Genomic DNA, 110091 nt, shown 5'->3' with positions numbered 1-110091 from the left:
GCGGCGCGAGCGGCATGCAATCGACGGCGCGGCTCACCGGGCAGTCCCTCGGCGCGGCCTGGGTCGCGGTGCTGTTCGGGCTGACCCACGGCACCGGGGCGGAGCGGGCCATCGCCTTCTCGCTGTGGTCGGCGGTGGCGCTCGCGGTGTTCGGCGGCGTGGCGAGCGTCCTGCGGCGCCAGCCGGAGGGCTGAGCGCGGGCGCCCGCCGCGCGCCTGCCCTGCATCCTGCGCCGGGCACGGGCCGCGCGGCGGCGCGTTGACCGGCGACTTTTCACGTCAGTCTTGGCTTTCACGTCAGTCTCGGAGCATCCCATGGACCTCGATCTCACCGGGCGCCGCGCCCTCGTCACAGGCTCGACGGGCGGCATCGGCTACGCCATCGCCAGGGAGCTCGCCGGCCTCGGCGCCAGCGTCGGCATCAACGGCCGCACGCCCGCGCGCGTCGACGCCGCGATCGCCAAGCTGAAGGGCGAGAGCGCGGGCGGCGAGGTGTTCGCGGCGGTGGGCGACGTCGCCACCGCCGAGGGGGTCGACGGGCTGGTCGCCTCGCTCGGAAGCGTCGACATCCTGGTCAACAACACCGGCATCTTCGAGCCGAAGCCGTTCTTCGAGATCCCGGACGCCGACTGGCAGCGCTTCTTCGACGTCAACGTGATGAGCGGCGTGCGCCTGTCGCGGGCGCTGACGCCGGGCATGGTCGAGCGCGGCTGGGGTCGGGTGGTGTTCGTCTCCAGCGAGTCCGGGATCAACATCCCCGTGGAGATGGTCCATTACGGGATGACGAAGACGGCGCAGCTCGCAGTGGCGCGGGGCCTCGCCGAGACGGTGGCCGGCACCGGCGTCACCGTGAACAGCGTGCTGCCCGGCCCGACCCTGTCGGACGGCGTTGAGGTCTTCCTGAAGCAGATGGCCGGCGAGGCCGCCCATCCCGACCTCGACGCGCTCGGACGCGCCTTCGTGGCGGAGCACCGGCCGACCTCGCTGATCCGCCGGCTCGCCGGCGTCGAGGAGGTGGCGAGCATGGTGGCCTATGTCTGCTCGCCGGCCGCGAGCGCCACGAGCGGGGCCGCGCTCAGGGTCGATGGCGGCCTCCTGCGCAGCATCGCCTGAGAGGGCGGCTGTCCGGCCCCCGCGAAAAACGCTCCCGGCCCGTCTTGGGCGGCCGGGAGCGGGAGCGCGAACCGGAGCGGGTCGGAATTCAGGCCTTCAGGTGGGCGGCGAGGTGCTTGTTCATCTCGAACATGGTGCACTTGTCCTTGCCGAAGACGAGCTTCAGCTTGTCGTCGGCGAGGATCTCGCGCTTGTTGGCCGGGTTCTGAAGGTTGTGCTTCTTGATGTAGTCCCAGACCTTGCTGACCACCTCGCCGCGCGGCAGCGGGCTGGTGCCGACAATGGCGCCGAGCTCGGCGGAGGGCTTCAGGGGCTGCTGGAGGGCGTTGGGCTTGGCGCCGGCGGCGGCCTTGGGCGCGGCGGCTTTCTTGGCGGCGGGCTTGGTCTCGGTCTTGGTGGCCATCACATTCCTCCGGTTCAGGCGCAGAGCGCAGCCGCCCCTACACAGGAGGCAACTTAGGTGCAACAACTAAGCGGTGGGCGGAGCGTTCCAAGGGGGACGCGCCCGCGAAGCGTTCCTCGTCCACAGCGGCGGACGGTGCGAGCGCGTTCGCGAGACAGGGTCCCGACAGTATTGGCACCCGTCAATCCTTTGTAAACCATCGACGACCTGCGGTCTCCGCCTCCGGGCCCGCGCCCGCCGGGACGCTGCCGGGACGCTCCTGCCCCGCGAGAACCGGCCCCCGCGACGATTGCGCTTCCCCGCGAAGGATGCTTCGGTCCCCGTCCAGGCCCCGCGAGAGACGGGGCCGCGTGAAGGAGACGACCCCTTGATTCTCGTCAGCGTGATGTATCCCGGCGGCCCCGGCACGACGTTCGACATGGCGTATTATCTCGGCCACCACATGCCGCTGGTGCGCGAGCGCTGGGTCTCCCTCGGCCTGCACGAGGCGCGCATCGTGCGCGGCGTCGGCACCCCGGACGGCGGCCCGGCCCCCGTCCAGGTGATGGCGCTGCTGACCTTCGACTCGGCGGAGGCCTTCGCCAAGGCGGCGGCCGCCCATGGCGAGGAGATCTTCGGCGACATCCCGAACTTCACGAACACGCAGCCGGCGGTGCAGATCAACGACTTCGCCGAGCCCGCGCAGGGGCGATGATCGACATCGTCAAGCTGGTCCAGGCGAAGAACCCGGCCCTCGGCAACTATGTCCTCGTGCTGCGCTCCGACGCGCGCGCCCTCGACGGGCCCGAGCGGCTGGGCGACGCCGCGCGGGCCTGGATCGAGGCGCATGCGCCGGGCGCCGCCTTCTCGCGCGAGACCGTGGCCCTCGCGCCGTATCCCGGCGGCGTCCCGGCGGAGCGCATGGTGAGCGTGCTCGCCTTCAAGGACGCCCGGCATCTCGCCGCCTTCGCCACGGCCTGGACCGCCGACCCGGAGCCGGACGAGGCCCCCGCCGGCTGAGCGTCCTCAGGCCGCCCGCAGGGTGCGGATCGCCCCGAGCGTGTCCCTGCGGACGGTCTCGAGGTCGCGGATCAGGGGGGCGAGATCGCCGTCGCCCCTCGCCGCCGCCTCGATGAGCCGGCACAGCTCCGACAGGCCGACGAAGCCGAGCATCCCGGCAGCCGCGATCAGCGCGTGGGCGTCGTGGGCGATCTGCTCGCGGCTGCTCTCCTCGGGGCGCAGGCGCTCGCCGAGCTCCGCCGCGAGCATGCCGAGCAGCCCGTCGACCTTGTCCGGCCCGAAATTGTCGCGCACCGCCGCGAAGGCCGCCCGGTCGATCGTCGCCGCCGCGAGGGGAGCCTCGGCGTCCGGGGGGGGCGGGGCCGGCGCCAGGGCCCAGCGCTCGATGGCGCCGAAGAGCTCGGCCCGCTTGAACGGCTTGCCGACATGGTCGTCCATGCCCGCCTCGCGGAACGCCGCGATCTGGCTCGGGAGCATGTTGGCGGTCATCGCCAGGATCGGCACGTCGCGGGCCGGCGCGGGCATGGCGCGGATGCGGCGGGTGGCGCTCAGGCCGTCCATGCCCGGCATCTGCACGTCCATCAGCACGAGGTGATAGGGCCGGCCGTCGGCGTCGGCGCGCGCCACGGCGGCCACCGCCTCGGCGCCGTCATTGGCGCAATCGACCTCGAACCCGCCGGCCTCGAGCACCGCGCGGGCGAGCTCCTGGTTGAGCGGCACGTCCTCGGCGAGGAGGAGCCGGCGCCGGACCGCCTTGTCCGCGCCGGGCGCAGGAAGCGCCTCGACCGGGACCTCCGGCTCGGGGGGCGCCTCGGCGCGCGGCAGCGTCAGCGTGAACCAGAAGGTCGAGCCGACCCCCTCCCGGCTCTCCACGCCGATGGTGCCGCCCATCATCGCCACGAGGTCGCGGCAGATCGAGAGGCCGAGGCCGCTTCCGCCGAAGCGCCGGCTGATCGAGCCGTCGACCTGGCTGAAGCGCTTGAACAGCCGGGCGTGCTGCTCCACCGAGATGCCGATGCCGGTATCGGTCACGCTGAAGCGCATGCTCTCGCCCGCCGGAGCGGCGCCCTCGTGGCCGACCGTCAGCGACACGGTGCCGGCGGGGGTGAACTTCACGGCGTTGTTGAGGAGGTTGAGCAGCACCTGCCGCAGCCGGTTCTCGTCGCCGAACAGATGCTCGGGCAGGCCCGGATCCAGGCTCACCTCGATGGCGAGCCCGCTCTTGAGGGCGCTGCCGCGCACGATCGCGACGGTGTCGCCGACGAGCTGGCCCAGCCGGAAGGGCGCGGGATCGAGCTGGAACTGGCCGGCCTCGATCTTGGAGACGTCGAGGATATCGTCGACCACGGTCAGCAGCGCCGCGCCCGCCCCCCGGATCAGCCCCAGGCGGTGCCGGTCCTCCATGGTCAGGTGCGTCTCGTCGAGGAGCAGCCCGGCATAGCCGAGGATGCCGTTGAGCGGCGTGCGGATCTCGTGGCTCATGGCGGCCAGGAACTCGCTCTTGGCGGCGCTGGCGCGCTCGGCCTCGGCGCGGGCGGCCTGGGCCTCGGCGGTGAGGGCCAGCAGGGCCGCCTCGGCGCTCTTGCGCTCGGTCACGTCGAAATGCAGCCCGACGAGGCGCAGCGGCTTTCCGTCCGGGTCGTACAGGGTGCGGCCGCGGGCGGCGACCCAACGCTCGCCCACCCGGAACTCGGCGCCGTAGACGCCGCGGGAGGCCACCGCGCCGTAGACGGCGTTCCAGGCGTCCTGGATGTCGTCGGGATGGACCAGCGCCGTCCATTCGGCGGTGGTCAGGCCGCGCGTCTTGCCGGATTCGGGCAGGCCGTAGATGCGCAGGCTCTCCGGCGAGAGCAGGGTCACGCCCTCGCGCATGTCCCAGTCCCAGGTGCCCGCCTCGGCGGAATCGAGGGCGAGGCGCAGCAGGTTCTGGGCCTTCTCCAGGGCGATGCGCGCGGTGACGATCTCGTCGATGTCGAGCGCCGTGCCCAGCCACTCGACGACCCGCGTCTCGTCGAGGGGGTCGCGCACGGGGGTCATCACCAGCTTGTGCCAGCGCCAGGCGCCGTCGTGGCGCCGCAGGCGGCCCTCGGTGGAGTAGCCGGTTCCGGTGGCGCTCGCCTCAGCCCAGGCGGCCTCCATCCCGGCCGCGTCGTCGGGATGGTTGCGTGCCAGACGCTCCTCGCGCGTGGCGCCGACAGGGCCGTAATACTCGCGGAAGCAGGCGTTGACGTAGGTCGCCTCCCCGTCGGCGGGGTTCGTGGTCCAGACCAGCAGCGGCAGCGTCTCGGCGAGGCTGCGGTAGCGCATGTCCCTGCGCGAGAGCTCGGCCTCGGCCTCGCGCCGGTCGGTGATGTCGATGAGGATGCCGAACAGGCCGCGCACCGCGCCGGAGGCGTCCCGCGCGCAGGTGCCGCGCACGGTCACGTCCCGCACGCTCTCGTCGGGGCGCACGACGCGCGCGTCGAAGGTGAAGGGGTTGCCCGTGGCGATGGAGGCGCTGACGATCGCCGAGACGCGGCCGGCGTCGTCGGGGTGATAGATCCCCGCGAGGTCCGCGAGCTCCGGCGGAGGGCTGTCCGCCGGCCGCGCCGCGATCCGGTAGAGCCCCGCCGACCAGACCGGCTGGCGGTCGGAGAGGTCGACGCGCCAGTACCCGATCCCGGCCATCTGCTCGGCCATGGTGAGGAAGTGGTTGACCTTGGTGGTCTCCTGCTCGCGCAGGGCGAGCTCGCGGCCCTGCGCCTCGATCGTCTCCTCGTAGGCCCGCCGCGCCTCGATCTCGGCGCCTCGCCTCGTGTTGGCCTGGTGCAGGCGCAGATGCGCGACCACGATGGCCGCGAGGTCGCGCAGGGCCTCGGTCTCCTCCTCGCTCAGCGTGCGCGGCACGGTGTCGATGAGGCAGAGGGATCCGACCCGCAGGCCCGGTTCCACGATCAGCGGCGCGCCCGCGTAGAAGCGCAGCCACGGCGCGTCCACCACATAGGAGCGCGTGGCGAAGCGGGGGTCGCGCCGCGCGTCGGGGACGACGAGGACCGCGTCGCTGAGGATCGTGAACTGGCAGATCGATTCGCCGCGCGGCATCTCGCGGGGGACGGCGCAGGCCGTCTTGATCCACTGGCGGTCGGTGTCGACCAGCGACACGAACGCGTCGGACACCCCGAACAGGCGCCGTGCCGTGCGGCACACGGCCTCGAAATGCTCCTCGGACGGCGTGTCGAGAACCCGCAGGTCGCGCAGGGCCGCGATCCGCTCGGCCTCGTTGGGCGGCAGGATGCTCACCGATCCGTTCCCCGTTTCCCCCTCCGGTCGCCGTTGCGAACGGACCCGCGATTGTGACGGTTCCGACGCCGGAAATCAGCACACATCGTCGCGAATATCGTCGCGGACATCTTCCCGGCCGAGGCGACGGCGCGCGGCCTCCAGCCCCCAGACCATGCCGAGCATCATGTAGACGTGACGCCACTTCTCGATGTCGATCTGGAGCGCCTGGAGGAAGAACATCATCAGCGCCGGCCAGACGATCTGGGCATGGGCCCGGAACGGCGTGTCGCGCGCCATCAGCCGGAAGCCGACGGAGCCCGTCGCGGCGACGAGGACGATGAACACCGCCCCGCCGAGCCAGCCGCCATTGGCGAAGCTGCCGATATAGGAGTTGTGCGGCTCGATGCCGAAGATCAGGCGCCAGTGCATCGGCCCCATCCCGAAGGGCAGGCCGAGGAGCAGGCCCATGCCGCGGATCTGGTTGCCGAAGCGGCCGGTCTCGCCCTCGTCGTAGTCCTTGGTCAGCGCGGCGCGGTCCTGGATGCTTCTCGCCACCTGGTCGACGGACATCAGCGCGGCGAGCCCGATCAGGCCGATGGCGAGGGTGGCGAGGCCGAGCAGCACGATGCGCCGTCGCAGCGTGAGGGAATCGGTGGTCGCGTAGAGCGAGCCGACCATCACGCAGACGGCGACGACGCTGCCGCCCCAAGAGCCGCGCGAGAAGGACAGGAAGATGCCGGCCAGGATCACCACGAGGCCGGCGAGCGCGAGCACCGGGCGCCGGGCGGTGCCCGAAAGCAGCCCGTGCATCAGGTAGAGCGCCCCGAGGGTGAGGAACGAGCCGAACACGTTCGGGTCCTGGAAGGTGCCCGAGGCCCGGCCGTACATGCGGAAGAGCTCGTCGTTGCCGATGAGCTCGAGATAGCCGCCGATGCCGAGCAGCGCCGAGAACACGCAGCTCGCCGTATAGGCCCGCAGCGCCAGCTCCATCCGCGCCCGTGTGTCGTCGGCGAACAGCATGGCGAAGAACACGCCCGTCACCGCGAGATAGACGAGCTGGATCGTCCAGGTGAGCGGGAAGGGCTCGTCGAGATAGGGCAGCAGCGCCCCGACGATGGCGGTGAGATAGAGGATCAGCAGCCAGACCAGCGGCAGCGCCCCCCGGTGCAGGCGGATGCCGAGCGCCAGCCACAGCGCCATGGTCGGGATGGCGATGGCGTCGTAGGGCGAGGCGGTCTCGGAGAAGGCGAAGCAGGCGAAGAAGACGAAGGCCGCGAGCATCGCGTGCCCGAGGCCGAGCACGACCCGCCGGACCGGCACGCGGGCCCAGAGCCCGGCGCCCGGCAAAGCCTCCGCCTCGCGTGACGGGACGACGCCCATGAGGGGCGGGGCGGAGGTGGACGCCATGCGGGTACGCGGCTTTCACGCGGCCCCGGAACGCAGGGCCGCCTCACAGGCCGGCACCATGGCGTCAAATGGTTGATTTTTGCCGACGCGGCCGGCGGAGCGGGCACCCTAGACGAGCCATGCGTCCAAAAACCCCTGCGCATTGGCGCTGGTGGTCGAATAGCTGTTCGTCATCACGACGCCGCTCTCGTAGGAGCCGTTCCCGTCCATGTCCATGACGAGATAGGAGGTCTCTTGTCCGATGTTCGAGAACAGGTAGGCCGTGTTGTGGTGCGACCCGTTGAGCTTGTCGGACAGACGCGCGAACGACACGGCGTCCTCGATCGAGTCGATGCTCGTGGTGACCATGCCGAGATGCGGACCGTCGACGACGATCTGCGGAACGTCGATCCGGTCGAACTGGGTGAAGCGCATGATGACGTCGGCCGTCTCGGTCGTGGTGCCCGTATCGCCGAGGTTGAACACGAAGGTGTCGCGATCCCAGACATTGACGCCGTTGTCGATCATGATGTCCTTGCCGCGGCCGCCGATGATGACATCGCCGTCACCGGCGACGATGAAGTCATTGCCGTCTCCGCCGTCGATCCAGTCCTTGCCGAGGAATCCGTAGAGGCTGTCGTTGCCGCCGCCGCCATACAGCCGGTCGTTCCCCTGGCTGCCCATGATGTAATCGTTGCCGTTCGTATATTTGTTCGAATAGGCCATGGCAGCGCTCCTTCGTCCGATGGATGCGACCCTACGGACGAACGAGCCGGGGCGATGTGCAGCCCGTCACCCCATGGATATCGCCCGCCGGCCGGCCGCGCCGGTGCGGGCCCCGCTCACGCCTTGCAGGCGAGAAAGCCCTCGCGGATGGCTTCCGGGTCGAGGTTGCGGCCGATGAACACCACCCGCGACACGCGCGGCTCGTCGGCCCCCCAATCCGCCTGGAGATCGCCGTCGAGGATCATGTGGACGCCCTGGAAGACGAAGCGCTTGGGCTCGCCGGGGAAGGCGACGATGCCCTTGGCGCGCAGGATGTCCGGTCCCTGCTCCTGGGTCAGGTTCGAGATCCAGGGCATGAACTTCTCCGGGTCCACCGGGCCGTCGATCTTCGCCGAGACCGACTGGATCTCGGAATCGTGATGGTGATGGTGCCCCTCCTCGAGGAAGGCGGGCTCCAGGTCGAGGATGCGGCCGAGATCGAAGGCGTCGCGGCCGAGCACGGCCTCGAGCGGCACGGCGCAGCGCTCGGTGCGGTGGAGCTGGGCGTAGGGGTTCAGCCCACGGATCTCCCCCTCGACGCGCGACAGATCGGCCTCGCTCACGAGGTCGGCCTTGTTGAGCAGGATCACGTCGGCGAAGGCGATCTGGTTCTTGGCCTCCGGCGCGTCCTTGAGGCGCTCGGACAGCCACTTGGCATCGGCCACCGTCACCACCGCGTCGAGGCGGGCGGCGTCGCCCACGTCCTGATCGACGAAGAAGGTCTGCGCCACGGGGGCGGGATCGGCGAGGCCCGTGGTCTCGACGATGATCGCGTCGAACTTGCCGCGCCGCTTCACCAGCCCGTCCATGATGCGGATCAGGTCGCCGCGCACGGTGCAGCAGACGCAGCCGTTGTTCATCTCGAAGACCTCCTCGTCGGCGCCGACCACGAGGTCGTTGTCGATGCCGATCTCGCCGAACTCGTTGACGATCACGGCGTAGCGCTTGCCGTGCGGCTCGGTGAGGATGCGGTTGAGGAGCGTGGTCTTGCCCGCTCCGAGATAGCCGGTGAGCACGGTCACGGGGATCTTGCCGGAGGCGGTGGTCGGGGAAGCGTCGGACATGGCGTCTCTTCGGGAAGGCGTGGATGCTGCGTCGGGCCGGGGACGAACCGTCATATTGTATCGTTAAGGCCCGAGGGGAAGCGCGTGGCCCCCAGGGGAGGCCGAACCTGCGTGCAACGGGCCACACCTGCCGACGATGACGTTTCCGCCGCCCCCGTTTCCGATCACAAGTCCGGGGACGCCCTCCCGCCGTCTTGACGGCGTCCGGTGCGGCGCAGCATCGCTGCCTGACACGAATCCGGCCGGCTCCCGGCCCGTGCCGGGCGATCCCGAAACCCGGCGCGGCGCGCTCCGCCATACAAACGCGCCGTTCGCGGCCCCTGGAAGCCGTCGCGCCGGCCGTTGGCCGGGACACGGCGCGAGACGATGACGATGGACGCTCGCAAACCCCACGACCAGGATACGGCGGCCGGCGACCGGCGCGTCGGCGGCCGCCGTGCCGGCCTGCTGCCGATCGTCGTCGTGCTCTCGCTCATCGTGGCGGGGGTCGCGGCGGTGGCCGTCTTTCCCGAGCCGGCCCGGATGCTGGCGGAGAAGGGCGTCGGCTATGTCCGCTCCCTGTTCGGCGGGGAGGGCGAGGAGACCGCCGGCGAGGACGTGAAGGCCGGCCCGACGGAGCGCGTCTTCCGGCCGACGAAGGAGCAGCGCGCCGCCTTCGAGATCCAGCCCGTCAAGACCATGACCTTCCGGCCCGAGGGCTCGGCGGAGGGGCGCATCGCGCTCAACGACGACGACAACGTTCCCGTCGCCTCGCCCTATTCGGGCCGGGTGCTCAAGGTGCTCGTGCGCGCCGGCGACGACGTGAAGGCCGGCGACGTCCTCCTGACCATGGAGGCCACCGACATGGTCCAGGCGCAGAACGACTACCAGAGCGCGCTCAACACCCTGAACAAGACCGGCGCGCTCCTGAAGCTCGACCAGACCATCGCCGCCCGCCAGCAGGAGCTCTTCGCCGCCAAGGCTGTGGCGCTCAAGGACTACCAGTCGGCCCAGAACGACGTGATCGCGGCCCAGAGCGACCTGCGCACGGCGGAGGCGAGCCTCCAGGCGGTGCGCAACCGCCTGAAGCTGCTCGGCAAGTCCGACGCCGAGATCGCGATCTTCGAGAAGAACGGCAGCATGAGCGCCGAGACGCAGATCCGCGCGCCCATCGCCGGCACCATCGTCCAGCGCAAGGTCGGCACCGGGCAGTACATCTCGACCTCCAGCGACCCGGTCTTCATCATCGGCGATCTCTCGACGGTCTGGCTGGTGGCCAATGTGCGCGAGAGCGAGATCCCCAAGGTCCGCCTCGGCCAGGAGATCGAGGCCAGGGTCGCGGGCTTCGGCAGCCGCGCCTTCAAGGCGAAGATCGACTACATCGCCGCGAGCCTCGATCCGGCGACGCGCCGGCTCGCCGTGCGCAGCGAGATCCCGAACCCCGACCGGCTGCTCAAGCCGGAGATGTTCGCCAACTTCACCATCGTCACCGGCGAGCTGCGGCCCTCCCCGGCGGTGCCCCTCGCGGCCATCGTCTACGAGGGCTCCAACGCGCATGTGTGGGTGTCGCGGCCCGACGGCGGCATCGAGGCGCGCGACGTCAAGCTCGGGCTCATCAACGGCGACAACGCCCAGGTGGTCGAGGGCCTCAAGGACGGCGACGCGGTGGTGACGCGCGGCGCCCTGTTCATCGACCGCGCCGCCAGCGGCGACAAGGCGTCGTGAGCGGGACGGGCCGATGAACGCGCTCATCGTCTTCGCCCTGCGCCAGCGGGTGCTCGTCTTCCTCGGCTTCGTCGCCATGCTGGCGCTCGGCTACGCGAGCTATACCCAGCTCAACATCGAGGCCTATCCCGATCCGGTCCCGCCGCTGGTCGACGTCATCACCCAGAATCCCGGCCAGTCGGCCGACGAGATCGAGCGCTACATCACCATTCCCCTGGAGGTGGCGCTGGCCGGCATCCCCAACGCCACGGTGGTGCGCACCATCTCGCTGTTCGGCCTCTCCGACGTGAAGGTGCAGTTCAACTACGCCTACACATACGAGGAGGCGCTCCAGCGCGTCCTCAACCGGCTCTCGCAACTGCCCCCCCTGCCCAACGGCGCGCAGCCGCAGATCTCGCCGACGAGCCCCGTCGGCGAGATCATGCGCTACAAGCTCGTCGGCCCGGCCGGCTATTCCTCGGCCGACCTCAAGACCTTGCAGGACTGGGTGCTCCAGCGCCGCTTCAAGGCGATTCCGGGGGTCGTCGACGTGACCGCCTTCGGCGGCAAGGCCAAGGAATACGAGATCGCCGTCGACCTGAACCGGCTCCAGGCCCAGGGGCTGACCCTGGTGCAGGTGGTCAACGCGCTCAACAACTCGAGCATCAATGTCGGCGGCCAGACGCTCAATGTCGGCGAGCAGTCGGCGGTGGTGCGCGGCGTCGGCCTGATCCGCGACATGGACGACATCAAGGACACGCTGCTCACCCAGGTGAACGGCGTGCCGGTGCTGGTGCGCGACGTGGCCGACGTCCGCATATCCTCGGCGCCGAGGCTCGGCATCGTCGGCCATGACGGCCAGAGCGACGTGGTCGAGGGCATCGTGCTCATGAGCCGCGGCGGCCAGAGCCTGCCGACCCTCCAGCGCGTCGAGGCCGAGATCGAGAAGATCAACGCCTCGACCATCCTGCCGCCGGACGTGCGGATCGAGCGCATCTACGACCGCTCGGGGCTCATCAACACCACCACGCACACCGTGATGCACAACCTCGTCTTCGGCGTGGTGCTGGTCTTCGTGGTGCAGTGGCTCTTCCTCGGCAGCCTGCGCAGCGCCATCATCGTGGCCGCGACCATCCCCTTCGCGCTGGGCTTCGCCATCCTGATCCTGGTGCTGCGCGGGGATTCGGCCAACCTCCTGTCGCTCGGCGCCATCGATTTCGGGCTGATCGTCGACGCCACCGTCATCATGGTGGAGAACATCTTCCGCCACCTGGCCGAGCCGGAGCATTCGGAAGGGCAGGCGGCGCCGGGGGGGCTCACCGGCCGGCTCGGCATCATCGCCATCGCCGGCTCCGAGGTGAACCGGGCGATCTTCTTCTCGGCGACGATCATCATCGTCGGCTTCCTGCCGCTCTTCACCATGACCGGCGTCGAGGGCCACATCTTCGGGCCGATGGCCAAGACCTACGCCTACGCGCTGGTCGGCGGCTTGCTCGCGACCTTCACGGTCTCGCCGGCGCTCTCGGCGCTGATCTTGCCCAAGCACGTGGAGGAGCACGACACCCTGATCGTGCGCTTCCTGCGCTTCGGGCATGTGCTGATCCTGCGCGTCGGCCTGGGCAACAAGCTCCTCTCCCTCGCCGTGACGATCGCCATCCTGATGGGCTCGGGGCTCGCCGCGACCCGGCTCGGGCTCGAGTTCCTGCCCAAGCTCGAGGAGGGCAACCTCTATATCCGCGGCACCATGCCGGCCTCGATCTCGCTGGAGGCGGGCAACGCCTACGTGCAGCGCCTGCGCGCCATCGTCGGCGAGGTGCCCGAGGTCGTCACCGTGATCTCGCAGCAGGGCCGCCCCAGCGACGGCACCGACGCCACCGGCTTCTTCAACGTCGAGATCCTGGCGCCGTTGAAGCCCATCGACCGCTGGCGCAAGGGCCTCGACAAGGAGACCCTGATCCGCGACCTCTCGAAGCGGCTCGAGACCGAGTTCCCCGGCATCGAGTTCAACTTCTCCCAGTACATCGAGGACAACGTCCAGGAGGCGGCCTCGGGCGTGAAGGGCGAGAACTCGGTCAAGATCTACGGCAGCGACCTCGCGGAGATCACCAAGACCGCCAACGAGGTGAAGGCGGTGCTCGCCAGCGTGCCCGGCGTCTCCGACCTCTCGGTCTTCGCCTCCCTCGGCCAGCCGACGGTGAGGATCGACGTCGACCGCCGCAAGGCCGCCCGCTTCGGCCTCTCCATCGGCGACGTGAACACCACGCTCCAGGCGGCCATCGGCGGCCAGATCGCGGGGGACCTCTACGAGTACGGCTCGGACCGGCACTTCCCCATGCGGGTGCGGCTCGCGCGCGAGTACCGCCGCTCGCTGGAGACCATCCGCAACATCACCATCGGCGCGACGAACCCCAGCGGCGGCGTCGTGCAGGTACCGATCTCCGAGATCGCCACGGTGGAGCTCGTCTCGGGGGCGGCCTTCATCTACCGCGAGGATCAGGAGCGCTACATCCCGGTGAAGTTCTCGGTGCGCGGGCGCGATCTCGGCGGCGCCGTCATCGAGGCGCAGAAGCGGGTCGAGGACGAGGTCCGGCTTCCCGCCGGCTACCACCTCGAATGGGTCGGCCAGTTCACCAACCTCCAGGATGCTGTCGCCAGGCTCCAGGTCGTGGTGCCGGTCACGCTGCTGCTCATCGCGCTGCTGCTCTTCGTGAACTTCTCCTCCGTCACCGACATGCTGCTGGTGCTCAGCGTGATTCCGATGGCGATGATCGGCGGCATCTTCGCGCTGTTCCTGACGGGCACGCCGTTCTCGATCTCGGCGGCGATCGGCTTCATCGCGCTATTCGGCATCTCGACCATGGAGGGCGTGATCCTGCTCGCCTATTTCAACCAGCTCATGGAGGAGGGCTGGACCAAGCGGGACGCCGTCTGGCACGCGGCGAACGTGCGCATGCGCCCCGTGATGATGACCTGCGTGGCGGCCTGCGTCGGGCTCCTGCCGGCGGCGGTCTCCACGGGCATCGGCTCGCAGGTGCAGAAGCCGCTGGCGCTCGTCGTCGTCGGCGGCATCCTGCTGGCGCCGAGCCTCATCCTCGTGGTGGTGCCGGTGCTGATCTCGCTGTTCTCGCGCCGGAAGCCCAACCCCTACGCGCGCCGGCAGGCCGACAAGCGGGCGGCCGCGTGATGCGCCGCGTGATGCCCGAGACACAGGCGCCGGCCGCGCGCGGGGCCGGGGTCCCCGCGCCGTTGACACCCGGCGGCGGCACGCGCCTGTACTCGTCCGGCACGGGCTCAGAGACCGGGGGCGGCATGGCGAGCGGGAACGAGGGCCGGAGGCGCGCATGGACGCGCCCTGCCCGTCCGGCCGCGTCGGCGGCCGTCCTGGCGCTGCTGCTCGGCGCCTGCGCGGTCGGGCCGGACTATCTGCCCCCCGCCGATCCGCCGGTCGGCCGCTACACGCGGGAGCCGCTGAAGAACCCGAGCGCGGCGGACAGGGTCGCCACCGTCCAGGGCGGCTCGGCCGACCAGAGCTTCCGCAGCGGCGCCGACATCCCCGGCCAGTGGTGGACGCTGTTCCGGTCCAAGCCCCTGAACCGGCTGGTCGAGGAGGCGCTCGCCAACAACCCGACCCTGGAGGCCGCCCAGGCGAGCTTGCGCATCGCGCAGCAGAACGTCGAGGCCCAGAAGGGCACGCTCTATCCGAGCGTGACGGCGACCCCCCAGGGGCTGACGGCCAAGGCGCCGGGGCTTGACCTGCAATCGCCCCTGAACAACAACCAGCTCTATTACAGCCTCTACACCCCCCAGGTCGGGGTCTCGTTCAACCCGGACGTCTTCGGCGGCAACCGGCGCCAGATCGAATCGCTGGAGGCCACCGCCGAGAACCAGCGCTTCCAGCTCGAGGCGGCCTATCTCACGCTGACCTCCAACGTGGTCGCCGCCGCGATCCAGGAAGCCTCCCTGCGCGCCCAGATCGACGCGACCCGGCGCGTGATCCAGGCCCAGACCGACCTGCTCCAACTCTACAACAAGCAGCTCTCCCTCGGGCAGATCGCCGGGGCGGACGTGATCCAGCAGCAGGCGGCGCTCTCGCTCTCCATGCAGCTCCTGCCGCCGCTGGAGCGCCAGCTCGCGCAACAGAGGAACCTGCTGACGGCGCTCGCCGGCCGGCTGCCGAGCGAGGAGGTCTCCCAGACCTTCACGCTCTCGGCCCTGCACCTGCCGACGCGGCTGCCGGTGAGCCTGCCCTCGCGCCTCGTCCAGCAGCGCCCCGACGTCAAGGCGGCGGAGGCCCTGGTCCAGCAGGCGAGCGCCAATGTCGGGGTGGCGGTGGCCAACCGCCTGCCGCAGTTCTCGATCACGGCGACGGGGGGCGCGAGCGCGGTCAAGATCGCCCAGCTCGCCAATCCGGGGGCGGCCTTCTTCACGGTGATCGGCAGCCTGACCCAGCCGATCTTCGACGCCGGGACGCTGTTCCGCCGCCAGCGCGCCGCCGAGGAGACGCTGACCCAGGCCCAGGCCCAGTACCGCGCCACCGTGATCGGCGCCTTCCAGAACGTCGCCGACACGCTGCGCGCCCTGCAATCCGACGCCAAGGCGGTGGCCGCCGCCGAGGCCGCCGAGAAGGCCACGGGCCAGAGCCTCGCGCTGATCCGTAAGCAATACGCCGCCGGCGCGGTCAACAGCACGCAGGTGCTGCTCGCCCAGCAGGGCTATCTCTCGGCCCTGGTGACCTCGGCCTCCGCGCGCGCGACCCAGTACGCCGACACGGCGGCGCTGTTCCAGGCGCTCGGCGGCGGCTGGTGGAACCGGGCGGACGTCGCGCCCCCGCCCCCCGAGACCGACCCGGCGAAGTTCCTGTAGGGCGTGCCTTTCGGCGCCGGGCGCCTATTCTCACGCGGACCAGACGGCGGGACGGAGCGCCCCATGCACGCGCACTCGATCGAGCGCCACACCCACGAGCATGTCTTCCTCGGGGAGAGGCATGCGCGCAACGAGCGGCGTACCTGGGCCGTCGTCGCCCTGACGGCGGTTATGATGGTGGCCGAGATCGCCGGCGGCATGCTGCTCGGCTCGCTCGCTCTTGTTGCGGATGGCTGGCACATGTCGACCCACGCGGCGGCGCTCGGCATCGCCGCCCTCGCCTACCGCTTCGCCCGCACCCATGCGCGCGATCCGCGCTTCAGCTTCGGCACGGGCAAGTTCGGCGATCTCGCGGCCTTCGCCAGCGCCGTCATCCTGGGAATGATCGCCCTGTTCATCGCCTATGAGAGCGTGACCCGGCTGATCGATCCCGTCGCCATCGCCTACGCGCAGGCGATTCCCATCGCGGTGCTCGGTCTCGGGGTGAACCTCGCCAGCGTCTGGCTGCTGCACGACGACCATGGTCACGATCACGACCATCATCACGGGCATGACCACGCCCATCACGGCCATCACGACAGCAATTTCCGCGCGGCCTATGTCCACGTCCTCGCCGACGCGCTGACCTCGGTGCTGGCCATCGTGGCGCTGCTCGGGGGCCTCTACGCGGGCCTCGCCTGGCTCGATCCGCTGATGGGCCTCGTCGGCACCGGGGTGATCCTCGCCTGGTCGGTGAGCCTAATGCGCGGCGCCGGCGCGGTGCTCCTTGACGCTGCCCCCGAGGACCATGTCGCCGCCGATATCCGCGCCCGGCTGGAGACGGACGGAGACCGGGTGAGCGACCTGCATCTCTGGCAGATCGGGCCGGGCCACCGCGCGGCGGTGGTCTCTCTCGTGAGTCACCACCCGCAGGCGCCGTCCGTCTACAAGGCGCGGCTTTCCGGGTTGCACGAGCTCAGCCACGTCACCGTGGAGGTCGAGCCCTGCCCGCATCACGGGCCGGGCTGCTGAGGACGCTCCCTCAGTCGCGCCGGAGGGCGTGGACCGAGAACAGCGCCTGCGGGTCGGTCCAGATCGCCACCGGCGACCAGCCGGCCTGCGCCGCCAGGGCCCGGAACCCCTCGGGCGTGTATTTGTAGCTGTTCTCGGTGTGGATGCTCTCGCCCTCCGCGAAGGCGAAGGAGCGGGCGGCGAGGCTCACGCTCTGCGCCGCCCGGCTGACGAGATGCATCTCGATACGCGAGGCGTCCGCGTTGAAGACCGCCCGGTGCCGGAAGCGCGCCGCGTCGAAATCCGCGCCGAGCTCCCGGTTCATGCGGGTCAGCAGGTTGAGGTTGAACCGCGCCGTGACCCCCGCCGCGTCGTCATAGGCGCGCTCCAGCACCGTCCGGTCCTTCACGAGGTCGACGCCGACGATCAGGATGGCGCCCGAGCCCAGCACGCGGCCGAAGCGGGCGAGCAGAGCGGCGGCCTGGGCGGGCTCGAAATTGCCGATGGTCGAGCCGGGGAAGAAGCCCGCCTTCGGCAGATCCGCGAGATCGCCGGGGAGCGCGAAGGGCCGGGTGAAGTCCGCCGCCACCGGCTCGACGCGCAGGTCCGGCATGTCGGCGCGCAGGGCCTTCGCCTCGCTGTGCAGGAACTCCGCCGAGACGTCGACGGGCACGTAGACCGACAGATCGGGCCGATGCCGCAGGAGCCGGCGCAGCTTCACCGTCGAGCCGCTGCCGAACTCCACCAGCGCCCCGCGCGCCGGCAGCAGCGCGGCGATCTCCGGCCCGGCGGCATCGAGGATGCCGAGTTCGGTGCGGGTCGGGTAGTATTCCGGTAGCGTCGTGATGGCCTCGAACAGGTCGGAGCCGGCTGCGTCGTAGAAATATTGCGCCGGCAATTCCTTCTGCGGCTTGGACAGGCCGGCGAGCGCGTCCGCCAGGAAGCCGCCCGCCTCGGGCAGGTCGTCGGGGCGCTCGACGGGGGCGGCCTCGGTGAAGACGGGCTTGACGGTCACGCGGGCGAACTCCGGTGGGCTGTAGGTCTCGGACGGGATCAAGCGCGCGACATTCCGAAGGGTTCGCGCGGCGGGGGCGTCAGGCGCGGGACTCCGAGAGGCGCAGCCCCGTGAACTGCCAGCGCTGGTGCGGATAGAAGAAGTTGCGGTAGGCGGTCCGTGCATGCCCCGCCGGCGTCGCGACGGAGGAGCCGCGCAGCACGAACTGGTTCGACATGAACTTGCCGTTGTACTCGCCGAGCGCGCCGGGCAACGGGCGGTAGCCCGGATAGGCCGAATAGGCGCTGCGGGTCCATTGCCAGACCACGCCGAAGGCGTCGCCGAGATCGCCCGTGCCGGCGGCCACCTCCCACTCGGCCTCGGTGGGCAGGTCGCGGCCGGACCAGCGGGCGAAGGCGTCCGCCTCGTAATAGCTGACATGGGTGACGGGGCTGTCGGGATCGACGGGGCGGCGCCCGCCGAGCGTCGTCATCGACCAGCCTTCAGCCTCGCGGCGCCAGTAGCCCGGCGCCTCCCAGCCCTCTCCCTGGGCGACGATCCAGCCGTCCGAGAGCCACAGCTCCGGCCGGGCATAGCCGCCGTCCTGCATGAAGGCGAGCCACTGGGCGTTGGTGACGAGCGCCCGGTCGATGGCGCAGGGCGCGATCAGCACGTCGTGGCGGGGGGATTCGTTGTCGAAGGAGAAACCCTCGCCCTCGTGCCCCATCCGGGCGATGCCTCCATCGAGCCGGTGCGCGCCCGGCCGGTTCTCCCCGGCGGGGAAGCGCCAACCCGCGTCGTAGACGGGATCGAGCGGGTTCTGCGCGAAGGCATGCAGGATGTCGGTGAGCAGAAGCTCCTGATGCTGCTGCTCGTGATAGAGCCCGATCTCCAGGATCGGCAGTACCTGCTCCAGGGTGGCGTCGGGGGCAGTCTCGATCAGCGCCTCGACGGCGCGGTCCACATGGGCGCGATAGGCCGCGACCTCGTCGCTCGTGGGCCGCGTGATGAGCCCGCGCAGGATGCGCGGCTGACGCGGGCCGGCGGCGACGTAGTAGGAATTGAACAGGTAGTGCAGCCGCTCGTCGTGGAGCGCGTAGCCGGGCAGATGCTCGCGCAGCAGGAACTGCTCGAAGAACCAGGTCGTATGCGCGCGGTGCCACTTGGTCGGGCTGGCATCCGCCATGGACTGGATCTGCTGATCCTCCGGCGACAGCGGCGCCGCGCGGCGCTCGGTCTCCTCGCGCACGAAACGGAAGGCGGAAAGCCACGCCGCCCGGTCGATGGGCCGGGCCGAGAGATGCGGCGGCGGGAAGGCCGGGGGCATCGCTTGCCGAAGGGCCGTGTCCTCGCGCGGGGCGAAGGTGCGCAGTGCCGCTGTCGCTGCCATGCCGATCCCGTCCTTCCTGTGCGCCGCCGGGGAGAACAGTGGTCTCCCGCAGGGGCTGTCCCGGCGGAGATATGTGTCGCGCGCAATCGGACAACACCGCTGCGACGACTCCGTTCTCGGATTCGCGCGGAGCCGGATTGCGTAACCTCGGTCCGCCGCCTTTTTCCGGCCCCGGTGAGATGGCCTTAACCCTGGCCGCCGGACACTGGCGGCGGGCCCGACGCGATCGGGCCCGATCGCGCGAAGCCGGACGCGTCACGATGCGGATCAATCTGATGGCCGGGGCGACCCATTCCGCCGCCATGCTCCGGGCGGGAGCGGCGCCCACCGTCCTCGTGTTCGATTCCGGCCTCGGCGGGCTGACCGTGCTGGAGCAGCTCCGCCGCGCCCGGCCCGACGCCGCCTTCGTCTACGCGGCGGACGACGCCGCCTTCCCCTACGGGCGCCTGCCCGAGGAGACGCTGGTGGCGCGCGTGCTCGCGGTGATGGAGCGGCTGATCGCGCGCCATGCGCCCGACCTCGTGGTCATCGCCTGCAACACCGCCTCGACCCTGGTGCTGCCCTCGCTGCGGCAGCGCTTTTCCGTGCCCTTCGTCGGGGTGGTGCCGCCGATCAAGCCGGCGGCCGAGGCGACGCGCTCGCGTCTCGTCTCGCTGCTCGCCACCCCCGGCACGGTGGCCCGCGCCTATACCCACGACCTCATCGAGACCTATGCCGGCGCCTGCGCCGTGACGCTGGTCGGCTCCAAGCATCTCGCGCCCTACGCGGAGGCCGAGCTCGCCGGCCTGCCGGTGGACGACGCCGCGCTGTCCGCCGAGATCGCGCCCTGCTTCGTGGAGGCGGAGGACGGCCGGCGCACGGACGTGGTCTGCCTCGCCTGCACGCATTATCCGCTGCTGCTCGCCCGCTTCGAGCGCCTCGCCCCCTGGCCCGTCACCTGGATCGACCCGGCGCCGGCCATCGCGCGGCGGGTGGTGCAGCTCATCGGCCCCGCGCCGAGGCGGGACGCCGATCTCGCGCGGCCCGCGCTCGCCGCCTTCACCGGCGGGACGGGCTTGAGCGCCGCGCTCAGGGCCTCCCTCGAGGCGCGGGGGCTCTCCGAGGTCGCCGTCGAGGCGATGCCGCTGGTCCAGTAGCCGCCTCGGCATTGACGCATCGGCCGCGCTGCTCTATCAGCCGGCCGGTCAGCGGGGCTCCGACGAGGGGCCCCGTGGCTTTTTCATACGCACCCGTGAGCGGGCCTTCACCCCGCTCTGTCGTCCCGCCGGCGTCTCGCCACAGGGAAGAGGAGGGCGCGTTCCTCTAGTCTCACTCGTTGAGAGGAACAGCGATGTCGAAACGCATTCAGGCGAAGCACAAGCTCGATCGCCGCATGGGCCAGAACATCTGGGGCCGCCCGAAGAGCCCCGTCAACCGCCGCGAATACGGCCCCGGCCAGCACGGCCAGCGCCGCAAGGGCAAGATGAGCGACTTCGGCACGCAGCTGCGCGCCAAGCAGAAGCTCAAGGGCTATTACGGCAACATCACCGAGAAGCAGTTCCGCCGCTACTACGCCGAGGCGATCCGCCAGCGCGGCGATTCCGGCGAGAACCTGATCGGCCTGCTCGAGCGCCGCCTCGACGCCGTCGTCTACCGGGCGAAGTTCGTGGCGACCCCGTTCGCCGCGCGCCAGTTCGTCAACCACGGCCACATCAAGGTGAACGGCCGCCGCGTGAACATCCCGAGCTTCCTCGTGAAGCCCGGCGACGTGATCGAGGTGAAGGAAGCCTCCCGCCAGCTCGAGATCGTGGTGGTGGCGAGCCAGCTCGCCGAGCGCGACGTGCCCGACTACATCGAGGTCGACCACCAGAAGATGACCGCCCGCGTCACCCGCGTGCCCGGTCTCGGCGAGGTGCCCTACCCGGTGCAGATGGAGCCGAACCTGGTCATCGAGTTCTACTCGCGCTGATCCGGCGACAGCCGCCGCGAGAGATGCGGGGCCGTCCTTCGGGGCGGCCCTGTTTCGTTTCAAGAGGCGCGCGACGCCGCGCGGATCGCAGCGAGCGTCAGCACGCGCGGCTCCGCTCCCGATAGGCGCAGGCGCTCGTGCCCGTCCGCCAGCATCAGCGAGAGCGCCTCGCGCAGGGAGGTTCGCGGATCGATCTCCGGCGTGCCGTCCGCCTCGCCGGCCTCAGAGAAGTCTTGCGCGCTCAGCAGGGCGAGCCGCCTCAGCGCCCGGTCTCGGCCGACGAAATCCGCCACGAAGGCGTCCGCCGGGGCCGCCAGCAGCCGCTCGGGGGCGTCGGCCTGCACGATCCGGCCCGCGCGCATCAGCGCCACCCGGTCGCCCATGGCCATGGCCTCGTCGATGTCGTGGGTGACGATGAGGACGGTCTTGCGCAGGCGCTTGAGGATCGCTCCGATCTCGGCCTGCAACTGGGCGCGGGCGACCGGGTCCACCGCGCCGAAGGGCTCGTCCATGAGCAGCACGGGCGGATCGGCGGCGAGCGCGCGGGCGACGCCCACCCGCTGGCGCTGTCCGCCGGAGAGCGCGTCCGGCCGCCGGTCGCGATAGCTGGCCGGATCGAGCCCGACGAGGTCGAGCATGGCGTCGACCCGCTCGGCGATGCGCGCGCGCGGCCAGCCGAGCAGGGCCGGCACCGTGGCGACGTTCTCCGCCACGCTTCGGTGCGGGAACAGGCCGACTCCCTGGAGCACATAGCCGATGCCCCGGCGCAGTTGCACGGGATCGGCCTCCGCCACGTCGGCGCCGTCGAGGAGGATGCGGCCGGCATCCGGCTCGACCAGCCGGTTGACCATGCGCAGCGTCGTGGACTTGCCGCAGCCCGAGGGCCCGATCAGCGCGCAGGTGGTGCCGGCCTCGACGGTGAGGTCGATCCCGTCGACGGCGGGGGCCGCCGCGCCGGGAAAGCGCTTCGCGACGCCCTCGAACCGGATCACGGGCCGGCGATTGCCGGCGGCGGGCGGCTCAGCAACCCTTGCAGATCGAGCCCATGCTGGCGCGGGTGCGCACGTCCCAGGCCTTGTCGCGGGCGGCGGCGGCCTTCTGCGCCTTGGCCATCTGCGCTTCCGTGGCGGTCTTGGGGGCGGGCTTGCCGGGGCCGGCCGGCGGCTTGGTCACGCCGGTGGCCGTGACGTTGCGCTGCGGATGGGCGGGGGCGGCCTCCGGCGCGGTCTGCGCCAGCGCGGGCAGGGCGAGGAGCGAGGCGGCGAAAGCTGACGCAACCAGGAGGTGGCGCATGGTCGAAACGATCTCCGAAAGCGATACGGGCGCCGGACCGGGCCCGATCGGCCCTGCGTCGCGGCGCAAAAGGCATGTTAGCCTGAGCGAGGGCCGAGATTATGGCGGCGTGACGGAAGGCGGCGAATCGATGGGGACGACGAACCGACGCGCCGGCACGGCCGCCGGCCCCATGACCGCTCCTTTGCCCGGCACCCGCGAGGAGCGCATCGCCGAGGCCCTGCGCCGGCTCGCGCCGCGCCTGCCGGCCTTCGAGGCGCGCGCCGCCCTCGACCGGGCGCTGCTCAGCCCCGGCCTGCGCAACGCGATGCCGGCCACGGCCGCAAGGCTGGCCCTGACGGCCTATGCCCGCCACGTCTTCACCGATTACGACGACCTCCTCGCCGAGGGCTACGACCGCGACAGCGCGCGGCATTTCGTCCTCGACGACCTCAACGCGGCGCTTGCCGGATGGGGCGCGCCGCCCGTCTCGGGGGAGGCCGAGGACGATTGAGGCGGCCGCGGGCTTATCCGCGCGGCGGCCGCCGTGGTAATCGGGCGCCGGATCGACACGCCCCGCTCGGGGGCACGCGAAACAGGATCGGGACCCATGCAGATCAGCGCCCGCAACGTCATCAAGGGCACCGTCGTCTCCGTCGAGAAGGGCGCCACCACGGCGCATGTGAAGATCGAGATCGCCCCCGGCCAGGTCGTCACCTCGGCCATCACCAACGAGGCGGTGGACGCCCTCAAGCTCGCCGTCGGCGTGTCCGCCTACGCCGTGGTGAAGGCGTCCGACGTCATGGTCGCGGTGGATTGAGCCCCGTGGCGCGCGGCCTCCTCGTCGGTCTTCCGGCCGGTCTCGCCCTGCTGGCGCTGCTGCCGGGCTCGGGTTTGGCGCAGGATGCCGCGCCTCCTCCGGCGGCCCAATCGATCCCCGCCGCCTGCACGGCGTTCGACTGGCCGCTGCTGCGGGAGATGGCCTGGTTCGAGGCGCCCGGCCTCGCCCGCGTCCAGTCGGGGGATACGGTTCCGGGCGCGATGCCCGGCGCGGTGCTGGCGCTGAAGCCCGTCGACGCGATCGCGTTTCCGGTGGCGCCCTCGCGAAAACCCTCGCCCGGCAGCTTCGGCGGCGTGCTCACCCTGCCCGCGCCGACTGCGCCCGGCCTCTACCAGATCACGCTGTCGGACGAGGCCTGGATCGACGTCAGCCAGGATGGGCAGACCACGCGCAAGCCCACCGCCCATACGGGCAAGCGCGACTGCCCCGGCCTGCGCAAGAGCCTGCGCTACCAGCTCGGCACGCAGCCCGTGACCATCGAGATCAGCAACGCCAGGGCGGAATCGATCAAGATCGCCATCGCGCCGGCCGAGTGAGTGCGCGATTGCCCCGGCGGAGCGCGGCCCTGTAGGATGCGCGCTCCCTTCGCGACAGACCCGATCCTCCCCCGATGAACGTCCTCGGCATCGAGACCACCTGCGACGAGACCGCCGCGGCCATCGTCGCCCCCGGCGAGGGCGACGGGCGCGGGGTCATCCGCGCCAACGAGGTGCTGAGCCAGATCGCCGAGCACGCGGCCTATGGCGGCGTCGTGCCCGAGATCGCGGCGCGCGCCCATGTCGAGGTGCTCGACCGGCTGATCGCCCGCGCGCTCGACACCGCCGGCCTGCGGCTTTCCGATCTCGACGGGATCGCGGTGGCGGCGGGGCCGGGCCTGATCGGCGGCGTGCTCGTCGGGCTGGTGAGCGCCAAGACGCTCTCCCTCGTCGCCCGCAAGCCGCTGATCGCCGTCAACCATCTGGAGGCGCATGCGCTGACGGCCCGGCTCACCGACGGGCTGGCCTTCCCCTATCTGCTGCTGCTGGCCTCCGGCGGCCATACCCAGCTCGTCGCGGTGAAGGGCGTCGGCGACTACGTGCGCCTCGGGACCACCATCGACGACGCCATCGGGGAAGCCTTCGACAAGGTCGCCAAGCTGCTCGGGCTCGGCTACCCCGGCGGCCCCGAGGTGGAGCGCATGGCCGAATCCGGCGATCCCGAGCGGTTCGCGCTGCCCCGGCCGATGCTCGGGCGGCCGAGCGCGGATTTCTCGCTCTCCGGCCTCAAGACGGCCCTGCGGATCGAGGCGGAACGCATCGCGCCGCTGGCCGAGCGCGACGTGGCCGATCTCTGCGCGAGCTTCCAGGCGGCGGTGGTCGACGTGGTGGTGGACCGGGTGCGCGTGGCCTTGCGCGCCTTCGGCGGCATCGCCGGGCATCCGACCGCCCTCGTCGCCGCCGGGGGCGTGGCCGCCAACGGCGCCATCCGCCGGGCGCTGGCGGCCCAGGCGGGGGAGGCGGGGCTCGCCTTCGTGGCGCCGCCGCTCAACCTCTGCGGCGACAACGGCGCCATGATCGCCTGGGCCGGCATCGAGCGGCTGCGGCTCGGCCTCGTGGACGACATCACCGCGCCCGCCCGCGCCCGCTGGCCCTTCGCCGAGGCTCCCGCCGCGTGAGCGGTCCCGCGCCCATGGTCGGCGTCGTCGGCGGCGGCGCCTGGGGCACGGCGCTCGCCAACGCGGCGGCCGCCGCCGGCAACGGCGTGGTGCTGTGGCTGCGCGACGCGGAGGCCGCCGCCCGCCTGGAGGCCACCCGCGAGAACGCGCGCTACCTGCCGGGCGTCCCGCTTCATCCGCGCATCCGCGCGACGAGCGGGGCGGCCGATCTCGCCGCCGCCGCCGCGCTGCTCCTCGTGGTGCCCGCCCAGACCACCCGCGCGGTGATCGGCGGGCTCGGACGGCATTTCGCGCGCGGCGCGCCGGTGGTGCTCTGCTCCAAGGGCATCGAGCGCGGCAGCGACGCCTTCATGAGCGCCGTCGCCGGGGAGGCGCTGGCACCGGGAACGCCGGTCGCGGTTCTGTCCGGCCCGAGCTTCGCGGCGGACGTCGCGCGCAACCTCCCCACCGCCGTGACCCTCGCGGCACGGGACGCCGACCTCGCCGCCCGGCTCGCGCGGATGCTGTCGGGCCCCGCCTTCCGGCTCTATCACACCGACGACGTGCCGGGCGTCGAGATCGGCGGGGCGGGCAAGAACGTGCTCGCCATCGCCTCCGGCATCGTCTCCGGGCGGGGCCTCGGCGAGAGCGCGCGGGCGGCGCTGATCGCGCGCGCCTTCGCCGAGCTGATGCGCTTCGCCCGCGCCTACGGCGCCCGGCCGGAGACCCTGATGGGCCTCTCGGGGCTCGGCGACCTCGTGCTGACGGCCTCCTCGCCGCAGTCGCGCAACTTCGCCTTCGGCCAGCGCCTCGGCGCGGGAGCGAGCCCGGAGGAAGCCTCCGGCGGCAAGCTCGCCGAGGGCGCCTTCACCGCCGCCGCCCTGGTGGCGCTCGCCCGCGCCCGCGCCGTCGAGATGCCCGTCGCGGAGGCGGTCGCCGCCGTGGTCTCCGGGGAGGCGAGCGTCGAGGCGGCGATCGCGAGCCTTCTCGCGCGCCCCCTCAAGGGCGAGGCGGAGTGAGCGCGCGCGGGCGTGGATAAGCGGGGGCCCGCGCCTGCGCCCCCGTGCCGGCCCGCGCTATAGCTGCCCCGCCGCTCCTCTTCAGAGACAACCCATGGCCCATTGGCTGTTCAAGTCCGAACCGGATTCGTGGTCCTGGGACCAGCAGGTCGCGGCCGGCGCGCAGGGCACCTTCTGGAACGGCGTGCGCAACCATCTCGCCAAGCGTCAGCTCATGGCCATGCAGGTCGGCGAGCGGGGCTTCTTCTACCACTCCAACGAGGGCAAGGCGGTGGTCGGCATCGTCGAGGTGATTCGGCCCTACTACCCCGACCACACGGACGAATCCGGCCGCTTCGGCATGGTCGACGTGAAGGCGGTGGAGCCGCTGCCGAGGCCCGTTACCCTCGATGCCATCAAGGCCGACCCGGCGCTCGCCGACATGGTGCTGGTGAAGAACTCCCGCCTCTCGGTGCAGCCGGTGACGGATGCCGAATGGGAGCGGGTGAGGGCGCTCGGCGGCCTCGGCTGGGGCGGTCACGCAAGCGTGAGCGGGAGCCCCCTTTGCGTCCCTGCCGGCCGTATGTCAGTCCCGTGACGGGGACGACATGTCAGGAACCGTACCGATGGCCAACCGCGAACCGCTGCTCAAGCCGATCCCGATCGCGGAGCTTCGCCCGACCCAGATGACGGTGGGCTACCGGGAGGTCGAGGAGAAGCGCAAGCGCTGGCGCGAGCACGACCCGGACAAGAAGGCCGCCTTCCTGGGCTCGCACATGATCCCGACCCTGCTCGGGCCGAAGAAGAAGCACTACGTCATCGACCATCACCACCTCTCCCGCGCGCTTCAGGAGGAGGGCGTCGAGAACGTGCTCGTCACCGTGGTGGCCGATCTGCACGAGCTCGAGAAGGACGCCTTCTGGACGGTCTGCGACCACAAGTCGTGGTCGCATCCCTATGACGCCGAGGGCGTGCGGCGCGATTTCAAGGACATCCCCAAGGCCATCGGCGACCTCGTCGACGACCCCTATCGCAGCCTCGCCGGCGAGCTGCGCCGGGCCGGGGGCTTCGCCAAGGACACCACCCCGTTCAGCGAGTTCCTGTGGGCCGACTTCCTGCGGCGGCGGGTGAAGGCGAAGCGCATCGACGGCGACTTCACCGAGGCGCTGGAGGAGGCCATGCGCTACGCCAAGTCCCCGGAGGCCGGCTATCTGCCCGGCTGGTGCGGGCCGGTCACCGGCTGAGTTCTTTCGACCGCGCCGGAGGTCTCGGACATCCGGCGCGCCGCATCAGGAAGCGAGTGTCAGTCGCGAAAAGTAGTGCTTGCGCTCGGCGCCGTCATGCCGGCCCGAGGGCATGCAGCAGAGCTTGAAACCGGCGCCCGGATCCGCAGGGGCAGAGATCCTCGCGGCCGAGCTTCTCGCTCAGCTCGACATCGCCGTGCACGAACCGGCGCCCGCGCTTCACGCGGGTCTCGGACGGGAACGACTTACGCCGCTTGGCCATCACCTCGAAAGCAGGCGGGGTCGTCGGGGTGGCGGGTGCGCGCCATGGCAGCCTCCTCTTCGATCGTCCGGCGACGGGGATCGCCGGGAGACGTTGCTAGCCTGCGACGGCCCGCGACGCCAGATGCCGGCTCAGAAGCAGCTCACGAACTCGCGAAACACCCAGCCGATCGGCTCGCCGCTGCGGCTCTCCGCGATGTAGACCCAGGGGCGTCCGCGCCCGTCGGCGGTGGTGTCGAGGATCGTCACCGGCTGCCCGTTGCGCACCGTGCCGACGATCCGGCCGTTCGGGTCGGTGCGCACGTTGAGCGGCGTGCCGGTCGGGTCCGTGACCGTGCAGCGGCGCTGCGCCGAGGCCGGTCCGGCGAGCAGCAGCCCGCAGCAGAGCGCCAGGGCCGGCGGCACGAGCGCGCGTGATCGAAGGGCCATTCTTCTGCCGTCCCGTGCTGGGGCGCCGGCGGCGCCGCGGTTCCCGATGGGTAGACGCGCCGCCGGGAAAGTCCATCCGCCCGCGCCGCCGGGGCCTGCGACTCCGCCGGAGGGCCCGGACCCTCGACGCGCGGCGCCCGAACCGTATAGCGTCGCGCCCATGACGAAACCGCAGCGCTTCGCCCGTCCCGCCCTCGGCCTCGCCGCCCTGGCGCTGCTCGCATCCGCCTGCGGGGCGGCGGCGCAGGACAGGGGCAGCCTCAACCCGAGGCCGCTGCCGCCGCTCGCCAACCCCGATTCGCCCTCGACCCCGGCGAAGGAGCTGTTCGGGCGCGCCACCACCCCGGCGCCGGGGCCGGCGCATCCTTACGGATTCTACGCCAAGGGCTGCTTCTCCGGCGGCGAGGCGCTTCCCGTCGACGGGGCGACCTGGCAGGTGATGCGCCTGTCGCGCAACCGCATGTGGGGCACGCCGCATCTCGTCGACTTCATGGAGCGGCTCGCCTCCAGGGCGCCCTCGGTGGGCTGGCCGGGGCTGCTGGTCGGGGACATGTCGCAGCCGCGCGGCGGCCCGATGCTGACCGGCCACGCCTCGCACCAGCTCGGCCTCGATGCCGACGTCTGGCTGACCCCGATGCCCGACCACAGGATGTCGCGGGCCGAGCGCGAGGAGACCTCGGCCACCGACATGGTGCGGCCCGACCGCCTCGACATCGATCCGCGCGTGTGGACGCCGGCCCATCTGGCGCTGATCCGCCTCACCGCGCAGCAGCCCGAGGTGACGCGCATCTTCGTCAACGCGGCGATCAAGAAGGCGCTCTGCCGCGAGGCGACGGGGAGCCGGGGCTGGCTCAGCAAGGTGCGCCCGATGTACGGGCACAACTACCACTACCATATCCGCCTGGCCTGCCCCGGCGGCGCGGACGCCTGCGAGGACCAGGCGCCCCCGCCCGGCGGCGACGGCTGCGAGGCGCTCGACTACTGGTTCAGCGACGCGGTGCTCCACCCCAGGCCCCCGAAGGTGAAGCCGAAGCCCAAGCCCCCGATGACCATGGCGGCGTTGCCGGAGGCCTGCCGGGCCGTGCTCAAGGCGCGCTGAGGGGGGCCATCAACCGGCGAGGAGGTCCCGGATGCGGGCCGCCAGGGCCTCCACCACGAAGGGTTTGGTGAGCACCTCCATGCCGGGCTCGAGATGGCCGTTGCCGACCACGGCGGTCTCGGCATAGCCGGTGATGAACAGCACCTTCAGCTCCGGCCGCGTCACTCGCGCGGCGTCGGCCATCTGGCGGCCGTTCATGCCGCCGGGCAGCCCGACATCCGTCACCAGCAGGTCGATGCGCGCGTCCGTGCGCAGCAGATTCAGGCCGGCCGCGCCGTCTGCCGCCTCGATCGCGGTGTAGCCGAGATCCTCCAGGACCTCGGTGACGAGCATGCGCACGGTGGGCTCGTCGTCGACGACGAGCACCGTCTGCCCCCGTTCGGCGCGCGGCGCGGCCGAGGGGTCGGGCGCCGGCCCGTAGGCTTCCTCCGGCCCGTGATGGCGCGGCAGATAGAGGGACAGGGTGGTGCCTTCCCCGACCTCCGAATAGATCCGCGCCTGCCCGCCCGACTGCCGGGCGAAGCCGTAGATCATCGACAGGCCGAGGCCCGTGCCCTGGCCCATGGGCTTCGTGGTGAAGAAGGGCTCGAACGCCTTCGCCGCGATCTCCGGCGTCATGCCGGTCCCGGTATCGGTGACGCTGAGGGACAGGTACGGGCCGGGCTCGAGGTCGCGCTCGCCCGCGCCGCGCGGGTCGAACCAGACGTTGGCGGTCTCGATGGTGATGCGGCCCCCGTCCGGCATGGCGTCGCGGGCGTTGATGCAGAGGTTGAGCAGGGCGTTCTCGAGCTGGCCGGTATCGACGCGGGCCGTCCAGAGGGCGTCGTCGGCGGCGACCTCCAGGGTGATCGCCGGCCCGATGGTGCGCCGGATCAGCTCCTCCATTCCCGCCACCAGCCGGTTCACGTCGGCGGGCTTCGGGTCGAGGGTCTGGCGGCGGGAGAAGGCGAGCAGGCGGTGCGTCAGGGCGGCGGCGCGCCGGGCGGCCCCCTGCGCGGCGTCGACGTAGCGGTCGATCTCCGCGAGCCGGCCCTGGCCGATCCGGCTCTGCAACAGCTCCAGGCTCCCCGAGATGCCGGTGAGCAGGTTGTTGAAGTCGTGGGCGATGCCGCCGGTGAGCTGGCCCACCGCCTCCATCTTCTGCGACTGGCGCAGCGCCTCCTCCGCCGCGCGCAGGGCCTCGGCCTGCTCCTTTTCCGCGGTGACGTGGCGGCCGGTGGCGTAGATCAGATCCCCCTCGGGGGCGGCCACCCAGGACATCCAGCGATGCCCTCCCGCCCGGTGCCGGTAGCGGTTCTCGAAGACCGGGAGGTCGCGCTCCGTGGCCTCCTCAAGAGCCGCGCGGGTCGGCGGCAGGTCGTCGGGATGGATGAAGTCGAAGACGGAGCCGCCGATCATCTCCTCGGGCGCGAAGCCCAGGATCTTCGTCACGGCGGGGCTGACGGCGCGGAAGGTCCCCTTGGCGTCGATGACCACCATGAGGTCCTGGGAGACGCTCCAGGTGCGGTCGCGCTCGCGCGTGCGCTCCTCGACGCGCTGTTCGAGCAGCGCGTTCATCGCGCTGAGCCGGCGCTCGTCGCGCTTGCGCTCTGTGAGGTCGAGCATGGCGCCGATCATCCGCAGCGGCTCGCCGTGCTCGCCCCTCACCATGTAGCCCCGGTCGAGCACGTCGGCATAGCTGCCGTCCGCCCGCAGGAAGCGGTACTCGTGCTGCCACTCGGTGTCGGTGCCGGCGATGGCGGAGCGGATGTCGCCCTCCACCCGCGCGCGGTCCTCGGCATGGACATGGGCGATCCACCACTCGCCGGTGGGCTCCACCTGCGCGAGGTCGTAGCCGTAGGCGCTGTGCAGGGATTCGTTCCAGAGGACGTGGTTGCGAACGAGGTCCCAGTCCCAGATCGCGTCGTTGGTGGCGCGGGTGACGAGGCGGTATCGCTCCTCCGTGGCGCGCACGGCGAGCTCGGCCTCCTTGCGCGCGGTGACGTCCCGGACGCTGCCGACGAAGCGGACCGCCACCCCGTCCTCGACCATGGATTGCCCGCGCGCCGCGAGCCATCTCTCCTGTCCGTCGCGGATGCCCCGGACCCGGTACTCGATGTCGAACACCCCCGGCCCCGTCGGATCGAGGGCCGACAGCACGGCGGCGTCCGCCCTCTCGCGGTCGTCCGGGTGCAGGCCGCGCAGGAAGGTGGCCTCGTAGGAGACGGGGTCGTCCGGCCCGATGCCGAACAGCTCGCGCACCCGCCCGTCCCAGTTGAGGGCCCCGGTGCCGGGGATGAAGTCGAAGATGCCGATCCCCGTCGCCTCGACCGCGAGGCGCTGGCGCTCCTCGGAGACCGCCAGGGCCTGCTCGGCGCGGGCGCTGCGCTCGTCGCTGCCGCGCTGGACCGTACGGTCGCGCAGGATCCTGACGGAGCCGACCGGCGCGCCGTCCGCGCCGGCGAGCGGCAACGTCTCCCCGGCGGCGAGGATGCGCGCGCCGTCCTTGCGGCGATACCAGCGCTCGTCGGCGCCGCGGCCCCACTCCGGGGCGCGGCGGAGGATGCCCGCAGCCTCGTCCATGGGGGCCAGGACGATGTCGGCCGGCTTGCCGCGCATCTCCTCCTCGCTCCAGCCGAAGATCTGCTCCGCCCCGGCGTTCCAGCCGGTCACGCGCCCGTCGAGATCCAGGGTGAGGACGGCGCAGGGGGCGAGCGCCTCCGGCCGCGCCTGCTCCGGGCGGTCGGTCTGCGGATCGGACGGCGGGGGGCTGAGCTCGGGAATGTCGATGGGCCTGAGGGCTTGGACGCGGCGGGGCGAACCCGTTCCCTTATAGCCTAAATCCGGGATCCACCGCTCACGTTCCCGGTGATCGGCGCTCCGCGCGGCGGGATGCGCGGGCGGCCCGAGAACGATTGTTGCTACGGCGCCGCCGCTGTCGCCTCCGAACCCTGGAAGAGCCCCATCGTGTCAGAGCTGGAAGCCGCCGTCCGGGAGATCGCCGAGGAGATGCGCGGGCGCCTGGATCGCGGCGAGGTCGCGAGCTACATCCCGGAGCTGGCGCGGGCCGATGCGAACGCCTTCGGCCTCGTGGTCATCGACGCGGACGGCGCGGTCGCGGCGGCGGGAGACGCCGACGTGCCGTTCTCGATCCAGAGCATCTCGAAGGTCTTCACCCTGACGCTGGCGCTCGGCATGGTCGGCGACCGGCTCTGGCGCAAGGTCGGGCGCGAGCCCTCGGGCAGCCCCTTCAACTCCATCGTGCAGCTCGAGCGCGAGCGCGGCATCCCGCGAAACCCCTTCATCAATGCCGGCGCCATCGCCGTCACCGACGTGATCCTCTCGGGCCACCAGCCCCGCGAGGCGCTGGGCGAGATCCTGCGCTTCATGCAGTTCCTGGCGCAGGACCCCTCCATCGCCATCGACGAGGCGGTGGCGGCGTCCGAGGCGCGCACCGGCTTCCGCAACAGCGCGCTCGCCAACTACATGAAGTCCTTCGGCGTGATCGAGAACCCGGTGGACTTCACCCTGGGGGTGTATTTCCACCACTGCGCCATCGCCATGTCGTGCCGGCAGCTCGCCATGGCCGGGCGCTTCCTCGCGCATTCCGGCCGCAACCCCTCGACGGGCCATTCCGTCGTCTCGGCCGAGCGGGCGCGCCGCATCAACGCGGTGATGCTGACCTGCGGGCATTACGACGGCTCGGGGGAGTTCGCCTACCGGGTCGGCCTGCCCGGCAAGAGCGGGGTCGGAGGCGGTATCCTGGCGGTCGCCCCCGGCAAGGCATCCATCGCAGTGTGGTCGCCGGGCCTCGATGCCTCGGGCAACTCGCATCTCGGCCGGATCGCCCTGGAAGCCCTCACCAAGCGGCTCGGCTGGTCGATCTTCGGCCACTGACCTCGTCCCGTGACGCGCGCGGCCATCGGGGGGGCCGCCGACGCGTCGTCCGCTTTCTCTCGTCGGTCGCCTCTCGTGGGTCGCCCGGAGTCAGCCCTGGCGGTCGCCGGGTCTTGCGGTCTCGCGGATGGCGTCGCCGTGATACCAGCCGCCGAAATCCATCATGGGCGTGCGCTCGGCTTTCACCGCTGCCGGCGGGCTATCCGAGGTGCCGCCGGCGCCGCTCATGCGGGCCTTGACGGGGAAGACGTAGATTTTGGCAGTTTCCCGCCCGACGCTCGTAGTCATCGAATGGTCTCTCCTTTCCAAGCATTGTGCCTGAGACGCTAACGATAGGTATCGATTGCGCGGTTTGCACGCGCTTTGCGCGGCATGCGGGAAATTAGTTCATTCGCTGGCGTTTTATCGATCACGATAATCGCTGCCCGTTTCGGTGGCGGTGAATTTTTGTGCAGCGACGGCGGGCAGGCGCCGGATACGCGGCCGCGCCCTCGGCAGCGGCTCGCGAGGCGTTGGCATATGAAATGCTTTGGCGGCTTCGACGGAGGCGTCACGAAGCTGACGGGGCGTGCGCACACTTCGCTTCATTTTACTGACGAGAGACTCGCGATGACGAAGTACAAACTCGAGTACATATGGTTGGACGGCTACACGCCCGTGCCGAACCTGCGCGGAAAAACGCAGATCAAGGAATTCGAGAGCTTCCCGACCCTCGAGCAGCTTCCGCTCTGGGGCTTCGACGGTTCCTCCACGCAGCAGGCCGAGGGCGGCAGCTCCGACTGCATGCTCAAGCCCGTGCGCCACTTCCCCGACAGCACCCGCAAGAACGGCGTGCTCGTGCTCTGCGAAGTGATGATGCCGGACGGCAAGACCCCGCACCCGTCCAACAAGCGCGCCACCATCCTCGACGACGACGGCGCCTGGTTCGGCTTCGAGCAGGAATACTTCTTCTACAAGGACGGCCGCCCGCTCGGCTTCCCCGCCTCCGGCTACCCGGCCCCGCAGGGCCCCTACTACTGCGGCGTCGGCTACAAGGAAGTCGGCAGCATCGCCCGCAAGATCGTCGAGGAGCATCTCGACCTCTGCCTCGACGCCGGCATCAACCACGAGGGCATCAACGCCGAGGTAGCCAAGGGCCAGTGGGAGTTCCAGATCTTCGGGAAGGGCTCGAAGAAGGCCGCCGACGAGATGTGGGCCGCCCGCTACCTGCTCCAGCGCCTCTGCGAGGGCTACGGCATCGACGTCGAGTACCACTGCAAGCCGCTCGGCGACACCGACTGGAACGGCTCCGGCATGCATGCCAACTTCTCGACGGACTACCTGCGCCAGACCGGCGGCAAGGAATATTTCGAGAAGCTCATGGCCGCCTTCAAGGACAACCTCGAAGAGCACATCGCGGTCTACGGCCCCGACAACCACATGCGCCTGACCGGCAAGCACGAGACCGCCGCGATCAACCAGTTCAGCTACGGCGTTGCCGATCGCGGCGCCTCGATCCGCGTGCCCCACAGCTTCGTCAACAACGAGTACAAGGGCTATCTTGAGGATCGCCGTCCCAACAGCCAGGGGGACCCCTACCAGATCGCCTCGCAGATCCTGAAGACCATCGCCTCCGTCCCCACCTCGGCGAGCGTCTCGGCCGCCGCTTGAGTGTAGGCATCGATCGGTGAACGAAGCGGCGCGGTCCTCTCGGAGGGCCGCGCCGTTTCGCGTCAGGGGCGCCGCGCCGGCCTGCGGGGGCCGGCGGGCCGTGCTCCCGCTTCAGCGCGGGTGGCGATCCAGATGACGTGGCGGCGGCCTCCGCCCCGTCCGTCGGCCCGCGCGCGCATCTCCTCGACGGCGAAGCCCGCGCGCCGCAGGCGTCCGGCGAAGGCGGCGTCCGGCCCCTGCGACCAGACCCCGAGCAGGCCCCCCGGCCGCAGCGCCGCCCGCGCCTCGGCGAGGCCGCCGGCCTCGTAGAGGCGGTCGTTCTCCCGCCGGGTCAGCCCCTCGGGGCCGTTGTCCACGTCGAGCAGGATGGCGTCGAGGCGGCCGGTTTCGGCGCGGATCACGGCGCCGACATCGGCCACGCGCAGGTCGGTTCTGGGATCGTCCAGGCATCCCGCGAAGAGATGCGCCAGCGGGCCGCGCGCCCAGGCCGCGACGGCCGGGACCAGCTCGGCCACCACCACCCGCGCCCGCGGCCCGAGCCCGCCGAGGGCGGCGCGCAGGGTGAAGCCCATGCCGAGCCCGCCGATGAGCATCCGCGCCGCCGGCCGGTCCTTCAGCCGCTCGCAGGCGATATCGGCCAGCGCCTTCTCCGAGCCGCTGAGCCGGCTGTTCATCAGCTCGGTGGCGCCGGCGAGGATGGAGAACTCGTCGCCCCGCCGCCGCAGGCGCAGGGTCTCGCCTTCGCCCGGAACCGGGCCCTCGTCGACATCGACCCAGGGGATCATGCGCGTCCTCGCTGCTCGCGGCGGGGATGACGGGGATCGCACGCTCCCGCAAGCCCTCGCCGACCCTTGCGCCGGACCCCTGCGCCGGCCGCGCGGATAGCATGGAAGCCGGGGACACGCGCCGCGCGGGCCCGCGCGCGCTCTTGCGGAGAGGGGCCGCCGCGCACGACACTGGCCGATCCCCGGAGCATCCTCCGGGCATCGGGATGCGGAGAACGACACGCGTGGGACAGGACGCATGAGGACCGCTCTCTCGCCGGATGCCGCCGCCGCCCGCGTCCCGGACGGCGCCGCCGTCATGATCGGCGGCTTCATGGGGGTCGGCTCGCCCCACCGGGTGATCGCGGCCCTCGTCGCGCGCGGGGCCCGCGACCTCACGGTCATCGCCAACGACACGGCGCGGCCGGGCGTCGGCATCGGGCGGCTGATCTCCGCCGGCTGCGTGCGCCGGGTGGTCGCCTCGCATATCGGCACCAATCCCGAGACGCAGAAGCTGATGCTGGCCGGCGCGCTCGAGGTCGAGCTGGTGCCGCAGGGGACGCTGGCCGAGCGCATCCGGGCCGGGGGAGCGGGGCTCGGCGGCGTGCTCACCGCCACCGGCATCGGCACGGCGGCGGGGGAGGGACGCCAGATCGTGCAGGTGGCGGGCGTGGATTATCTGGTCGAGCCGGCGCTGCGGGCCGATATCGCGCTGGTGGCGGCGCGCAGCGCCGATTACGCGGGCAACCTCGTCTATTCGCTGACCGCGCGGAACTTCAACCCGCTGATGGCCATGGCCGCCGACGTGGTGGTGGCGGAGGCCAACGAAATCGTTCCGCTCGGCGTCCTCGCCCCCGACGTGATCCATACCCCCGGCGTCCTCATCGACCATCTGGTCGAGCGCCCGCAGCTCGTGTGAGGAGGCGCCACATGGACGCCAGAGAACTCATCGCCCGGCGCGTCGCGCGGGAACTGCACGACAACACCCTGGTCAATCTCGGCATCGGCCTGCCGACGCAGGTCGCCTGTTACGTGCCCGAGGGCCTGCGGGTCTATTTCCAGTCCGAGAACGGCATCATCGGCTTCGGCGCCCGCCCGCCCGAAGGCATGGAGGACGTGCACCTGACCGACGCCGGGGGCGCCTTCGTCTCGGCCCTGCCGGGGGCGGCGGCCTTCGATTCCGCCATGTCCTTCGCCTTGATCCGGGGCGGGCATCTCGACATGACCGTGCTCGGCGGCCTTCAGGTCGACCGCCACGGGTGCCTCGCCAACTGGATGGTGCCGGGCCGGATCGTGCCGGGCATGGGCGGCGCCATGGATCTGGTCAGCGGCGCGCGCCGCGTCGTCGTGGCCATGAACCACACCCAGAAAGGCGACCCGAAGATCGTCGACACGCTCACCCTGCCGCCCACGGCGCTGCGCCCGGTGACGCTCGTCGTCACGGACATGGCGGTGATCGAGCCGACCCCCGAGGGGCTGGTGCTGCGCGAGATCGCGCCGGGCCTCTCCGTCGACGCGGTGCTCGCCGCGACGGCCACGCCGCTGCGGATCGCCGAGGATCTGTGCGAGATGCGGGTCTAGGACGCCGCGATCCGCCGGAACGGCCCTCAAGCCGCCAGCCGGCGCAGGACCAGCACGGCGAGCCCCAGGCTCATCAGGCTCCAGGACACGGCCGGCGAGAGCACGGCGCGGGCGAGCCGGTTGTCCGGCCGGTAGCCCAGCCCGACCACGAAGGCGCCGGAGACGCCGAGCAGCAGGACCGGCAGCAGCGCGTGCTCCACCGGCCCCAGCCGGCTCCCGAGGATGCGCGGATGGAGCAGCAGCACCGCCGACAGCGAGAGGGCGGCGGCGAGGGAGGCGGCCCTAGACGCGGGTGCGGTCGCCATCGCCGGTCCTGGGCGCGGGCGCGAGGGCCCTCACGGGCTGGGCCTCGAGCCAGAGGGCGTTGAGGATCGCGAAGGAGCAGGCGAAGCCCACGCCGAGGACCCAGGCGAAATACCACATCGTGCGCTCCTTCAGCGGTCTCAGTAAACGGCCTTGCCCTGGGCCTCGACCCAGGTTTCGGTGACGCGCCCGCGCAGCACCCGGTAGACCCAGGCGGTGTAGGCGAGGATCAGCGGCAGGAAGATCAGCGTCGCCACGAGCATGATCAGCAGCGTGGTCCGGCTCGACGAGGCGTCGAACACCGTCAGCCCCGCGTTCGGATCGAGCGAGGAGGGCAGCAGGAACGGGAACAGGCTGAGGCCGGCGGTCGCCACCACCCCGGCGACGGCGGTCCCGCTCGCCACGAAGGCGAGCCCCGGCCGGCCGCGGACGACGAGCAGGGCCGCCAGCGCGGTGGCGGCGTAGGCGAGGGCGGGCGCCGCGAGGGTCCAGGGATGCAGGACGTAGTTCGCCAGCCAGGCGCCGGTCTGCGTCGCGACCTGCTTCGCGAGCGGGTTGGAGGGCGCGTTCCCCCCGGCCCCGTGCAGGACGGCATGGCCCGCGACGCCGAAGGCCACGTAGAAGCCGGCGATGGTGAACAGCAGGCCGAGCGCGAGCCCGGCCTTCCGGGCGATGCGGGCCGCGCGGGCGGCCACCGGCCCGTCCGCCTTGAGCGCCAGATAGGTGCCGCCGTGGAGGGTCAGCATGGCGACGCTCACCAGCCCGCAGAGCAGGGCGAAGGGGTTCAGCAATCCCAGGAGCGTGCCCTCGTAGGTCAGGCGCAGGTCGGCGTCGAAGCGGAAGGGCGCGCCGACGAAGGCGTTGCCGACGGCGACCCCGAAGATCAGCGCCGGCACCAGACCGCCGACGAAGAGCGCCCCATCCCAGACCGCGCGCCAGCGCGGGGAGGCGAGCTTCGAGCGGAACTTGAAGCCGACCGGGCGCAGGATCAGCGCGCACAGCACCAGGAACATCGCGAGATAGAAGCCGGAGAAGGCGACCGCGTAGAGCGGCGGCCATGCGGCGAAGATCGCCCCGGCGCCGAGGATGAGCCAGACCTGGTTGCCCTCCCAGACCGGGCCCACCGTGTTGATGGCGACGCGCCGCTCGAGGTCGGTGCGGGCGACGAAGGGCAGCAGCATGCCGACCCCGAGGTCGAAGCCGTCCATGACGGCGAAGCCGATGAGCAGGGCGCCGAGCAGCGCCCACCAGATCAGCCGCAGGGTCTCGTAGTCGAGGGTCATCGCGCGTCTCCGGGAGGGGCTATTCGGCGGCGGCCGGCAGCGGCACGACGCGTGCGCCGGGCGTCGTTCCGAGGATCGCGTCCGGTCCGAGGCGGATGGTCTTCGTCATCAGGTAGAGGTCGACGACGAGGAGCACCGAATAGAAGGCGACGAAGCCGACGAGCGTCGTCCAGACATTGGCCGCCGAGATGCTCGACACCGCGAGGAAGGTCGGCAGCACGCCCTCGATCACCCAGGGCTGGCGCCCGACCTCGGCCACGTACCAGCCGAGCTCGGCCGCGACCCAGGGCAGCGGCAGGGCGAGCAGCGCCGCCCACAGGAAGGCCCGGTGCGTGTCGAGCCGGCGCCGGCAGGCGAGCCAGAAGGCCAAGCCGAACAGGGCGATGAACAGGAAGCCCAGGCCCACCATGATGCGGAAGCTCCAGAACAGCGGCGAGACCGGCGGCACCGTCGACCACGCGGCCTGCGCGATCTCGGCGTCGGTGGCGGCCAGGATGTCGGGCCGGATCTTCTTCAGGAGCAGGGCGTGGCCGAGATCAGCGGCGCCCGCTTCGAGGCGGGCGCGGGCGGCCGCGTCGGTGCGGTCGCGCTTGAACGCTTCCAGCCCCTCGTAGGCGCGCAGGCCCGTGCGGATGCGGGTCTCGGCACGGGCCACGAGCTCGCCGATGCCGGGCACCTCCTTGTCGAGGGAGCGCGTCGCGATGAGCCCCAGCATCCAGGGCACCTTCACCTCGTAGGCGGTGCGCCGCTCCTCCAGGTTCGGCAGGCCGAAGAGCGTGAAGGAGGCGGGCGCGGGTTCGGTCTCCCACATCGCCTCGATGGCGGCGATCTTCATCCTCTGGTTCTCGCCGGCGGTGTAGCCGCTCTCGTCGCCGAGCACGACGACGGAGAGCGCGGCGGCGAGCCCGAAGCTCGCGGCCACCGTCATCGAGCGCTTGGCGAGGTCGACATGCCGGCCGAGCAGCAGGTAGAGCGCGCTCACCGAGAGCACGAACATCGATCCCGTCACGTAGCCGGCGCTGACGGTGTGCACGAACTTCGCCTGGGCGACGGGATTGAACAGCACGGCGGCGAAGTCCGTCACCTCCATGCGCATGGTGTCGGGGTTGAAGCGGGCGCCGACCGGATGCTGCATCCAGCCGTTGGCGATGAGGATCCAGAGCGCGGAGAGGTTCGAGCCGAGGGCCACGAGCCAGGTCACGCACAGATGGGCGACCTTGGAGAGCTTGTCCCAGCCGAAGAAGAACAGCCCGATGAAGGTCGCTTCCAGGAAGAAGGCCATCAGCCCTTCGATGGCCAGCGGCGCGCCGAAGACGTCGCCGACGTAGTGGCTGTAATAGGCCCAGTTCGTGCCGAACTGGAACTCCATGGTGATGCCGGTGGCCACCCCCATGGCGAAGTTGATCCCGAACAGCGTTCCCCAGAACTGCGTCATCCGCCGCCAGATCTCGCGGCCTGTCATGACGTAGACGCTCTCCATGATCCCGAGCAGCAGCGCGAGGCCGAGCGTCAGGGGCACGAACAGGAAGTGGTACAGGGCGGTGAGGCCGAATTGGAGCCGTGAGAGCTGCACGACGTCCATGGCTGCGGCGGTCATGGCAGGGGTCTCCGGTCGGGCATCGGTGGGGGCGCCGCGAGAAGCCGTTCCGCGACGCCGGTCTCCGTGATCCGCGGGCGGGCGGGGCCGAAGATCAGCAGGCCGGCGGCCAGGACGATCAGCGTCTTGACCGCGACCGCGACGGCGACCTCTCGGGCGAGGGGGTGCTGGAACATGGTGCCGCGATCCTCGCGGGCGGGCGGCGAGGCTGCCTTGATGTCGATCAAGCGCTCCGGGCTTTCCCGTCCGTCCCGCGCGCCGCCGATCCCGGAGGCCGTGCCGTGGAACGCAAGCTGTCCCGCCGGCGGATACGGTGCATCGCCCCCGATCCCCAGTACTCGGACGAAGTAGATTCGAGTTATTCCAATGTAATTGGTGCCGTTTCGGAGACAGGGCCGGAAGATCGCGGCGGTGGGCGTGATTTATCCCCGGCGGATCGTTGCGGGCGCCGGCCTCCGCTTCCTAAAAGCGCGACAGGGCATCCGAGGCGGATCGCCCGAGACCATGGACGGACGACGACCTTGACTCACGTGGAGGCGCGCTCGGCGCGAAACCGGCATCACCGCATCGCGCTCGCGGCGGCGATCGGGTTGGCGGCCGGATCCGGGGCCCCGGCGCTGGCGCAGGAGGCCGAGACCGCCCTGCGCGAATTGAGCGTGACGGGAATCGGGACCGGGAACGAGACGGCGTCGAGCCCCGTCGTCGGCTACCGCGCGTCGCGCTCGGCCACCGCCACGCGCACGGACACGCCGCTGCGCGACGTGCCCCAATCGGTCCAGGTGGTTCCGCGCGAGGTCATCGCCGACCGGCAGGACCAGCGTCTCACCGACAGCGTGACCACGGTCAGCAACGTCCAGCCGGCCGGCACCCTCCAGGGGCGGACGGACACCTTCGTCATCCGCGGCTTCAACACGCAGACCTACGCCATCGACGGCGTCCTGCTGAACCAGGCGAGCAACTTCTACACGGTGCAGCGCGACCTCGCCGACGTGGAGCGCATCGAGGTGCTGAAGGGGCCGGCCTCCGTGCTCTACGGGCGCGGCGAGCCCGGCGGCCTCATCAACGTCGTCACCCGCCGGCCGAGCCTGGTGCCCTCGGCCGATGCCAGCGTGCAGGGCGGCAGCTTCGGCTTCCGGCGGGTCCAGGGTTCGGTCTCGGCCCCCGTCGCGGGCGTCGAGGGGCTGGCCGGCCGGCTGAGCTTCTCCGCACAGACCGACCCGACCTTCCGCAACTACGGCGACCGCGAGAACATCCGCCAGTTCATCGCCCCCGCCTTCACCTGGAACCCGACCCCCGACACGCGGGTCTATTTCGTCGGCGAGTTCACCAAGCAGGACAGCCAGTACGACGAGGGCCTGATCGCCCGGAACGGACGCGTCCCGCTGGACAACGTCGCGCGCTTCTACGGCGAGCCCTATTCCCGCTACAACGCCGCAGCCAATTTCGGCCTGCTGCGCGTCGAGCACGATTTCAACGAGAACCTGATGCTGCGGCAGGTGATCAGCGCGCAGGGCGGCGGGTTCGACCTGCTCGCCACCCGCGCCACCGGCTTCAACAACAACAACACCCTGGTGATGCGGCGCAGCACCACGGTCACCTCCAGCTACGCCTCGGTCGACAGCCAGACCGAGCTCGTCGGCAAGTTCGACTTGCTGGGCTTGCATCACACCGTGCTCGTCGGCTTCGAGTACACCAACGGCTACCGGCGCTCCATCACGAACCAGGGCAGCGTCGCCTCGGTGAGCTTCCTCAACCCGACCTTCGGGGCCCTGCCGGGCGCGCAGTCGCTCCAGTCGGATCTCAAGCAGAAGAACGAGCTGAACGGCCTCTACGTGCAGGACCAGATCGATCTCGGTCTCGGCCTGCAACTGCTCGTCGGCGTGCGCTACGACACGGGAACGCAGTTCTACTTCAGCCGCACGCCGAGCTCGCGCACCATCCCGCCGGATCAGGACCTGTCGGGGACCTCGCCGCGCGTCGGCCTCGTCTACCGGCCGGTGGACCCGCTGACGCTCTATGCGAGCTACTCGACCTCCTTCAAGCCGCAGACGGCCAACGTCCTCAACGTCTCGAACCCGGCCCCGGAGACGGGCGACCAGTACGAGGCCGGCGCGCGCCTCGACCTGAACCCCGCGCTGACGCTGAGCGCGGCGGCCTTCCGCATCACGCGCAACAACGTCGCCGTCTCCGATCCGGCCAATACCGGCTACTCGATCATCACCGGCCAGCAGCGCTCGGAGGGCGTCGAGGCGGACATCGCCGGCCAGATCCTCCCCGGCTGGAAGATCATCGGCGGCGTCGGTTATCTCGACGCAAGCATCACCAAGGACGTCAACACGGCCATCGTCGGCAACAAGCTGACCGCCGTGCCGGCCTTCAGCGGTAGCCTCTGGACCACCTACGAGTTCTCGGAAGGACCGCTGCGCGGCCTCGGCCTCGGCTTCGGCGCCACCCATGTCGGCAAGCGGGTCGGCGACCTGAACAACAGCTACACGGTCGGCGCCTATACCCGCCTCGACGCGGCGATCTACTACGACATCGACCAGAACTATCGCTTCGCCGTCAACATGCGCAACCTGACCAACGCGCGCTACATCGAGCAGCCCTTCAACCAGTTCAACAACATGCCCGGCGCGCCCTTCTCGGTGCTGGCCACGCTGACGGCGCGGATGTAGGCGGCCTCCGGCCGCGCGGGCGGGCTCCTCCCTTCAGGAGACCGTCCGCGCGCCGCCCGTGGCGACGGGCGCGCGTGCCGCCGCGTTGCGCCGGCTGCGGGCGCGCCGCCGCAGCACGTAGAGCGTCAGGCCGGTGGCCGCGAATCCCGGCATCAGCAGCGCGGCGAGGCAGAACACGAGCGCGAAGGCCTCTCCGAAGAAGCGCCCGCGATGGACTTCGAGCATGTTGCCGGCGATGCGCTCGCCGAGCGTCAGGTCCGCGTCGCGGGAGGCGGCGAGCGGCGCGCCGGTCGCTGCGTCGAACCGCGCTTCGTTGCGGGCGCCCGGCGCGTCGCCCTTCGCGATCCAGCGGATGCGGATCGCCTTGCCCTCGGGCCCCGGCAGCGTGACGACGGAGAGCGCCGCCTCGTGTCCCTCGCCGGACTGGAAGGCGGCGAGCGCGCGGTCGAGGGCCCCGGCCGGCCGCTTCGGGGACGGCTCGCCCGCGCCCGCCTTGCGGCCGCCCTCCCGCATGCGCGGCGCCTCTCCCGCCGTCTCGGTCGGCTTGCCGGTCAGCAGGCGGTTGGCGCCGTCCTTGAACCAGTCGTAGGACCAGGTGAGGCCCGTGAGCGCGATCACCAGATAGACCGGCAGCACCCAGGTTCCGACCACCGCGTGCAGCGACCACCAGCGCGGGCGTCCGGGGCGCGAGAGGCTCGGCTTGAGCCAGATCCGCCAGCGGTGGATCTGCGGCCAGCGCAGGTAGAGGCCGCTCGCCAGGAAGGCGAGCAGGGCGAGCGTGCAGGCGCCGGTGATGCTGCGCCCCCAGCCCTTGCCGTCGCCGGGGATGAGCAGCCAGCGGTGCAGCGCCCGGATCGTCGCGAAGGTCCCCTCGAGCCTCACCGGGCCGAGCACGGTGCCGTCATAGGGGTCGGCATAGACCGAGGCCGCACGGGCGCCGCCCTTGGGATCGCGGGCGAAGCGGACCCGGATGCTCGCGCTCGGAGCGTCCGAGAGGACGATCGCGCCGACCGTCCGTCCGGGGCCTTGCGCCTCGACGCGCGCCACCAGCGCCTCCGGCGACAGAAGCGGCGTCTCGCGGGCGGTCACCGTCATGCGGTCGCGATCCGCGAGATCGGTGAGCGCCTCCTCGTAGCTGAGGAGAGCCCCCGTGACGCCGACCAGCGCCAGGACCAGCCCGGCGGTGAGGCCCAGCAGCCAGTGCAGGCGGAACAGGATGGTGCGCAGGGAGGGAAGCGACGCGAGCATGGCTGCGGGGGTCTCGTGGACCGGATCGGGCCGGCCCGTCCGCGTTGCGCGAAGGTCGACGCGATCCGGCCCGTCTGTCCGGACGAAGGGCCTCGGCGGCGGAGCGCGGGAGGGCGCCCGCGCCTCGGCCGCAGGAGATGCCCGTATCGCAGCGCGCGGCGCCCGCGCCAAGAGTGCTGCCAGTGCCAAGGCGCCGCCGAGGGGTCAGCCCGTCGTCCCGGTCCACCAGCGGCGGACCAGGAACCGCACGCTGGCCGCCAGCCAGTCGAGGAACTCCGCCTCGCGCGCCGGATCGCCGCCATCCACCCAGCCGAGATAGGCGTCGAGCAGGAGGCTCGACACCATCCGCGCCAGCATCGCCGGCTCCCCCGGCATCGCCCCCGGCTCGCCCAGCGCCTCGCGGATGCGCTCGATCGTGCGCTCGGCGAGGACCGCGTGCAGATGCTCCACATGCCGGCCGAAGCGGGGATCGTGCGGTGCCTGGCGCAGCAGGACCCGGAGGGCGGCGCGCTTGCGCCGCGCCAGCGCCAGGGTGTGCGGCAGGCGCTCGGTCCACCAGCGCGCCGGCATGGCGTCGACCCCGAGCAGGGCCTCGACCATGTCGTCGAGAACCGCGTCGATCAGCGCGTCCTTCGATCCGAAATAGCGATAGAGCACGACCTTCGCGACGCCGGCCCGCTCGGCGATGGCGTCGATGGTGACGCTGCGCAGGCCATGCGCGTCGAGCGCCTCCGCCGCCTGCGCGAGCAGCAGCGCGCGCCGGTGGCTGCGATGGTCGTCGAGCATGTCCGCGTAGGTGCCGGCCATGGCGTGACAGTGGTTCATGGACCATATAGTTACAAGCTGTTACCAGACAGTAACGGCCCTCAAGCCGGGCATGAGGAAGGGAGCGGCGCGGCATGAACGGGATGAGGTTTCTGGCGGCCTGCGGCATGATCGCGGCGACTCTCACGGCGGCGCAGGCGCGGCCCCGGTTGCTGGACCGGCTGCTGGGCGCGCCCGCCGAACAATCCGAGACCACTGGCGGCGCGGTGGCGAAGACCCTGTCCGTCGGCGGACTGGAGCGCAGCTACCTGTTGCTCGACCACCGCCGCGGCACCGGGCCGGCGCCGCTGGTGATCGTTCTGCACGGCGGCGGCGGCAGCCCCGAAACGATGATCCCCCGCTGGGAGGCACGGGCGCGCGCCTCGGGGCTGGTGGTCGCCGCGCCGAAGGGAATCGGCCGCAACGACCGGATGGGCACCTGGAACGCCGGCGGCTGCTGCGGCGAGGCGGTGGCGCGCGGAGTGGACGACGTCGGCTTCGTCGCGGCGGTCATCGACGACGTGGCCCGGCAGGTGCCCATCGACGGGCGGCGCGTCTACGTCGCGGGCTTCTCCAACGGCGGCATGCTCACACACCGTGTCGCCATCGCGCTCGGCGACCGCATCGCGGCGGCGGCGGTCGTCTCCGGCGCCCTGTTCGGCAACGAGCCCGCGCCGCGCGCCCCCGTCCCGATGCTCATCATGCATGGCGAGCAGGATCCCGTGGTCGGTTTCGAAGGCGGGATGAGCGGGACCGGATTCGTCGCCAGGGCCCAGACGCTCCGGTTCGAGCCCGTCCGCCACGCGGTGGATTTCTGGCGCGCGGCGAACGGCTGTGCGCGCCCGGCTTCCGTCACCCGCCAGCCCGGCCTGACGACGGAGACCGGCACCGGCTGCCGGGGCAATGCCGACGTCGTGTTCCTCGACTTGCCGCAGGGCGGCCACGGCTGGCCGGGATCGGGAGGCCGCCTCGCCGGAGGCGCCGCCGGCACCGCGCCGATCGACGCCACGGACACCATCTGGACCTTCTTCAAGGCGCACGCCCGGTAGCCGGCGACCGTCGCGGGGGCCTGTGCGGCCCCCTGGGGGAGAACAGACATCCCGGCGTCTCCACCCGGTCGTCACGCCGGGCTCACCGTTCGAGCGCCTCGATATTCGCCAGGACGCGCGCGAGCAGGGACACGAGGGTGTCGACCTCCTCGGGCGACAAGCCTTTCGTGATGTCGGCATTGCCCTGCCGCAGCACCGCGCGGCCGGCCGGCAACCGTCCGAGCGCGTCGTCCGTCAGCGATATGAAGCTCGATCGCTTGTCGCGGGGGTCGGGCTCGCGCTTGACCAAGCCGTCGCGCTGCATCCGGGCCAGCATCTGCGCCATGGTCGGCTGCTCGACCTTCGACAGGCGCGCGAGCTCCGTCTGCGACAGCCGTTGCCCGTCCTTCAGCGCCGCCAGCACCGGCAACTGCGCCGTGGCGAAGCCGAGGGGGCGCAGCCGCGCGTCGCCGATCCGGCCGAGCCCCCGCGCGATCCGGGCGACGTAATGGCCCGGCTGGCGAAGGGGCTCCCAGACGTCATCGTCGCCGGCCATTGCATAGGCTCCTATGTTCATGTAGATAGGAACCTATGTAGATGGAGCTCGATGACGTGGCAATGGATCGGATAGCGATCGTCGGCGGCGGCCCCGGCGGCCTGATGCTGGCGCGGCTGCTGCAACTGCGCGGTGTCTCGCCCGTCGTGCTGGAGCGCGATGCGCATGCCGGGGAGCGGCCGCAGGGCGGATCGCTCGACCTGCATGGGGAGACCGGCCAGCGCGCCATGCGGCTCGCGGGCCTGGAGGCGGAGTTCGCGGCCGCGGCCCGCCCCGAGGACCAGGGGGACCGGCTCTACGATGTCGACGGCAGCTTGCTGTTCGACCGCGACGAGCCCGGCGACGACCGGCCCGAAATCGACCGGACGCTCCTGCGCCAGATCCTTCTGGACGCGCTGACGCCCGGCACGGTGCGCTGGGGGCATCGCGTCGTCGCGATCGCGCCCACCGGCGGCGGCCATGAGGTGATCGGCGAGGGGTGGCGCGAGCGATTCGACGTGGTGGTCGGTGCCGATGGCGCGTGGTCGCGCGTTCGGCCGCTGCTCGGCGATGCCGCCCCGGCCTATGAGGGCGTCACGCTGGTCGAATTGGGCTTCGAGGTCGAGCGGCATCCCGCCATCGATGCGCTGACGGGCAGCGGCAAGCTGTTCGCGGTGGGCGACAACCGTGTCCTGATCACCCAGCGGAACGGGCTCGGCCATATTCGCGGATATGCCGGCCTGCGCCTGGGCGAGGCGGACGCGCGGCGCTGGCAGGCGCTGTCGCCGGAGGCGCTGCGCGCGGCCTTGCGTGAGGTCTTCGCCGGATGGGCGCCCGCGTTGAAGGCCATCTTCGAGACCGGGACGTTCATCGCGGTCCGTCCGCTCTACGCGCTTCCCATCGGGCACCGCTGGGCCAGCCGGCCGGGCCTCACCCTGCTGGGCGATGCGGCGCACCTGATGTCCCCGTTCTCCGGCGAAGGCGTGAATCTCGCCCTCGCCGATGCGGTCGATCTCGCCGAGGCGCTGACCTCGGGGAGCGGCTGGCGGGCCGTCACGGACTACGAGGAAGCCATGGCGGCGCGGGCCGCCATCGCCGCCGCGGGAGCCGCCCAGGGCCTCGACGGCGCGTTCTCGTCCGAAGGAGCGGGGCCGGTCCTGGAGCACTACAGAGCGCGCGTGAGCGGAAGCTGATCGCGCGGACGGCTCGGCGACGTCCTTCATGCGCTTGCGGAATCGCGAAGGACATGGGGGAGAGCCGGCAGGATCGGCTGCCTCGAGGCCCATCGCCTGAGCTCCGCGGAGACCCCGGAGCCCGCATGAGCCGCTCCTACTCCTAGCCCAACGCGCCGGGGGACCGGCATCCGCATCGAGATGATGTTCGGTCGGCCCTCGCCGGCATTTCGCCTAGCCTGGGGCGGCGATCTCCCGCAGCCAGCATGCTCCCGAGGTCGCGGCCCCGACTTTCGTCGCAAACGCATAGGGAGATCGAGCGACGACCTCGCCGCCGGCCGAGTGAATGAGCCACCGATAAGTCCCGTCAGGCCGCGTGTTCGCAACCACCGTGACGGTATAAGCTCGGCTGTTTGCTATCATTCGCCAGCATGCCACAGGCTCGTGCCCGAGCCTAATCCGACACTTGGCCGATGGCCTGCGCTCGAATGCTCGCCTGCGCCCGCTCACCCCGATGGCATCATTCTGCCGGCGCGCCGATGAATTGGACGGCCTCGCCCTGAACACCGTAAAGCGTCGTCGGCATCCCCACGGGGCGCTCGCCTCCACCCGAACACGGGGAGGCTCGATGCGATCAGGTGGCTGTCGGTGGCGTGCGCAGAGCGGCGGCGGTCGATCTGGCGGAGGGAGCGGGATTCGAACCCGCGATACGGTTTCCCGTATACACACTTTCCAGGCGTGCGCCTTCAACCACTCGGCCACCCCTCCGGGCCCGGACAGGAAACCGGGCGGCGCGCGCGGGGCGGCCGGCGATCTGTCTGCTGTCGGGCGCGGTGCTGTAGCCGCCGCTGCCGCCCGGCGCAAGCCTGCGGCGCCGATTCGGCTCCGTTCTCGTCGAACGGCGCCGGACATGGAGGCGGCGGAGCGCCCCGACCTGGCCGCCACGATCCCCGCCGGGGCGCCGGGACTTGCCGCGCCGCGGTGGCCGCCGGCGGCGCGACGGTGTTTCCCAGTCCCCGGCGAGACTTGGTCGGAACGGGCAGCGGACGGGGCCTGCGCACCCTGCTGCGGCACGGCGAAAAATACCTACGTAGACGGTCCTCGCACGGTCTTGCGCCGGCCGCCGGGCGGGGTACGGTGCCGCTCGCGTGACAGCGTTCGACGATTCTCCTCAACGACAAGGATGCTCCCATGTCCGAGACGATTCGTGTGAAGCCGACCCATGACGGCACCTACACCATCTATCGCGGCCCCGTGGCGCTGATCTCGGGCCTGACCCGGCTCCAGGCCGAGCGCTACGAAGCCAGCATCGCCCGCCAGAGCCGCGCGGCCCTGCCCCCGGAAGCCTGAGCGGACCTTTCCCGACGGCGGCGCCGGGCGTCGCTCACAGGAGTGCGGCCGGCGCCTCGCGAAGGGCCGCACCCTCCCCGAAATCCCCCAGAAGCAGCGGGCCGAAATCCACCACGGCGCCGTCCGGCCCGAGGCCGCGCTGGCGCGCGCTGATGACCGGGCGCTCGCCTGCCGTGTCGATGGCGTAGAGGAAATAGGCGGCGCGCCGCGCGGGCAGGCCGTGGTGGTTGCCCGGCCGCGCCGAGGCGGAGGGGCCGCCGACCACGGGTACCGCGCGCCCGTCCGGTCCGGGCATGTGCGCGACGCTGCCGATATGGTTGTGCCCGTGCAGGACCAGCTCCGCGCCGGCCCGGCCGATCATCGCCGTGAAGGCGGCGGCGTCCTTCAGCTCGCGCCCCGGCGTGGCGCCGCCCGGATGGGGCGGATGATGGATCATCACCACCCGGACGGGCCGCTCCGGTGTGCGCGCGAGGTCCTTCAGCAGGGTCTCCGCCGCCTCGATCTGCGCCGGTCCGAGGCGGCCGCTCGCCACGAAGGGCTTCGTCGGGATCGCCGAGGAGAGGCCGACCAGCGCCACCCGGCCGCGCCGGCGCAGATACGGGAAGCGGCCCTCGCCGCCGGAATCCCCCGCCGTCCAGGGGCCGCAGGCGGCCAGCAGCCCCTCGAGGGAGCCGCGCACATAGGCGTCGTGGTTGCCGGGCACGAAGCTGACCGTCTCCGGCGCCCCGAGCTCGCTCAGGAACTGGCGGGCGGTCTCCCACTCGCTCGGCAGGCCGATATTGCAGAGATCCCCCGTGCAGGCGACGTGGTCGGGCGCCTCCCGCCGGAGGTCGGCCACCAGGGCGGCGAGCACGGCCATGTCGTGGCTGCGCGAGCGCCCCCGGCGCCAGTTGGCATAGCCCGTCGCCCGCTTGCCGAGGAGCTGGCTCAGGCGCGGGCGCGCCAGCGGCCCGACATGCGGGTCGGTGAGATGGGCGAGGCGGAAGATCGGGATCGGTCCGGGCGCTGTCGTCATCGCTGGCGCCGCAATCGCGGCTCCGGGCGCCGAGGTCAAGCGCGCGCACGGCGTCTCAGGCGCTGCCGATGGCCATGCCCGCCAGCAGCACCAGCACGCCGCCCGCCACCACTTGCAGGGTCGCGCGCCAGAAGGGCGTGGCCATGTAGCGCGCGCGGATCGTCGCGATGGCGGCGAGCTCCACCGCCACCACGGCCACGGCGACGAGCGTCGCCAGGCCGAAGGCGTGCGGCCAGGCATCGGGGATGGCGAAGGGCAGCGTGTGGCCGAGGCCGCCGAGCGCCGTCATCGCCCCGCAGACGAGCCCGCGCGTCAGCGGCGCGCCGCGCCCGGTGATGCTGCCGTCGTCCGAGAGCGCCTCGGTGAAGCCCATGCTGATGCCGGCCCCCACCGATGCCGCGAGCCCCACGAGCAGGGTCGCCGCGTTGCTGTGCGTCGCGAAGGCGGCGGCGAAGATCGGCGCCAGCGTCGAGACCGAGCCGTCGATGAGCCCGGCCAGGCCCGGCTGGACATATCGCAGCACGAAGGTTTTTCGCGCCTCCGCATCCGCCTCCGCAAACTCAGCCGCCATCGCGCCGTTCCTGTTTAGATTCGTTCCAATCTACAGATTATAATAATTCTAATCAATAGCGGTTTTCCGAGAAGGACGGGGAGGGCTTTCGCTGCGGCGCGGTTGCGCGGACGGCCGGTTCGGAGCTAGAGAGCCGGCGACCGGCGCGGGCCTTTCCGCCGCCGGCCGGCGTCCCGCGTATCCGCCGATTCCGACATCCGGCCCCGTCGCGGCCATGCCGGCCCATCCGGGGTGTCAGAAGCGAGACATGAGCCTCGGCAAGCGCCTCCTCCGTCATCCGCTCGTCCAGCAGGCTCTCGGCCGCGTGGCGGCGGGCTATCTCGCGCTGGTGCGCCGCACGAACCGCTTCACGGTGGTGCCGGGCGATGCCGACCCGTGGCTCGACGCGCAGTCGCCCTTCATCGCCGGCATGTGGCACGGCCAGCACATCATGGTCTCCTTCGCCCGGCGCCGGCAGGACAGGGTCTCGACGATCATCTCGAGGAACCCGGACGGCAACATCAATACCATCGCCCTCACGACCCTCGGCGTGCGGGTGATCCGGGCCTCCGGCGCGCGGGGCCGGGTGGTGCGCGACGCGAGGGCGAAGGGCGGGGCCGAGGGCCTGCGCGCCATGCTGCGCGCCCTGAAGAACGGCGAGATCGTCGCCTTCAGCGCCGACGTGCCCAAGGTCTCGCGGGTCTGCGACGCCGGCATCCTGACGCTGGCGCGTTTCTCTGGGCGGCCGATCGTCCCCACCGCCGTGGTGACGAGCCGGCACATCCGCTTCAACTCCTGGGACCGGGCCTGCCTCGGGCTGCCCTTCGGGCGCGGCGCCATCGTCTTCGGCGAGGCGATCTTCGTGCCCCGCGAGGTCGACGACGAGACCTTCGAGGGGCTGCGCCGCCGGGTGGAGGCCGAGATGAACCGGGTCCATGACCACGCCTACACCCTCGTCGGGCGCCCCGACCGGGTGACGGGCAGGCTCGGCGAGGCGGCGGCATGAGGGCGCCTCCGCTGACCCTCGCGCTCAAGGCCTACCGCACCGGGCTCTATCTCGGCGAGCCGGCGGTGGCGGGGCTCCTCGCCTGGAGGGCGCGGAACGGCAAGGAGGATCCGGGGCGGATCGCCGAGCGCCGGGGGCTGGCGGGGCGCGCCCGCCCGGTGGGCTCCCTCGCCTGGATGCACGGCGCCAGCATCGGCGAGGCGCTCTCGCTGATCGGCCTCGTGGAGGGCATGATCGCGCGCGGCTTCTCCGTGCTCGTCACCACCGGCACCCGCAGCGCGGCCGAGCTGGTGGGCGCGCGCCTGCCGGCCGGCGCGGTCCATCAATACGTGCCTCTCGACGCGCCGCGCTGGGTCGAGCGCTTCCTCGACCACTGGCAGCCCGATCTCGCGCTGGTGGCCGAATCCGAGATCTGGCCCAACACGATCATGGCGCTGCATGCGCGCGGCATCCCGCTGCTCCTCGTCAACGGACGGATGTCGCAGCGCTCCTTCCGGGGCTGGGAGCGCTCGCCGCGCACGGCCCAGGCGCTGCTCGCGCGCATCGCCGTCTGCCTGACGCAGACCAAGGAGGACGCCGAGCGCTTCGCCCGGCTCGGCGCGCCGAGGGTGAGCGTCGTCGGCAACCTGAAATACGACGCGGCCATCCCCCCGGCGGACGGGCAGCAGCTCGACCATCTGCGCGACATGATCGGCGACCGCCCGGTCTGGGTGGCGGCGAGCACGCATCCGGGCGAGGACGAGCTCGTCATGCAGGTCCACGCGGCGCTGAGGGAGCGGCTGCCCCGCCTCCTCACCATCGTGGTGCCCCGCCACCCGCCGCGCGGGGCCGACGTGGCCGGCATCGCCGCCGCCGCCGGCCTGCGCACCGCGCGCCGGTCCGCCGGGGGCCGCCCGCACCCCTCCGTCGAGGTCTATGTCGCCGATACGCTGGGCGAGCTCGGCCTGTTCTACCGCTTGAGCCCGCTCGTCTTCCTCGGCGGCTCCATGGTGCCGCGCGGGGGCCAGAACCCGATCGAACCGATCCGGCTGGTCTCGGCGGTGGTACACGGGCCCCATACCCACAACTTCGCGCAGGTCTATCCGGCGCTCGACGCCGCCGGCGGGGCGCTGGCGGTGACGGACGGCGCCGGGCTCACGGCGGCCATCGGCACGCTGCTCTCGGACCCCCGCCGCGTCGCCGGCATGGCCGAGGCCGGCCAGCGCGCGCTCCATCCGTTCGAGGGGGCGGTGCAGCGCACGCTCTCGGTGCTCGATCCCTTCATCGCGCAGATGAAGCTCGCGGCCATGAAGCCCGTCGCGTGAGCCCCGCTTGAGGCCGCCGCGCTTCTGGGCCGCCACGCCCGCCCATCCCCTGGCGCGGCTGCTGTCGCCGCTGGGCGCCGCCTATGGAGGCCGCGCCGCCGCGCGCATGGAGCGCCCCGGCGCGCGGGCGGCGCTGCCGGTGGTCTGCCTCGGCAACTTCACCCTCGGCGGCGCCGGCAAGACCCCGGCCGCCCTCGCCGTGGCGGCGCTGCTGCGCGATCTCGGCCGCAAGCCCGCCTTCCTCAGCCGGGGGTACGGCGGCCGCATCGCCGGGCCGGCGGCGGTCGATCCCGCCGCGCATGGCGCGGGGGATGTCGGCGACGAGCCGCTGCTGCTCGCGGCCTGCGCCCCCACCGTCGTATCGCGCGACCGGGCCGCCGGGGCCCGGCTCTGCGCGGCGCTCGGCGCCGACGTGGTGGTGATGGATGACGGCCTCCAGAATCCGGGCCTGGCGAAGGACCTCGCGCTCGCCGTGGTCGACGCGGAGGCCGGCATCGGCAACGGCCTGCCCTTTCCCGCCGGGCCCTTGCGGGCGCCGCTCGCCCGGCAATGGCCCCATGTGGGTGGCCTGCTCCTCGTCGGCGAGGGCGCGGCGGGCGAGACCCTGGCGGAGGAGGCCGGACGGCGCGGGCTCCCCGTCCACCGGGCGCGGCTGCTGCCCGGCGCCCACGATCTCGGCGGCCGCCGGCTGCTCGCCTTCGCCGGCATCGGCCGGCCGGAGAAGTTCTTCGCGACCCTGCGCGGGATCGGCGCCGATCTCGCCGAGACGCGCGCCTTTCCCGACCACCACGCCTACCGGCCGCACGATCTCGCGGCGCTGGCCGAGGCGGCGGACCGGCTCGGCGCCGAGCTCGTCACCACGCAGAAGGACGCGGTGCGTCTGGCTCCCGACTTCGCGGCGCGGGTGCGCACCCTGCCCGTGGCCCTGCGCTTCGCCGACGAGGCGGCGATGCGCGCCGCGCTCGCGGCGGCCGTCGCGCTCAGGGTTGCGCGGGCTTGAGCCGGCTCATGATCGCGTCGGGGGAGGCGTAGGCCTCCTGGCGCTCGACGCTCCAGTAGCGCAGGTCGTCGAGGGGGATCGCCTCGCCGGTGACGGCGCAGCGCACGAAGCTGCCCGGCTTGACGACGCGCATGGTGCCGTCGCCGTATTCCACCATCGCCTCGCCGCTTGCGCCGCGCTCGTAACGCCCCAGCATCGCGCTTCTCCGTCTCGTCGTCCGAGCCGGTTTATGGGCCGGAGGCACGCTTGTCGATGCGGGCCCTCGACAGCCCCGCCGGGCGGGTGCCAAAGATCGGGCATGCGCGACCATGCCAGCACCGGGCCGGCCCGGTGAGCCCCGAACTCGACGCCCTCTTCCAGGCCGCGCGGACCGTCCGCGAGCGTGCGCATGCGCCCTATTCGCGCTTCCGGGTCGGGGCGGCGCTGCGCGACGAGACCGGCGCCGTGCATGCCGGCTGCAACGTCGAGAACGCGGCCTATCCGGTCGGCACCTGCGCCGAGGGCGGGGCGATCTCGGCCATGGTCGCGGCCGGCGGGCGGCGCATCCGCGAGATCCTGGTGCTGGCGGAGGGCGACGGCCCGGTGACGCCCTGCGGCGCCTGCCGCCAGCGCATCCGCGAGTTCGCCGATCCCGCCACGCCGATCCATGCCGCCGATCCGCGCCGGGTGCTGGCGAGCTTCACCCTGGAGCAGCTCCTGCCCGCCTCCTTCGGCCCCGAGACGCTGGCCGGCGATGCCTGAGCCCGTCCCCGACCCACGCCTCGCCGACCCACGGGTCGCCGAGGCCGCCGCGCATCTGCGCGGGGCCGGGTTCGGCGGCCCCTTCGCCTGCGCCGTCGTCACCGGCACGGGCCTCGGGACGCTCGCGGACGCCCTCGGCGAGCGCGTATCGCTGCCCTACGACGCGATTCCCGGCTTTCCCCGGCCCGGCGTCAGCGGCCATGGCGGCCGGCTGCATCGCGGGGTTCTCTCCGGGCGGCCGGTGCTGGTGCTGGAGGGGCGGGCGCATGCCTACGAGCGGGGCGACGCGGCGGCCATGCGGGTGCCGGTGGGAACGCTCGCCGCGCTCGGCGCGGGCGCGCTGCTGCTCACCAATTCCAGCGGCTCGCTGATGCCGCGGGCCGGCCCCGGCAGCCTGGTGGCGCTCATCGACCACATCAACCTCTCCGGCCTCCACCCCCTCGTCGGCGAGCCCTCCGACGCCCGCTTCGTGCCGATGACCGACGCCTACGATGCGCGTCTGCGCGCGCATCTGGCGGATGCGGCTGCGGAATGCGGCATCGCCCTGCACGAGGGCGTCTATGCCTGGTTCTGCGGTCCGAGCTTCGAGACTCCCGCCGAGGTGCGCATGGCCGGCCGGCTCGGCGCCGATCTCGTCGGCATGTCGACGGTGCCCGAGACGATCCTCGCCCGCTTCTTCGGCCTGCGCGTCGCCGCGCTCTCCGTGGTCACGAACCGGGCCGCCGGCATCGGCGGCGGCGATCCGCACCATGCCGAGACCAAGGCGGTGGCGGGTGCCGCCGCCGCCGATCTCGTCCGCCTCGCGGCGGCCTTCGTCGCCCGTCTCGACACCCCGTCCTCCGGGAGCCCCGCATGAGCGCAGCCCTCTCCGATCCCGCAGCGACGGCGCGGCGCGCCCTCTCGCTCCTCGACCTGACGGACCTGTCGGACGCCTGCACGGCGAGCGCCGTCGACGCCCTCTGCCGGGATGCGCGGGAGAGCGGCGTCGCGGCGGTCTGCGTCTGGCCGCAATACGTCTCGCAATGCGGCCGGGGTCTCGCCGGCAGCCCGGTGCGGATCGCCACCGTGGTCAATTTCCCGGCCGGGGGCGAGGATGTCGAGCGCACCCTGGACGACGCCCGCGAGGCCGTCGCCGACGGCGCCCACGAGATCGACCTCGTGCTGCCCTATCGCGCCTTCCTGCGCGGGGACGAAGGCGTGGCCCGCGACATGGTCGAGGCCGTCCGCGACATCTGCGCGAGGACGGTGCTGAAGGTCATCCTGGAGACCGGCGCGCTGGAATCCCCCGAGCGGATCGCCGCCGCCGGCCGTCTGGCGCTCTCCGCCGGGGCGGATTTCCTGAAGACCTCCACCGGCAAGAGCCCGGTCTCGGCGACGCCCCAGGCCGCCGAGGCGCTGCTCGGCGTTCTGCGCGGGCATGAGGGGCGCCCGGCGGGGCTCAAGGTCTCCGGGGGCCTGCGCACGCTCGCCGACGCCGCGACCTATCTCGACCTCGCCGATAAACTCATGGGGCCGGGCTGGGTGGGCCCGAAAACCTTCCGGCTCGGCGCCAGCAGCCTGTTTTCCGTCCTGCGCGACGCGGCGGGGGCAGGCGCGTGAGGCCGCCCCAGGAGACCATCCGCTCGAAGCGCGACGGCGCCGCGCTGCCCGAGGCCGAGATCGCCGCCTTCGTCGCCGGGCTCACGGACGGGCGCGTCACCGAGGGGCAGGCGGCGGCCTTCGCCATGGCGGTGTTCTTCCGGGGGCTCTCCCTCCCCGAGCGCGTGGCGCTGACGCGGGCGATGACGGCCTCCGGCACGGTGCTCGCCTGGGACCTGCCCGGCCCCGTCCTCGACAAGCACTCCACCGGCGGCATCGGCGACACCGTGAGCCTGGTGCTGGCGCCGCTGGTGGCGGCCTGCGGCGGCTACGTGCCGATGATCTCGGGGCGCGGGCTCGGGCATACGGGGGGCACCCTCGACAAGCTCGCGAGCATCCCCGGCTACGACGCGACGCCGGGGCTGGAGCGGCTGCGCGCGGTGGTGCGCGCGGTCGGCTGCGCCATCATCGGCCAGACCGACGACCTCGCTCCGGCCGACCGGCGCCTCTACGCCATCCGCGACGTCACCGGCACGGTGGAATCGCTCGATCTCATCACCGCATCGATCCTGTCGAAGAAGCTCGCGGCCGGGCTCCAGGGCCTCGTCATGGACGTGAAGACGGGCTCGGGCGCCTTCATGGCAGAGACGGAGCAGGCGAGGGCGCTCGCCCGCAGCATCGTCGCGGTGGCCAACGGCGCGGGGCTGCGCACCACCGCGCTCATCACGGATATGGACGCGCCCTTGGCGAGCGCCGCCGGCAACGCCCTCGAAGTCGCCTATGCGGTGGATCATCTCACCGGGCGCCGCCGGGAGCCGCGCTTCCACGCGGTGACGACGGCGCTCGCCGCCGAGATGCTGGTGGCCGGGCGGCTCGCGGCCGATACCGGGGAGGCGACGCGGAGGCTCGACGCCGCGCTTGCGTCCGGCAAGGCGGCGGAGATCTTCGCGCGCATGGTGGCGGCGCTCGGCGGCCCGGCGGATTGTCTCGACCGGGCGGGTTCGTATCTGCCGGAGGCGCCCGTGCGGCGCCGGGTGGAGGCCGGGGGGAGCGTGGCGCGCGTGGACACGCGGGCGCTCGGGCTCGCCGTGATCGGCCTCGGGGGAGGCCGCACGCGGCCGCAGGACGGCATCGATCCGAGCGTCGGGCTCACGGACCTCGCTCGGCCGGGCGACGCGGCCGGGCTGCTCGGGGTGGTGCATGCCCGCGACGAGGCAAGCGCCGACGCGGCGGAGGCTGCTCTGCGCGCGGCCTACGCGATGGGTGAGGCCGCGCCCGAAGGGCCTGCTGTTCTGGAGCGCATCGACGCGTGAGGGAAGGACCGGGAGCGTACGCGCTCCCGGCCCCGTTCATGCCGGATCACCAGCGATGGTGGCCGTGGCCCCAGCCGTGATGACGGTGCCCCCCATGGTGACGATGGCCCCAGCCGTGATGGCGGTGGCCCCAGCCATGGTGATGATGTCCCCAGCCGTGATGACGGCGATGGCCCCAGCCGTGGTGATGATGGCGATGGTAGCCGTACTGCACCTGCGTCAGGCCGGCATCGGCCTCTCCGGCGATTGCCGGGGACGGGGCGAGCGGCGCGGCTTCCGCGCGGGGCGCGGCGGCGAACAGGCCGGCGGCGAGCGCGGCGGCCAGGGCGAGGCCGGCGAGGGGACGTTGGATGCGCGACGACATCGTGGGCGATCTCCCGTTCTCATCATGCCCGGCGGCGGGAACGCTGCCGGATCATCACGAAAGGGTTATCGCCGGGCGCCTGAACCCCCGCTGAGCCAGGGAGTCACATCCGCTGACAAAACTTTCCGCTCGGAGAAGGGATTAAATCAGGGCCGGCGGTACACCCAGACCCGCGCCGGCGGCAGGTTGAGCCAGACCCGGTTCGAGGGGCTCGCGGTGTAGCTCCCGGCCTCGCAGCGGGCCGGGATCGGCGGCACCACGGCATAGGTGAACTGCACGAAAGGCGCGCCCGGATGCATCAGGTCGTGGGCGGCGTTCAGCAGGTCGAGGCGCTGCTCCAGGGGCTTGGTGAAGAGCGGCAGGCTGGAGATGGTGGCCGCGCCCGGCGCCTCGAGCATGGTCCCGAGGGTACGGCGGATGTCGTAGGCGTCCCCCGGCACCACGGTGGCGCGCGGGAAGCGGCTGCGCAGGAGCCGGCAGAAATCCGGGTTGAACTCGACGAGGACGAGACGGTCCTCGTCGATGCCGCGCCGGATCAGCGCCTCCGTCACCGGGCCGGTGCCGGGGCCGAGCTCGACGATCGGCCCTTCGCTGCGCGGATCGACATAGGAGGCCATGGTCCGCGCCAGCATGCGGCCGGAGGGTGTCACCGAGCCGGTGACGAGAGGCCGCTCGAACCACGAACGCAGGAACCGCGCGTCGTCCTCCAGAACCTCTCGCCGCTCCCGCACGATGGAATCGGCGGCCATGACCTTCGCGCTGGGACGGCGTAGCGGCGGCAAGACGAGTGTCCTCGTACTACGGGAGAGGCTTTAGGCTAGACGACGAAACCCCCGTCCGCGTCAAGGCGCGGACGGCACGGGACTGTCTGCCGGCGGCGTAAGGCGCCGGGGCGCGGCGGCACCGCCACATCCCCGAGGGGGAGATGCGGGGGCCGATCCGCTCACTGGCGGGCCGAGCCGCCGAAGCCGTCGAAGAAGTCGCGCACCTTGGAGAAGAAGCCGGCGCTTTCCGGGTGGTTCTCGTCCGAGGCGGTCTGGTCGAACTCCTGGAGCAGCTCGCGCTGGCGCTTGGTCAGGTTCTGCGGCGTCTCCACGAAGACCTGGATGTAGAGGTCGCCGACATCGCGGGCGCGCAGCACCGGCATGCCCTTGCCCTTGATGCGGAACTGCTTGGCCGTCTGCGTGCCGGCGGGGATGCGCACCTGGGTCTGCGAGCCGTCGATCACCGGCACGGTGATCTCGCCGGACAGCGCCGCCGTCACCATGGAGATCGGCACCCGGCAGAACAGGTCGGCGCCGTCGCGCTGGAAGAACTCGTGCGGCTTGATCGAGAGGAAGACGTAGAGATCCCCCGCCGGGCCGCCGCGCAGCCCGCTCTCGCCCTCGCCGGCGAGACGGATGCGCAGGCCGTCGTCGACGCCCGCCGGCACGTTGATGGAGAGCGTGCGCTCGCGGCTGAGGCGTCCGGCCCCCGAGCAGGCGCCGCAGGGATCGTCGATGACCTCGCCGCGTCCGTGGCAGTTCGGGCAGGTCCGCTCGATGGCGAAGAAGCCTTGCGCCGCCCGCACCCGTCCGTAGCCGCCGCAGGTCGGGCACTGGCGCGGCTTGGAGCCGGGCTTGGCGCCCGACCCCGCGCAGGCGTCGCAGGTGATGGTGGTGGGGATCTTGATGGTCTCGGTCTTGCCGGAGAACGCCTCCTCCAGGGTGATCTCGAGGTTGTAGCGCAGGTCCGAGCCGCGCTCGCGGCCGGGCTGGCCGCGCCCGCGCTGCGCGCCGCGCCCGTCGCCGAAGAAATTGTCGAAGATGTCCGACATGAAGTCGCCGAACTCGTTGCCGAATCCGGGGCCTCCGGGGCCGCCCGCGCCTTGACTGAAGGCGGCGTGGCCGAAGCGGTCGTAGGCGGCGCGCTTCTGGCTGTCGGAGAGGCACTGATAGGCCTCGTTGATCTCCTTGAACTTGATCTCGGCTTCCTTGTCGCCGGGATTCCGGTCCGGGTGATGGACCATGGCGAGCTTGCGGAAGGCCACCTTCAGCTCGCCGTCCGTCACGGTCTTCGAGACGCTCAGGACCTCGTAGTAATCCCGCTTCGACATGCCCTGCCTTCAAACCTCGTCCGCATCGCCCCCAGGCGGGACGGTCGATGACCGGTCCATTCTCTCGAATGCCGGTCCCTGCTCTAGCATGGCCGTCGCCTCTGCCGCCGAGCAACTTTCACGCCTGAGCCTCGTCCCTCTCCCCTCCGCGGGAGAGGGTGGGCCTCGCCTCGGCGAGGGTCGGGAGAGGGGAGCGCCGTTTCCGGACGCGGCGCTCCCCTCTCCCGACCCGCTTCGCGGGCCACCCTCCCCCGCGAAGGGGGGAGGGAAGACCCGCTGGCGGGGCTTTCACGCCCGCTTCTTGTGGTCCTTGTCGTCGACTTCCTGGAAGTCGGCGTCGATGACGTCGTCCTTCTTCGGCTCTCCGGCGGCGCCCTCAGGGGCGCCCTCGGCCGACTGGCTGGCCGCGTACATTGCCTCGCCGAGCTTCATCGAGGCCTGCATCAGGTCCGTGGTGCGGGACTTGATGACCTCGACGTCCTCGCCCTCGAGCGCCGTGCGCAGCGCCGTCATGGCGGTCTCGATGCCGGCCTTGTCGTCGGCCGAGACCTTGTCGCCATACTCCTTCACCGACTTCTCGGTGGCGTGGATCAGGCTCTCGCCCTGGTTCTTCACCTCGACGAGCTCGCGGCGCTTCTTGTCGGCCTCGGCATTGGCCTCGGCATCCTTGACCATCTTCTCGATATCCGCGTCCGAGAGGCCGCCGGAGGCCTGGATGCGGATCTGGTGCTCCTTGTTCGTCGCCTTGTCCTTGGCCGTCACGTTGACGATGCCGTTGGCGTCGATGTCGAAGGTCACCTCGATCTGCGGCAGGCCGCGCGGGGCCGGCGGAATGCCCATCAGGTCGAACTGGCCGAGCAGCTTGTTGTCGGCCGCCATCTCGCGCTCGCCCTGGAAGACGCGGATGGTGACGGCGTTCTGGTTGTCCTCGGCCGTCGAGAAGACCTGGGACTTCTTGGTCGGGATCGTGGTGTTGCGGTCGATGAGGCGCGTGAACACGCCGCCCAGCGTCTCGATGCCGAGCGAGAGCGGGGTCACGTCGAGGAGCAGCACGTCCTTGACGTCGCCCTGGAGCACGCCGGCCTGGACGGCGGCGCCGATGGCGACGACCTCGTCCGGGTTGACGCCCTTGTGGGGCTCCTTGCCGAAGAAGGACTTCACCACCTCCTGGATCTTCGGCATGCGGATCATGCCGCCGACGAGCACCACCTCGTCGATCTCGGCGGCCGTCACGCCGGCATCCTTGAGCGCCTTCTTGCAGGGCTCGATGGTGCGCTGGACGAGATCGTCCACGAGGCTCTCGAACTTGGCGCGCGAGAGCTTGAGGGCGAGGTGCTTCGGCCCGGAGGCGTCGGCGGTGATGTAGGGCAGGTTGATCTCGGTCTGGGTCGCCGAGGACAGCTCGATCTTGGCCTTCTCGGCGGCCTCCTTGAGGCGCTGGAGGGCGAGCTTGTCCTTGGTCAGGTCGATGCCCTGCTCGCGCTTGAACTCCGCCGCGAGGTACTCGACCACGCGGTTGTCGAAGTCCTCGCCGCCGAGGAAGGTGTCGCCGTTCGTGGACTTCACCTCGAACACGCCGTCGCCGATCTCGAGGATCGAGACGTCGAAGGTGCCGCCGCCGAGGTCGTAGACCGCGATGGTGCCGGACTTCTTCTTGTCGAGGCCGTAGGCGAGGGCCGCGGCGGTCGGCTCGTTGATGATGCGCAGCACCTCGAGGCCGGCGATCCTGCCGGCGTCCTTGGTGGCCTGGCGCTGGGCGTCGTTGAAGTAGGCGGGGACCGTGATGACGGCCTGCGTCACCGGCTGGCCGAGATGCGACTCGGCGGTCTCCTTCATCTTCTGGAGCGTGAAGGCCGAGATCTGCGAGGGCGAGTACTTCTTGCCGTCCGCCTCGACCCAGGCGTCGCCGTTGTCGCCCTTGACGATCTTGTAGGGCACGAGGCCCTTGTCCTTCTGGGTCATCGGGTCGTCGTAGGTGCGGCCCACGAGACGCTTGATGGCGAAGAAGGTGCGTTCCGGGTTGGTCACGGCCTGCCGCTTGGCGGGCTGGCCGACGAGGCGCTCCCCGTCGTCGGTGAACGCGACGATGGACGGGGTGGTGCGGGCGCCTTCCGCGTTCTCGATGACCTTGGGCTGCGTGCCTTCCATGACGGCCACGCAGGAATTGGTGGTGCCCAAGTCGATGCCGATGACTTTACCCATGGCGGGATCCCTCTGATGTGTCTCTTCAAGCAGACCGCCGAGCCCCGAAGCGGCTCGGCCCATGGCGGTGCCGAAATGGTGGTGCGGTTGCGAATCTGGAATACGGGAGAAGGGCCTGATCGGGGGCCGAAACGGCCGGATCCGACGCATAATCCCGCGCCTCGTCGCATATAAGAAGGTCCGTCCGGGCTCGCAAGGCGAAGCCCGGCACCGTGCCGATCACGGGCCCTCGGCGGGCTCGGGGCGGGAAGCGGGACGATGTCCCTCGGGCGGCGGCGGAATTTGTTGTCTTGTTGCCACGTCCGCGCCACCGATGGCGTGCTAGACAGAACTCTCGACCGCACAGAACGAGCCCGCCGTAAAGGGCCGCGCCCGAAAGATCCGATGCGTATCAGCCGCGTGATCCCCGTTCCGCTCGCCGCCGCCGCGATCCTCGCCGGCCTGACGGTCGCGGCCCCGGCGCAGAACTTCTTCGAGGAACTCTTCGGGATCGGCCGGGCGGCCAGGCCCCCGGTTCCGCCGCGCGACGTGCCCGGCACGCAGCCCCCTGGCGCGGCCCCCGGCCAGCCCGGCGCCCCGGTCGATCCGAATGCCGAGGCGAAGCCGGCCGCCCCCACGCCGCCGCGCCCGGTGGTGCTCAAGGCCCCCGGCGACGACAACGTGAACGGCCAGGACCTGCTCCTCAACGGGCTCAACGGCGGCCTGAAGCTGGAGCGGGCGGGCGCCGCCATGACCGCGCGGGTGACGCTGCCCGGCACCAAGGTCTCGCAGCCCACCGAGACCTGCAAGGTGCCCCTCGCCGAGGGCAAGCCGCTCACCCTCACCGCCGAGGGGCGCCCGGACGGCATCGCCCGCTTCGACGCGGCCGGGGCCGAATGCCCCCTGCGCTTCGAGGTGATGGAGGGCGCCGTTCTGGTGACGCCGCTCGGCGGCAACCCGGTCTGCACCTTTTCCGCCGCCGACTGCGCCACCACGCCGGCGGGCCTGTGGGGACCGCCCGCCGCCGCCCTCGTCGGGCGCGCGGGCGAATTCGACAGCGCGCGCGGCGTCGCCGACAAGGCGGTGCGCGACAACTACAAGGTCATGACCCAGCGGGCGCGGCGCGAGGACGTGCGCGCCATCGTCACCGAGCAGGCGGCGTTCTCCTCCGATCGCGAGCAGGTCTGCCGCACCTATGCCCGCGAGGGCGCCCACGGCTTCTGCCACCTGCGCTTCACGGAAGGGCGCGCGCTGGCGCTCGCCACGCGGCTCGGCGTCTCCACCGCCGCGCCCACCGCCGCCGCGACCCCGCGGCCCCGGCGCAAGCCTCCGGTGGAAGGCATGAACCCGGATGCCGCCGGCCTGCCGCCGCCGGTGGCGGAATAGGCCTCAGGCCCGGCCGGCGCTCGCCGAGAGCATCGCCGGGTCGATGCCGTTCATGCGCAGGGTGCGCTCGTATTTGGTGTCGAGCGCCGCGTTGAAGATCAGCTCCGGGTCGGCCGGGCAGTTCAGCCAGCCATTCGCCAGGATCTCGCTCTCGAGCTGGCCCGCCTGCCAGCCGGCATAGCCCAGCGCCAGCACGGCGCTCGCCGGGCCGTCGCCGGTGGCGATGGCGCGCAGGATCTCCACCGTCGCCGTCAGGCAGATGCCGTCGTCGATGATGAGCGTCGACTGGGCGATGTGGAAGTCGTCCGTGTGCAGCACGAAGCCGCGCTTGCCCTCGACGGGGCCGCCCATCAGCACCGGCATGTGCCCGACCCGCTCGCGCAGCCGGATGGCGTCGGTCTCCGGCGCCACGTCGAGCTGGACCAGGAGGTCGGGCATGTTGATGTCGGTGACGGGCTTGTTGACGATGATGCCCATGGCCCCATCGGCCGAGTGGGCGCAGACATAGATCACCGAGCGGACGAATCGCTCGTCCGACATCCCCGGCATCGCCACGAGGAACTGGCCGTCGAGAAAGTCGGAGGGTCCGCGCGGCCGGGTTGTCTGCATGGGGCCATGCTACGCTCCGCCCCCGTCTTGTCCAGCGGGCAAAGCGCGCCGGGCGCGCCCCTCCCCGAAGCGTGACCTCCGAAGCGTGGCCTCGGGTCGACACTCTCCGGGCGCCGGGCTAGACGGACGCACCAGCTTCGGCGGACCCGGCGAGGGCCGCGCATGCGGAGAGCGCTCATGACGATCCAGGTCGGCGACCACCTTCCCCAGGCGACCTTCCGGGTGAACGGCCCCGACGGCCCCATGGCCAAGACCACGGACGACGTGTTCAAGGGCCGCCGCGTGGTGCTGGTCGGGGTTCCGGGCGCCTTCACGCCGAGCTGCCACCGCAACCACCTGCCGGGCTTCGTCCAGCACCTCGCCGAGATCAAGGCGCGCGGCGTCGACGCCGTCGCCGTGACCTGCGTCAACGACGTGTTCGTGCTCGACGCCTGGTCGAAGGCGAGCGGCGCCGAGGGCATCGAGTTCCTGGCCGACGGCAACGCCGACTTCGCCAAGGCGGCGGGGCTGGAGATGGACGGCACCGGCTTCGGCCTCGGCATCCGCTCCAAGCGCTACGCCGCCCTGATCGACGACGGCGTCGTGCGCGTCCTCAACATCGAGGAGAACCCCTCCAAGGCGGAAGCCTCCGGCGCCGAGGCGCTGCTGAAGGTGATCTGAGGGGGGCTCAGCCGGCCCGCTTCTGGGCCTGCACGTAGCTTTTCAGCACCGCGTTGATGCGGGACTGATAGCCCTTTCCCGTGCTGCGGAAATGCCGCAGCACGTCCGGGTCGAGCCGCAGGGTGATCTGCTCCTTGGTCTCGGGCGCGACGGGCTCGGCCGTGTCCCAGAAGCCCGGCGGTACGACGCCCGCGTCGGGATCGCTCGCGGCTCGGGCGTCGCTCTCGTCGTCGCGGAGCGACTTCAAGGCGTCGCTCGCGGGAGGGGCGGGCGGCATGTCGTCCAGGCTATCGAACCTGACGAGCCGCTCGGGCCGCCGCGTAGATTTCCCGGTCATGTCGGCTCGCCTTCCAGGCTGAGATGATGCGGATATCGGCGTCTCGCAGGGTGTAGACGACGCGCAGGACGACACCGTCGTAGAGCCCCAAGGCCATGAAGCGGCGTTCGCCATAATCGCGCCGATTGTCCTCGCGCGTCAGATGGAAGTCCCGAAAGATCTCGGCCGCCTGTCGGAAGCCGACGAGATGCTTGGCCTGATTGGCGGCATCCTTTCGCTGGTCCCACTGAAATCCCATTTTATGTAACTACAAATAGTAGCTATGCAGCGGCATGGGAAGACTCTCGGGACCGGCTGACGGAGGGCTCGCGCCGCCGATCCGCTGTCTCAGCGCCGCCCCTTGAACGGTGCCATGGCGGCGACGGCGAGCGCGTCGACGCGGTTGTTCAGCGGATCGCTGGCGTGGCCCTTGACCCAGTGCCAGGAGACGTCGTGGCGCTCGCGCGCGGCGTCGACGCGGCGCCAGAGGTCCTCGTTCTTCACGGGCTTCTTGTCGGCGGTGCGCCAGTCGCGGCGCTTCCAGCCGTGGATCCACTCGGTCACGCCCTGGCGCAGGTACTGGCTGTCCGTGAACAGGTCGACGCGGCAGGGGCGCTTCAACGCCTCCAGCGCCTCGATGGCGGCGAGCAGCTCCATGCGGTTGTTGGTGGTGTGCGCCTCGCCGCCGGAGATCTCGCGCTCGCTCTCGCCGTAGATCAGGATCGCGCCCCAGCCGCCGGGGCCGGGATTCCCCGAGCAGGCGCCGTCCGTGTAGATGCGGACCCGTTGCTCCTCGCTCACCGGACGAGCCCGTAGTCGCGCGCGTCGGCGGCGGCGCGGTGGAAGGTCAGCCGGCGGTCGTACTCGCGCGGGTCCTTCGGCTGGACGAGGGCCCCCGGCGGCACGTTCAGCCAGTCGACGAGGCGGGTCAGCATGAAGCGCAGGGCCGCCCCGCGCGCCAGCACCGGGAGTGCTGCGACCTCGGCGGTGTCGAGCGGACGCACCGCCTCGTAGCCGGCGATGAGCGCCTCGCCCATGTCGCGGCGATAGGCGCCCTCCGGCGTGAAGCACCAGGCGTTGAGGCAGATGGCGAGGTCGTAGGCGAAGGCGTCCGTGCAGGCGAAGTAGAAGTCGATCAGCCCCGAGAGGTCGTCGCCGATGAAGAACACGTTGTCGGTGAAGAGGTCGGCATGGACCACGCCCCCCGGCAGCCCCGTCGGCCAGGATGCCTCCAGCACGGCGAGGTCGGCGCGGGTGCGCTCGGCCAGCCCCGGCGAGACGCTGTCGGCCTGGGCCTCCGCCTGCTCGAAGAGCGGCCGCCAGGAGGCGACCGAGAGGTTGTTCTCGCGGCGCATGCCGAAATCGGCGCCGGCGGCGTGGAGCTCGGCCAGCGCCTTGCCCAGCGCGCGGCAATGGTCGGCGTTTGGCTGCTTCACCGAGACGCCTTCGAGGAAGGTGACGATCACCGCCGGCCGTCCGCAGAGGCGCCCGAGCGCCGCGCCGTCGCGGTTCCTCACCGGCTGCGGGCAGGCGAGCCCGCGCGTGGCGAGATGCTCCATCAGGTTGAGGAAGAAGGGCAGGTCGTCCTCGCGCACCCGCTTCTCGTAGAGGGTGAGGATGTAGGAGCCGGCCGTGGTGTGCAGGAAGAAGTTGGTGTTCTCGACGCCCTCGGCGATGCCCTTGTAGGAGAGCAGCCCGCCGATCTCGTAGGCCGAGAGGAAGGCGGTGAGCGCCGCGTCGGAAACCTCGGTGTAGACGGCCACGTCGTTCGCGCTCTTCCTTGGGACGATCCAGGGCGAGTGCCTGGACATACGCTAAAGCAAAGGGCGCCGTGATGGCGCCCTTGCAGTCCGCCGGCCCGGTGAGGGCGCGTCTGGAAAAATCTACTCGGCCGCTTCGCTGCGCAGCTCGCGCGGCAGCGGGAAGGACATGTCCTCGACCACCGTCGAGACCGTGTCGACGGTGACGTCGTAACGGGCGGCGAAGGCGTCGATGATCTCCTCCACCAGCACCTCGGGGGCGGAGGCGCCCGCCGTGAGCCCGAGCTTGCGGATGTTGGTGAAGGCGTCCCAGTCGATCTCCTCGGCGCGCAGCACGAGGCGGGTGATAGGCACGCCGACGCGCTCGGCCACCTCGCGCAGGCGCTGCGAGTTCGAGGAGTTGGAGGAGCCGACGACGATCAGCGCGTCCACCAGCGGCGCCACCTGCTTCACCGCCTCCTGACGGTTGGTGGTGGCGTAGCAGATGTCGTCCTTGTGCGGCCCGGTGATGGTCGGGAACTTCTTCTTCAGGGCCTCGACGATGTGGTGGGTGTCGTCCACCGAGAGGGTCGTCTGCGTGACCCAGGCGAGGTTGTTCGGGTTCTCGGGCGTCAGCGCCTCGATCTGGTCGATGTCCTCGACCAGCGTGATCGAGCCCTTCGGGAGCTGGCCCATGGTGCCGACCACCTCCGGGTGGCCGGAATGGCCGACGAGGAGGACGTGGCGCCCGCGCTTGTGGTGGATCTCGGCCTCGCGGTGGACCTTCGTCACCAGCGGGCAGGTGGCGTCGATGGTGACGAGGCCGCGGCTGTCGGCGTTCGCCGGCACGGTCTTCGCCACGCCGTGGGCGGAAAAGATCACCGGGGCGTTGCCGTCCGGCACCTCGTCGAGCTCGCGCACGAAGACGGCGCCTTTACGCTTCAGGCTCTCGACCACGTACTTGTTGTGGACGATCTCGTGGCGCACGTAGACCGGCGGCCCGTAGATGGCGAGCGCCCGCTCCACCACGTCGATGGCCCGCACCACGCCGGCGCAGAAGCCGCGCGGCGCGCAGAGCAGAATCTCGAGGGGGGGCTTCGTGGAAGCCGGGGCGGGGGAGAGCGTCGCGGGTTCGGCGGTCATGATCCAGCGGATGTGGAGAGGCGCGGGGCGCCGTGTCAACCTGTCGGAGGGCAAAACCCCCGTTCGCAGGGGCTCCATAGCACATTTGGCGGCCGGGGTGAGCCTTCCGCGCGCAAAGCCGCGCGGGTGCGTCCGCGCTGTCACGGACGCCTGCACGGACGCATGACGCATGAAGGCCCGGATGTGAGGAAAGGCACCTGCGCCCGCTCGCGCGGGCCCGCCCGGCGGGCTAAGGGGACAGGCCCTTTCCTCGCGCAAGCCCCCTTTCGCGAGAGGCCCCGACGACCGTGACCCGACGCCCGTTGCCGGGGCGCGGGCCGCGCCCGCTGCCGGCTCCGCAAGGCCAAGATCGCAACTCAGATGGCGAGTCCCTCCGAACACGCGAGCTTTCTGCCGCCGGTCCTCACCTTCCTGTCGGCGGCCGTGATCGGCGTGCCGATCTTCCGGCTCGCCGGGCAGAGCGCGGTGCTCGGCTATCTCGTGGCCGGCGTGCTGATCGGGCCCTTCGGCCTCTCGCTCATCGCCGAGCCGGAGACGGCGGCGAGCGTCGCCGAGATCGGGGTGGTGCTGCTGCTCTTCATCGTGGGGCTCGAGCTGCATCTGTCGCAGCTCGTCTCCATGCGGCGCGACATCTTCGGGCTCGGGACGGCGCAGCTCCTCGTCTGCTCGGCGGCGCTCGGCGCGGCGGGCTCGCTCTTCGGGCTGGCGCCCTCGGCCGCCGTGGTGGTGGGCATCGCGCTCGCGCTCTCGGCCACCGCCGTGGCGCTGCAACTCCTGGAGGAGCGCGGCGATCTCGGCACGCCCTATGGCGGGCGCTCCTTCGCGGTGCTGCTGTTCCAGGACCTGTCGGTGGTGGCGATCCTGGCGCTGATGCCGCTGCTGGCCCAGGCAGGGCACGGGGCGGGGCACGGCACCGCCGAGGGGCCCTGGTTCAGCGAGGCGGTGGGCTCCACCGGCAAGGCGCTCGCCGCGATCCTCGCCGTGGTGCTGGTCGGGCGCTACGGCCTCAACCCGTTCTTCCGCATGCTGGCGGCGAGCGGCGCGCGCGAGGTGATGACGGCGGCGGCCCTGCTCGTGGTGCTCGGCACCGCGCTCCTGATGCAGGAGGTCGGGCTCTCCATGGCCATGGGCGCCTTCCTCGCCGGCATCCTCCTCGCCGAATCGAATTTCCGCCACCAGCTCGAGGCGGATATCGAGCCCTTCCGCGGCATGCTGCTCGGCCTGTTCTTCATGAGCGTCGGCATGTCCATCGACGGCGGGCTGGTGAAGGCGTCCTGGCCGCTGCTCTTCGGGGCCACCGTGGGGGCCATCCTGCTCAAGGTCGCCCTGGTCGCGGGGCTGTTCCGGGTGTTCGGCTCGCCCTGGCTCGACGCGGTGCGCGGCGCCGCGATCCTGGCGCCGGCGGGCGAGTTCGCCTTCGTGCTGCTGCCGGTGGCCGCCGGTCTCGGCCTCCTCGACGCCAACGCGACGCGTTTCGCCGTGGCGCTCGCGGCGCTGACCATGCTGGTCGGGCCGGTGGCGGCCAAGGCGCTCGACGCCGTCCTCGCCCGCCGGCAGCCCGAGATGCCCGGCGACGGCCCCGCCTCGGACGTGGTCGAGAACGCCGAGGCGCGGGTCCTCGTCATCGGATTCGGCCGCTTCGGGCAGATCCTGACGCAGGTGCTGCTGGCGGAGGGGATCGGCGTCACCGTCATCGACAAGGACGTGGAGCAGATCCGCTCCGCCTCGCGCTTCGGCTTCCGCATCTATTACGGCGACGGCACCCGCCTCGACGTGCTGCGCGCCGCCGGCATCGGCCGGGTGGAGCTCGTCTGCATCTGCATCGACGACCGCGAGGCGGCGCTGAAGATCGTGGACATGGTCCATGAGGAGTTTTCGAGCGTGCGCACCTATGTGCGGGCCTTCGACCGCTCGCATGCCGTCGAGCTGATGAACCGGGACGTGGATTTCGTCCTGCGCGAGACCGCCGAATCGGCCCTCGCCTTCGGCCGCGCCGCCCTGGAGGGGCTCGGCATCCCCCCCGAGACGGCGGCGCGCACCACCGCCGACGTCAGGAAGCGCGACGTCGCCCGCCTCGTGCTCCAGCAGGCCGGCGCGCTCCCCGAGGGCGTCGCCGGCTGGATGCGCGGAAGCGTCCAGGGCGAGTTGAAGCCCGAGCCGCTGACCGCGCCGCAGCGCCCGGCCCGCGCGCTCAACGCCGAGACCCGCGACATCATCGGCACCGCCCGCCGCGAGGCGGCCCAGCGCACGCTGGAGCCGGAAACCGACGCCTCCGATGCCTGAGGCGCCGACGCGGGGACCGGCCGGGGCGCGCTTCGTCGAGGGCTCGATCCTGCGGCATGTCGTGGTGATGAGCGCCACCGGCTCCGTCGGCCTGATGGCGATCTTCGTCGTCGACCTGCTCTCGCTGCTCTACGTTTCGAAGCTCGGCGATCCGAAGCTCACGGCGGCGGTGGGCTTCGCCACCATCGTCCAGTTCTTCGCCATCGCCATCAATATCGGCCTGATGATCGCGGCCGGCGCCCTCGTCTCGCGCTCCATCGGCGCGGGGGACGAGGCGGGAGGACGGCGGCTCGCGACCTCGGCCAGCCTCCTCGGGCTGATGGTCTCCGGCCTGCTCGTCGCGTTGATGCTGCCGCTGCTCGATCCGCTGCTGCGGCTGATCGGAGCGGAGGGGGAGACGCTCACCGTCGCCAAGCGCTTCCTCTGGATCGCGCTGCCCTCGAACCTGCTGATGGGGCCGGGGATGATGTTCTCCGGCCTGCTGCGCGCGGCGGGGGAGGCCCGGCAGGCCATGTCGGTGACGCTCGGCGGCGGCCTCGTGACCGCCTTCGTCGACCCGCTCCTCATCTTCGGCGCCGGTCTCGGCGTCGACGGGGCGGCCTACGCCACCTGCATCGCCCGCCTGACCTTCGCGCTGATCGGCTGGCACTACGTGCGCCGCCGCCGGATGCTCGGCCGCCCGAGCCTCGCCTGCCTCGCCGCCGACGCGCCCGTCGTGTTCCGCATCGCGCTCCCCGCCGTGCTGACCAACCTCGCGCCCTCCGTGGCGAGCGGCTTCATCGCGCATGCGCTCTCGGGCTTCGGGCCGGAGGCGATGGCGGCCAATGTCGTCATCGACCGGCTGACGCCGGTGGCCTTCGGCGGCCTCTTCGCCATGTCCGGCTCGATCGGGCCGATCCTCGGGCAGAACTGGGGCGCCCGCCGCTTCGACCGCATGCGCGGGGTGCTGCGCGACGGCGCCCTGGTCACCGCCTCCTATGTCGGCGTGGTCTGGCTCGCCCTCGTGCTGGTGCGCGAGCCGCTGATGCGATTGTTCGAGCTGCACGATGCCTCGGGCGACCTGTTCGCCTTCTTCTGCCTCGTCAGCGGCGCGGTCTGGTTCTTCAACGGCCTGCTGTTCCTCGCCAACGCCTCCTTCAACAATCTCGGCTTCCCCTTCCTCTCTACCGTGCTGAACTGGGGCCGCGCCACCCTCGGCACCATGCCGCCGGCGCTGGCCGGGGCGGCGCTCTACGGCCCGAGGGGCGTCATCGCCGGGGTGGGGGTCGGCTCGGTGCTGTTCGGGGCGCTGGGGATCGGGCTCGCCTTCGGCACCGTCGGGCGCCTGGAGCGGCGCGCGCGGGCCCTCGACGCCGCCTCGCTTCCGCTGCCGGAGGAGCCGGACGCGGAGCCCGCCGTGGAACCCGCTCGGGCCGGCGCCCCGGTCTGATTCCGGCGGAGGGGACGGCGGCACCGCGTCGCTGGTCAGCCGGGCGGGATTGAGGATAAAGTCTCGCGCAGGCACGCGGACTGTGCCTGCGGCGCGTCGGCGCCGGCCGCTGCGGGGCCTCAGGTCATGTTCAACCCGTTCGACATGCTGCAAGGCCAGAACGCCGCCGGCATGCAGGGCATCGGCCAGCAGTTCGGCCTCACCCCCGACCAGACGCGCCGGGCCATGGAGGCCCTGCTGCCGGCCTTCGCCTTCGGCCTCCAGCGCCACGATCCCGAGGAGCCCACGGGCCTTCTGAAGCTGTTCGCCTCGCCGATACTGAGCCAGGCGGTGATCCGTCAGGCGGCCTCCGCGAGCGGGGTCGGCGGCCAGGCCCTGCGCCAGATGCTGCCGATGATGGCGGGCATGGTGGTGGCGAGCATCGTCCACATGCTCCTCAACCAGCAGGCGCCTCAGCCCGCGCCGGAACCCGAGCCGGCCAACCCCTTCCTCGCGGGGCAGGCGTTCTGGACGGACATGATGAAGGGCTTCCTGTCGCCCGCGGGCAGCCCGCCCGGCGCCTCCCGTTCCGAGCCGGCGCCCCCCGAACCCAAATCCGCCGGCAAGCCCGAGGCGGGAAAGCCGGAGCCCGGCAAGGCGAGCCCCGGCAAGTCCGAGCCCAGCAAGCCTGACACCGGCAGGCCAGAGGGGGAGCCGTCCGGCGCGGCGGTGGCCAAGCAGGTCGACATCTTCCAGCAGATGCTGCTGACCGGGGCCGAGGTTCAGGAGGAGAATGTCCGGGCGATGAGGGGCATCTTCGACGCCTTCTGGACGGACGGAGCGCCGGAGCCGGAAAAGGCGGCGCCCCCCGCCCCGGTGGCCGCGCCCGTGAAACCGCCGCGCGCCGGCCCGCGCACCGCCCGGCCGAGGACCGTCAAGCGCGACTGAGCGGGGCGCCTCCGCCGGGCTACTGGGCCTGCGAGATCGTCGTGCCGATGGTGTTGTAGACGTTGTTGAGCTGGGTTCCGTAGAGCTTGATCGCCCCGGCGGCGACGGCGAAGACCAGGAACCCGATCATCCCGTATTCGATGGCCGTGGCGCCTCGGGCATCCCTGCGGAAGGCGCGCAGCAGGGCCCGCGCCCCGTCCCGCGTGGCGATCCCTCGCTCCTCGTGCTGTCCGGCTCGCGCCATCAGGTCCGCCCCCGCGTCCGAAACCGGCGCAGGCGGCGATGATAGCGCACAGCCCTTGCCAGGGGCTTAAGGAGAACGCGGACTCGCGAACCCGTGTGCGAGGCGGGCGGTCAGCCCTTGCCCGTCTCCCTCCGCAGAGCGTCGATGCGCTTGGAGGCGTCGGCCTTGTCGAGGTCCGGGTCGAAGGCGTCCGGGTCCTTGGCCTGCTCGGACAGCGTCTTGAGGTAGGAGGCCTGCGCGCCGGTCATCGGCTCGCCGCCGGTGGTCCAGTCGTCGGGATCCTTGATCCGGTTCGAGGCGTCCGCCGGATCGCCGTTCGGATCGCTCTTGGGGACTTTCGCCGTGCCGGGGGCGGTCTTGCTCATGGGGAACCTTTCGTTCTTGAAACGTTCCGATCAACCCGGAGCCGGAGGCCGGGTTCCGAGGCGCGGCGGGGAGCCGCGCCTCCCGCGCCTGTCAGGCGGCGTGGGCCTTGGGCTGAACCTCGGCGGTATAGTCGTCCATGAGCGTCTTGGTCATGGCGCCAGGCACGAACTTATAGGGGCCGATCTCGGAGACCGGCGTCACCTCCGCCGCCGAGCCCGTGATGAAGCACTCCGAGAAGCCCTCCATCTCCTCGGGGCGGATGCGGCGCTCGACCACCTCGAAGCCGCGCCGGCGCGCCAGCTCGATCACGGTCTGGCGGGTGATGCCGTTGAGGAAGCGGTCGGCCTGCGGCGTATGGATGACGCCGTCCTTGATGAAGAACACGTTCGCGCCGGTGCACTCGGCGACGTAGTCCTCCCAGTCGAGCATCAGGGCGTCGGCATAGCCCTTGTTCTCGGCCCGGTGCTTGGAGATGGTGCAGATCATGTACAGGCCCGCCGCCTTGGAGGCCGAGGGGATGGTGCGCGGGTCCGGCCGGCGATAGTCGGCGATGTCGAGGCGGATGCCCTTCATCTTGGTGGCCGGGTCGAAATAGCTCGGCCATTCCCAGGCGGCGATGGCGAGATGGATGGTGTTGCCTTGCGCGGCCACGCCCATCATCTCCGAGCCGCGCCAGGCGACGGGGCGGAGATAGGCGTCCTGCAATCCGCTCGTGCGCAGCACCAGCTCCTTGGCCGCGACGATCTCGTCGACGCTGTAGGGGATCCTGTAGTCGAGGAGCTCGGCCGAGCGCAGCAGGCGCTTCGTGTGCTCCAGGCTCTTGAAGATGCGCCCGCCATAGGCGCGCTCGCCCTCGAACACCGTCGATCCGTAGTGGAGACCGTGGCTCAGCACATGGATCTTGGCCTCCCGCCACGGCACCATGGCGCCGTCGAACCAGATGGTGCCATCGCGCTGGTCGAACGGGATCACGGACATGGACAGTTCCTCGTCGCGCGGCCGTTTCGGGAGCGGCCGCGAAAGGCTTCTTTGGCGTCGGACGCCGGAGCGTGCAACCGCCGGGGCGCAGGAAATGGGCCAGGGACGCCCCTGGCAGGCCCCATGGGATGGCTTGACGGGTACCAACCGGCCTGAGATATGTCAACAACGCTGACTTATATCGAGGGCGGACGACAGGTGGCAGGCGACGCGACGAGGCGGGCGGCGGACGAGGGCGCGCGGGAGCTTCCGGCCGTGGCTCCCGCGAGCGACGACCTCATCGAGCTGTTGTTCTTCGCCTATCGCGACTTCGTCGGCGACCCGGACCGCATCCTGGCGCAATACGGCTTCGGGCGCGCCCATCACCGGGTGCTGCATTTCGTCGACCGCTATCCCGGTCTCACGATCGCCGAATTGCTCGATATCCTGCGCATCACCAAGCAGAGCCTCAACCGGGTGCTGAAGGACTTGATCGAGCAGGGCTACATCGCGCAGAAGACCGGCACCGCCGACCGCCGCCAGCGGCTGCTCTACTGCACCGAGGCCGGGGCGGGGCTGGCCTCCGACCTCATCGACGTGCAGGCGCGCCGCGTCGCCCGCGCGCTCGCCGACCCGGTCGCGGAGCCGAACTCCGCCCATCCCCCCGCGCACGGATTCCTGCTGGCGATGATCGAGCCCGACGAGCGCGCCACCGTGCGCCGCCTCATGGCCCGCCGCACGCGGGGCGCCGCCTGATGTCCCTGTCCGCCATCCGGGCCGAGCTGCCCGCCGAAGCGCCGCATGTCCTCGTGGTGGACGACGACCGCCGCCTGCGCGAGCTGCTCACCCGCTACCTGTTCGAGCAGGGGTTCCGCGTGACCTCGGCCGCGAACACGACGGAGGCCAGGGCCAAGGCCCAGAGCTTCGTCTTCGACGCCATGGTGCTCGACGTGATGATGCCGGGCGAGAACGGCTTCGACTACGCCCGCAAGGTGCGCGAGACCTCGCGGGTGCCGATCCTGATGCTCACCGCGCGCTCCAACCCCAACGACCGGGTGATGGGGCTCGAGATCGGCGCCGACGACTACCTGCCGAAACCCTTCGAGCCGCGCGAGCTGATCCTGCGGCTCACCAACATCATCAACCGGGCCGGCGGCCCGCGCCGCAGCTCCGAGGGCGACGTCGTCACCTTCGGGCCGTTCTCCTACCGGATCGACCGGGGGGAGCTGCGCCGCGACGACGAGATGATCCGCATCACCGAGCGCGAGCGCGAGATCCTCACCATCCTCGCCGCCGCCGCCGGGGCCAATGTCGAGCGCGAGGTGCTGGCGGGCGCAGGCGGCGCCGCGGCCGAGCGCACCATCGACGTGCAGATCAACCGCCTGCGCCGCAAGACCGAGGTCGACCCGGCCAACCCCACCTTCTTGCAGACGGTGCGCGGCGTCGGCTACCGCCTCGCCGTCGACTGATGCGCGCGCGGGCCGCCTCGTGAACGCGCCCGAGCCCGATGCCGCCCGGATCGCGCGGGCCGAGCCCGTCGCCGAGCCGGCCGCGCCTCCCCGGAAGTCCCGCCCGAACAAGATCGTCCGCCGGATCTCGCGCGTCATCGGCGACGCCCTGCCCAAGGGCCTCTACGCCCGCTCGCTCATCATCATCATCGCGCCGGTCGTCCTGCTCCAGTCGGTGATCGCCTACACCTTCATGGAGCGGCACTGGCAGCTCGTGACGAAGCGCCTCTCCTCGGCCGTCACGGCGGACGTCGCCGCGCTGATCGACATCTACGAGCGCTATCCGCAGGACAAGGACGCCGAGACGCTGACCCGCATCGCGGGCGACCGGCTCAACCTCGACCTCGACATCCTGAAAGGCGCCAAGCTGCCGCCACCGGGGCCGCGCCCGTTCTTCTCGATCCTCGACGAGGCGCTCTCCGACGAGATCAAGCGCCAGATCGGGCGCCCGTTCTGGATCGACACGGTGGGGCGCTCGAACCTCATCGAGATCCGCGTCGCCATCCCCGACGGGGTGATGCGCATCACCGCGCGCCGCTCCCAGGCCTACGCCTCGAACTCGCACATCTTCCTCGTCTGGATGATCGGCTCCTCGATGGTGCTGCTCGGCGTCGCCATCCTGTTCCTGAGAAACCAGATCAAGCCGATCCTGCGGCTCGCCGCCGTGGCGGAGGGGTTCGGCAAGGGCCGCGAGATCGAGTTCCGCCCGCGCGGCGCCCGCGAGGTCCGGCAGGCGGGGCATGCCTTCATCGAGATGAAGCGGCGCATCGAGCGGGCCATGGAGCAGCGCACGACGATGCTCAACGGCGTCAGCCACGACCTGCGCACCATCATCACCCGCTTCCGGCTGTCCCTGGCGCTGGTCGAGCAGACGCCGGAGGTGGAGGACCTCGCCCGCGACGTGGACGAGATGAGCCGCATGCTGGAAGCCTATCTCGCCTTCGCGCGCGGCGATTCCGCCGAACTCGCCGCTCCCACCGACATGCGCGCGCTGCTGGAGGACCTGCGCACCGACGCCGAACGTCTCGGCGCCCAGGTGACGGACGTGGATCTCGCCGGCTCTCCGCTCGTCACCGTGCGGCCGGACGCCTTCCGGCGCTGCCTGTTCAACCTCGCCGCCAACGCCGCCCGCTACGGCGAGACGGTGGCGATCTCCGGCCGCATCGAGGTGCGCTCCTTCCTGGTCTCCATCGACGACGACGGGCCGGGCATCCCGCCGGAGAGCCGCGAGGAGGTGTTTAAGCCCTTCGTGCGCCTCGACGACGCCCGCCAGGATGCCGGCGGCTCGGGCCTCGGCCTCTCCATCGCCCGCGACATCGCCCGCGCCCATGGCGGCGACGTCACCCTCCACGACAGCCCGCTCGGGGGCCTGCGCGCCACGGTGCGGGTGCCGGCATAAGGCGCCGGTCGGCAACCCGCGCTTTTCCCCCTCTCCTCGCTTGCGGGGAGAGGGCCGCGACGACCCCGTCGTCGGCGCGGCGAGCCCGAAGGGCGAAGGTGAGGGGGTCTCGACGGATGAGGCTCGCCCGGAGCCGCCCCCTCACCCTCGCGTCCGGCTACGCCTCCCGCTCACCGCACGCACGGCGAGGTGCGTGCGGTCCTCTCCCCGCGTGGCGGGGAGAGGGGATATCCCGCGCCCTGTCGAGCCCACTACATCAGCCGGCAGTTACCCCGCCGTCTCCCGCACGATCCCGCGCGCAAAAAGCCCGTCGATCTCTCCCGCGTCGTAGCCGGCCTCGCTGAGGATGGCGCGGCTGTGCTCGCCGAGCAGCGGTGCCGGACCGTGCACGCGGCCGGGGGTGGCGGAGAACTTCACCGGCAGGCCGAGGGTGCGCATCGGCCCGACGCGCGGATGCGCGACCTCGACCACCATCTCCCGGTGCAGCGTCTGCGGGTCGCGGTGCATGGCATCGACATCGAGCACCGGCCCCGCCGGCACGCCGCCTGCCTCCAGCCGCGCCAGCCATTCGGCGGAGGTGGCGCCGCGGAAATGCGGCGCCAGCGCCTCGGCCAGCGCCTCGCGATGGGCCATGCGGTCGCGGTTCTGCGAAAAGCGCGGATCGGCGGCGAGGTCGTCGGCGCCGAGTGCCGCGAGCAGCCGCAGCCAGTTGGTCTGGTTGGCCGCGCCGATGGTGATCCAGCCGTCGGCGGTCTGAAACGCCTCGTAGGGCGCGTTCAGGGGATGGGCCGAGCCCATGGGGCCGGGGGCGATCCCCGTCGCCATGGCGATGGCCGACTGCCAATAGGTCAGCGTGATGCCGGCCTCGAACAGCGAAGTGTCGACGGCCTGCCCCTCGCCGGTCCTCTGCTTGTGCGCGTAGGCCGCGAGCACCCCCATGGCGGCGAGGATGCCGGCGGTGATGTCGGTGACGGGCGGCCCGCATTTCATCGGCGGCCGGCCCGGCCCCTCGCCGGTGATGCTCATGAGCCCGCTCATGCCCTGCGCCACGAGATCGAAGCCGGCCCGGTCGGCATAGGGCCCGGTGCGGCCGAAGCCCGAGAGCGCGCAGTAGATCAGGCCGGGAAACTCCCGCCGGAGCGTCTCGTAGCCGAGCCCGAGCCGCTCCATGGTGCCGCCGCGATAGTTCTCGATCAGTACGTCCGCGTCGGCCAGCAGCCGGCGCAGCACGGCCTTGCCGTCCTCGGCCTTGAGGTCCAGCGCGATGCCGCGCTTGCCCCGGTTCATCATCATGTAGGCGGCGCTCTCGCCTTCGAGCGCCGGAGGGACCGAGCGGCGGGTGTCGTCGCCGCCCTCGATCTTCTCGACCTTGACGATCTCGGCGCCCATGTCGCCGAGCATCAGCCCGCAGACCGGGCCCGCCATGATATGCGCGAGCTCGACCACCCGCATCCCCGCCAGCGGCCCCGAGCGCGCCGTCCCCGCCTTCGCGTCCGCCATGGGGCGCCTCAGCGCAGGCCGGAGACGGCGGGCTTGGCCGGCGGCGGCGGGGCCGGCTCGGCCGCCTCCTCGAAGGGTTTCGCCGGCCGCATGGTGAAGGCGAGCACCGCGCCGAGCAGGCACAGGCCGATGGAGCCGGCGAAGGGCAGCGTCCAGCTCCCGGTCTTGTCCACCACGAAGCCGAACACGATCGGCGAGACGATGGCCGCCACCGCCGAGCCGGTGTTCATCAGGCCGCTCGCGGTGCCGGCGTATTTCGGCGCGACGTCCATGGGCACCGACCAGATCGGGCCGATCACCAGCTCCGCGAAGAAGAAGCCCGAGGAGAGCAGCAGCGCCACGTAGGTGAGGTCGCGGGTGAAGAACACGCCCGCGAGGCTCGCCGCCGCGCCGAGGAAGCCGATCACGATGATCGAGAGCCGGGCGAGGGTGATGTTTCCCGTGCTCTTGAGGATGCGGTCGCTGAGCACGCCGCCGAGCGTGTCGCCGACGACGCCGGCGAAGAACACGCCCGAGGCGAAGAGCGCCGAGTTCTTCAGGTCGAGCCCGTAGCTCTCCTTGAAGAACACCGGGATCCAGCCGAGGAACAGCCACAGGGTCCAGCCGTAGCAGAAATAGGTCAGCGTCACCGGCGCGATGCGCTTCGTCAGCGCCCACCACGGCACGGCCTGTTTCGTGCCGGGCGCGCGGGCCGGCGGCAGCATGTCGAGCTCTTCCTGCGTGATGGCGTGATGGTCGCGCGGGTCGTCGCGGAAATAGAGGTACCAGACCGCGACCCAGACGAAGCTCGCCAGCCCCAGGATCACGAAGCCGTAGCGCCAGCCCACATGGTAGATCAGGAAGGCGACGATCGGCGGGGCGACCGCGTTGCCGAGCCGCGCGAAGGCGTGGGTGATGCCTTGCGCGAAGCCGCGCTTGCCCGGCGCCGTCCAGTTCTGCATGGCGCGGGTGGCGGTCGGGAAGGTGGCGCCCTCACCGAAGCCCAGCAGCACGCGGGCCAGGAAGAGGCTGACGAGCCCGCCGACGAAGCCGGTGAGGATCGTCGCCATGGCCCAGATCATGCCGCAGACGAGCAGCGTGCGCCGCGCCCCGAACTTGTCGCCGACGGAGCCGCCGATCACCTGGAAGATCGCGTAGGGGTAGGCGAAGGCCGAGAGGATCACCCCGAACTCGGTCTTCGACATGCCGAGATCCTTCATGATCTCCCCGCCCGCCGTGGCGATGTTCACGCGGTCGAGATAGGTGATGAAGTACATCAGGCAGAGCAGGAACAGCACGCTGTTCGTCGCGCTCATCCGCTTCAGCATCGGCGGTTCCTCCGGTTCTCTTTTCGCATGCCGGGCCCTTCTGCGAGGGTCCCGCTCCGCCTGCCCATGCGGATGCCGGGCGGCCGAAGCCCGGAACTGATTCCGCATTTTGAATTCAATGTCGAGCGGCGGCCCGGCGGCCGGCCCCGAACGGCGATCCGCCCCGGCCTCCCATCTTTCCGCCGTCCGCGCAATTCGTCTTCGCGCATTCTCCCTCTCGCGCGAGGGAACGCCCGCCCACGATCCCCGGTTGAGAAGCGGCTCCGCCCGCGGCGGTGACAGACCTTCCCGAGGCGGAATGCCCGACACGGGCCCGCCTGACACGGAGCGGACGATGCGCGGCCCGACGATCCTCGCCTTCGCGGCGGCCACCTTCCTGACCGCCGCCGTCCCGGCGGAGGCCGGCTGCCTGCGGCGCGTGACCAACCGCTCGCCGTTCCTCGTGACCGTCGCCCTCGACGGCGGCCCGGCGGTGGCGGTGCCGCCCCATCGCAGCCGGACCATCCGCTACCTCGCCTCCGGGCGGATCGAGGTGTCGGCCTTCTGTCCGGGGGCGGTCGCTCCGGCCTTCCGGGAGAGCTACGGCACCACGGCGGTGCTCGACCGCTGCTATGTCGAGATCGGCGACGGCTTCTTCGAGCCGCAACTCGGCAAGGGCTTCGCCGGGACGGACGATACAAGGCCGCTGGCGGTCAACACCCCGCGGCAGGGCGATATCGCTATGGGCCCCTCGGGCCTGTCCTGCCCGCTTCCGCCCGCGCCCGCTCGGATCTCGGTGCGCTATTGAGCGGACGCGAAAACGGGGGCGCGCGGCCCCCGTTCTCCGTTTCGGCGCTGTGGTGCCGGTGTCAGGCCGTGGCGGGCTCCATCCGGCCCTCGGCGGGCGCCGTTGAAGCGGAGGCCGGCGTCAGCACCTTGCCGCGCGGTCCGACCCAGGTGCCGACCCATTTGCGCTGGAACAGGAACAGGCAGCCGAGCACGATGCCGGCGAAGGCCGCGTAGACCACGAAGCCCGTGGCGAAGGAGCCGGTATACTGCTTCGAGAAGCCCATGACGTTGGGCAGGATGGCGCCGCCGAGCGCCCCGATCTCGCCGATCATCGAGCCGGCCACCGCCGTGTTGGTGGGCCAGCGCAGCGGCACGAGCTGGAACAGCGCGCCGTTGCCGGCGCCGAGCGCCGCGAAGCAGAGCATGAACAGCAGCGTCGTGAGGGCGAGCGAGGGCGTCGCGGTGAGCAGCAGGAACGAGCCCACTGCCGCGAGCAGCACGATCGACAGCACCAGGATGCCGCCCATGCGGTCGGCGAAGTAGCCGCCGAGGATGCGGATGCCGGAGCCCATCAGCGCCGCCAGCATGGTCAGCCGCCCGGCCTCGACCTTGGTGACGGCGAACTGCTCGTAGAAGAAGGTCGGCAGGAAGTTCGACAGGCCGATGAAGCCGCCGAAGGTGATGATGTAGATCAGCGAGAAGGCCCAGCCGTCCTTGGTGAACAGGCAGGAGACGTGCTCCTTGAAGGACTGGTGCTCGAGGTCCGGCGGCTCCTTGGCGAGCACGATCATCACGACGAGCGGGATCGCCATCACGCACCCGGCGAAGCCGTAGACCGTCTGCCAGCCATAGGCCTGGGCGAGCGGCGGCGCGAACAGCACGGCGAGCACGGTGCCGGAGTTGCCGGCCCCCGCGATGCCCATGGCGAGCCCCTTGTGCTCCGGCGGGAACCAGCCCGAGCCCAGCGACAGCGCCACGCCGAAGGAGGCGCCGGCGATGCCGAGCAGCACGCCCATGGCGAGCACGTCGTTGTAGCTGCTCACTGCGAAGAACCCGTAGGCCATCGCGAGCATGATGACGCTCATCTCGGTGATGGCGGCGTTCTTGCGGCCGATATACTGGGCCAGCACCCCGAGCGGGAAGCGCATGATCGCGCCCGCCAGGATCGGCAGCGAGATCATGAACCCGGTCTGGGCCGGGGTGAGCTTGTAGGTCTCGGTGATGAACGGACCCATGGCGCCGTTGAGCACCCAGATCGCGAAGCAGAAATCGAAATAGAGGAACGCGGCGAACAGGGTCGGGGGATGACCCGACTTCATCACGGTCTTGAAACTGGCCATGGGGGGCTCGTCTTTATCAACGGCGACCCGTCGAAGGGCCGCCCTGCCGGAGGGAGCCGGACTCACACCGTCCGCATGCGGCGCCTCGTTGCCCCGCGCGCCCGACCGCGCTCTCGCGCAGGGGCTGAGGATTGCAAAGCAGCAACCGTGCCAGAAGATCGGCTGCCCTCGAAGACGGCGGCGCATCTGCGCGGGCCGCCGGGGAAGGGGCATTCGCCGGCGCCGGAATGCCGCGCCGCGAGGCATCTCTGCCCAGGGATGCGGCGGCCGGCCTCGGCGGGCGGCAGCGGCCGGCTCCGGCCTATAGTATGTCCAGGAGAAGTGGCTTCCGGTTCTCCGTCCGGACATACGGCAGAACAAGGAACTGAGAGTCTGTCGGGCGCTTCCGAAAGCGCCCGACAGACTATCGGCAGGTGGTGACGGTCTTCACCATCCAGCCGTCCCCCGCCTGCCAGAACTTGCGGCGGGTCCGCTGGCAATCGGCCGGCTCCCGGCCCGCCGTCCAGGCGACCTCCGGCTCGCCCGGTTGGGCGGCCGCGGTGGCGGCCTCCCGCGTGGTGGAACGGCGCGCCTCCGCAGGGAGCGGAGTCAGGCCGGCGGCGAGGGCCAGGGCGAGGCCGAGCGCGGACAGGCACCGGACGGGGAGCACGGGCACGGGGAATCCGACGAGAAGAGGAGGCGCGAATCGCGCGCCTTTCCATCGCCGGGCGGCGGAGCCTCCGCAAGCGGCCGAGCTTGTCCGTCCGCAGGCTTTTCCCGCTCTTCACCGAAACCCGCACGGCCGCGATGCCGCACCCGTCCCGGCGGCTCCGGCGCGCGGGGCGATTGAGCCGGCGCGTGACCGTGAAGACACGGCCTGCGGCCTTCGAATGCGTGACGATGCCGTCGCCTTTTTGCTACCACATCGCGTGCAGAGGGGGCTCTCGCAGGGCAGCGTCGTTTCCGCGACGGCGCAGGCATGAGACGCCCGCCCGACGTCCAACGATCGAGACGCTACCATGTTGAGCCAGATGTCCGTCACCCGGCGGATCGCCGCCTCCAGGCGGTTCCTCGTCCTCGCCTGCTCCGCGGCGGCGCTCGCCGCCGGCCTCGCCGCCGTTGCCGCCCCCGCTCCCGCGGCGGCGCAGGGCGCCTTCGGCGGCTATGACGACGACCGCCTGTATCAGGACCAGAACGGCGCGATCTACCGCAAGCGCGCCGGCCAGTACGTGCCCTATTCCGGCAGGGTCGAGGGCGGCCGTCCGGTCGGTCCCGACACGGCCGCCGCCCCGCCGCCGCCGGCCCAGCCGCGCCGCGCCGCGCTGCCGGAGGAGACCGACGCCGATCAGGCCGCGATCTCGGCCCGCACCGGCACCCGCGTGGTCTCCGACGCGACCAAGGCCGCCCTCGCCCGCCCGCTCGACGACGGCCCGATCGACTACGCCAAGGCCTATGCCGCCATTCCCGACGACGCCTTCCCGGTGCCGGCTTTCAACTGGAAGAAGGCCAACCCCAACGTGCTGCGCCAGGAGGTCGCCTATAACGGCCGCTACGAGCCCGGCACCATCGTCGTCGACCCGAAGGCCCACCAGCTCTTCCTGGTGCAGGGCAACGGCCGCGCGCGCCGCTACGGCGTCGGCGTCGGCAAGCAGGGCTTCGCCTGGTCGGGCAGCGCCACCATCAACTCGAAGCAGGCCTGGCCCGACTGGTATCCCCCGAAGGAGATGATCGCCCGCCGGCCCGACCTCGCCCGGCAGGTGGACAAGCTCCAGAGCGGCGTCGGCGTGGCCGGCGGCTCGCGCAACCCCCTCGGCGCGCGCGCGATGTACCTGTGGCAGGACAACAAGGACACGCTGTTCCGCATCCACGGCACCACGGAGCCGGAATCCATCGGACACAGCGTGTCGTCCGGCTGCATCCGCATGATCAACCAGGACGCCATCGACCTCTTCGGCCGCGTCAATGTCGGCACCAAGGTCGTTGTGCTGAACTAAAGGACGTCTCCGGCGCCGGTGGTCCCGGCGCCGGATTTTTCGCTGAAAGCGGTTCAGGAGGGCTTGCGGGCCTCTTCCTCGTCGATGTCGACGAGGAAGACGATGTCGGCCTCGTCCTCGCCGTCCTCTTCGGTGTCGTCCTGCTCCTCGCCGGTCGCGGCGAGATGGCGCGGATCGGTCTCGAAATCCTCGTCCCCGTCATCCTCGGCGACGGCGTCCTCGAAGATCTCGATCTCCTCTTCCGTGGCCGCGCGGACCTTGAGGGCGGACGTGCCGTTCCAGAGCGGGCGGCCCTCGCTCGTCATGGCGCGGATGTCGTCCTTGAAGCCGTCGCAGGTGAAGAGGTCCTTGGCGACCTCCTCGGTCCCGTTGATGACCGCCACGGCGGTGCCGTCGATCTCGAGGGTGAACATGATCGCAGAATCCCCGTCGCCTGCCTGGCTGGCGGGGCGGGTTTAGGCGCTTCGCGCGCCCCCGCCAACCGCCTCCCGCGCAGAACGCGGCGGGTTTGCCCGCTCAGGCGCCCGTGCCGCGCGAGATCGCCCGCTTGACCACCGCCTGCACCTCCGGGTTCGAGAGGAAGAGGTCGTGGTTGATGAGGCCGCCGCCGTAGTCGGAGGCATCGGCCACGCGCACGCCCAGCGCCTCCAGGCGCTCGCGGTCGGCGGCGCCCGCGCGGACCACGCCGCCGGCGATGGTGCTCGACAGTTCGAGCGCCCGGTCGTTGGTCGAGGAGATCACGGTCAGCTTCGAGACGTCCGGCCCCAGGCGCGAGACGCTGGTGGTGAAGAGGTCGATGTCGATGTCGGGGGCGGCGAGCACCACGGCGCCGATGCGCGCCATCGCCGCCTCGCCGGCCTCGGCGCGCAGCATGCGCAGGGTCTCGAGCGTCAGCAGCGTGCCCATGGAATGCGCGACGATATTGACACGTCCGCCGCTCGGCGAGGAGGTCAGCGCCTTGAGCAGGTCCTCGAAGGCGTCGCGCGACCACAGCGCGCTCTCGCGGTCGTAGCCGTAGTCGAAGGTCGCCGCCGCCGAGGGCCAGGTGAACAGCGCCGAGGCGCCACGGAAGCGGATGCCGTCCGACAGCCTGGCCGCCGACACCGCCGCCGATTCGAAGGATTCGCGGTAGCCGTGCACGTAGATGAGCACGTCGCGGCCGAAGGCGGCCTGCGCGAAGGCATCGGCCGCGCCGGCCCCGCTCTCGACCTTCGGCACCGCGCCGATGCCCCAGTCCCCGGTGACGACGGAGGAGACCTTGCCGATGAGCGAGCGGTCGGGCGGGCTCACGCGGACCTCGGCGAAGCTCAGGCCCCTGCCGCGCTCCGAACTGAAATAGGGCGACTTCGGCGGGTTGCCGACGGGCTTGCGCGTGGTCGCCACCAGCAGCACCGGGCTGACGTCGAGCGCCGACTGGCGCTCGGGCCCCGCGGCCGTGCCGGTGACGAGCCCGTCCGCCACGCAGGCGCCCAGCGAAGGCGCCAGCGCCGCCGTGCCGAGCACCGCTCCGAACCGGACGAGCGCGCGTCGCGTGGGGTGTTGGATATCGCTCGTCATGATCCGGTCCGCCGTCCCGCTGCGCGAGGCGGGCCCCGTCGGTCCCGCCGTCCGGCGCGACCTTGACCACGATCGTGACCTTGGCAGGGCAGGGGCGTGCAGGGATGACGGCGGGGTTGTCAGCGTGGCACGAAGGCCACGCTTCGTCTCAGGCGGTCAGCCGCGCCTTCGCCGCCCGTGCGAGGAAGCCCGACCGGCTCTCGCCCGCCGCCTCCGCCGCCCTGTCGATCCGGCGAAGAAGAGCCTCTTCGAGGGAGACGTTCACGCGCACGGCCCTGCCCGGCAGATCGACCTCGATCAGCCCGATCATCGCGGTCTCGGCCTCCGCGCGGAAAGCGGGATCGCGTCGCCACTCGTCGATGCTCCGCATCGCCGGGATCGGCTCTTCGTCTTCCACGAGCCCGTCGATATGGAAGGCCAGCATCTCGGACGCCTTGCGGTAGAGCGTGTCGAGATCGCCGGCGACCGTGGTCGCGCCGGGGAAGTCGGGAAAGGATGCGCCGAAACGTTCATCCTCCTCATGGATCAGCATGACGATCCGAGCCATGCGCCTCGCCTTTCGGTACGCCGCACGATCGCGGCTGTTCGAACGATGTCACCAGTCCCACCCCGCCTGCCGGTAGACGCTGCGGAGGGTCCCGGTGGGAATTTCCGCTTCACCCGTGTCGACGGTCATTTTGCCCGGCTTCGACGGATGCTTGAACTGAACGTGATCCCCAGGTCCCTTTCTGAAGACCGCCCATCCGTCTGCGTGAAGCGCGGCGATCACCGCGCGCGTTTTGCGGTCTCGATGCTTTGGAGGCATGGGTTCGATATCCCAACTCGAGCATGGTTACCTCCAGATTTTGCGCAAAAATACACACTTTTTGGCGGGCTACAAGTCGAGTTGACGAGCGTCGATCAGTTGCCGGGGCAACCGTTCCTATCGTCAAAGCCCCCTCGACGGCCGGCCCCCGCACCGGCATGAAGGGGCCATGGCCGCCGCCTCCGCTCCCACGCCCGCCCTCGACATCGACCGCCTTCGCGAGCGCCTGCTCGCGGGCGACCGCGCGGCGCTCGCCCGCGCCATCACGCTGGCCGAGTCGAAGCGCGCCGACCATCGCGCGGCGGCGCGGGATCTCATCGACGCCGTGCTGCCGCAGACGGGCAAGGCGATCCGGGTCGGCATCACCGGGGTGCCGGGGGTGGGCAAGTCGACCACCATCGACGCGCTGGGCGCCTATCTGACGGGGGAGGGCCACAAGGTCGCGGTGCTGGCGGTCGATCCGTCCTCGAGCCGCACCGGCGGCTCCATCCTCGGCGACAAGACCCGCATGGCGCGGCTCGCGGTCGACCCGAACGCCTTCATTCGGCCCTCGCCCTCCTCGGGGACGCTCGGCGGCGTCGCCGCCAAGACCCGCGAGACCATGCTGCTCTGCGAGGCGGCGGGTTTCGACGTGATCCTGGTGGAGACGGTGGGCGTCGGCCAGTCGGAGACGGCGGTGGCCGATCTCACCGATTTCTTCCTCGTGCTGATGCTGCCCGGCGCCGGGGACGAGCTGCAAGGCATCAAGAAGGGCATCCTGGAACTCGCCGACATGATCGCGGTCAACAAGGCCGACGACGGCGAGGGCGAGCGGCGCGCCAACGCGGCGGCCTCCGAGTACCGCGCGGCGCTCCACATCCTCACCCCGGCCTCCGCCACCTGGACGCCGCCGGTGGTGACGATCTCGGGCTTCTACGGCCTTCGCCTCGACGCGATGTGGGGCAAGGTCGTGGACCACCGCGAAAAGCTGACGGCGACCGGCGAGATCGCGAAGAAGCGCCGCGAGCAGGACGTGAAATGGATGTGGGCGCTGGTCCACGAGCGCCTGCACCAGCGCCTCGTCGGCTCGGCCGAGGTGCGCAGGGCCACAGCCGAGGCGGAAGCGGCCGTGGCGCGGGGCGAGAGCTCTCCGGCGGCGGGCGCGGTGGCGATCGCGGATCTCGTCGGCCTGTGAGCGGGGCGCGGCTCCTCGTCACCGGATTCGGCCCGTTTCCCGGCATGCCGGACAATCCCAGCGCGGTGCTCGCCCGGCGCATCGCGGCGTCGCCCCGGCTGCGCGCCGTGCTCGGCCGTCCGGCGCGGGTTCTGGTGCTGCGCACCGCCTATTCCGCCTTGCCGGAGATGCTGGCGCCGGCCCTCGCACAGGAGCCGGCCGCCGTGCTGATGATCGGCGTGGCCGTCCGCTCGCGGCGCCTGCGTGTCGAGGATTGCGCGCGGGGCCGGGCGAGCCGGCTCCGTCCCGACGTATCGGGCCGGGTCGGCCTGCCGGAGCCGGCAGCGATGCCGCCCCTCCTGCGCAGCCGCGGTGCCGCGAGGGCTTTGGCGTGCCTGCGCCGGCACGGCATCGCCGTCCGCGCCTCTCACGATGCCGGCCGCTACCTCTGCGACGCGGCCTATCATCGCGCCCTCCGCGCGAATCCGGACGCGCTCTTCGTGCATGTCCCGCCGGTGCCGCGTACGCGGCGTCCGCTCGGCGCGCGTCCGGCGAGGGCCGCCGCCCCGCTGCTGGCGCGGGCGCTGGCGGAGGTCGCGGTCGGGCTCGTCATGCGCGCGCGCCGATCCTGAGCCGGCACAGCGTGGCCGCGTCAAAAAAACCGTCTTGCGCGCGGTGAACAATCGCGGCCTCGGGCGTTGGCAGTGCGACGGGAGCCGGGCGCGCTCCATCGGCCCCGGAGCGGGCTCGCGCCCGGCGCAACGACAATCGAGGAGACAGCCATGGTTGATACCGATCGCATCGCCGGCACCGCCCGCGAGCTCGGCGGCAAGGCCCAGGCGGCGGTGGGCGACATCGCCGGCTCCAGCCGCGACTCGGTCGAGGGACGCTTCCGCGAGGCGCAAGGCCGGGCGCAGGACGCCTTCGGCCAGGTGAAGGACAAGGCGCAGGACGCGCTCGGGCAGGCCCAGGGCCGGGCGCAGGACGCGCTGGACCAGGCCCGCGACCGCTTCGGCGACTACGCCGACGACGTGTCCGACTATGCGGGCGACGCCTATGAGCGCGGCGGCGAATACCTGCGCGACGGCCGCAGGGCGGTGAGCGCGCGGGTCGAGGAGAATCCGCTGGTGGCGCTGCTGATCGCGGGCGCCGTCGGCTACGGTCTCGCGCTGCTGCTGCATTCGCGCCGCTGACGGACGCTCACGAACGAAAAGGCCCCGCCGGAGCGATCCGGCGGGGCTTTTTTGCGCCTACCCCTTGCGAGGGAGGGAGAGGAGGCCGGCGCTACTGCGCCGTCCAGCCGCCGTCCATGGAGATGTTGGTGCCGGTGATCTGGCTGGCGGCGTCCGAGCACAGGAACACCGCGAGCGCGGCGACCTGATCCACGGTGACGAACTGCTTCGTCGGCTGGGCGTGGAGCAGCACGTCGTTGATGACCTGCTCCTTGGTCAGCCCGCGCGCCTTCATGGTGTCGGGGATCTGGTTCTCGACCAGCGGCGTCCAGACATAGCCCGGCGAGATGCAGTTCACGGTGACGCCGAAAGTCGCGACCTCGAGGGCGGCGGTCTTGGTCAGGCCCGCGATGCCGTGCTTGGCCGAGACGTAGGCCGACTTGAACGGCGAGGCGACGAGCGAGTGCGCGGAGGCCGTGTTGATGATCCGGCCCCACTTCCTCGCCTTCATCAGGGGGATCGCATGGTGCATGGCGTAGAAGGCCGAGGAGAGGTTGATCGCGATGATCTGCTCCCACTTCTCCGGCGGGAACTCCTCGATCGGCGAGACGAACTGGATGCCGGCGTTGTTCACCAGCACGTCGACGGAGCCGAAGGTCTTCTCGGCCAGCTCGATCATGCCGCCGATCTCGGCGCCCTTCGACATGTCGGCGGGGGAATGCACCGCCTTCACCCCGAACTCGCTCTCGATGGCGGCGCGCTCGCGCTCGATGTCCTCGGGCTTGCCGAAGCCGTTGATGACGATGTTGGCGCCCTCGGCCGCGAAGCCGCGGGCGATGGCGAGCCCGATGCCGCTGGTGGAGCCGGTGACGACGGCGGTCTTGTCCTTGAGGGTCATGGTCTTTCCTCCGGCGGGATCAGGCGAGGTAGTCGTGCAGCACCTGCCCGAAGGGCAGCGTGAAGTCGACGATCATATGGCGTCCGCCGACGATGCGGCGAACCGGCAGGTCGGCGACGCGGCAGTTCACATGCGGGATCAGGTCGAGGCGGGCCTCGCCGTCCCAGGCGCCGTGGACGGTGATGTCCTCCAGCCGGTAGCCGACGAGCTGGGCGACCTTGGGCGAGCCGTCGACGTCGGGCAGCAGCTTGAGGTTGACGTTGAGCTTGCCGAGGCCCTCCTTCACCTTGGGGAGGTCGCCGTTGAGGCTCTTGTGCTTGTAGGTCATGGTGCCCATCGCCACGCGCTCCTCGTCGTAGCGCAGGGTGCCGGTGAGGGTGTCCTTCAACAGCTTGAGGCGCGGCACGCCCCACTTCTTCGGAAAGCCCCAGATCTCGCGGCCGGCGGTGATCGGCGGCTCGTCGTCGAGATACATCTGGACCGAGAAGTTGCAGGGCTCGCCGTTGTAGAAGGCATGGGCGCCGGTGCCGCTCTCCTCGTAATCGCCGAAGCCGGAGGAATCGGGCATCTTCATCCACTCGTAGAAGACGAGGTTGTCGGGATGCGGCTCCAGCGGCTCGGGCAGCGCCCGGCGGAGCGCATCCCGGTCGGTCTCGTAGGTGATGATGAGATACTCGCGGTGGACGAACCGGTAGGGCCCGCGCGGATAGCTCGGGCTGAAGGCCGGCATCGAGGCGGTGCCGAGGATGTCGTCGCGGGTCATGGCTTGGTCTCCGCTCGGGTCGCCGGGTGGCGGGGAGGTCAGTCGCGGGCGTCGCGGGTGAGGTCGAAGACGGAGATGCCGCCCTCGGCATGGGGGCGCTCGCGCCAGGTGCGGTGGCGCAGCGACCGGCGCACGTCGTGGCCGCCGGAGGCCCAGTGCTCCAGCATGGTCATGCGCGAGAACTCGTAGTCCTTCGAGTTCCCCTCGTAGCTCCTGCGCCGGTAGATGAGCTGCATCACCGTGATCTCGTTGCCGTGGCTGATGCGGCGCAGGAAGGCGACGTCCTCGTCGTTGGCGAGCTCGGGCGGCAGCCTGTCGACGAGGGCGCGGAAGGCGCGCTTCGCCTTGCGGATCTCGATGTTCTTGTCGGTGTTGAGCCGGGTGCGGCTGGAGAAGCGGATGTCCTTCTCGCGCTCGGCCGCCTCGACCAGGCTGCGCGGCATCGGCCCGTGCGCGGCGAAGAGGTCGACCTGGAAGATCACGAGGTCGCGCTGGCGCTCGGTGTCGAGCACGTAGTCGAGGGGCGTGTTCGAGACGAGGCCGCCGTCCCAGTACATCTCGCCGTCGATCTCGACGGGCGGGAAGCCCGGCGGCAGGGCGCCGGACGCCATGATGTGCTCAGGGATGATCTCGTCGCAGCGGTTGTCGAAATAGACGAAGTTGCCCGAGCGCACGTTCACCGCGCCGACGCTGAAGCGGATCGGGCCCCGGTTGAGCAGCTCGAAATCGACGAACTCCAGAAGCGTGCCCTTGAGGGGGGAGGTGTCGTAGAGGCTCAGCGCCTGGGGGGAGCCCGGCGGGTAGAGCATCGCCGGCGGCATCCGGGGGGTGAAGAACCCCGGCACGCCCACCCCCGCGATGAAGTTGGCGGACATCTCGTTGAAGGCGGTGCGCGCCTGCTCCCCCGGCCACCAGGGCGCGGCGGTGAGATCGGACGAGACGCGCTCCCAGAACAGGCGCATCCGCTCGACCCGGCGCTCGGGCGGGTTGCCGGCGATCAGGGCCGCGTTGATCGCGCCGATGGAGATGCCGGCGACCCAGTCGATGCCGATGCCGCCCTCGGTCAGCGCCTCGTAGACGCCCGCCTGATAGGAGCCCAGCGCGCCCCCGCCCTGGAGGACGAGAACGCTTTCCTCGCCCGACGGATAAAGAGTGTCGTTCACTGTGTCGCGAATCCCCGTGTGCCGGCCGCGCTCACATAGGTGGGCGAGCGTGACGGTGGGATTACAGACAGGAATCGGGCCAATACGGCCGGCGGCCGCTGTGGCCCGCTTCCTTCGCGGTTTCTGCTGGCGGTGTCTCCCCGCGGTTGACACCCGGCCCCTCATTCCCGACATCAACCGCCCGTGGCGGGAGAGGACGGCCCGCGGGCCGCCCCCGAGCCGCGAAACGGATTGGACCGACGATCGATGACGGTGATGCGCTCCTATCTCGACTTCGAGAAGCCGGTCGCGGAGCTCGAGGCCAAGGTCGAGGAGCTGAAGGCGATGGGCGCCCGCAACGGCGCCGTATCGATCAGCGAGGAGGTCGGGCGGCTCGAGGCGAAGGCCGTCCAGGCGCTCGCCGACATCTACGCCGCGCTGACGCCCTGGCAGAAGACGCAGGTCGCCCGCCATCCGCAGCGCCCGCATTTCGTCGATTACTGCGCGGGGCTCGTCACCGAGTTCACGCCGCTCGCCGGCGACCGCAGCTTCGGCGAGGACGAGGCGGTGGTCGCCGGGTTCGGGCGCTTCCAGGGGCGGCCCGTCTGCGTGCTCGGCCAGGAGAAGGGCGCCACCACCGAGGCGCGCATCCGGCACAATTTCGGCATGGCCCGGCCCGAGGGCTACCGCAAGGCCGTGCGCCTGATGGAGCTCGCCGACCGCTTCGGCCTGCCCGTGCTCGCCTTCGTCGACACGGCGGGGGCCTTTCCCGGCATCGAGGCGGAGGAGCGCGGGCAGGCGGAGGCCATCGCCCGCTCGACGGAGGCCTGCCTGGCGCTGGGGACGCCGAACGTTGCCCTGGTGATCGGCGAGGGCGGCTCGGGCGGCGCCATCGCGCTCGCCACCGCCAACAAGGTCTTGATGATGGAGCACGCCATCTACGGCGTGATCTCGCCGGAGGGCGCCGCCTCGATCCTGTGGCGCGACCAGGGCCGGGCGCACGACGCGGCCACCGCCATGAAGATCACCGCGCAGGACCTGCTGCGCCTCGGCATCGTCGACGTCGTCGTGCCCGAGGCCATGGGGGGCGCCCATCGCGACAAGGACGCCGCCATCGAGGCGGCCGGCAAGGCGCTCGCCGCCGCGCTCGCCGAGTTCGACGGCCTCACGCCCGACGAGATCCGCGACCGGCGCGCGGCGAAGTTCCTCGACATCGGCCGGAAGCTCTGAGCGCGCGGGCGCCCTTGGCTCCGTCCTCCCTTTTCGGCGTGGACCTCCTGCGCTCCCTGCGCCGGCGGCTCCTCGGCCGAGCCTCCCGCGAGCCGGGCCCCGTCAACCACGTCTCGCTCGGCTGCCACTGCCACATGGCGCAGGTGCTGAAGACGCTGAACCTGCGCACCTGGTCCGGTCCGTTCGACTGGATCTTCTCGACCCCCGGCATGGTGCGCGACTGCCTCGCCGACAATTTCGCCTCGCTGCTCGACCGCTCGCAATTGGAGAGCGTGCCGCTATCGGAGCGCCCCGCGCCCGAGATCGGCCGCTGCCGGCACCGCATCTACCGCGAGCGCCACGACCTGCCGGCGGTGTTCAACCATCACGATCCGGCGACGAGCGAGGCCGACTACGCCTTCCTCTGCGAGGGCGTGCGCCGATTCCGCGCGGCGCTGGCGCGGCCGGGCGCCCGGAATCACTTCTGGATGATGACCGCGCTCGGCACGCATGATGAGACGATCGCCGACATCTGCGACATTCTGACGCGATCCGGGCCCGCGAACCGGCTGACCTTCCTCCATATCCGGCCCGGCCATCCGGGCCTGCGCACCGTCGAGCGCGAGGGGATTCACCCGAACCTGCGCTGGATCACGCTGGAATCGCATTCGGAATCCGTGGGCCTGCGCTTCTCGGATACGCAGGCCGACGATTTCCTGGCGCGGCTGGTGACGGAAGAGTCCGCGCGCGCCGCCCGGTCGTGACCGCAATTCACAAGGCGCCCGGCCATATTCTTGCGGTAAGCCGGGGGTAAGTTTAACGACGCTAAAGGGTTGGGGAGTGGCGTCCGACGGGCGGGACCGTCCGCGGACGTGAATGCTGAGGACTTGGGTTCCCCCATGAGAGTGCGTCCGCTCGCGGCTGCGGGTCTTCTGGCCCTGTCCCTCGCTCTCGCCGCCTGCCAGGACGGCACCTTCGGCGGCGGCGGCTCGACCCGCCACCTCGCGCCCATCCCGGCCAAGACCCTCGCGCTCATGCAGACGAAGGGCATGTCGCCGAGCGACCCGATCCTGATCCGCGCCTACAAGAAGGAAGCGGAGATGGAGATCTGGAAGCGCGGCTCGAACGGCCAGTACGCGCTGCTCAAGACCTTCCCGATCTGCCGCTGGTCGGGCCAGCTCGGGCCGAAGAAGAAGGAGGGCGACCGGCAGGCGCCCGAGGGCTTCTACACGATCACGCCGGGGCAGATGAACCCGAATTCTTCGTACTATCTGTCGTTCGATACCGGCTACCCGAACGCCTATGATCGCGCCAACGGGCGTACCGGCAACTATCTCATGGTCCACGGCACCTGCTCGTCGGCGGGGTGCTTCGCCATGACCGACGAGTCCATCGCCGAGATCTATTCCATCGCCCGCGACTCGTTCTCCGGCGGTCAGCGCGCCTTCCAGTTCCAGTCCTACCCGTTCCGGATGACGGCCCAGAACATGGCCCGTTTCCGCAACGACCCAAACGCCCCGTTCTGGAAGAACCTCAAGGAGGGCTCGGACTATTTCGAGGCCCTGCGCGAGGAGCCTCGGGTGGGCGTCTGCGGCACGAAATACGTCTTCGGCGGCCAGGACGCGGCGGCGGGCTCCTGCTCGCCCAAGGTCGACACCCTGGTGGCCGAGAAGCGCGAGCGCGACAACCACGAGATCGCCGAGCTCGTCGCCAAGGGCACGCCCGCCATGCGCGTCGTCTACGAGGATGGCGGCCAGAACCCGGTGTTCCGTCCGCAGCCGCCGCAGAACGCCACCGCCTTCGCCAGCCTCGGCACCCCGGAGCCGGAGCAGCCCTACACGCCCAAGGACTACGCCCGGCATAATCTCGGCGATGTCAGCCGGCCCGAGAGCCTCGCGGCCGGGCCGAACGAGATCGAGGTGGATGCCAAGGGCAAGCCGGTCGTGAAGCCGACCCTGCTGGCCGAGACCGCCCCGCCGATCCCGACCAAGGCCGCCGCTGCCGCGCTCGCCCACAAGGGCAAGGCCAAGGAGGATGCCAAGGCCGCCGCACCGGCGACGCTGATGGCTGCCGCCCCCGCCAAGGACGCGCTCCCCGATCCGAAGGAGACGGCGGCGGTCTCGCCGAAATCGGCGCGGGTGACGGTGGCCGACGCCGAGGGCGATCCGGCCGCCTACAAGCAGCTTCTCGGCCGCCTCTTCGGCAAGGACGCCTCGGCCTCCCCCACCCCGGCGGCCGATGCCGCGATCGTTCCCGTCGCCGCCGCGCCGGAGCCGGAGGCCAGGGCGTCCGCGCATCCGGCCCATGCCGCTGCGCCGAAGAAGCTGGCCAAGGTCGAGGCCAAGCCGGCCGCGTCCGAGAAGCCGGCCGCCAAGGCTGCCGAGAAGACGCCCGAGAAGGCCGTGTCCCGCAAGGACTGAACCGCACCGGCGGCTTCCTCGTCGCGACATGAAAAAGGGGCCCCGAGGGACCCCTTTCCGTCATTCAACAACGACGCGCTGCGCGCCCGATCACATGCGGTGCATGTGATGGTGGCGGTGATGCATCCGGTGGTGACGGTGCATGCGGTCATGGCGCATCATCATGCGCTTGTGCCCCATATGCCCGCGCATGCCGTGATGGTGGTGATGGTGCATGCCGCCGTGATGGCGGACGGCGGTGACGCCCGAATCCGGGGCGACGATGCCGGCGGCCGGCATCGCCGGCGTGGCGGCGGCGAGGCTTGCGCCGCCGAGTGTGGCGGCGACGACGGCGATGGCGAGCTGAAGTTTCCTCACGGGTCGTTTCTCCGTTCTCTCCGATACCGGGCCGACGACCCGATCCTCCTCCTAACGACCGCCGGAGGAGAAGAGTTTCACACCGTCGCGGCGGCGGGCGGGCCGCCGCCGCGAAAGCGCCCTCTCTCAGAGATTGGATTCCTCGAACGCCTTCACCCATTCCGCGCAGATGCCGGAGCGGACGATGTCGTCGCGGGTGAACTCCACCACCGGGATCTGCATCATCCGGCTCTTCACGAGATGGATGACGGTGCGAAGCCCCGAGACCTCGCGCAGGTCCGTCTGGCTGACGTCGCCGTTGATGATGACCTGGCAGTCGTCGCCGATGCGGGTCAGGAACATCTTGATCTCGGGCGTGGTGGTGTTCTGCGCCTCGTCGAGGATCACCATGCAGTCCTTGAAGGTGCGCCCGCGCATCACCTCGAAGGGCACGATCTCGATGTCGCCGGTCTTGAGGGCGATCTCGAAGGCGGCCGGCCCCATGCGTTCCTTCATCGCCTCGGTGAGCGGGGCGACCCAGGGGGCGATCTTCTCCTCGAGCGATCCGGGAAAGTAGCCGAGCGAGCGGCCCGAGGGGACGTTCGGCCGGGTGATGACCACCTTGGAGATGCGGCGCTGGCGCAGCTGGTCGGCGGCGCGGGTGCCGGCGATGTAGGTCTTTCCGGTGCCGGCGGGGCCGAGCACGATGACCTGGGCGCTGTTGGCGAGGGCGTCGAGATACCGCGCTTGCGCGTCGGTGAGGGGCTGGATGGGAGCGAGGTGCCGTTCCTCGTCGAAACGGGTCTTGTGAGGCCGGACGGGCCGGTCTTCGACGAGTTCAAGTCGTGCGCGTCGTCTTTTCATCGATCAACACTCCACCTGGACTGAAAGCCAACCTGGGACTTGATCGATCGGTGCCGGTCACCCTGCCGGGCCGATCCGATACGTGCGTCTGATCTTGTGTTCGACGGTTCCTCTCGAGGTCTCCGCGCTCCTCTCGTTAGACAGCGAATGTTCGCCGTCCGATCCCGGTTCCGCCGCGCCTGTGGACAGGTGCCGGCCGAATCCCGCGTCGCCACCCGTTGGACTCCGCGGATGCGACGCGGGAATGACGGACGCAACGCACGCGCCATCCCACGAGAAAACGCTCGTGGCGTTGCATTTCGGCAACGGTTTCGGCGGGGAAAAGGAAGGCTGTTGCGCGCCTCAGCGGCGCTCGGGGCAGTCTGGATGACGGCGCATCCGGCACGACCTCGATCCCGTCTCGCCGGCAAGGGCGATGCCGGCCGGCCTATTGCCCTGGAAGGTCGGGGCTCGGCCGGCGGGACAGCTCACGCCTGCTGGACGAAGCTGTCGAGCACCATCTTGCGGCCGGCCTTGTCGAAGTCAACGGTGAGCTTGTTGCCGTCGATTCCCGACACCGTGCCCGGCCCGAACTTGGTGTGGAACACGCGCATCCCGTCCGAGAAGGCGGACGGGGCCCCCGACGAGCGGGCCACGAGCTCGCCCTCGATCTGGCGCGGGCCGGCGGAGCGCGAGGGCGACGAGGCCGGACGGCCGCCGCTATTGGCCTGCGCCCGCTGCCAGCCGGGGGTGCCGTAGGAGGAGCCGAAGGGGGCCGGGTTGCGGTCGAAGCGCGAGGCGCCCGCCGAGAAATGCGCCGGCGCCTCGATCACGTCGACGCTCTCCGGCGGCAACTCGTCGATGAAGCGCGAGGGGATCGTGGAGGACCACATCCCGTGGATGCGCCGGTTGACGGCGAAGGACAGCTTGGCGCGCTTCCTCGCCCGCGTCAGGCCGACATGGGCGAGGCGGCGCTCCTCCTCCAGGCCGGCGCGGCCGCTCTCGTCCAGGGCGCGCTGGTTGGGAAACAGGCCGTCCTCCCAGCCGGGCAGGAACACGGTGTCGAATTCGAGCCCCTTGGCCGCATGCAGCGTCATCAGCGAGACGCGCTCGGCCCCTTCCGTCTCGCTCGCCTCCATGACCAGGGAGACGTGCTCGAGGAAGGCGGCGAGGTCCGGGAACTCCTCCATGGAGCGCACGAACTCCTTGAGGTTCTCGAGCCGCCCGGCCGCGTCCGCCGAGCGGTCCTTCTGCCACATGTCGGTGTAGCCGGATTCCTCCAGGATGGTCTGGGCCAGCTCGGAATGGTTCGTCGTCTCGATGGCCTTGGCCCAGCGGGAGAAGCTCTCGACCAGCCCGCGCAGGGTCGAGCGGACCTTCGGCTTCAACTCGTCGGTCTCGATCAGTTTTCGCGCGGCGGCGAGCAGCGGCACCTGCATGGAGCGGGCGTAGCCGTGCAGCGTCTGGAGCGTCGCGTCGCCCAGGCCGCGCTTGGGCACGTTGACGATGCGCTCGAAGGCGAGGTCGTGGGCGGGGTTGGCGGTGACGCGCAGGTAGGCCAGCGCGTCTCGGATCTCGGCCCGCTCGTAGAAGCGCGGGCCGCCGATGACCCGGTAGGGCAATCCGAGCTGGACGAAGCGGTCCTCGATCTCGCGCATCTGGGCCGAGATGCGCACCAGCACGGCGATCTCGGAGAGCGGATGCTGCTTCGCCTGGAGCGACTCGATGGATTCGCCGAGGAGCCGCGCCTCCTCCTCCGAATCCCAGGCGCCCGAGACGGTGACGCGCTCGCCCGGCACGTCCTCCGTCCGAAGGGTCTTGCCGAGCCGGCTCTCGTTTTTGGCGATCAGGCCCGAGGCGGCGGCGAGGATATGGCCGGTGGAGCGGTAGTTGCGCTCCAGCCGCACCACCACGGCGCCGGGGAAGTCGTGCTCGAAGCGCAGGATGTTGTCGACCTCGGCGCCGCGCCAGCCGTAGATCGACTGGTCGTCGTCGCCGACGCAGGCGACGTTCCTGTGCCCCTGCGCCAGCAGCCGCAGCCAGAGATACTGGGCGACGTTGGTGTCCTGGTACTCGTCCACGAGGATGTAGCGGAAGCGGCTCTGGTAGTTGGCGAGGATGTCCGCGTGCTCGCGGAACAGCTTCAGGCAGAGCAGCAGCAGGTCGCCGAAATCCACCGCGTTGAGGGTCGCGAGCCGGGCCTGGTAGGCGGTGTAGAGCGCGCCGCCCTTGCCGAAGGCGAAGGCGCCTGACTCGCCCGGCGGCACCTGCTCGGGACCGAGGCCGCGGTTCTTCCAGCCGTCGATGGCGCTGCCCAGCGCGCGGGCGGGCCAGCGCTTCTCGTCGATGTTCTGGTCGAGGATGACCTGCTTCATCAGCCGGAGCTGGTCGTCGGTGCCGAGGATGGTGAAGTCGGATTTCAGCCCGACCAGCTCGGCATGGCGGCGCAGGATCTTGGTGCCGATGGCGTGGAAGGTGCCGAGCCAGGGCATGCCCTCGGCCGCCGGGCCGACGAGCGTGCCGATGCGCAGCTTCATCTCGCGCGCGGCCTTGTTGGTGAAGGTCACGGCCAGGATGTCGAAGGGCCGCGCCTTCCCCGTGGCGATGAGATGCGCGATCCGCGTCGTGAGGACGCGGGTCTTGCCCGTGCCGGCCCCGGCCAGCACCAGCACCGGCCCTTCCGTGGTCTCGACGGCGCGGCGCTGCTCGGGGTTCAGCCCGTCGAGATAGCCGGCGCCGGGGCCGCGAAGGGAGGCCATGGCGCGGGCGGCGATGGAGGGGGAGGCGGCTCCCGCGCCATCCTCGTGGGACGCGCGCGCCGCCCTCGTGTCGGAGGGGTTCTGCATGGCGCCTTCACTGGACCAAAAGGCGAACGGCGTCGAGGGTGGAAGCCATGTCGGCATGGTGCCCGAGGGAACTCCGGCCCGCGTCGGCGCGTCGTCCCGGTGCTATTACGAGCGCGACACATCCACGAGACCCGCGATGCGCAAGCCCGCCTTCCTCCTGATCGGTCCGGCCCTGATGCTCGGCGCGAGCCTGCCGGCCCTGGCCCAGAGCCCGACCTCGAACCTCAACCGCATCAACGAATCGCTCGCACGCCAGGGCGAGATGCGGAGCCTGCAACAGCAGCAGACCTCCGATAACAACCTCATCCGCATGAACCAGCAGCGGGCCCAGCAATCCGCGCCCCCGCCCACCGGGCCCGTCATCATCGCCCCGCCGCGCTGAGTCCGTTTCGGATCGTGTCCCGAAACGCCTTGTGGAGCCGGGTGCCGCCCTGCATGAAGCGGTCAGGGGCGTCCGGCGCATGACCGGCCGCCTCGCCTGAGGCGGAAACCGACACGGTGCGCGACATCCTGACCGCCCTGGCGGGGGCCGTCATCCTGATCCTCCTGGCGGCGCTCGCCGTGCCGCCCTTCATCGGCTGGGAGGGGCGGCGCGACCTCGTGGACCGCGCGATCGGCCGTTCCCTGTCGCTGGAGGCCCGCACGGAAGGGCGCATCGAGGTGCGGCTCCTGCCCTCGCCGCGCCTGCGCATCGACCGGCTCCATCTCGACGACGAACCGGGAAAGCCCTCCCTCGACGCCCATTTCATCAAGGCCGAGCTGGCGCTGGCGCCGCTCCTCAAGGGCGAGTTCCGCTTCACCCAGACCCGGATCGGACGGGCGGAGGTCCGGCTGCCGGTCTCCGAATCCGAGGCGGTGCCGGTGCCGCCCGGCGTCGAGGCGGCCTTGCGCCAGCGCGACCTCGCCATCGAGGATCTGGAGATCCAGCAGTTCCTCCTGACGACCCTGGTGCCGGCCACGGGCCGCACCGACCAGTTCCAGGCGGCTGCCCTGCGCGTTCAGGCGCCGGCCCTGGTCGGTCCCTGGCGCATCGAGGGGACGAGCGGCGGCGTGCCGTTCCGTCTCGCTACCGGAGAGCCCGGCGCCGACGGAAGCCTGCTCGTGAAGGTCTCGGGCGGGGGCGACGCCCATCCGCGCTTCGAGGCGGATGCGCGCCTCGCCCTCGTGCCGGTCAAGCCGCAGGCCGGAGCGTCCGGCGGCGATCTGCGGATGCCGGAGGCGGAGGGGGCCGCCCGGCTCGTGGTCGGTCCGCCGACCCAGGCCGCCGGCGCCTATCTCCCGTTCTCCCTCGGCGGCAAGTTCAAGGCGAAGGGCACGCTCGCCCGCTTCGAGAGCGTGAACGCCGAGATCGATCCCGGCGGGCAGGCGATCCGGCTCGCCGGCACCGGCCAGATCGACCTGCAGGCCTGGCGCGCGGGCCTCAACCTCGAGGCGCGCCGGGTCGATCTCGACGCCTTCCTGCTCTCGGGCGCCGGCCAGGCACTCTTCGCGCGCGGGCTGCCGAAGGGCCGCCTGCCGGTGATGCTCGATCTCGACCTCGCGGTGGAGAGCGTCGCGCTCGGCCTCGACGAGTGGTCGAACCTCAAGGCGTCGGGCACCTTCGACCGCTCGGGCGGCCTGCTGCTGCGCCGGCTCGGCGCCACGGCGCCGGGGGCGGCGGCGCTGTCGGTGAGCGGCGACGTGGATACCGAACCCGCCCCGCGCTTCAACGGCAGCCTGTCGATCGAGGCGGCGGTCTCCGACGGGGTCGGCCGCTACCTGCGCAAGCTCGGCGCCGAGGGCCCGGTGCTGGCGCTCATGGACGGGCGCCCCCTCCAGGCGAGCGCGGAGATCTCGGCCGCGCCCGAGAGCTATTCCCTGCGCACCCTGCGGCTCGCCCTCGGCGAGGCCCGCGTCACCGGCAGCGCGCGCTACGCGCCGGGCGAGGCAGGCGGCCGCCCCCGCTTCGACGCGCAGCTCGCCGCGCGCGCCATCGACATCGCCACGCTGCCCTCCTTCGGCACGGCGCTCGCGAGCCTGGAGGGGCGCGACATCGGGTTGACCGTCGAGGCCCGCGACGTGCGCTACGGCCCGGCGGGCGTGCGCTCGGGCAACGGCACCATCACCGCGCGGGTGCAGTCGGACGGTCCGGCGCTCGCCGTCGACAGCCTGGAGGTCGCCAACCTCGCCGGAGCCAATGCCAGCCTGTCCGGCCGCATCGCGCCGGACGGCTCGGGCCGCATCACCGGACGCCTCACCGCCCCGGTGGCCGCGCCCCTGGCGGCGCTGCTCGACCGGGTCTGGGTGGCGGAATCGCGCCTCGTGCCGGGCTTCCTGCGCGCGGGCGCCCTCGATCTCGCGGTCACGGTCGAGCGCCAGGGCGAGACCTTGCGCACCTCGGCCAAGGGCACCGCCGCCGGCGGCCCCCTCGACGCCGCCCTCACCACGAAGGCCGGCCGCGTCGAGACGGCGGACATCGCCCTCTCGACCCCGCGCGCCGGCCTCTGGTTCGGCCGCGAGGACATGGCCGGGCTCGACCGGCCGGCGGAGCTGCGCCTTCGCGGCGCCCGCGCCACGGATCCCGGCAAGACTTCGCCCCAGACCGCTCCCTTGGCCCTCCAGGTCTCCGGCACCCTCGCCGGGACGGCGCTGGCGACGAAGGCGCCGATCCTGCTCGGGGCCGATGACGAGCCCCCGCTCGGCGGCGAGATCACCCTGTCCGGCGCCGATATCGGCCCGTTCCTGCGGCTGGCGGGCGCGGCCGCGCTCCCGTCCGGCGCATGGCCGGCGGCTCTGACCGCCATCCTCTCCCGCGACGGCGGGGCCGCGCGCGCCGACATCGCCGGAACCGTCGCCGGCGCCGCCGTGGAGGCGCGGCTCGCGCGCGGCGGCGATGGCGGCATCGGTGGAAGCGCCTCGGTGGAGCGGCTCTCGCTGCCGCAGCTCGCCGCTGCGCTGGTGGTGCCGTCCGCGGCGCGCGCGGCGGATGGGAAGGGCGGCTGGTCCCCCGCCCGCTTCGGCCCGGCGCCGAAGCCCGGCCCGCGCCTCGATCTCGACCTGCGTGTCGCCACTCTCGATCTCGGCCGGGGCCTCGTCGCCACCGGAAGCGCCTTCAGGCTCGGACTCGACGACGGCGCGATGAGCCTCTCGAATTTTGCCGGCAAATTCGCCGAGGGGCGTCTCACCGGCTCGGTGTCCATCGCCCGCCAGGGCAGCGGCGCCACGCTGTCGGGGGACGTCGCGGTGAGCGACGCCTCGATCCCGGCGCTCGCAGACGGCAGCCCGATCGCCGGGCGGCTCGGCGCGAGCGTCCGCTTCGGCGCCTCGGGGGACAGCCCGGCGGCGCTCGTCGGCAACCTCGCCGGCAGCGGCGAGATCGCGCTGTCGCATCTCACCCTGCCGGGGGCCGATCCCGGCGGCATCGAGCGGGCGCTGACCCGCGCGCTCGCCGACGACGATCCCCTGCGCGAGGGGCGGCTCCAGGCGCTGACGAACGAGGAGTTCGCCAAGGCCGGCGCCGGTGCGGAGGCCGCCGCCAAGGCGCCCGCGACCCTCGTCGGCGGGGTGATGCGCGCCGGCCCCCTCGATCTCGACCTCGCCCCGGCGCGCTGGACCGGCAGCGTGGGCTACGATTTCCGCGACGGGCGGCTCGATGCGCGCGGCACGCTCACCGCCGGCGCCGCGCCGAAGGGCTGGAGCGGCGGCCCGCCAGCCGTCCAGCTCGGCTTCAGCGGTCCGCTCTCCGCCCCCGAGCGCAGCCTCGACACCACGCCGCTGGTGAGCGGGCTCGCCGCCCTGGTGCTCCAGCGCGAGCTCGAGAAGATCGAGCTTCTGGAGATCGATCAGGCCGAGCGCCAGCGCCGCCGGGCGCGCATCGAGATGGACAGGGCCCGCGCCGCCGCCCTCAAGGCCGCCGCCGACAGGGCCGCCGCCGAGGAGGCCGCCCGTCAGGCGAAGCTCAAGGCCCAGCAGGCCGCCGAGGAGGCCGCCCGCCGCGCCCGCGAGACGTCCCCAGCTCCGACGCCGGAAGCCGAGGGCGCCGCGCCGCTCGACATCCGCCCCCCCGCCGCGCAGCCTTAGGTCGCGCTCCCGATCCAGGCGCGAAGGCCGTCGCCGGAGCGGAAATCCTCCAGCGCGTGGACGCGGGCGTCCGGCATTGCGGTCCGCGCCATGGTCGCGAGGGCGTGGCCGGGGCCGAGTTCGAGGCAGGTCGTGGCGCCGTATTCCCGGCAGGCGCCGAGGCAGGCCGCCCAGTCGATCGTCTCCGAGATCTGCCGCGCGAGTTTTTCCGCCCCGGCCCTGGCGTCGAACACCGCCGCCCCGTCGAGCCCGGAGAGCAGGCGCGGCGCTCCCGGAGGGGGACGCTGGAAGGCGGTCGCGCCCAGCACCTCGCGAAAGCGGTCCGTCGCGGCGGCGAGGACGGGGGTGTGAGAGGGCGTGTGCACCGGCAGCAGGACGGCCCGCTGCGCGCCTGCCGCCGTCGCCGCCGCGACGAGACGGCCGAGGGCATCGGCGGGCCCTCCGACCACGACGCTGTCGGGCGCGTTGCGGATGGCGACATGGCAGCCCTCGGCCTCGGCGAGCGCGCCCGCCCGCTCCCCGGAGAGCCCGCGAATGCCGGCCAGCCCGAATCCGTCCCCGGAGGCCGCGTCCATGGCCTCCGCGCGGGCGGCGGCGAGGCGCAGGACCGTCTCGGGGGGGAGCCGGCCGGCGCAGCCCCAGGCGGCGAGGTCGCCGATGCTGTAGCCGGCCAGGATGGAGCGCGAGGGCAGGACGGGCCGCAGCATCTCCCAGGCGGAGAGGGCCGCGACGCAGCAGAGGATCTGCCCGGTCCGGTTCCCGTGGAGGGCGGGGCCTCCCGCCCGGACGAGGTCGCGCGGATCGGTGCCCCCGAGGAGCGTTGCCGCCGCCGCGAAGACCGGCTGCGCCGCGTCCAGGGCTTGCGTGAGCGCGAACATGCCCGCGTGCTGGCCGCCCTGGCCGGAGAGCAGGACGGCGAGGCTCATGGCCGTTCCACGGCGTCGACGAACAGCGTCATCGCGAGGAGATCGGCGGCGCCTCCGGGCGACAGGCGCCGAGCGACGAAATCGCGATGCATCCGTTCCGCCCGCGCCCGCCAGTCCGCTCGCGCGATGCCGCCCTCGGTGAGGAACACGGCGGCGGCGTTCCGCGCGAAGCAAAGGCCCTCCGCGCCGCCGCGATGCAGGAGGTTGGTATCCTCGAGATGCGCGACGAGGGCCAGGCAGGTCTCGACCCGCGCCGCCTCCGGCTCGTCCGGCCGCAGGAGCCGCGCCCGGCGCAGCGCCGGCAACCCGATCCGGTAGAGCGTCGGAAAGCCTGCCGCCGCCTCGGCGGGAGCCCCCCCGGCTCCGTAGCGCCGCCGCGCCGTCGCGCCGGGAGCATGCAGCAGCACCGGCCCGGCGAGGATGTCCCGCGCATGCCTGTCGCGGACGAGCCCTCCCAGGCTTCCCGGTCCCGGCGAGAGACCGTCCCGGACCAGCGCGCCCGCCGCCGAGACCAGCAGGCCGAGACCGAAGATCGCGCCGCGATGGGTGTTCACGCCCCCCGTCGCCGCGCGCATGGCGGCCTCCGCGTCGAGGCCGATGCGGCGCAGCTCGCCCATCCGCGCGCCCGCCGCCCCGGCCTCCGCGAGCGCCCGGAAGAACGGCCGCAGCGCCCGCGTGCTGGCGCGGAAGCTGTCGGCGTCCATGTCCGCATGGCTGCCGCTGTCGACCGTGCTGACGAGGCCCGGTTTCGGATAGGTCTCGAGTTCGAGGGTGAGGGCGAGGGCGGCGAGCCCGGCGATCTCGTCGGCCGAGTGGGTCCCGGCGGTACCGGACGCGCGGGAAAGGGCGGCGGCGCTCATGCGGCGGCCCCGTGGAAAAGGGGAGCGGCGGCCCGCATCTCCAGTCGGTCGAGATGCTTGGCGAGCACCTCCGCGCAGGGAGCCGCGCCGTGCAGCTCGCGCCAGTTGATCCCGGCGCCGTCCGGCAGCACCAGCTCGCCGTCGATGCGCATGGCTGCCGTGGCCTCGATGCGGGCGATCCCGTCGAGGAAGGCGCGGGGTACCGATCCGGCGAACCAGAGCAGGTCGAGATCGGAGGCCGCCGAGAGATAGGGCAGGCCGGTCAGCCCCTGCCAGAGCAGCGAGCCGAACGCCCGGCAAGCGATGCCGTGGGAGCGGGCGAGGGCGTCGAGCGCATCGAGGGTCGGCCGCCAGAAGTCTGGCGCGGCGGTGCGCAGGGCATCGAGGGACGGTGGCGTCCGGCGGGAGACGGACCCGCGCGGCAGCGACAAGCCGATGCGCCGCTTGCCGTCGGCAGGCGGCAGCGGCAGGCCGAGGGGCACCGCGTCCGGCGCTTCCCCCGGATGGCGGCGGCGCACGACGAGCGGGCGCCCGGCGGCGGCCCAGCCGGACAGATGCGGCAGGCCCGCGAGATCGGGGCGCCCGGCCAGCAGTGCCGTCCAGGCGGCGGGGTCGGGATCGACGAGGTCGTGGCGGGCGAGCGCCGCCTCAGCCACCGGCCGCTCCGCGCATCACCCGCTCGGCCACCTCCCGCGCCACGGGGCGTCCGCCGCGCTCGGCGCCGAGCCGGTCGCGGATGTCGCCGTCCGGCAGGCCGGCGACGAGCGCCTGCACCTGCGGACCCAGCGGCTTCTCAGGGTCGAGCACGGCATGGACCGCGCCTGCCGCGACCATGTTGTCGAGGCCCGGCGCGAAGACGGCGGTGGATTTCGCCATCTCCTCGAGGGTCGCCAGCGGCAGCTTGGTGACGCGGGCGACGGAGGGCAGGTCCATGACGCTGGGCGAGGCTCCCGGAAGGGCCGCGAGCACGCGGGTGGCGAGCGCCGTGGCGATGAAGGCGCCGGCCGCCGAATGTCCGTAGATCAGGCCGACGGTCGGGTGGCCGCGCCGGTCGGCCAGCAGCAGCGCCTTGGCGAGATGGGCGAGGTACTCGTTGAGGCCCAAAAGCTCGTCGCGCCGGCTCATGCGCTGACTGTCGGAATCGATCGCCACCAGGATGGGCTCGCCCGGATGCTCGCGCAGGATCGCGAGGACACGGCCCGCGAGCGCCAGCGCGCCCTCGATGCCGAGCGCGGTATCGCCGTCGATGCCGACGACCTGAAGGCGCCCCGTCCCGAACGGCCCGTGTCCGAGCACCAGCCCGCCATCCGTCGTCACGGAATGGCCCTCGGGAAACAGCGAGGCGAGGATCTCAGCGAGCGTCACGAGCGGCCTCCCGGCGAGGATCGGCCACGGCGCGGAAGTCGTCCGTGGTCATGGACGGCACGGCGTCGGGGTCGTTGATCCCTAGGCTCGCCCAGACGTCGTGGCCGTCCCTGGCGTCGCCGAAGCGGGTCAGCCGCGCTTCGAGCCTTGCCTGCTCGGCCTCCATCACGGCGAGGTCGAAGGCAGGGGCCTGTCCGATGAGGGCCAGCGCGGCATCGCGGAAGGCTGCCGGGGTGTCCTCCGCGAAGGCGTCGGCGCCGCCGATGAGGTAGCGGTGCTTGCCGCCCATGGTGCGCCAGACCAATGCCCGGTCGCGGGAATCGAATTCCTCGGCGCCCTTGTTGGTCTCGATCACCTCGGGGCCCGAGACGCTGATGCGCCCGCTCTCGCTGACGGCGAGCCCCGAGCAGGTGCCGGCGATGAGGCCGCCGCCGCCGTAGCAGCCGGCGCGGCCGCCGATCAGGCCGATCACCGGGATGCCGGCGGCACGGCAATCCGCGATGGCGCGCATGGTCTCGGCGATGGCGGTCTCGCCGGCATTGGCCTCCTGCAAGCGCACGCCGCCGGTGTCGAACAGGATCAGCACGGCTTCGGGCTTCACGCCCGGCGCCGCGCGCAAAAGCCCGACGAGCTTGGCGCCGTGGACCTCGCCGAAGGCGCCGCCCATGAAGCGGCCCTCCTGCGCGGCGACGAGCACGCGTCTGCCGTTGAGCGTGCCGCCGCCGACGACGATGCCGTCGTCGAAGGCGCGCGGCAGGTCGAAGAGCGGCAGATGCGGGCTCATGCGGCGCTCGGCCGGGCCGAGGACTTCCCGGAACGAGCCGGCATCGAGCAGCGCCGCGACGCGCTGGCGGGCGCTGGCCTCGTACCAGCTCAAGGCGCGCGGATCGGCGGCGATCACGCGGCGTCCTCCATCAGGCGAGCACCCTGGAGCAGGCGCAGCGACACGGTGTCCGGCCGGGCGCCGCCGTCGTTGATGCTGATGCGCAGGCCCCCCGGCGCGGCGCGGGCGACGAAATCGGTCACCACGGCCTCCCAGACATCTGCGTAGCCGGCAATCGGCGTGGCGATCTCCACCGTGCATTCCGTCGCCGGCAGCACGCGCTCTAGGAGCACCTCGAGATTGCCGGAGGCGACCACGCCGATGATGGCGAGGGGCTTCGCGCCGGGCAGCGGCGTCTTCGTGGTGTGGCGGAAGGTCAGGTTTTCCATGCCGAACACTCGTCTCGATGCGACTCTCCTCCCCCTTGCGGGGAGGAGTTGGAGATGGGGGTGGTTCAGAAGGAACCGTGGCGCTCGTTCCGGCACCACCCCCACCCCTGCCCCTCCCCGCAAGGGGGAGGGGAAGTAACTCACCAGTTGCGGAAGCGGGGCGGCGGCTCGTAGAGGCCGCTCGACCAGTGCACGAGATCCTTGATCGAGCGCGCGGCGAGCAACGAACGGTCGGCGTCGAGGGGCTCGATGCCGAGATCCTCCGGCCGGCGGATGATTTTCCGCTCGCGCAGGCGCTGGACCATCGCCCGGTCGCGTCCGCGTCCGACATCGGTATAGCCGGCGACGCCCCGGATCGCCTGCTCGCGCTCGTCCGCGTCGCGGCAGAGCAGGAGGTTGGCGATGCCTTCCTCGGTGACGATGTGGGTGACGTCGTCGCCGTAGATCATCACCGGCGCGAGTTCGAGATCGAGCTTGCGCGCGAGTTCCAGCGCATCGAGCTTTTCCACGAAGGTGGGGGAGAGCTTGTCGCCGAAGGTCTCGACGATCTGCACCACGAGCTTGCGGCCGCGCCGCAGGGCCGGGTTTCCGGCGCCGCCCTCGCGCTGCGCCGCCTCGTGGCCGGCCTTCATCCAGGTCTGCGACGGGTGGCGGCGGCCATGCGGGTCCGAGCCCATGTTCGGCGCGCCGCCGAAGCCCGCCACCCGAGAGGCGGTGACGGTGGAGGAGTGCCCGGCGAGGTCGATCTGGAGCGTCGCGCCGATGAAGAGGTCGCAGGCATAGAGCCCGGCCGTCTGGCAGAAGGCGCGATTGGAGCGGAGCGACCCGTCGATGCCCGTGAAGAACACGTCCGGCCGCTCGCGGATGTAGCGGTCCATGCCGACTTCCGAGCCGAAGCAATGCACCTGGCTCACCCAGCCCGACTCGATAGCCGGGATCAGCGTCGGGTGCGGGTTCAGCGCCCAATGCGTCGCGATCTTTTGCTTGAGCCCGAGCTTTTCCGCGTAGGTCGGGAGCAGCAGCTCGATGGCGGCGGTGCCGAAGCCGATGCCGTGGTTGAGCCGCGTGATGCCGTATTCGGCGTAGATCCCCTTGATCGCCATCATGGCCATCAGGATCTGCGTCTCGGTCATCGCCGCCGGATCGCGGGTGAAGAGCGGCTCGACATAGAAGGGCGTGTCGGCCTCGACCACGAAATCCACGCGGTCGCCGGGGATGTCGACGCGCGGCACCTTGTCGACGATCCGGTTGACCTGCGCGATCACCACGCCGTTCTTGAAGGCGGTCGCCTCCACCACGGTGGGCGTGTCTTCGGTGTTGGGCCCCGTGTAGAGGTTGCCCTCGCGGTCGGCCGAGACGCCGGCGATGAGCGCCACGTTCGGCGTCAGGTCGATGAAGTAGCGCGCGAAGAGTTCGAGATAGGTGTGCACCGCGCCGAGCGCGATCTGGCCGCCGAACAGCATCCTGGCGATGCGCGCGCCCTGCGGGCCGGAATAGGAATAGTCCAGCCGCTTGGCGATGCCCTGCTCGAAGATGTCGAGATGCTCGGGCAGCACGATGCCGGACTGGACCATGTGCAGGTCGTGCACGCGGGCCGGATCGCAGCCCGAGAGCGCGCGGGCGAGGCAATCGGCCTGCTTCTGGTTGTCGCCCTCCAGGCAGACCCGGTCGCCGGGGCGCAGCACGGCCTCCAGCAGGGCGACGGCATCCTTGGCGGATACGACCTTGCCGTCGGCGAGGGGGCGGGCCGCCGCGATCCGCTCGTCGCGGGCGGTGCGCTCCTGCCGCCAGTGTTGGCGCCCAAGTTGCCGCGATGCGGCCATCGGCTGCCTCTCCATCATACCTGGGCGCTCAGTCTCGCGAGTTTTGTATTCATTGGCTCGCTCTGTCAATCTTGCGTATACGAAAAAGCCACTTTGTGCGAGATTAGGATACGTAAAGGAAAGCGAAACGCGATGCCGAGCACGAGGTTCGCAGATCCGCAGGATCCCGAGGAGGGCGACGGGCGCGGGCTGCTCTCGGACCAGATCCGCAACGCGCTCACCGACGCCATCGCCTCTGGCGCGCTCGCCGCCGGCACGGCGCTGGACGAGCAGGACATCGCCACGCGCTTCGGCGCCTCGCGTACGCCGGTGCGGGACGCGCTCCGCCAGCTCGCCTTCGGCGGCCTGGTGGAGCTGCGTCCGCGCCGGGGGGCCGTGGTCACGCGCCTGACGCCGGAGCGGATCATGGACATGTTCGAGACCTCCGCCGAGATGGAGGCCACCTGCGCCCGGCTCGCCACCTACCGGATGACGCCGCTGGAGCGCAGCCGCCTGATCGACCTGCACGGGCAGGCCGGGCCGCTCTCGGCGGCGGGGGACTACGATTCCTACGACGCCCTGAACCGCGCCTTCCACGAGGTGATCTACGCCGCCACCCACAACGCCTTCCTGGCCGAGCAGGCGCTGGCGCTGCGCGCCAAGCTCTCGGCCTTCCGGCGGACGCAACTCCGCCACGGCAACCGGCTCGCCGGCTCGCATGCGGAGCACGCCCAGATCCTCGCGGCCATGGCGGAAGGCGACGGAGAGGCGGCGGCCCGGCGGATGCGCGCGCACATGCTCAACGCGGCCGGCGCGCTGGGTCACTACATCGCCGAGCATGCGGGGGGGTGAGACGCTTCTGCCGATGGTCGCGCGGGCGGCGGACGGCGCCCTCCTCCCCCTTTGCGGGGAGGAGCTGGAGGTGGGGGTGGTGCCGGAGAGATCGGTGCGGTGCCGTCTGCGCCACCCCCACCCTCGATCCCTCCCCGCAGAGGGCAGGGCTATCGCACATGAGTAAAGAGATTGAAGAGATAGTCTTTGCTCCACGCGGCGTGCTTCATCTTCTTGCGGATGGGCAGGTCGGACGGGTGTGACGCCAAGATGTTGCGCGCGAGGCGGCGGAGCAGGGCGAGATTCTCCGGGCCATAGTTCTTTCTCGATCGCGCATCGTCCTCGTGGAAGACGACGTCCAGCGTCCAGTGGAGGTGGTTCTCGATCCCC

110 protein-coding genes, 1 tRNA gene and 3 pseudogenes (1 of these 114 only partly in view) are annotated in these 110091 nt (G+C 71.4%); 52 read left to right on the top strand and 62 right to left on the bottom strand.

Going from position 1 to position 110091, the window contains the following annotated elements; translation table 11 throughout:
* Positions 1 to 194, top strand: the final stretch of a protein-coding gene (locus ACP56T_RS13110) for an MFS transporter (protein ID WP_430912557.1). 1198 nt of this gene lie to the left of the window's left edge; the window shows 194 of its 1392 coding nt (coding positions 1199-1392); its start codon lies off the left edge, out of view; its stop codon occupies positions 192 to 194.
* 120 nt (positions 195 to 314) lie between these two features.
* Positions 315 to 1112 (top strand): SDR family NAD(P)-dependent oxidoreductase, encoded by a 798-nt coding sequence (locus ACP56T_RS13105; protein WP_430912556.1) that lies wholly within the window; start codon positions 315 to 317, stop codon positions 1110 to 1112.
* Positions 1113 to 1200: 88 nt separating this feature from the next.
* On the opposite strand, the gene ACP56T_RS13100 is transcribed toward ACP56T_RS13105, so the two are convergent.
* Positions 1201 to 1515: an SWIB/MDM2 domain-containing protein gene (locus ACP56T_RS13100; protein ID WP_430912555.1), complete on the bottom strand. Its 315-nt coding sequence runs from the start codon at positions 1513 to 1515 to the stop codon at positions 1201 to 1203.
* Between the two features lie 367 nt (positions 1516 to 1882).
* Between ACP56T_RS13100 and ACP56T_RS13095 the strand changes: the two genes are divergently transcribed.
* Together ACP56T_RS13095 and ACP56T_RS13090 are read left to right on the top strand one after the other, a co-directional pair.
* The gene (locus ACP56T_RS13095; RefSeq protein WP_430912554.1) at positions 1883 to 2209 is read left to right on the top strand and encodes an EthD family reductase; all 327 of its coding nucleotides are present in this window, start codon (positions 1883 to 1885) and stop codon (positions 2207 to 2209) included.
* Positions 2206 to 2514, top strand: a complete 309-nt coding sequence (locus tag ACP56T_RS13090) for a hypothetical protein (RefSeq protein WP_430912553.1) — start codon at positions 2206 to 2208, stop codon at positions 2512 to 2514. The genes ACP56T_RS13095 and ACP56T_RS13090 overlap by 4 nt, the downstream gene beginning before the upstream one ends.
* Before the next feature lie 6 nt (positions 2515 to 2520).
* Here ACP56T_RS13090 and ACP56T_RS13085 read toward each other — a convergent pair whose 3' ends face one another.
* The 4 genes from ACP56T_RS13085 to ACP56T_RS13070 form a co-directional block, all read right to left on the bottom strand.
* Positions 2521 to 5793 carry an ATP-binding protein gene (locus ACP56T_RS13085; RefSeq protein WP_430912552.1) on the bottom strand — a complete coding sequence of 1091 codons (3273 nt, stop codon included), beginning with the start codon at positions 5791 to 5793 and terminating at the stop codon, positions 2521 to 2523.
* Between the two features lie 75 nt (positions 5794 to 5868).
* Complete coding sequence (locus tag ACP56T_RS13080) at positions 5869 to 7155, bottom strand: O-antigen ligase family protein (protein WP_430912617.1); 1287 nt, start codon at positions 7153 to 7155, stop codon at positions 5869 to 5871.
* A gap of 135 nt (positions 7156 to 7290) precedes the next feature.
* Positions 7291 to 7887 (bottom strand): calcium-binding protein, encoded by a 597-nt coding sequence (locus ACP56T_RS13075; protein ID WP_430912551.1) that lies wholly within the window; start codon positions 7885 to 7887, stop codon positions 7291 to 7293.
* Between the two features lie 116 nt (positions 7888 to 8003).
* Positions 8004 to 8990 carry a CobW family GTP-binding protein gene (locus ACP56T_RS13070; RefSeq protein ID WP_430912550.1) on the bottom strand — a complete coding sequence of 329 codons (987 nt, stop codon included), beginning with the start codon at positions 8988 to 8990 and terminating at the stop codon, positions 8004 to 8006.
* A gap of 372 nt (positions 8991 to 9362) precedes the next feature.
* On the opposite strand from ACP56T_RS13070, the gene ACP56T_RS13065 reads away from it, so the two are divergent.
* The 4 genes from ACP56T_RS13065 to dmeF all read left to right on the top strand — a co-directional run bounded on the left by ACP56T_RS13065 (position 9363) and on the right by dmeF (position 16547).
* Positions 9363 to 10694, top strand: coding sequence for an efflux RND transporter periplasmic adaptor subunit (locus ACP56T_RS13065; protein ID WP_430912549.1), 1332 nt, complete (start codon positions 9363 to 9365; stop codon positions 10692 to 10694).
* Between the two features lie 13 nt (positions 10695 to 10707).
* Positions 10708 to 13857: an efflux RND transporter permease subunit gene (locus ACP56T_RS13060; RefSeq protein ID WP_430912548.1), complete on the top strand. Its 3150-nt coding sequence runs from the start codon at positions 10708 to 10710 to the stop codon at positions 13855 to 13857.
* 11 nt (positions 13858 to 13868) lie between these two features.
* Positions 13869 to 15536 (top strand): efflux transporter outer membrane subunit, encoded by a 1668-nt coding sequence (locus ACP56T_RS13055; RefSeq protein WP_430912547.1) that lies wholly within the window; start codon positions 13869 to 13871, stop codon positions 15534 to 15536.
* A 63-nt stretch (positions 15537 to 15599) separates the two neighbouring features.
* On the top strand, positions 15600 to 16547 hold the full coding sequence (dmeF, locus tag ACP56T_RS13050; RefSeq protein WP_430912546.1) for a CDF family Co(II)/Ni(II) efflux transporter DmeF: 948 nt from the start codon (positions 15600 to 15602) through the stop codon (positions 16545 to 16547).
* A 10-nt stretch (positions 16548 to 16557) separates the two neighbouring features.
* On the opposite strand, the gene egtD is transcribed toward dmeF, so the two are convergent.
* A complete protein-coding gene (gene egtD / locus ACP56T_RS13045; protein WP_430912616.1) occupies positions 16558 to 17541 on the bottom strand; it encodes an L-histidine N(alpha)-methyltransferase in 984 nt (327 codons plus the stop codon).
* 79 nt (positions 17542 to 17620) lie between these two features.
* A complete protein-coding gene (egtB, locus tag ACP56T_RS13040; RefSeq protein ID WP_430912545.1) occupies positions 17621 to 18910 on the bottom strand; it encodes an ergothioneine biosynthesis protein EgtB in 1290 nt (429 codons plus the stop codon).
* 260 nt (positions 18911 to 19170) lie between these two features.
* Here egtB and murI point away from each other — a divergent pair, with 260 nt between their 5' ends.
* Together murI and rpsD are read left to right on the top strand one after the other, a co-directional pair.
* On the top strand, positions 19171 to 20046 hold the full coding sequence (gene murI, locus ACP56T_RS13035; protein WP_430912544.1) for a glutamate racemase: 876 nt from the start codon (positions 19171 to 19173) through the stop codon (positions 20044 to 20046).
* Between the two features lie 194 nt (positions 20047 to 20240).
* Entirely contained in the window at positions 20241 to 20858 is a 618-nt protein-coding gene (gene rpsD / locus ACP56T_RS13030; RefSeq protein WP_430912543.1) for a 30S ribosomal protein S4, read from the top strand.
* A gap of 59 nt (positions 20859 to 20917) precedes the next feature.
* Here the strand turns inward: rpsD and ACP56T_RS13025 are convergent, their stop codons facing one another.
* Entirely contained in the window at positions 20918 to 21850 is a 933-nt protein-coding gene (locus ACP56T_RS13025; protein WP_430912542.1) for an ABC transporter ATP-binding protein, read from the bottom strand.
* A 28-nt stretch (positions 21851 to 21878) separates the two neighbouring features.
* The gene (locus ACP56T_RS13020) at positions 21879 to 22151 is read right to left on the bottom strand and encodes a hypothetical protein (protein ID WP_430912541.1); all 273 of its coding nucleotides are present in this window, start codon (positions 22149 to 22151) and stop codon (positions 21879 to 21881) included.
* Between the two features lie 172 nt (positions 22152 to 22323).
* Between ACP56T_RS13020 and ACP56T_RS13015 the strand changes: the two genes are divergently transcribed.
* The 7 genes from ACP56T_RS13015 to ACP56T_RS12985 all read left to right on the top strand — a co-directional run bounded on the left by ACP56T_RS13015 (position 22324) and on the right by ACP56T_RS12985 (position 26846).
* On the top strand, positions 22324 to 22644 hold the full coding sequence (locus ACP56T_RS13015; protein WP_430912540.1) for a DUF2293 domain-containing protein: 321 nt from the start codon (positions 22324 to 22326) through the stop codon (positions 22642 to 22644).
* A 96-nt stretch (positions 22645 to 22740) separates the two neighbouring features.
* Positions 22741 to 22950 carry a TOBE domain-containing protein gene (locus ACP56T_RS13010; RefSeq protein ID WP_430912539.1) on the top strand — a complete coding sequence of 70 codons (210 nt, stop codon included), beginning with the start codon at positions 22741 to 22743 and terminating at the stop codon, positions 22948 to 22950.
* Between the two features lie 5 nt (positions 22951 to 22955).
* Complete coding sequence (locus ACP56T_RS13005; protein WP_430912538.1) at positions 22956 to 23507, top strand: hypothetical protein; 552 nt, start codon at positions 22956 to 22958, stop codon at positions 23505 to 23507.
* Positions 23508 to 23581: 74 nt separating this feature from the next.
* Complete coding sequence (gene tsaD, locus ACP56T_RS13000; protein ID WP_430912537.1) at positions 23582 to 24625, top strand: tRNA (adenosine(37)-N6)-threonylcarbamoyltransferase complex transferase subunit TsaD; 1044 nt, start codon at positions 23582 to 23584, stop codon at positions 24623 to 24625.
* 14 nt (positions 24626 to 24639) lie between these two features.
* The gene (locus tag ACP56T_RS12995) at positions 24640 to 25623 is read left to right on the top strand and encodes an NAD(P)H-dependent glycerol-3-phosphate dehydrogenase (protein ID WP_430912615.1); all 984 of its coding nucleotides are present in this window, start codon (positions 24640 to 24642) and stop codon (positions 25621 to 25623) included.
* Positions 25624 to 25717: 94 nt separating this feature from the next.
* Entirely contained in the window at positions 25718 to 26200 is a 483-nt protein-coding gene (locus ACP56T_RS12990) for an EVE domain-containing protein (protein WP_430912536.1), read from the top strand.
* A gap of 28 nt (positions 26201 to 26228) precedes the next feature.
* Complete coding sequence (locus tag ACP56T_RS12985; RefSeq protein ID WP_430912535.1) at positions 26229 to 26846, top strand: ParB-like protein; 618 nt, start codon at positions 26229 to 26231, stop codon at positions 26844 to 26846.
* Between the two features lie 94 nt (positions 26847 to 26940).
* Here the strand turns inward: ACP56T_RS12985 and ACP56T_RS12980 are convergent, their stop codons facing one another.
* Positions 26941 to 27108, bottom strand: a complete 168-nt coding sequence (locus tag ACP56T_RS12980) for an SEC-C metal-binding domain-containing protein (protein ID WP_430912534.1) — start codon at positions 27106 to 27108, stop codon at positions 26941 to 26943.
* Between the two features lie 131 nt (positions 27109 to 27239).
* Positions 27240 to 27536: an SH3 domain-containing protein gene (locus ACP56T_RS12975; RefSeq protein ID WP_430912533.1), complete on the bottom strand. Its 297-nt coding sequence runs from the start codon at positions 27534 to 27536 to the stop codon at positions 27240 to 27242.
* A gap of 160 nt (positions 27537 to 27696) precedes the next feature.
* Between ACP56T_RS12975 and mepA the strand changes: the two genes are divergently transcribed.
* Entirely contained in the window at positions 27697 to 28635 is a 939-nt protein-coding gene (mepA, locus tag ACP56T_RS12970) for a penicillin-insensitive murein endopeptidase (RefSeq protein ID WP_430912532.1), read from the top strand.
* 9 nt (positions 28636 to 28644) lie between these two features.
* Here mepA and ACP56T_RS12965 read toward each other — a convergent pair whose 3' ends face one another.
* A complete protein-coding gene (locus tag ACP56T_RS12965; RefSeq protein WP_430912614.1) occupies positions 28645 to 30978 on the bottom strand; it encodes a PAS domain-containing protein in 2334 nt (777 codons plus the stop codon).
* Between the two features lie 48 nt (positions 30979 to 31026).
* Positions 31027 to 31398, bottom strand: a pseudogene (locus tag ACP56T_RS12960) (PAS domain-containing protein); the annotation flags it as partial.
* Between the two features lie 183 nt (positions 31399 to 31581).
* Here ACP56T_RS12960 and ACP56T_RS12955 point away from each other — a divergent pair.
* Positions 31582 to 32511, top strand: a complete 930-nt coding sequence (locus ACP56T_RS12955) for a glutaminase (RefSeq protein ID WP_430912531.1) — start codon at positions 31582 to 31584, stop codon at positions 32509 to 32511.
* Positions 32512 to 32601: 90 nt separating this feature from the next.
* On the opposite strand, the gene ACP56T_RS12950 is transcribed toward ACP56T_RS12955, so the two are convergent.
* Positions 32602 to 32799, bottom strand: a complete 198-nt coding sequence (locus ACP56T_RS12950) for a DUF2735 domain-containing protein (protein ID WP_430912530.1) — start codon at positions 32797 to 32799, stop codon at positions 32602 to 32604.
* A 321-nt stretch (positions 32800 to 33120) separates the two neighbouring features.
* Between ACP56T_RS12950 and ACP56T_RS12945 the strand changes: the two genes are divergently transcribed.
* On the top strand, positions 33121 to 34161 hold the full coding sequence (locus tag ACP56T_RS12945) for a glutamine synthetase beta-grasp domain-containing protein (RefSeq protein WP_430912529.1): 1041 nt from the start codon (positions 33121 to 33123) through the stop codon (positions 34159 to 34161).
* Between the two features lie 62 nt (positions 34162 to 34223).
* On the opposite strand, the gene ACP56T_RS12940 is transcribed toward ACP56T_RS12945, so the two are convergent.
* Positions 34224 to 34946, bottom strand: a complete 723-nt coding sequence (locus ACP56T_RS12940) for a spermidine synthase (protein WP_430912528.1) — start codon at positions 34944 to 34946, stop codon at positions 34224 to 34226.
* A gap of 238 nt (positions 34947 to 35184) precedes the next feature.
* Here ACP56T_RS12940 and ACP56T_RS12935 point away from each other — a divergent pair, with 238 nt between their 5' ends.
* Positions 35185 to 35844 carry a CoA transferase subunit A gene (locus ACP56T_RS12935; RefSeq protein ID WP_430912527.1) on the top strand — a complete coding sequence of 220 codons (660 nt, stop codon included), beginning with the start codon at positions 35185 to 35187 and terminating at the stop codon, positions 35842 to 35844.
* A gap of 11 nt (positions 35845 to 35855) precedes the next feature.
* The gene (locus ACP56T_RS12930) at positions 35856 to 36506 is read left to right on the top strand and encodes a 3-oxoacid CoA-transferase subunit B (protein ID WP_430912526.1); all 651 of its coding nucleotides are present in this window, start codon (positions 35856 to 35858) and stop codon (positions 36504 to 36506) included.
* Positions 36507 to 36532: 26 nt separating this feature from the next.
* Here ACP56T_RS12930 and ACP56T_RS12925 read toward each other — a convergent pair whose 3' ends face one another.
* The 5 genes from ACP56T_RS12925 to ACP56T_RS12905 are packed head-to-tail and all read right to left on the bottom strand — an operon-like array spanning position 36533 to position 39916.
* Entirely contained in the window at positions 36533 to 36811 is a 279-nt protein-coding gene (locus ACP56T_RS12925; protein ID WP_430912525.1) for a cyd operon YbgE family protein, read from the bottom strand.
* The gene (gene cydX, locus ACP56T_RS12920) at positions 36789 to 36929 is read right to left on the bottom strand and encodes a cytochrome bd-I oxidase subunit CydX (protein ID WP_430912524.1); all 141 of its coding nucleotides are present in this window, start codon (positions 36927 to 36929) and stop codon (positions 36789 to 36791) included. Before cydX ends, ACP56T_RS12925 begins: the two co-directional genes overlap by 23 nt.
* 20 nt (positions 36930 to 36949) lie before the next feature.
* Entirely contained in the window at positions 36950 to 38092 is a 1143-nt protein-coding gene (gene cydB / locus ACP56T_RS12915) for a cytochrome d ubiquinol oxidase subunit II (RefSeq protein ID WP_430912523.1), read from the bottom strand.
* Between the two features lie 19 nt (positions 38093 to 38111).
* Complete coding sequence (locus ACP56T_RS12910) at positions 38112 to 39689, bottom strand: cytochrome ubiquinol oxidase subunit I (protein ID WP_430912522.1); 1578 nt, start codon at positions 39687 to 39689, stop codon at positions 38112 to 38114.
* Positions 39686 to 39916 (bottom strand): hypothetical protein, encoded by a 231-nt coding sequence (locus tag ACP56T_RS12905; RefSeq protein ID WP_430912521.1) that lies wholly within the window; start codon positions 39914 to 39916, stop codon positions 39686 to 39688. The genes ACP56T_RS12910 and ACP56T_RS12905 overlap by 4 nt, the downstream gene beginning before the upstream one ends.
* 363 nt (positions 39917 to 40279) lie before the next feature.
* Here ACP56T_RS12905 and ACP56T_RS12900 point away from each other — a divergent pair, with 363 nt between their 5' ends.
* Positions 40280 to 42364: a TonB-dependent siderophore receptor gene (locus ACP56T_RS12900; protein ID WP_430912613.1), complete on the top strand. Its 2085-nt coding sequence runs from the start codon at positions 40280 to 40282 to the stop codon at positions 42362 to 42364.
* A gap of 33 nt (positions 42365 to 42397) precedes the next feature.
* On the opposite strand, the gene ACP56T_RS12895 is transcribed toward ACP56T_RS12900, so the two are convergent.
* Positions 42398 to 43612 carry a PepSY-associated TM helix domain-containing protein gene (locus tag ACP56T_RS12895; RefSeq protein WP_430912520.1) on the bottom strand — a complete coding sequence of 405 codons (1215 nt, stop codon included), beginning with the start codon at positions 43610 to 43612 and terminating at the stop codon, positions 42398 to 42400.
* Between the two features lie 204 nt (positions 43613 to 43816).
* The gene (locus ACP56T_RS12890) at positions 43817 to 44437 is read right to left on the bottom strand and encodes a TetR/AcrR family transcriptional regulator (RefSeq protein ID WP_430912519.1); all 621 of its coding nucleotides are present in this window, start codon (positions 44435 to 44437) and stop codon (positions 43817 to 43819) included.
* 74 nt (positions 44438 to 44511) lie between these two features.
* On the opposite strand from ACP56T_RS12890, the gene ACP56T_RS12885 reads away from it, so the two are divergent.
* The gene (locus ACP56T_RS12885) at positions 44512 to 45465 is read left to right on the top strand and encodes a CE1 family esterase (RefSeq protein ID WP_430912518.1); all 954 of its coding nucleotides are present in this window, start codon (positions 44512 to 44514) and stop codon (positions 45463 to 45465) included.
* Positions 45466 to 45547: 82 nt separating this feature from the next.
* Here the strand turns inward: ACP56T_RS12885 and ACP56T_RS12880 are convergent, their stop codons facing one another.
* On the bottom strand, positions 45548 to 46000 hold the full coding sequence (locus ACP56T_RS12880; protein ID WP_430912517.1) for a MarR family winged helix-turn-helix transcriptional regulator: 453 nt from the start codon (positions 45998 to 46000) through the stop codon (positions 45548 to 45550).
* 62 nt (positions 46001 to 46062) lie between these two features.
* Between ACP56T_RS12880 and ACP56T_RS12875 the strand changes: the two genes are divergently transcribed.
* Positions 46063 to 47172, top strand: a complete 1110-nt coding sequence (locus ACP56T_RS12875) for an FAD-dependent oxidoreductase (RefSeq protein ID WP_430912516.1) — start codon at positions 46063 to 46065, stop codon at positions 47170 to 47172.
* Between the two features lie 657 nt (positions 47173 to 47829).
* Here ACP56T_RS12875 and ACP56T_RS12870 read toward each other — a convergent pair.
* A tRNA-Ser gene (locus ACP56T_RS12870) sits at positions 47830 to 47919 on the bottom strand.
* A 423-nt stretch (positions 47920 to 48342) separates the two neighbouring features.
* On the opposite strand from ACP56T_RS12870, the gene ACP56T_RS12865 reads away from it, so the two are divergent.
* On the top strand, positions 48343 to 48501 hold the full coding sequence (locus tag ACP56T_RS12865; RefSeq protein ID WP_430912515.1) for a hypothetical protein: 159 nt from the start codon (positions 48343 to 48345) through the stop codon (positions 48499 to 48501).
* 34 nt (positions 48502 to 48535) lie between these two features.
* Here the strand turns inward: ACP56T_RS12865 and ACP56T_RS12860 are convergent, their stop codons facing one another.
* Together ACP56T_RS12860 and ACP56T_RS12855 are read right to left on the bottom strand one after the other, a co-directional pair.
* Complete coding sequence (locus tag ACP56T_RS12860) at positions 48536 to 49489, bottom strand: metallophosphoesterase family protein (protein WP_430912612.1); 954 nt, start codon at positions 49487 to 49489, stop codon at positions 48536 to 48538.
* Between the two features lie 82 nt (positions 49490 to 49571).
* Positions 49572 to 50051: pseudogene (locus tag ACP56T_RS12855) on the bottom strand (VIT1/CCC1 transporter family protein); the annotation flags it as partial.
* A 283-nt stretch (positions 50052 to 50334) separates the two neighbouring features.
* Here ACP56T_RS12855 and ACP56T_RS12850 point away from each other — a divergent pair.
* The 3 genes from ACP56T_RS12850 to lpxK are packed head-to-tail and all read left to right on the top strand — an operon-like array spanning position 50335 to position 53376.
* Entirely contained in the window at positions 50335 to 51072 is a 738-nt protein-coding gene (locus tag ACP56T_RS12850) for a lysophospholipid acyltransferase family protein (protein WP_430912514.1), read from the top strand.
* A complete protein-coding gene (locus ACP56T_RS12845; protein WP_430912513.1) occupies positions 51069 to 52376 on the top strand; it encodes a 3-deoxy-D-manno-octulosonic acid transferase in 1308 nt (435 codons plus the stop codon). Before ACP56T_RS12850 ends, ACP56T_RS12845 begins: the two co-directional genes overlap by 4 nt.
* A 7-nt stretch (positions 52377 to 52383) precedes the next feature.
* Entirely contained in the window at positions 52384 to 53376 is a 993-nt protein-coding gene (gene lpxK / locus ACP56T_RS12840; RefSeq protein ID WP_430912512.1) for a tetraacyldisaccharide 4'-kinase, read from the top strand.
* Here the strand turns inward: lpxK and ACP56T_RS12835 are convergent.
* The gene (locus ACP56T_RS12835; RefSeq protein ID WP_430912511.1) at positions 53357 to 53572 is read right to left on the bottom strand and encodes a DUF2093 domain-containing protein; all 216 of its coding nucleotides are present in this window, start codon (positions 53570 to 53572) and stop codon (positions 53357 to 53359) included. The two genes, lpxK and ACP56T_RS12835, sit on opposite strands and share 20 nt — an antisense overlap.
* A 50-nt stretch (positions 53573 to 53622) precedes the next feature.
* Between ACP56T_RS12835 and cdd the strand changes: the two genes are divergently transcribed.
* Genes cdd through deoA form a run of 4 tightly spaced genes read left to right on the top strand, consistent with a single transcriptional unit; the run spans position 53623 to position 57008 of the window.
* Complete coding sequence (cdd, locus tag ACP56T_RS12830; protein WP_430912510.1) at positions 53623 to 54117, top strand: cytidine deaminase; 495 nt, start codon at positions 53623 to 53625, stop codon at positions 54115 to 54117.
* The gene (locus ACP56T_RS12825; RefSeq protein ID WP_430912509.1) at positions 54110 to 54973 is read left to right on the top strand and encodes a purine-nucleoside phosphorylase; all 864 of its coding nucleotides are present in this window, start codon (positions 54110 to 54112) and stop codon (positions 54971 to 54973) included. Before cdd ends, ACP56T_RS12825 begins: the two co-directional genes overlap by 8 nt.
* On the top strand, positions 54970 to 55716 hold the full coding sequence (deoC, locus tag ACP56T_RS12820; RefSeq protein WP_430912508.1) for a deoxyribose-phosphate aldolase: 747 nt from the start codon (positions 54970 to 54972) through the stop codon (positions 55714 to 55716). The genes ACP56T_RS12825 and deoC overlap by 4 nt, the downstream gene beginning before the upstream one ends.
* Positions 55713 to 57008, top strand: a complete 1296-nt coding sequence (gene deoA, locus ACP56T_RS12815) for a thymidine phosphorylase (protein ID WP_430912507.1) — start codon at positions 55713 to 55715, stop codon at positions 57006 to 57008. The genes deoC and deoA overlap by 4 nt, the downstream gene beginning before the upstream one ends.
* A 46-nt stretch (positions 57009 to 57054) precedes the next feature.
* Here the strand turns inward: deoA and ACP56T_RS12810 are convergent, their stop codons facing one another.
* The 4 genes from ACP56T_RS12810 to dnaK form a co-directional block, all read right to left on the bottom strand.
* The gene (locus tag ACP56T_RS12810) at positions 57055 to 57372 is read right to left on the bottom strand and encodes a hypothetical protein (RefSeq protein ID WP_430912506.1); all 318 of its coding nucleotides are present in this window, start codon (positions 57370 to 57372) and stop codon (positions 57055 to 57057) included.
* A gap of 146 nt (positions 57373 to 57518) precedes the next feature.
* On the bottom strand, positions 57519 to 58154 hold the full coding sequence (locus ACP56T_RS12805) for a class I SAM-dependent methyltransferase (protein ID WP_430912505.1): 636 nt from the start codon (positions 58152 to 58154) through the stop codon (positions 57519 to 57521).
* Between the two features lie 161 nt (positions 58155 to 58315).
* Positions 58316 to 59467 (bottom strand): molecular chaperone DnaJ, encoded by a 1152-nt coding sequence (gene dnaJ, locus ACP56T_RS12800; RefSeq protein ID WP_430912504.1) that lies wholly within the window; start codon positions 59465 to 59467, stop codon positions 58316 to 58318.
* A 288-nt stretch (positions 59468 to 59755) separates the two neighbouring features.
* Positions 59756 to 61669, bottom strand: a complete 1914-nt coding sequence (gene dnaK, locus ACP56T_RS12795; protein ID WP_430912503.1) for a molecular chaperone DnaK — start codon at positions 61667 to 61669, stop codon at positions 59756 to 59758.
* 384 nt (positions 61670 to 62053) lie between these two features.
* On the opposite strand from dnaK, the gene ACP56T_RS12790 reads away from it, so the two are divergent.
* Positions 62054 to 63034, top strand: a complete 981-nt coding sequence (locus tag ACP56T_RS12790; protein ID WP_430912502.1) for a cupin domain-containing protein — start codon at positions 62054 to 62056, stop codon at positions 63032 to 63034.
* 3 nt (positions 63035 to 63037) lie between these two features.
* Here ACP56T_RS12790 and ACP56T_RS12785 read toward each other — a convergent pair whose 3' ends face one another.
* Positions 63038 to 63643 (bottom strand): YqgE/AlgH family protein, encoded by a 606-nt coding sequence (locus ACP56T_RS12785; RefSeq protein ID WP_430912501.1) that lies wholly within the window; start codon positions 63641 to 63643, stop codon positions 63038 to 63040.
* A 177-nt stretch (positions 63644 to 63820) separates the two neighbouring features.
* On the opposite strand from ACP56T_RS12785, the gene ACP56T_RS12780 reads away from it, so the two are divergent.
* Positions 63821 to 64303, top strand: a complete 483-nt coding sequence (locus ACP56T_RS12780; protein WP_430912500.1) for a peroxiredoxin — start codon at positions 63821 to 63823, stop codon at positions 64301 to 64303.
* 7 nt (positions 64304 to 64310) lie between these two features.
* Here ACP56T_RS12780 and ACP56T_RS12775 read toward each other — a convergent pair whose 3' ends face one another.
* The 5 genes from ACP56T_RS12775 to ispH form a co-directional block, all read right to left on the bottom strand.
* Positions 64311 to 64580, bottom strand: coding sequence for a BrnA antitoxin family protein (locus ACP56T_RS12775; RefSeq protein WP_430912499.1), 270 nt, complete (start codon positions 64578 to 64580; stop codon positions 64311 to 64313).
* Positions 64581 to 64590: 10 nt separating this feature from the next.
* Positions 64591 to 64878 (bottom strand): BrnT family toxin, encoded by a 288-nt coding sequence (locus ACP56T_RS12770; protein WP_430912498.1) that lies wholly within the window; start codon positions 64876 to 64878, stop codon positions 64591 to 64593.
* 89 nt (positions 64879 to 64967) lie between these two features.
* Positions 64968 to 65420, bottom strand: coding sequence for a ribonuclease HI (gene rnhA / locus ACP56T_RS12765; protein WP_430912497.1), 453 nt, complete (start codon positions 65418 to 65420; stop codon positions 64968 to 64970).
* Positions 65417 to 66382 (bottom strand): homoserine kinase, encoded by a 966-nt coding sequence (locus tag ACP56T_RS12760; protein ID WP_430912496.1) that lies wholly within the window; start codon positions 66380 to 66382, stop codon positions 65417 to 65419. The genes rnhA and ACP56T_RS12760 overlap by 4 nt, the downstream gene beginning before the upstream one ends.
* Before the next feature lie 120 nt (positions 66383 to 66502).
* Positions 66503 to 67501 (bottom strand): 4-hydroxy-3-methylbut-2-enyl diphosphate reductase, encoded by a 999-nt coding sequence (ispH, locus tag ACP56T_RS12755; RefSeq protein WP_430912495.1) that lies wholly within the window; start codon positions 67499 to 67501, stop codon positions 66503 to 66505.
* A gap of 360 nt (positions 67502 to 67861) precedes the next feature.
* Between ispH and ACP56T_RS12750 the strand changes: the two genes are divergently transcribed.
* From ACP56T_RS12750 to ACP56T_RS12740, 3 genes are all read left to right on the top strand, one after another.
* Positions 67862 to 69784, top strand: coding sequence for a monovalent cation:proton antiporter-2 (CPA2) family protein (locus ACP56T_RS12750; RefSeq protein ID WP_430912494.1), 1923 nt, complete (start codon positions 67862 to 67864; stop codon positions 69782 to 69784).
* Entirely contained in the window at positions 69777 to 71213 is a 1437-nt protein-coding gene (locus tag ACP56T_RS12745) for an MATE family efflux transporter (RefSeq protein WP_430912493.1), read from the top strand. Before ACP56T_RS12750 ends, ACP56T_RS12745 begins: the two co-directional genes overlap by 8 nt.
* Before the next feature lie 126 nt (positions 71214 to 71339).
* Entirely contained in the window at positions 71340 to 72140 is an 801-nt protein-coding gene (locus ACP56T_RS12740) for a DUF937 domain-containing protein (RefSeq protein ID WP_430912492.1), read from the top strand.
* Positions 72141 to 72159: 19 nt separating this feature from the next.
* Here the strand turns inward: ACP56T_RS12740 and ACP56T_RS12735 are convergent, their stop codons facing one another.
* The 3 genes from ACP56T_RS12735 to ACP56T_RS12725 all read right to left on the bottom strand — a co-directional run bounded on the left by ACP56T_RS12735 (position 72160) and on the right by ACP56T_RS12725 (position 73728).
* Positions 72160 to 72384 carry a Flp family type IVb pilin gene (locus ACP56T_RS12735; RefSeq protein WP_430912491.1) on the bottom strand — a complete coding sequence of 75 codons (225 nt, stop codon included), beginning with the start codon at positions 72382 to 72384 and terminating at the stop codon, positions 72160 to 72162.
* 110 nt (positions 72385 to 72494) lie between these two features.
* Positions 72495 to 72749, bottom strand: coding sequence for a DUF3072 domain-containing protein (locus tag ACP56T_RS12730; protein ID WP_430912490.1), 255 nt, complete (start codon positions 72747 to 72749; stop codon positions 72495 to 72497).
* Positions 72750 to 72840: 91 nt separating this feature from the next.
* On the bottom strand, positions 72841 to 73728 hold the full coding sequence (locus ACP56T_RS12725; protein WP_430912489.1) for a branched-chain amino acid aminotransferase: 888 nt from the start codon (positions 73726 to 73728) through the stop codon (positions 72841 to 72843).
* 159 nt (positions 73729 to 73887) lie between these two features.
* On the opposite strand from ACP56T_RS12725, the gene ACP56T_RS12720 reads away from it, so the two are divergent.
* From ACP56T_RS12720 to ACP56T_RS12710, 3 genes are read left to right on the top strand one after another with little or no spacing between them, the layout of a single operon-like run.
* Positions 73888 to 74463 (top strand): MarR family winged helix-turn-helix transcriptional regulator, encoded by a 576-nt coding sequence (locus tag ACP56T_RS12720; RefSeq protein WP_430912488.1) that lies wholly within the window; start codon positions 73888 to 73890, stop codon positions 74461 to 74463.
* A complete protein-coding gene (locus tag ACP56T_RS12715) occupies positions 74463 to 75176 on the top strand; it encodes a response regulator (RefSeq protein ID WP_430912487.1) in 714 nt (237 codons plus the stop codon). Before ACP56T_RS12720 ends, ACP56T_RS12715 begins: the two co-directional genes overlap by 1 nt.
* A 49-nt stretch (positions 75177 to 75225) precedes the next feature.
* Positions 75226 to 76614 carry an ATP-binding protein gene (locus ACP56T_RS12710; RefSeq protein ID WP_430912611.1) on the top strand — a complete coding sequence of 463 codons (1389 nt, stop codon included), beginning with the start codon at positions 75226 to 75228 and terminating at the stop codon, positions 76612 to 76614.
* Positions 76615 to 76881: 267 nt separating this feature from the next.
* Here ACP56T_RS12710 and ACP56T_RS12705 read toward each other — a convergent pair whose 3' ends face one another.
* The gene (locus ACP56T_RS12705) at positions 76882 to 78114 is read right to left on the bottom strand and encodes a CaiB/BaiF CoA transferase family protein (RefSeq protein WP_430912486.1); all 1233 of its coding nucleotides are present in this window, start codon (positions 78112 to 78114) and stop codon (positions 76882 to 76884) included.
* Between the two features lie 8 nt (positions 78115 to 78122).
* On the bottom strand, positions 78123 to 79421 hold the full coding sequence (locus ACP56T_RS12700) for an MFS transporter (protein ID WP_430912485.1): 1299 nt from the start codon (positions 79419 to 79421) through the stop codon (positions 78123 to 78125).
* A 334-nt stretch (positions 79422 to 79755) separates the two neighbouring features.
* On the opposite strand from ACP56T_RS12700, the gene ACP56T_RS12695 reads away from it, so the two are divergent.
* Positions 79756 to 80208, top strand: a complete 453-nt coding sequence (locus tag ACP56T_RS12695; protein WP_430912484.1) for a hypothetical protein — start codon at positions 79756 to 79758, stop codon at positions 80206 to 80208.
* Between the two features lie 61 nt (positions 80209 to 80269).
* Here ACP56T_RS12695 and ACP56T_RS12690 read toward each other — a convergent pair whose 3' ends face one another.
* Together ACP56T_RS12690 and ACP56T_RS12685 are read right to left on the bottom strand one after the other, a co-directional pair.
* Complete coding sequence (locus tag ACP56T_RS12690; protein WP_430912483.1) at positions 80270 to 81529, bottom strand: MFS transporter; 1260 nt, start codon at positions 81527 to 81529, stop codon at positions 80270 to 80272.
* Positions 81530 to 81932: 403 nt separating this feature from the next.
* Positions 81933 to 82184, bottom strand: a complete 252-nt coding sequence (locus ACP56T_RS12685) for a hypothetical protein (protein ID WP_430912482.1) — start codon at positions 82182 to 82184, stop codon at positions 81933 to 81935.
* Positions 82185 to 82527: 343 nt separating this feature from the next.
* Here ACP56T_RS12685 and ACP56T_RS12680 point away from each other — a divergent pair, with 343 nt between their 5' ends.
* Entirely contained in the window at positions 82528 to 83502 is a 975-nt protein-coding gene (locus ACP56T_RS12680; protein WP_430912481.1) for a L,D-transpeptidase, read from the top strand.
* Between the two features lie 53 nt (positions 83503 to 83555).
* Here the strand turns inward: ACP56T_RS12680 and ACP56T_RS12675 are convergent, their stop codons facing one another.
* From ACP56T_RS12675 to ACP56T_RS12660, 4 genes are all read right to left on the bottom strand, one after another.
* Complete coding sequence (locus tag ACP56T_RS12675; RefSeq protein ID WP_430912480.1) at positions 83556 to 83915, bottom strand: hypothetical protein; 360 nt, start codon at positions 83913 to 83915, stop codon at positions 83556 to 83558.
* A gap of 103 nt (positions 83916 to 84018) precedes the next feature.
* Positions 84019 to 85059, bottom strand: a complete 1041-nt coding sequence (locus ACP56T_RS12670) for an alpha/beta hydrolase (RefSeq protein WP_430912479.1) — start codon at positions 85057 to 85059, stop codon at positions 84019 to 84021.
* A gap of 148 nt (positions 85060 to 85207) precedes the next feature.
* Positions 85208 to 85606, bottom strand: coding sequence for a type II toxin-antitoxin system HicB family antitoxin (locus tag ACP56T_RS12665; RefSeq protein WP_430912478.1), 399 nt, complete (start codon positions 85604 to 85606; stop codon positions 85208 to 85210).
* A 48-nt stretch (positions 85607 to 85654) separates the two neighbouring features.
* Entirely contained in the window at positions 85655 to 85864 is a 210-nt protein-coding gene (locus ACP56T_RS12660; protein WP_430912477.1) for a type II toxin-antitoxin system HicA family toxin, read from the bottom strand.
* A 169-nt stretch (positions 85865 to 86033) separates the two neighbouring features.
* Here ACP56T_RS12660 and meaB point away from each other — a divergent pair, with 169 nt between their 5' ends.
* The 3 genes from meaB (at position 86034) to ACP56T_RS12645 (ending at position 88210) form a co-directional block, all read left to right on the top strand.
* Complete coding sequence (meaB, locus tag ACP56T_RS12655; protein ID WP_430912476.1) at positions 86034 to 87038, top strand: methylmalonyl Co-A mutase-associated GTPase MeaB; 1005 nt, start codon at positions 86034 to 86036, stop codon at positions 87036 to 87038.
* On the top strand, positions 87035 to 87649 hold the full coding sequence (locus ACP56T_RS12650) for a pyroglutamyl-peptidase I family protein (protein ID WP_430912475.1): 615 nt from the start codon (positions 87035 to 87037) through the stop codon (positions 87647 to 87649). Before meaB ends, ACP56T_RS12650 begins: the two co-directional genes overlap by 4 nt.
* Before the next feature lie 150 nt (positions 87650 to 87799).
* Positions 87800 to 88210 carry a CsbD family protein gene (locus tag ACP56T_RS12645; RefSeq protein ID WP_430912474.1) on the top strand — a complete coding sequence of 137 codons (411 nt, stop codon included), beginning with the start codon at positions 87800 to 87802 and terminating at the stop codon, positions 88208 to 88210.
* Between the two features lie 91 nt (positions 88211 to 88301).
* On the opposite strand, the gene ACP56T_RS12640 is transcribed toward ACP56T_RS12645, so the two are convergent.
* From ACP56T_RS12640 to ACP56T_RS12630, 3 genes are read right to left on the bottom strand one after another with little or no spacing between them, the layout of a single operon-like run.
* A complete protein-coding gene (locus tag ACP56T_RS12640) occupies positions 88302 to 89087 on the bottom strand; it encodes a 3-hydroxybutyrate dehydrogenase (RefSeq protein ID WP_430912473.1) in 786 nt (261 codons plus the stop codon).
* Between the two features lie 19 nt (positions 89088 to 89106).
* Positions 89107 to 89850 carry an acetoacetate decarboxylase gene (locus tag ACP56T_RS12635; protein ID WP_430912472.1) on the bottom strand — a complete coding sequence of 248 codons (744 nt, stop codon included), beginning with the start codon at positions 89848 to 89850 and terminating at the stop codon, positions 89107 to 89109.
* A gap of 38 nt (positions 89851 to 89888) precedes the next feature.
* Complete coding sequence (locus ACP56T_RS12630) at positions 89889 to 91013, bottom strand: patatin-like phospholipase family protein (RefSeq protein ID WP_430912471.1); 1125 nt, start codon at positions 91011 to 91013, stop codon at positions 89889 to 89891.
* Positions 91014 to 91268: 255 nt separating this feature from the next.
* Between ACP56T_RS12630 and ACP56T_RS12625 the strand changes: the two genes are divergently transcribed.
* The 3 genes from ACP56T_RS12625 (at position 91269) to ACP56T_RS12615 (ending at position 94621) form a co-directional block, all read left to right on the top strand.
* The gene (locus ACP56T_RS12625) at positions 91269 to 92222 is read left to right on the top strand and encodes an acetyl-CoA carboxylase carboxyltransferase subunit alpha (RefSeq protein WP_430912610.1); all 954 of its coding nucleotides are present in this window, start codon (positions 91269 to 91271) and stop codon (positions 92220 to 92222) included.
* A 14-nt stretch (positions 92223 to 92236) separates the two neighbouring features.
* On the top strand, positions 92237 to 92965 hold the full coding sequence (locus tag ACP56T_RS12620; protein ID WP_430912470.1) for a DUF1796 family putative cysteine peptidase: 729 nt from the start codon (positions 92237 to 92239) through the stop codon (positions 92963 to 92965).
* Between the two features lie 135 nt (positions 92966 to 93100).
* Positions 93101 to 94621: a L,D-transpeptidase family protein gene (locus ACP56T_RS12615; RefSeq protein ID WP_430912469.1), complete on the top strand. Its 1521-nt coding sequence runs from the start codon at positions 93101 to 93103 to the stop codon at positions 94619 to 94621.
* 90 nt (positions 94622 to 94711) lie between these two features.
* On the opposite strand, the gene ACP56T_RS12610 is transcribed toward ACP56T_RS12615, so the two are convergent.
* The 3 genes from ACP56T_RS12610 to ACP56T_RS12600 form a co-directional block, all read right to left on the bottom strand.
* Entirely contained in the window at positions 94712 to 94978 is a 267-nt protein-coding gene (locus tag ACP56T_RS12610; protein WP_430912468.1) for a hypothetical protein, read from the bottom strand.
* Between the two features lie 126 nt (positions 94979 to 95104).
* Positions 95105 to 95821 carry a PhoH family protein gene (locus ACP56T_RS12605; RefSeq protein ID WP_430912467.1) on the bottom strand — a complete coding sequence of 239 codons (717 nt, stop codon included), beginning with the start codon at positions 95819 to 95821 and terminating at the stop codon, positions 95105 to 95107.
* Positions 95822 to 96288: 467 nt separating this feature from the next.
* Positions 96289 to 98646: an ATP-dependent helicase gene (locus ACP56T_RS12600; protein WP_430912466.1), complete on the bottom strand. Its 2358-nt coding sequence runs from the start codon at positions 98644 to 98646 to the stop codon at positions 96289 to 96291.
* Between ACP56T_RS12600 and ACP56T_RS12595 the strand changes: the two genes are divergently transcribed.
* Both ACP56T_RS12595 and ACP56T_RS12590 read left to right on the top strand, forming a co-directional pair.
* Positions 98645 to 99028, top strand: a complete 384-nt coding sequence (locus ACP56T_RS12595; protein WP_430912465.1) for a hypothetical protein — start codon at positions 98645 to 98647, stop codon at positions 99026 to 99028. The two genes, ACP56T_RS12600 and ACP56T_RS12595, sit on opposite strands and share 2 nt — an antisense overlap.
* A gap of 116 nt (positions 99029 to 99144) precedes the next feature.
* Positions 99145 to 102705, top strand: coding sequence for an AsmA-like C-terminal region-containing protein (locus ACP56T_RS12590; protein WP_430912464.1), 3561 nt, complete (start codon positions 99145 to 99147; stop codon positions 102703 to 102705).
* Here ACP56T_RS12590 and ACP56T_RS12585 read toward each other — a convergent pair.
* From ACP56T_RS12585 to mdcA, 7 genes are all read right to left on the bottom strand, one after another.
* Positions 102702 to 103631 (bottom strand): acyltransferase domain-containing protein, encoded by a 930-nt coding sequence (locus tag ACP56T_RS12585; protein ID WP_430912463.1) that lies wholly within the window; start codon positions 103629 to 103631, stop codon positions 102702 to 102704. The two genes, ACP56T_RS12590 and ACP56T_RS12585, sit on opposite strands and share 4 nt — an antisense overlap.
* Positions 103628 to 104491 (bottom strand): triphosphoribosyl-dephospho-CoA synthase MdcB, encoded by an 864-nt coding sequence (gene mdcB, locus ACP56T_RS12580; RefSeq protein WP_430912462.1) that lies wholly within the window; start codon positions 104489 to 104491, stop codon positions 103628 to 103630. The genes ACP56T_RS12585 and mdcB overlap by 4 nt, the downstream gene beginning before the upstream one ends.
* Positions 104488 to 105147: a malonate decarboxylase holo-[acyl-carrier-protein] synthase gene (gene mdcG, locus ACP56T_RS12575; protein ID WP_430912461.1), complete on the bottom strand. Its 660-nt coding sequence runs from the start codon at positions 105145 to 105147 to the stop codon at positions 104488 to 104490. The genes mdcB and mdcG overlap by 4 nt, the downstream gene beginning before the upstream one ends.
* Positions 105140 to 105856 (bottom strand): biotin-independent malonate decarboxylase subunit gamma, encoded by a 717-nt coding sequence (mdcE, locus tag ACP56T_RS12570; RefSeq protein ID WP_430912460.1) that lies wholly within the window; start codon positions 105854 to 105856, stop codon positions 105140 to 105142. Before mdcE ends, mdcG begins: the two co-directional genes overlap by 8 nt.
* A complete protein-coding gene (locus ACP56T_RS12565; protein WP_430912459.1) occupies positions 105843 to 106757 on the bottom strand; it encodes a biotin-independent malonate decarboxylase subunit beta in 915 nt (304 codons plus the stop codon). Before ACP56T_RS12565 ends, mdcE begins: the two co-directional genes overlap by 14 nt.
* Positions 106754 to 107068 (bottom strand): malonate decarboxylase acyl carrier protein, encoded by a 315-nt coding sequence (gene mdcC / locus ACP56T_RS12560; protein ID WP_430912458.1) that lies wholly within the window; start codon positions 107066 to 107068, stop codon positions 106754 to 106756. The genes ACP56T_RS12565 and mdcC overlap by 4 nt, the downstream gene beginning before the upstream one ends.
* A 140-nt stretch (positions 107069 to 107208) precedes the next feature.
* A complete protein-coding gene (gene mdcA / locus ACP56T_RS12555) occupies positions 107209 to 108891 on the bottom strand; it encodes a malonate decarboxylase subunit alpha (RefSeq protein WP_430912457.1) in 1683 nt (560 codons plus the stop codon).
* A 132-nt stretch (positions 108892 to 109023) separates the two neighbouring features.
* Here mdcA and ACP56T_RS12550 point away from each other — a divergent pair, with 132 nt between their 5' ends.
* The gene (locus tag ACP56T_RS12550; RefSeq protein ID WP_430912456.1) at positions 109024 to 109722 is read left to right on the top strand and encodes a GntR family transcriptional regulator; all 699 of its coding nucleotides are present in this window, start codon (positions 109024 to 109026) and stop codon (positions 109720 to 109722) included.
* Positions 109723 to 109871: 149 nt separating this feature from the next.
* Here the strand turns inward: ACP56T_RS12550 and ACP56T_RS12545 are convergent.
* A pseudogene (locus ACP56T_RS12545) lies at positions 109872 to 110091 on the bottom strand (ISAs1 family transposase); the annotation flags it as partial.

It is taken from the genome of Methylobacterium endophyticum, assembly GCF_050591105.1.
In the GTDB taxonomy this organism is placed as follows: Bacteria; Pseudomonadota; Alphaproteobacteria; order Rhizobiales; family Beijerinckiaceae; genus Methylobacterium.
This window is presented reverse-complemented; position numbering and strand designations above follow the sequence as displayed.

Coding starts and splice junctions, on each gene's coding strand:
- ACP56T_RS13105 (WP_430912556.1), top strand. CDS start 315: ATGGACCTCGATCTCACCGGGCGCCGCGCCCTCGTCACAGGCTCGACG.
- ACP56T_RS13100 (WP_430912555.1), bottom strand. CDS start 1,515: ATGGCCACCAAGACCGAGACCAAGCCCGCCGCCAAGAAAGCCGCCGCG.
- ACP56T_RS13090 (WP_430912553.1), top strand. CDS start 2,206: ATGATCGACATCGTCAAGCTGGTCCAGGCGAAGAACCCGGCCCTCGGC.
- ACP56T_RS13080 (WP_430912617.1), bottom strand. CDS start 7,155: ATGGGCGTCGTCCCGTCACGCGAGGCGGAGGCTTTGCCGGGCGCCGGG.
- ACP56T_RS13075 (WP_430912551.1), bottom strand. CDS start 7,887: ATGGCCTATTCGAACAAATATACGAACGGCAACGATTACATCATGGGC.
- ACP56T_RS13070 (WP_430912550.1), bottom strand. CDS start 8,990: ATGTCCGACGCTTCCCCGACCACCGCCTCCGGCAAGATCCCCGTGACC.
- ACP56T_RS13065 (WP_430912549.1), top strand. CDS start 9,363: ATGGACGCTCGCAAACCCCACGACCAGGATACGGCGGCCGGCGACCGG.
- ACP56T_RS13060 (WP_430912548.1), top strand. CDS start 10,708: ATGAACGCGCTCATCGTCTTCGCCCTGCGCCAGCGGGTGCTCGTCTTC.
- ACP56T_RS13055 (WP_430912547.1), top strand. CDS start 13,869: ATGCCCGAGACACAGGCGCCGGCCGCGCGCGGGGCCGGGGTCCCCGCG.
- dmeF (WP_430912546.1), top strand. CDS start 15,600: ATGCACGCGCACTCGATCGAGCGCCACACCCACGAGCATGTCTTCCTC.
- egtB (WP_430912545.1), bottom strand. CDS start 18,910: ATGGCAGCGACAGCGGCACTGCGCACCTTCGCCCCGCGCGAGGACACG.
- murI (WP_430912544.1), top strand. CDS start 19,171: ATGCGGATCAATCTGATGGCCGGGGCGACCCATTCCGCCGCCATGCTC.
- rpsD (WP_430912543.1), top strand. CDS start 20,241: ATGTCGAAACGCATTCAGGCGAAGCACAAGCTCGATCGCCGCATGGGC.
- ACP56T_RS13020 (WP_430912541.1), bottom strand. CDS start 22,151: ATGCGCCACCTCCTGGTTGCGTCAGCTTTCGCCGCCTCGCTCCTCGCC.
- ACP56T_RS13015 (WP_430912540.1), top strand. CDS start 22,324: ATGACCGCTCCTTTGCCCGGCACCCGCGAGGAGCGCATCGCCGAGGCC.
- ACP56T_RS13010 (WP_430912539.1), top strand. CDS start 22,741: ATGCAGATCAGCGCCCGCAACGTCATCAAGGGCACCGTCGTCTCCGTC.
- tsaD (WP_430912537.1), top strand. CDS start 23,582: ATGAACGTCCTCGGCATCGAGACCACCTGCGACGAGACCGCCGCGGCC.
- ACP56T_RS12995 (WP_430912615.1), top strand. CDS start 24,640: ATGGTCGGCGTCGTCGGCGGCGGCGCCTGGGGCACGGCGCTCGCCAAC.
- ACP56T_RS12990 (WP_430912536.1), top strand. CDS start 25,718: ATGGCCCATTGGCTGTTCAAGTCCGAACCGGATTCGTGGTCCTGGGAC.
- ACP56T_RS12985 (WP_430912535.1), top strand. CDS start 26,229: ATGGCCAACCGCGAACCGCTGCTCAAGCCGATCCCGATCGCGGAGCTT.
- ACP56T_RS12980 (WP_430912534.1), bottom strand. CDS start 27,108: ATGGCCAAGCGGCGTAAGTCGTTCCCGTCCGAGACCCGCGTGAAGCGC.
- ACP56T_RS12975 (WP_430912533.1), bottom strand. CDS start 27,536: ATGGCCCTTCGATCACGCGCGCTCGTGCCGCCGGCCCTGGCGCTCTGC.
- mepA (WP_430912532.1), top strand. CDS start 27,697: ATGACGAAACCGCAGCGCTTCGCCCGTCCCGCCCTCGGCCTCGCCGCC.
- ACP56T_RS12950 (WP_430912530.1), bottom strand. CDS start 32,799: ATGACTACGAGCGTCGGGCGGGAAACTGCCAAAATCTACGTCTTCCCC.
- ACP56T_RS12945 (WP_430912529.1), top strand. CDS start 33,121: ATGACGAAGTACAAACTCGAGTACATATGGTTGGACGGCTACACGCCC.
- ACP56T_RS12940 (WP_430912528.1), bottom strand. CDS start 34,946: ATGATCCCCTGGGTCGATGTCGACGAGGGCCCGGTTCCGGGCGAAGGC.
- ACP56T_RS12935 (WP_430912527.1), top strand. CDS start 35,185: ATGAGGACCGCTCTCTCGCCGGATGCCGCCGCCGCCCGCGTCCCGGAC.
- ACP56T_RS12930 (WP_430912526.1), top strand. CDS start 35,856: ATGGACGCCAGAGAACTCATCGCCCGGCGCGTCGCGCGGGAACTGCAC.
- ACP56T_RS12925 (WP_430912525.1), bottom strand. CDS start 36,811: ATGGCGACCGCACCCGCGTCTAGGGCCGCCTCCCTCGCCGCCGCCCTC.
- cydX (WP_430912524.1), bottom strand. CDS start 36,929: ATGTGGTATTTCGCCTGGGTCCTCGGCGTGGGCTTCGCCTGCTCCTTC.
- cydB (WP_430912523.1), bottom strand. CDS start 38,092: ATGACCCTCGACTACGAGACCCTGCGGCTGATCTGGTGGGCGCTGCTC.
- ACP56T_RS12910 (WP_430912522.1), bottom strand. CDS start 39,689: ATGACCGCCGCAGCCATGGACGTCGTGCAGCTCTCACGGCTCCAATTC.
- ACP56T_RS12895 (WP_430912520.1), bottom strand. CDS start 43,612: ATGCTCGCGTCGCTTCCCTCCCTGCGCACCATCCTGTTCCGCCTGCAC.
- ACP56T_RS12890 (WP_430912519.1), bottom strand. CDS start 44,437: ATGAACCACTGTCACGCCATGGCCGGCACCTACGCGGACATGCTCGAC.
- ACP56T_RS12885 (WP_430912518.1), top strand. CDS start 44,512: ATGAACGGGATGAGGTTTCTGGCGGCCTGCGGCATGATCGCGGCGACT.
- ACP56T_RS12880 (WP_430912517.1), bottom strand. CDS start 46,000: ATGGCCGGCGACGATGACGTCTGGGAGCCCCTTCGCCAGCCGGGCCAT.
- ACP56T_RS12875 (WP_430912516.1), top strand. CDS start 46,063: ATGGATCGGATAGCGATCGTCGGCGGCGGCCCCGGCGGCCTGATGCTG.
- ACP56T_RS12865 (WP_430912515.1), top strand. CDS start 48,343: ATGTCCGAGACGATTCGTGTGAAGCCGACCCATGACGGCACCTACACC.
- ACP56T_RS12850 (WP_430912514.1), top strand. CDS start 50,335: ATGAGCCTCGGCAAGCGCCTCCTCCGTCATCCGCTCGTCCAGCAGGCT.
- ACP56T_RS12845 (WP_430912513.1), top strand. CDS start 51,069: ATGAGGGCGCCTCCGCTGACCCTCGCGCTCAAGGCCTACCGCACCGGG.
- ACP56T_RS12835 (WP_430912511.1), bottom strand. CDS start 53,572: ATGCTGGGGCGTTACGAGCGCGGCGCAAGCGGCGAGGCGATGGTGGAA.
- ACP56T_RS12825 (WP_430912509.1), top strand. CDS start 54,110: ATGCCTGAGCCCGTCCCCGACCCACGCCTCGCCGACCCACGGGTCGCC.
- deoC (WP_430912508.1), top strand. CDS start 54,970: ATGAGCGCAGCCCTCTCCGATCCCGCAGCGACGGCGCGGCGCGCCCTC.
- ACP56T_RS12810 (WP_430912506.1), bottom strand. CDS start 57,372: ATGTCGTCGCGCATCCAACGTCCCCTCGCCGGCCTCGCCCTGGCCGCC.
- dnaJ (WP_430912504.1), bottom strand. CDS start 59,467: ATGTCGAAGCGGGATTACTACGAGGTCCTGAGCGTCTCGAAGACCGTG.
- dnaK (WP_430912503.1), bottom strand. CDS start 61,669: ATGGGTAAAGTCATCGGCATCGACTTGGGCACCACCAATTCCTGCGTG.
- ACP56T_RS12790 (WP_430912502.1), top strand. CDS start 62,054: ATGCGTATCAGCCGCGTGATCCCCGTTCCGCTCGCCGCCGCCGCGATC.
- ACP56T_RS12785 (WP_430912501.1), bottom strand. CDS start 63,643: ATGCAGACAACCCGGCCGCGCGGACCCTCCGACTTTCTCGACGGCCAG.
- ACP56T_RS12780 (WP_430912500.1), top strand. CDS start 63,821: ATGACGATCCAGGTCGGCGACCACCTTCCCCAGGCGACCTTCCGGGTG.
- ACP56T_RS12775 (WP_430912499.1), bottom strand. CDS start 64,580: ATGCCGCCCGCCCCTCCCGCGAGCGACGCCTTGAAGTCGCTCCGCGAC.
- ACP56T_RS12770 (WP_430912498.1), bottom strand. CDS start 64,878: ATGGGATTTCAGTGGGACCAGCGAAAGGATGCCGCCAATCAGGCCAAG.
- ispH (WP_430912495.1), bottom strand. CDS start 67,501: ATGACCGCCGAACCCGCGACGCTCTCCCCCGCCCCGGCTTCCACGAAG.
- ACP56T_RS12750 (WP_430912494.1), top strand. CDS start 67,862: ATGGCGAGTCCCTCCGAACACGCGAGCTTTCTGCCGCCGGTCCTCACC.
- ACP56T_RS12745 (WP_430912493.1), top strand. CDS start 69,777: ATGCCTGAGGCGCCGACGCGGGGACCGGCCGGGGCGCGCTTCGTCGAG.
- ACP56T_RS12740 (WP_430912492.1), top strand. CDS start 71,340: ATGTTCAACCCGTTCGACATGCTGCAAGGCCAGAACGCCGCCGGCATG.
- ACP56T_RS12735 (WP_430912491.1), bottom strand. CDS start 72,384: ATGGCGCGAGCCGGACAGCACGAGGAGCGAGGGATCGCCACGCGGGAC.
- ACP56T_RS12730 (WP_430912490.1), bottom strand. CDS start 72,749: ATGAGCAAGACCGCCCCCGGCACGGCGAAAGTCCCCAAGAGCGATCCG.
- ACP56T_RS12725 (WP_430912489.1), bottom strand. CDS start 73,728: ATGTCCGTGATCCCGTTCGACCAGCGCGATGGCACCATCTGGTTCGAC.
- ACP56T_RS12720 (WP_430912488.1), top strand. CDS start 73,888: ATGTCAACAACGCTGACTTATATCGAGGGCGGACGACAGGTGGCAGGC.
- ACP56T_RS12715 (WP_430912487.1), top strand. CDS start 74,463: ATGTCCCTGTCCGCCATCCGGGCCGAGCTGCCCGCCGAAGCGCCGCAT.
- ACP56T_RS12705 (WP_430912486.1), bottom strand. CDS start 78,114: ATGGCGGACGCGAAGGCGGGGACGGCGCGCTCGGGGCCGCTGGCGGGG.
- ACP56T_RS12700 (WP_430912485.1), bottom strand. CDS start 79,421: ATGCTGAAGCGGATGAGCGCGACGAACAGCGTGCTGTTCCTGCTCTGC.
- ACP56T_RS12695 (WP_430912484.1), top strand. CDS start 79,756: ATGCGCGGCCCGACGATCCTCGCCTTCGCGGCGGCCACCTTCCTGACC.
- ACP56T_RS12690 (WP_430912483.1), bottom strand. CDS start 81,529: ATGGCCAGTTTCAAGACCGTGATGAAGTCGGGTCATCCCCCGACCCTG.
- ACP56T_RS12680 (WP_430912481.1), top strand. CDS start 82,528: ATGTTGAGCCAGATGTCCGTCACCCGGCGGATCGCCGCCTCCAGGCGG.
- ACP56T_RS12675 (WP_430912480.1), bottom strand. CDS start 83,915: ATGTTCACCCTCGAGATCGACGGCACCGCCGTGGCGGTCATCAACGGG.
- ACP56T_RS12670 (WP_430912479.1), bottom strand. CDS start 85,059: ATGACGAGCGATATCCAACACCCCACGCGACGCGCGCTCGTCCGGTTC.
- ACP56T_RS12665 (WP_430912478.1), bottom strand. CDS start 85,606: ATGGCTCGGATCGTCATGCTGATCCATGAGGAGGATGAACGTTTCGGC.
- ACP56T_RS12660 (WP_430912477.1), bottom strand. CDS start 85,864: ATGCCTCCAAAGCATCGAGACCGCAAAACGCGCGCGGTGATCGCCGCG.
- meaB (WP_430912476.1), top strand. CDS start 86,034: ATGGCCGCCGCCTCCGCTCCCACGCCCGCCCTCGACATCGACCGCCTT.
- ACP56T_RS12645 (WP_430912474.1), top strand. CDS start 87,800: ATGGTTGATACCGATCGCATCGCCGGCACCGCCCGCGAGCTCGGCGGC.
- ACP56T_RS12640 (WP_430912473.1), bottom strand. CDS start 89,087: ATGACCCTCAAGGACAAGACCGCCGTCGTCACCGGCTCCACCAGCGGC.
- ACP56T_RS12635 (WP_430912472.1), bottom strand. CDS start 89,850: ATGACCCGCGACGACATCCTCGGCACCGCCTCGATGCCGGCCTTCAGC.
- ACP56T_RS12625 (WP_430912610.1), top strand. CDS start 91,269: ATGCGCTCCTATCTCGACTTCGAGAAGCCGGTCGCGGAGCTCGAGGCC.
- ACP56T_RS12615 (WP_430912469.1), top strand. CDS start 93,101: ATGAGAGTGCGTCCGCTCGCGGCTGCGGGTCTTCTGGCCCTGTCCCTC.
- ACP56T_RS12605 (WP_430912467.1), bottom strand. CDS start 95,821: ATGAAAAGACGACGCGCACGACTTGAACTCGTCGAAGACCGGCCCGTC.
- ACP56T_RS12595 (WP_430912465.1), top strand. CDS start 98,645: ATGGCGCCTTCACTGGACCAAAAGGCGAACGGCGTCGAGGGTGGAAGC.
- ACP56T_RS12600 (WP_430912466.1), bottom strand. CDS start 98,646: ATGCAGAACCCCTCCGACACGAGGGCGGCGCGCGCGTCCCACGAGGAT.
- ACP56T_RS12585 (WP_430912463.1), bottom strand. CDS start 103,631: ATGAGCCTCGCCGTCCTGCTCTCCGGCCAGGGCGGCCAGCACGCGGGC.
- mdcB (WP_430912462.1), bottom strand. CDS start 104,491: ATGAGCGCCGCCGCCCTTTCCCGCGCGTCCGGTACCGCCGGGACCCAC.
- mdcC (WP_430912458.1), bottom strand. CDS start 107,068: ATGGAAAACCTGACCTTCCGCCACACCACGAAGACGCCGCTGCCCGGC.
- mdcA (WP_430912457.1), bottom strand. CDS start 108,891: ATGGCCGCATCGCGGCAACTTGGGCGCCAACACTGGCGGCAGGAGCGC.
- ACP56T_RS12550 (WP_430912456.1), top strand. CDS start 109,024: ATGCCGAGCACGAGGTTCGCAGATCCGCAGGATCCCGAGGAGGGCGAC.